Annotated in this window: 111 protein-coding genes and 1 tRNA gene (2 of these 112 cut by a window edge); 61 read left to right on the forward strand and 51 right to left on the reverse strand. The window is 70.4% G+C overall.

Going from position 1 to position 111,025, the window contains the following annotated elements:
* The 3 genes in view from ACFY1H_RS15365 to ACFY1H_RS15375 are tightly spaced (at most 51 nt apart) and all read right to left on the reverse strand, a layout consistent with a single transcriptional unit that may run on beyond the window.
* A protein-coding gene (locus ACFY1H_RS15365; RefSeq protein ID WP_386946972.1) for a hypothetical protein crosses the window boundary here: on the reverse strand, window positions 1–745 show its 5' portion. 257 nt of this gene lie to the left of the window's left edge; the window shows 745 of its 1,002 coding nt (coding positions 1–745); the start codon lies at window positions 743–745; the stop codon falls past the left edge of the window.
* The gene (locus tag ACFY1H_RS15370; RefSeq protein ID WP_386946974.1) at window positions 742–2,877 is read right to left on the reverse strand and encodes a hypothetical protein; all 2,136 of its coding nucleotides are present in this window, start codon (window positions 2,875–2,877) and stop codon (window positions 742–744) included. Before ACFY1H_RS15370 ends, ACFY1H_RS15365 begins: the two co-directional genes overlap by 4 nt.
* 51 nt (window positions 2,878–2,928) lie before the next feature.
* Window positions 2,929–3,516 (reverse strand): toll/interleukin-1 receptor domain-containing protein, encoded by a 588-nt coding sequence (locus tag ACFY1H_RS15375; protein ID WP_386946976.1) that lies wholly within the window; start codon window positions 3,514–3,516, stop codon window positions 2,929–2,931.
* Window positions 3,517–3,888: 372 nt separating this feature from the next.
* Between ACFY1H_RS15375 and ACFY1H_RS15380 the strand changes: the two genes are divergently transcribed.
* Both ACFY1H_RS15380 and ACFY1H_RS15385 read left to right on the forward strand, forming a co-directional pair.
* Window positions 3,889–5,175, forward strand: coding sequence for a helix-turn-helix domain-containing protein (locus tag ACFY1H_RS15380; RefSeq protein WP_386946978.1), 1,287 nt, complete (start codon window positions 3,889–3,891; stop codon window positions 5,173–5,175).
* A gap of 79 nt (window positions 5,176–5,254) precedes the next feature.
* Window positions 5,255–5,824 carry a hypothetical protein gene (locus tag ACFY1H_RS15385; RefSeq protein WP_386946980.1) on the forward strand — a complete coding sequence of 190 codons (570 nt, stop codon included), beginning with the start codon at window positions 5,255–5,257 and terminating at the stop codon, window positions 5,822–5,824.
* Between the two features lie 208 nt (window positions 5,825–6,032).
* Here ACFY1H_RS15385 and ACFY1H_RS15390 read toward each other — a convergent pair whose 3' ends face one another.
* Window positions 6,033–6,611, reverse strand: a complete 579-nt coding sequence (locus tag ACFY1H_RS15390) for a TetR/AcrR family transcriptional regulator (protein ID WP_366588199.1) — start codon at window positions 6,609–6,611, stop codon at window positions 6,033–6,035.
* A gap of 90 nt (window positions 6,612–6,701) precedes the next feature.
* Here ACFY1H_RS15390 and ACFY1H_RS15395 point away from each other — a divergent pair, with 90 nt between their 5' ends.
* Window positions 6,702–7,148 (forward strand): anthrone oxygenase family protein, encoded by a 447-nt coding sequence (locus tag ACFY1H_RS15395; RefSeq protein WP_386946982.1) that lies wholly within the window; start codon window positions 6,702–6,704, stop codon window positions 7,146–7,148.
* A gap of 82 nt (window positions 7,149–7,230) precedes the next feature.
* Complete coding sequence (locus ACFY1H_RS15400; protein ID WP_386946984.1) at window positions 7,231–7,581, forward strand: antibiotic biosynthesis monooxygenase family protein; 351 nt, start codon at window positions 7,231–7,233, stop codon at window positions 7,579–7,581.
* 324 nt (window positions 7,582–7,905) lie between these two features.
* Here ACFY1H_RS15400 and ACFY1H_RS15405 read toward each other — a convergent pair whose 3' ends face one another.
* Window positions 7,906–8,382, reverse strand: a complete 477-nt coding sequence (locus ACFY1H_RS15405) for a DIP1984 family protein (protein ID WP_366588208.1) — start codon at window positions 8,380–8,382, stop codon at window positions 7,906–7,908.
* Between the two features lie 87 nt (window positions 8,383–8,469).
* Here ACFY1H_RS15405 and ACFY1H_RS15410 point away from each other — a divergent pair, with 87 nt between their 5' ends.
* Together ACFY1H_RS15410 and ACFY1H_RS15415 are read left to right on the forward strand one after the other, a co-directional pair.
* Window positions 8,470–8,592: a hypothetical protein gene (locus ACFY1H_RS15410; protein ID WP_366588210.1), complete on the forward strand. Its 123-nt coding sequence runs from the start codon at window positions 8,470–8,472 to the stop codon at window positions 8,590–8,592.
* A gap of 51 nt (window positions 8,593–8,643) precedes the next feature.
* Window positions 8,644–9,621, forward strand: a complete 978-nt coding sequence (locus ACFY1H_RS15415; RefSeq protein ID WP_386946986.1) for an FG-GAP repeat domain-containing protein — start codon at window positions 8,644–8,646, stop codon at window positions 9,619–9,621.
* A gap of 169 nt (window positions 9,622–9,790) precedes the next feature.
* On the opposite strand, the gene ACFY1H_RS15420 is transcribed toward ACFY1H_RS15415, so the two are convergent.
* A tRNA-Leu gene (locus ACFY1H_RS15420) sits at window positions 9,791–9,864 on the reverse strand.
* Between the two features lie 122 nt (window positions 9,865–9,986).
* Between ACFY1H_RS15420 and ACFY1H_RS15425 the strand changes: the two genes are divergently transcribed.
* Window positions 9,987–10,208 (forward strand): DUF3618 domain-containing protein, encoded by a 222-nt coding sequence (locus tag ACFY1H_RS15425; RefSeq protein WP_285972933.1) that lies wholly within the window; start codon window positions 9,987–9,989, stop codon window positions 10,206–10,208.
* 68 nt (window positions 10,209–10,276) lie between these two features.
* On the opposite strand, the gene ACFY1H_RS15430 is transcribed toward ACFY1H_RS15425, so the two are convergent.
* Both ACFY1H_RS15430 and ACFY1H_RS15435 read right to left on the reverse strand, forming a co-directional pair.
* Window positions 10,277–10,693, reverse strand: coding sequence for a hypothetical protein (locus ACFY1H_RS15430; protein WP_386946988.1), 417 nt, complete (start codon window positions 10,691–10,693; stop codon window positions 10,277–10,279).
* 220 nt (window positions 10,694–10,913) lie between these two features.
* Window positions 10,914–11,507: a TetR/AcrR family transcriptional regulator gene (locus tag ACFY1H_RS15435; RefSeq protein ID WP_386946990.1), complete on the reverse strand. Its 594-nt coding sequence runs from the start codon at window positions 11,505–11,507 to the stop codon at window positions 10,914–10,916.
* A 70-nt stretch (window positions 11,508–11,577) separates the two neighbouring features.
* Here ACFY1H_RS15435 and ACFY1H_RS15440 point away from each other — a divergent pair, with 70 nt between their 5' ends.
* Window positions 11,578–13,038, forward strand: a complete 1,461-nt coding sequence (locus ACFY1H_RS15440; RefSeq protein ID WP_386946992.1) for a flavin-containing monooxygenase — start codon at window positions 11,578–11,580, stop codon at window positions 13,036–13,038.
* A gap of 223 nt (window positions 13,039–13,261) precedes the next feature.
* Here ACFY1H_RS15440 and ACFY1H_RS15445 read toward each other — a convergent pair whose 3' ends face one another.
* The 5 genes from ACFY1H_RS15445 to ACFY1H_RS15465 form a co-directional block, all read right to left on the reverse strand.
* Window positions 13,262–13,756, reverse strand: a complete 495-nt coding sequence (locus tag ACFY1H_RS15445) for a helix-turn-helix domain-containing protein (protein ID WP_366588308.1) — start codon at window positions 13,754–13,756, stop codon at window positions 13,262–13,264.
* A gap of 183 nt (window positions 13,757–13,939) precedes the next feature.
* On the reverse strand, window positions 13,940–15,367 hold the full coding sequence (locus tag ACFY1H_RS15450) for an LCP family protein (RefSeq protein WP_386947903.1): 1,428 nt from the start codon (window positions 15,365–15,367) through the stop codon (window positions 13,940–13,942).
* 455 nt (window positions 15,368–15,822) lie between these two features.
* The gene (locus tag ACFY1H_RS15455; protein ID WP_386946993.1) at window positions 15,823–17,982 is read right to left on the reverse strand and encodes a phospholipase A2; all 2,160 of its coding nucleotides are present in this window, start codon (window positions 17,980–17,982) and stop codon (window positions 15,823–15,825) included.
* Between the two features lie 238 nt (window positions 17,983–18,220).
* Entirely contained in the window at window positions 18,221–19,447 is a 1,227-nt protein-coding gene (locus ACFY1H_RS15460; protein ID WP_366588222.1) for a GGDEF domain-containing protein, read from the reverse strand.
* 785 nt (window positions 19,448–20,232) lie between these two features.
* Window positions 20,233–21,447, reverse strand: a complete 1,215-nt coding sequence (locus ACFY1H_RS15465) for an MFS transporter (protein ID WP_386946995.1) — start codon at window positions 21,445–21,447, stop codon at window positions 20,233–20,235.
* A 391-nt stretch (window positions 21,448–21,838) separates the two neighbouring features.
* Here ACFY1H_RS15465 and ACFY1H_RS15470 point away from each other — a divergent pair, with 391 nt between their 5' ends.
* Window positions 21,839–22,732 (forward strand): SDR family oxidoreductase, encoded by an 894-nt coding sequence (locus tag ACFY1H_RS15470; RefSeq protein WP_366588227.1) that lies wholly within the window; start codon window positions 21,839–21,841, stop codon window positions 22,730–22,732.
* A gap of 46 nt (window positions 22,733–22,778) precedes the next feature.
* On the opposite strand, the gene ACFY1H_RS15475 is transcribed toward ACFY1H_RS15470, so the two are convergent.
* Entirely contained in the window at window positions 22,779–24,626 is a 1,848-nt protein-coding gene (locus ACFY1H_RS15475) for an AMP-dependent synthetase/ligase (RefSeq protein WP_366588230.1), read from the reverse strand.
* A 200-nt stretch (window positions 24,627–24,826) separates the two neighbouring features.
* Here ACFY1H_RS15475 and ACFY1H_RS15480 point away from each other — a divergent pair, with 200 nt between their 5' ends.
* The 7 genes from ACFY1H_RS15480 (at window position 24,827) to ACFY1H_RS15510 (ending at window position 31,454) form a co-directional block, all read left to right on the forward strand.
* Entirely contained in the window at window positions 24,827–25,492 is a 666-nt protein-coding gene (locus tag ACFY1H_RS15480) for a transcriptional regulator (protein WP_366588233.1), read from the forward strand.
* Window positions 25,489–26,670, forward strand: a complete 1,182-nt coding sequence (kynU, locus tag ACFY1H_RS15485; RefSeq protein WP_366588236.1) for a kynureninase — start codon at window positions 25,489–25,491, stop codon at window positions 26,668–26,670. The genes ACFY1H_RS15480 and kynU overlap by 4 nt, the downstream gene beginning before the upstream one ends.
* A gap of 217 nt (window positions 26,671–26,887) precedes the next feature.
* Complete coding sequence (locus ACFY1H_RS15490; RefSeq protein WP_366588239.1) at window positions 26,888–27,211, forward strand: hypothetical protein; 324 nt, start codon at window positions 26,888–26,890, stop codon at window positions 27,209–27,211.
* A 461-nt stretch (window positions 27,212–27,672) separates the two neighbouring features.
* Window positions 27,673–30,093, forward strand: a complete 2,421-nt coding sequence (locus tag ACFY1H_RS15495; protein ID WP_386946998.1) for a nitrate- and nitrite sensing domain-containing protein — start codon at window positions 27,673–27,675, stop codon at window positions 30,091–30,093.
* On the forward strand, window positions 30,093–30,509 hold the full coding sequence (locus ACFY1H_RS15500) for a roadblock/LC7 domain-containing protein (protein ID WP_220243702.1): 417 nt from the start codon (window positions 30,093–30,095) through the stop codon (window positions 30,507–30,509). The genes ACFY1H_RS15495 and ACFY1H_RS15500 overlap by 1 nt, the downstream gene beginning before the upstream one ends.
* The gene (locus ACFY1H_RS15505; protein WP_220243701.1) at window positions 30,506–30,877 is read left to right on the forward strand and encodes a DUF742 domain-containing protein; all 372 of its coding nucleotides are present in this window, start codon (window positions 30,506–30,508) and stop codon (window positions 30,875–30,877) included. The genes ACFY1H_RS15500 and ACFY1H_RS15505 overlap by 4 nt, the downstream gene beginning before the upstream one ends.
* Entirely contained in the window at window positions 30,858–31,454 is a 597-nt protein-coding gene (locus ACFY1H_RS15510; RefSeq protein WP_366588243.1) for an ATP/GTP-binding protein, read from the forward strand. Before ACFY1H_RS15505 ends, ACFY1H_RS15510 begins: the two co-directional genes overlap by 20 nt.
* Here the strand turns inward: ACFY1H_RS15510 and ACFY1H_RS15515 are convergent.
* Complete coding sequence (locus tag ACFY1H_RS15515; protein WP_366588245.1) at window positions 31,448–31,915, reverse strand: DoxX family protein; 468 nt, start codon at window positions 31,913–31,915, stop codon at window positions 31,448–31,450. The two genes, ACFY1H_RS15510 and ACFY1H_RS15515, sit on opposite strands and share 7 nt — an antisense overlap.
* A 124-nt stretch (window positions 31,916–32,039) precedes the next feature.
* Here ACFY1H_RS15515 and ACFY1H_RS15520 point away from each other — a divergent pair, with 124 nt between their 5' ends.
* Window positions 32,040–32,495 carry an NUDIX domain-containing protein gene (locus ACFY1H_RS15520; RefSeq protein WP_366588247.1) on the forward strand — a complete coding sequence of 152 codons (456 nt, stop codon included), beginning with the start codon at window positions 32,040–32,042 and terminating at the stop codon, window positions 32,493–32,495.
* Here ACFY1H_RS15520 and ACFY1H_RS15525 read toward each other — a convergent pair.
* The 4 genes from ACFY1H_RS15525 to ACFY1H_RS15540 form a co-directional block, all read right to left on the reverse strand.
* Window positions 32,492–33,145, reverse strand: a complete 654-nt coding sequence (locus tag ACFY1H_RS15525) for an HAD family hydrolase (RefSeq protein WP_386947002.1) — start codon at window positions 33,143–33,145, stop codon at window positions 32,492–32,494. The two genes, ACFY1H_RS15520 and ACFY1H_RS15525, sit on opposite strands and share 4 nt — an antisense overlap.
* Before the next feature lie 32 nt (window positions 33,146–33,177).
* Window positions 33,178–33,978: an alpha/beta fold hydrolase gene (locus ACFY1H_RS15530; protein ID WP_386947004.1), complete on the reverse strand. Its 801-nt coding sequence runs from the start codon at window positions 33,976–33,978 to the stop codon at window positions 33,178–33,180.
* Between the two features lie 16 nt (window positions 33,979–33,994).
* Window positions 33,995–34,564, reverse strand: a complete 570-nt coding sequence (locus ACFY1H_RS15535) for a DUF998 domain-containing protein (RefSeq protein WP_386947006.1) — start codon at window positions 34,562–34,564, stop codon at window positions 33,995–33,997.
* 920 nt (window positions 34,565–35,484) lie between these two features.
* Complete coding sequence (locus ACFY1H_RS15540; RefSeq protein WP_386947008.1) at window positions 35,485–36,618, reverse strand: metallophosphoesterase; 1,134 nt, start codon at window positions 36,616–36,618, stop codon at window positions 35,485–35,487.
* A gap of 193 nt (window positions 36,619–36,811) precedes the next feature.
* Here ACFY1H_RS15540 and ACFY1H_RS15545 point away from each other — a divergent pair, with 193 nt between their 5' ends.
* Window positions 36,812–37,075 (forward strand): hypothetical protein, encoded by a 264-nt coding sequence (locus ACFY1H_RS15545; RefSeq protein WP_386947010.1) that lies wholly within the window; start codon window positions 36,812–36,814, stop codon window positions 37,073–37,075.
* An 856-nt stretch (window positions 37,076–37,931) separates the two neighbouring features.
* Here the strand turns inward: ACFY1H_RS15545 and ACFY1H_RS15550 are convergent.
* The 6 genes from ACFY1H_RS15550 to ACFY1H_RS15575 are packed head-to-tail and all read right to left on the reverse strand — an operon-like array spanning window position 37,932 to window position 44,340.
* The gene (locus ACFY1H_RS15550) at window positions 37,932–39,293 is read right to left on the reverse strand and encodes an FAD-dependent oxidoreductase (protein WP_386947011.1); all 1,362 of its coding nucleotides are present in this window, start codon (window positions 39,291–39,293) and stop codon (window positions 37,932–37,934) included.
* Complete coding sequence (locus ACFY1H_RS15555) at window positions 39,290–39,979, reverse strand: isochorismatase family protein (RefSeq protein WP_386947013.1); 690 nt, start codon at window positions 39,977–39,979, stop codon at window positions 39,290–39,292. The genes ACFY1H_RS15550 and ACFY1H_RS15555 overlap by 4 nt, the downstream gene beginning before the upstream one ends.
* Window positions 39,976–41,388 carry a dihydroorotase family protein gene (locus ACFY1H_RS15560; protein WP_386947015.1) on the reverse strand — a complete coding sequence of 471 codons (1,413 nt, stop codon included), beginning with the start codon at window positions 41,386–41,388 and terminating at the stop codon, window positions 39,976–39,978. Before ACFY1H_RS15560 ends, ACFY1H_RS15555 begins: the two co-directional genes overlap by 4 nt.
* Window positions 41,385–42,272: an oxaloacetate decarboxylase gene (locus ACFY1H_RS15565; protein ID WP_386947016.1), complete on the reverse strand. Its 888-nt coding sequence runs from the start codon at window positions 42,270–42,272 to the stop codon at window positions 41,385–41,387. The genes ACFY1H_RS15560 and ACFY1H_RS15565 overlap by 4 nt, the downstream gene beginning before the upstream one ends.
* A 5-nt stretch (window positions 42,273–42,277) precedes the next feature.
* On the reverse strand, window positions 42,278–42,994 hold the full coding sequence (locus tag ACFY1H_RS15570; protein WP_386947018.1) for a GntR family transcriptional regulator: 717 nt from the start codon (window positions 42,992–42,994) through the stop codon (window positions 42,278–42,280).
* A gap of 26 nt (window positions 42,995–43,020) precedes the next feature.
* Complete coding sequence (locus tag ACFY1H_RS15575; protein WP_366588272.1) at window positions 43,021–44,340, reverse strand: MFS transporter; 1,320 nt, start codon at window positions 44,338–44,340, stop codon at window positions 43,021–43,023.
* A 252-nt stretch (window positions 44,341–44,592) separates the two neighbouring features.
* Here ACFY1H_RS15575 and ACFY1H_RS15580 point away from each other — a divergent pair, with 252 nt between their 5' ends.
* Complete coding sequence (locus ACFY1H_RS15580) at window positions 44,593–46,455, forward strand: CocE/NonD family hydrolase (RefSeq protein WP_386947020.1); 1,863 nt, start codon at window positions 44,593–44,595, stop codon at window positions 46,453–46,455.
* On the opposite strand, the gene ACFY1H_RS15585 is transcribed toward ACFY1H_RS15580, so the two are convergent.
* On the reverse strand, window positions 46,445–46,849 hold the full coding sequence (locus ACFY1H_RS15585; RefSeq protein WP_386947022.1) for a DUF1992 domain-containing protein: 405 nt from the start codon (window positions 46,847–46,849) through the stop codon (window positions 46,445–46,447). The two genes, ACFY1H_RS15580 and ACFY1H_RS15585, sit on opposite strands and share 11 nt — an antisense overlap.
* A gap of 128 nt (window positions 46,850–46,977) precedes the next feature.
* On the opposite strand from ACFY1H_RS15585, the gene ACFY1H_RS15590 reads away from it, so the two are divergent.
* Window positions 46,978–47,796, forward strand: coding sequence for a TetR/AcrR family transcriptional regulator (locus tag ACFY1H_RS15590; RefSeq protein WP_366588279.1), 819 nt, complete (start codon window positions 46,978–46,980; stop codon window positions 47,794–47,796).
* On the opposite strand, the gene ACFY1H_RS15595 is transcribed toward ACFY1H_RS15590, so the two are convergent.
* The gene (locus tag ACFY1H_RS15595; protein WP_366588281.1) at window positions 47,762–48,919 is read right to left on the reverse strand and encodes an acyl-CoA dehydrogenase family protein; all 1,158 of its coding nucleotides are present in this window, start codon (window positions 48,917–48,919) and stop codon (window positions 47,762–47,764) included. The genes ACFY1H_RS15590 and ACFY1H_RS15595 overlap by 35 nt on opposite strands.
* Complete coding sequence (locus ACFY1H_RS15600) at window positions 48,919–49,977, reverse strand: alcohol dehydrogenase catalytic domain-containing protein (RefSeq protein WP_386947024.1); 1,059 nt, start codon at window positions 49,975–49,977, stop codon at window positions 48,919–48,921. The genes ACFY1H_RS15595 and ACFY1H_RS15600 overlap by 1 nt, the downstream gene beginning before the upstream one ends.
* A 115-nt stretch (window positions 49,978–50,092) precedes the next feature.
* Between ACFY1H_RS15600 and ACFY1H_RS15605 the strand changes: the two genes are divergently transcribed.
* The gene (locus ACFY1H_RS15605; protein ID WP_386947025.1) at window positions 50,093–52,081 is read left to right on the forward strand and encodes a pyruvate dehydrogenase complex E1 component subunit beta; all 1,989 of its coding nucleotides are present in this window, start codon (window positions 50,093–50,095) and stop codon (window positions 52,079–52,081) included.
* Window positions 52,082–52,094: 13 nt separating this feature from the next.
* Complete coding sequence (locus ACFY1H_RS15610) at window positions 52,095–52,655, forward strand: hypothetical protein (RefSeq protein ID WP_366588291.1); 561 nt, start codon at window positions 52,095–52,097, stop codon at window positions 52,653–52,655.
* Between the two features lie 18 nt (window positions 52,656–52,673).
* Here the strand turns inward: ACFY1H_RS15610 and ACFY1H_RS15615 are convergent, their stop codons facing one another.
* Window positions 52,674–53,333 (reverse strand): TetR/AcrR family transcriptional regulator, encoded by a 660-nt coding sequence (locus ACFY1H_RS15615; protein ID WP_366588293.1) that lies wholly within the window; start codon window positions 53,331–53,333, stop codon window positions 52,674–52,676.
* Between the two features lie 32 nt (window positions 53,334–53,365).
* Window positions 53,366–54,142 carry an enoyl-CoA hydratase/isomerase family protein gene (locus ACFY1H_RS15620; protein WP_386947027.1) on the reverse strand — a complete coding sequence of 259 codons (777 nt, stop codon included), beginning with the start codon at window positions 54,140–54,142 and terminating at the stop codon, window positions 53,366–53,368.
* A gap of 136 nt (window positions 54,143–54,278) precedes the next feature.
* Between ACFY1H_RS15620 and ACFY1H_RS15625 the strand changes: the two genes are divergently transcribed.
* The 8 genes from ACFY1H_RS15625 to ACFY1H_RS15660 are packed head-to-tail and all read left to right on the forward strand — an operon-like array spanning window position 54,279 to window position 62,754.
* Complete coding sequence (locus ACFY1H_RS15625) at window positions 54,279–54,545, forward strand: hypothetical protein (RefSeq protein WP_366588297.1); 267 nt, start codon at window positions 54,279–54,281, stop codon at window positions 54,543–54,545.
* A 29-nt stretch (window positions 54,546–54,574) separates the two neighbouring features.
* The gene (locus tag ACFY1H_RS15630; RefSeq protein ID WP_386947029.1) at window positions 54,575–56,605 is read left to right on the forward strand and encodes a hydantoinase/oxoprolinase family protein; all 2,031 of its coding nucleotides are present in this window, start codon (window positions 54,575–54,577) and stop codon (window positions 56,603–56,605) included.
* Between the two features lie 3 nt (window positions 56,606–56,608).
* On the forward strand, window positions 56,609–58,537 hold the full coding sequence (locus tag ACFY1H_RS15635) for a hydantoinase B/oxoprolinase family protein (protein WP_366588301.1): 1,929 nt from the start codon (window positions 56,609–56,611) through the stop codon (window positions 58,535–58,537).
* 9 nt (window positions 58,538–58,546) lie between these two features.
* Window positions 58,547–58,942 (forward strand): carboxymuconolactone decarboxylase family protein, encoded by a 396-nt coding sequence (locus ACFY1H_RS15640; RefSeq protein WP_220243675.1) that lies wholly within the window; start codon window positions 58,547–58,549, stop codon window positions 58,940–58,942.
* On the forward strand, window positions 58,939–59,697 hold the full coding sequence (locus ACFY1H_RS15645; protein WP_386947032.1) for an SDR family NAD(P)-dependent oxidoreductase: 759 nt from the start codon (window positions 58,939–58,941) through the stop codon (window positions 59,695–59,697). The genes ACFY1H_RS15640 and ACFY1H_RS15645 overlap by 4 nt, the downstream gene beginning before the upstream one ends.
* A 23-nt stretch (window positions 59,698–59,720) precedes the next feature.
* Window positions 59,721–60,509: an SDR family NAD(P)-dependent oxidoreductase gene (locus tag ACFY1H_RS15650; protein ID WP_386947034.1), complete on the forward strand. Its 789-nt coding sequence runs from the start codon at window positions 59,721–59,723 to the stop codon at window positions 60,507–60,509.
* Window positions 60,509–62,014 (forward strand): long-chain fatty acid--CoA ligase, encoded by a 1,506-nt coding sequence (locus tag ACFY1H_RS15655; protein ID WP_386947035.1) that lies wholly within the window; start codon window positions 60,509–60,511, stop codon window positions 62,012–62,014. The genes ACFY1H_RS15650 and ACFY1H_RS15655 overlap by 1 nt, the downstream gene beginning before the upstream one ends.
* Entirely contained in the window at window positions 62,011–62,754 is a 744-nt protein-coding gene (locus ACFY1H_RS15660) for an SDR family NAD(P)-dependent oxidoreductase (RefSeq protein ID WP_386947037.1), read from the forward strand. Before ACFY1H_RS15655 ends, ACFY1H_RS15660 begins: the two co-directional genes overlap by 4 nt.
* Here the strand turns inward: ACFY1H_RS15660 and ACFY1H_RS15665 are convergent.
* Entirely contained in the window at window positions 62,726–64,060 is a 1,335-nt protein-coding gene (locus ACFY1H_RS15665) for a carboxypeptidase regulatory-like domain-containing protein (RefSeq protein ID WP_386947039.1), read from the reverse strand. The two genes, ACFY1H_RS15660 and ACFY1H_RS15665, sit on opposite strands and share 29 nt — an antisense overlap.
* Before the next feature lie 50 nt (window positions 64,061–64,110).
* On the opposite strand from ACFY1H_RS15665, the gene ACFY1H_RS15670 reads away from it, so the two are divergent.
* Window positions 64,111–64,698, forward strand: a complete 588-nt coding sequence (locus ACFY1H_RS15670) for a TetR family transcriptional regulator (protein ID WP_386947041.1) — start codon at window positions 64,111–64,113, stop codon at window positions 64,696–64,698.
* Between the two features lie 159 nt (window positions 64,699–64,857).
* Here ACFY1H_RS15670 and ACFY1H_RS15675 read toward each other — a convergent pair whose 3' ends face one another.
* Together ACFY1H_RS15675 and ACFY1H_RS15680 are read right to left on the reverse strand one after the other, a co-directional pair.
* Window positions 64,858–65,766: an SDR family NAD(P)-dependent oxidoreductase gene (locus ACFY1H_RS15675; RefSeq protein WP_386947042.1), complete on the reverse strand. Its 909-nt coding sequence runs from the start codon at window positions 65,764–65,766 to the stop codon at window positions 64,858–64,860.
* 163 nt (window positions 65,767–65,929) lie between these two features.
* Window positions 65,930–66,781 carry an NAD(P)H-binding protein gene (locus tag ACFY1H_RS15680; protein ID WP_386947044.1) on the reverse strand — a complete coding sequence of 284 codons (852 nt, stop codon included), beginning with the start codon at window positions 66,779–66,781 and terminating at the stop codon, window positions 65,930–65,932.
* Between the two features lie 114 nt (window positions 66,782–66,895).
* Between ACFY1H_RS15680 and ACFY1H_RS15685 the strand changes: the two genes are divergently transcribed.
* The gene (locus ACFY1H_RS15685) at window positions 66,896–67,276 is read left to right on the forward strand and encodes a winged helix-turn-helix transcriptional regulator (protein WP_386947046.1); all 381 of its coding nucleotides are present in this window, start codon (window positions 66,896–66,898) and stop codon (window positions 67,274–67,276) included.
* Window positions 67,277–67,855: 579 nt separating this feature from the next.
* Here the strand turns inward: ACFY1H_RS15685 and ACFY1H_RS15690 are convergent.
* Both ACFY1H_RS15690 and ACFY1H_RS15695 read right to left on the reverse strand, forming a co-directional pair.
* Complete coding sequence (locus ACFY1H_RS15690; RefSeq protein WP_366583003.1) at window positions 67,856–69,106, reverse strand: lytic murein transglycosylase; 1,251 nt, start codon at window positions 69,104–69,106, stop codon at window positions 67,856–67,858.
* A gap of 147 nt (window positions 69,107–69,253) precedes the next feature.
* A complete protein-coding gene (locus ACFY1H_RS15695) occupies window positions 69,254–69,754 on the reverse strand; it encodes a GNAT family N-acetyltransferase (RefSeq protein ID WP_386947048.1) in 501 nt (166 codons plus the stop codon).
* 74 nt (window positions 69,755–69,828) lie between these two features.
* Here ACFY1H_RS15695 and ACFY1H_RS15700 point away from each other — a divergent pair, with 74 nt between their 5' ends.
* Window positions 69,829–70,413, forward strand: a complete 585-nt coding sequence (locus ACFY1H_RS15700; protein ID WP_366583005.1) for a TetR/AcrR family transcriptional regulator — start codon at window positions 69,829–69,831, stop codon at window positions 70,411–70,413.
* Window positions 70,414–70,818: 405 nt separating this feature from the next.
* On the opposite strand, the gene ACFY1H_RS15705 is transcribed toward ACFY1H_RS15700, so the two are convergent.
* The gene (locus ACFY1H_RS15705; protein WP_386947051.1) at window positions 70,819–71,784 is read right to left on the reverse strand and encodes a helix-turn-helix domain-containing protein; all 966 of its coding nucleotides are present in this window, start codon (window positions 71,782–71,784) and stop codon (window positions 70,819–70,821) included.
* Window positions 71,785–71,836: 52 nt separating this feature from the next.
* Between ACFY1H_RS15705 and ACFY1H_RS15710 the strand changes: the two genes are divergently transcribed.
* The 5 genes from ACFY1H_RS15710 to ACFY1H_RS15730 all read left to right on the forward strand — a co-directional run bounded on the left by ACFY1H_RS15710 (window position 71,837) and on the right by ACFY1H_RS15730 (window position 75,058).
* Window positions 71,837–72,232, forward strand: a complete 396-nt coding sequence (locus ACFY1H_RS15710) for a cupin domain-containing protein (RefSeq protein WP_366583007.1) — start codon at window positions 71,837–71,839, stop codon at window positions 72,230–72,232.
* Between the two features lie 52 nt (window positions 72,233–72,284).
* The gene (locus ACFY1H_RS15715; RefSeq protein ID WP_386947052.1) at window positions 72,285–72,797 is read left to right on the forward strand and encodes a winged helix-turn-helix transcriptional regulator; all 513 of its coding nucleotides are present in this window, start codon (window positions 72,285–72,287) and stop codon (window positions 72,795–72,797) included.
* Window positions 72,798–72,886: 89 nt separating this feature from the next.
* Complete coding sequence (locus ACFY1H_RS15720) at window positions 72,887–73,399, forward strand: SRPBCC family protein (protein ID WP_366583009.1); 513 nt, start codon at window positions 72,887–72,889, stop codon at window positions 73,397–73,399.
* Window positions 73,399–74,436 (forward strand): LLM class flavin-dependent oxidoreductase, encoded by a 1,038-nt coding sequence (locus tag ACFY1H_RS15725; RefSeq protein WP_386947054.1) that lies wholly within the window; start codon window positions 73,399–73,401, stop codon window positions 74,434–74,436. Before ACFY1H_RS15720 ends, ACFY1H_RS15725 begins: the two co-directional genes overlap by 1 nt.
* 70 nt (window positions 74,437–74,506) lie before the next feature.
* Complete coding sequence (locus ACFY1H_RS15730; protein WP_366583011.1) at window positions 74,507–75,058, forward strand: dihydrofolate reductase family protein; 552 nt, start codon at window positions 74,507–74,509, stop codon at window positions 75,056–75,058.
* Here ACFY1H_RS15730 and ACFY1H_RS15735 read toward each other — a convergent pair.
* Window positions 75,055–76,581: an AMP-binding protein gene (locus tag ACFY1H_RS15735; RefSeq protein WP_386947057.1), complete on the reverse strand. Its 1,527-nt coding sequence runs from the start codon at window positions 76,579–76,581 to the stop codon at window positions 75,055–75,057. The genes ACFY1H_RS15730 and ACFY1H_RS15735 overlap by 4 nt on opposite strands.
* A 91-nt stretch (window positions 76,582–76,672) precedes the next feature.
* Window positions 76,673–77,482 carry a helix-turn-helix transcriptional regulator gene (locus ACFY1H_RS15740; RefSeq protein ID WP_366583013.1) on the reverse strand — a complete coding sequence of 270 codons (810 nt, stop codon included), beginning with the start codon at window positions 77,480–77,482 and terminating at the stop codon, window positions 76,673–76,675.
* A 110-nt stretch (window positions 77,483–77,592) separates the two neighbouring features.
* Between ACFY1H_RS15740 and ACFY1H_RS15745 the strand changes: the two genes are divergently transcribed.
* The gene (locus ACFY1H_RS15745; protein ID WP_366583014.1) at window positions 77,593–78,489 is read left to right on the forward strand and encodes a hypothetical protein; all 897 of its coding nucleotides are present in this window, start codon (window positions 77,593–77,595) and stop codon (window positions 78,487–78,489) included.
* Here ACFY1H_RS15745 and ACFY1H_RS15750 read toward each other — a convergent pair.
* Both ACFY1H_RS15750 and ACFY1H_RS15755 read right to left on the reverse strand, forming a co-directional pair.
* On the reverse strand, window positions 78,459–79,298 hold the full coding sequence (locus ACFY1H_RS15750) for an LLM class F420-dependent oxidoreductase (protein ID WP_386947059.1): 840 nt from the start codon (window positions 79,296–79,298) through the stop codon (window positions 78,459–78,461). The two genes, ACFY1H_RS15745 and ACFY1H_RS15750, sit on opposite strands and share 31 nt — an antisense overlap.
* A 54-nt stretch (window positions 79,299–79,352) precedes the next feature.
* Window positions 79,353–80,045 carry a TetR/AcrR family transcriptional regulator gene (locus ACFY1H_RS15755; RefSeq protein ID WP_386947061.1) on the reverse strand — a complete coding sequence of 231 codons (693 nt, stop codon included), beginning with the start codon at window positions 80,043–80,045 and terminating at the stop codon, window positions 79,353–79,355.
* A 36-nt stretch (window positions 80,046–80,081) separates the two neighbouring features.
* Here ACFY1H_RS15755 and ACFY1H_RS15760 point away from each other — a divergent pair, with 36 nt between their 5' ends.
* A complete protein-coding gene (locus tag ACFY1H_RS15760) occupies window positions 80,082–81,179 on the forward strand; it encodes a DNA alkylation repair protein (protein WP_386947063.1) in 1,098 nt (365 codons plus the stop codon).
* 25 nt (window positions 81,180–81,204) lie between these two features.
* On the opposite strand, the gene ACFY1H_RS15765 is transcribed toward ACFY1H_RS15760, so the two are convergent.
* The 3 genes from ACFY1H_RS15765 to ACFY1H_RS15775 all read right to left on the reverse strand — a co-directional run bounded on the left by ACFY1H_RS15765 (window position 81,205) and on the right by ACFY1H_RS15775 (window position 83,222).
* Window positions 81,205–81,936: a pyrimidine reductase family protein gene (locus ACFY1H_RS15765; protein WP_386947065.1), complete on the reverse strand. Its 732-nt coding sequence runs from the start codon at window positions 81,934–81,936 to the stop codon at window positions 81,205–81,207.
* Window positions 81,936–82,805, reverse strand: a complete 870-nt coding sequence (gene folP / locus ACFY1H_RS15770; protein WP_366583019.1) for a dihydropteroate synthase — start codon at window positions 82,803–82,805, stop codon at window positions 81,936–81,938. The genes ACFY1H_RS15765 and folP overlap by 1 nt, the downstream gene beginning before the upstream one ends.
* 117 nt (window positions 82,806–82,922) lie before the next feature.
* The gene (locus ACFY1H_RS15775; protein ID WP_366583020.1) at window positions 82,923–83,222 is read right to left on the reverse strand and encodes a hypothetical protein; all 300 of its coding nucleotides are present in this window, start codon (window positions 83,220–83,222) and stop codon (window positions 82,923–82,925) included.
* Between the two features lie 214 nt (window positions 83,223–83,436).
* Between ACFY1H_RS15775 and ACFY1H_RS15780 the strand changes: the two genes are divergently transcribed.
* Entirely contained in the window at window positions 83,437–84,330 is an 894-nt protein-coding gene (locus ACFY1H_RS15780; protein ID WP_386947906.1) for a hypothetical protein, read from the forward strand.
* On the opposite strand, the gene ACFY1H_RS15785 is transcribed toward ACFY1H_RS15780, so the two are convergent.
* Window positions 84,306–84,869, reverse strand: a complete 564-nt coding sequence (locus tag ACFY1H_RS15785; protein ID WP_366583021.1) for a TetR family transcriptional regulator — start codon at window positions 84,867–84,869, stop codon at window positions 84,306–84,308. The genes ACFY1H_RS15780 and ACFY1H_RS15785 overlap by 25 nt on opposite strands.
* A 72-nt stretch (window positions 84,870–84,941) precedes the next feature.
* Between ACFY1H_RS15785 and ACFY1H_RS15790 the strand changes: the two genes are divergently transcribed.
* The gene (locus ACFY1H_RS15790) at window positions 84,942–85,565 is read left to right on the forward strand and encodes an SDR family NAD(P)-dependent oxidoreductase (RefSeq protein ID WP_386947067.1); all 624 of its coding nucleotides are present in this window, start codon (window positions 84,942–84,944) and stop codon (window positions 85,563–85,565) included.
* Here the strand turns inward: ACFY1H_RS15790 and ACFY1H_RS15795 are convergent.
* Window positions 85,540–87,090, reverse strand: coding sequence for a helix-turn-helix domain-containing protein (locus tag ACFY1H_RS15795; protein ID WP_386947069.1), 1,551 nt, complete (start codon window positions 87,088–87,090; stop codon window positions 85,540–85,542). The two genes, ACFY1H_RS15790 and ACFY1H_RS15795, sit on opposite strands and share 26 nt — an antisense overlap.
* Before the next feature lie 166 nt (window positions 87,091–87,256).
* On the opposite strand from ACFY1H_RS15795, the gene pucL reads away from it, so the two are divergent.
* The 8 genes from pucL (at window position 87,257) to ACFY1H_RS15835 (ending at window position 95,462) form a co-directional block, all read left to right on the forward strand.
* The gene (gene pucL, locus ACFY1H_RS15800) at window positions 87,257–88,129 is read left to right on the forward strand and encodes a factor-independent urate hydroxylase (RefSeq protein ID WP_386947071.1); all 873 of its coding nucleotides are present in this window, start codon (window positions 87,257–87,259) and stop codon (window positions 88,127–88,129) included.
* Between the two features lie 14 nt (window positions 88,130–88,143).
* Window positions 88,144–89,028 carry an FAD binding domain-containing protein gene (locus tag ACFY1H_RS15805; RefSeq protein ID WP_366583025.1) on the forward strand — a complete coding sequence of 295 codons (885 nt, stop codon included), beginning with the start codon at window positions 88,144–88,146 and terminating at the stop codon, window positions 89,026–89,028.
* Window positions 89,019–89,489 carry a (2Fe-2S)-binding protein gene (locus ACFY1H_RS15810; protein WP_366583026.1) on the forward strand — a complete coding sequence of 157 codons (471 nt, stop codon included), beginning with the start codon at window positions 89,019–89,021 and terminating at the stop codon, window positions 89,487–89,489. Before ACFY1H_RS15805 ends, ACFY1H_RS15810 begins: the two co-directional genes overlap by 10 nt.
* Window positions 89,486–91,795, forward strand: coding sequence for a xanthine dehydrogenase subunit D (gene pucD / locus ACFY1H_RS15815; protein ID WP_386947074.1), 2,310 nt, complete (start codon window positions 89,486–89,488; stop codon window positions 91,793–91,795). The genes ACFY1H_RS15810 and pucD overlap by 4 nt, the downstream gene beginning before the upstream one ends.
* A 22-nt stretch (window positions 91,796–91,817) precedes the next feature.
* Window positions 91,818–92,300: a nucleoside deaminase gene (locus tag ACFY1H_RS15820; protein WP_386947076.1), complete on the forward strand. Its 483-nt coding sequence runs from the start codon at window positions 91,818–91,820 to the stop codon at window positions 92,298–92,300.
* Between the two features lie 179 nt (window positions 92,301–92,479).
* Window positions 92,480–93,922, forward strand: a complete 1,443-nt coding sequence (locus ACFY1H_RS15825; RefSeq protein WP_386947078.1) for an NCS2 family permease — start codon at window positions 92,480–92,482, stop codon at window positions 93,920–93,922.
* A 20-nt stretch (window positions 93,923–93,942) separates the two neighbouring features.
* Complete coding sequence (locus tag ACFY1H_RS15830) at window positions 93,943–94,320, forward strand: gamma-glutamylcyclotransferase (RefSeq protein ID WP_364184480.1); 378 nt, start codon at window positions 93,943–93,945, stop codon at window positions 94,318–94,320.
* Window positions 94,317–95,462, forward strand: a complete 1,146-nt coding sequence (locus ACFY1H_RS15835; RefSeq protein ID WP_386947080.1) for a glycerate kinase — start codon at window positions 94,317–94,319, stop codon at window positions 95,460–95,462. Before ACFY1H_RS15830 ends, ACFY1H_RS15835 begins: the two co-directional genes overlap by 4 nt.
* 402 nt (window positions 95,463–95,864) lie before the next feature.
* Here ACFY1H_RS15835 and ACFY1H_RS15840 read toward each other — a convergent pair whose 3' ends face one another.
* From ACFY1H_RS15840 to ACFY1H_RS15860, 5 genes are all read right to left on the reverse strand, one after another.
* Window positions 95,865–96,254 carry an NUDIX hydrolase gene (locus ACFY1H_RS15840; RefSeq protein WP_386947082.1) on the reverse strand — a complete coding sequence of 130 codons (390 nt, stop codon included), beginning with the start codon at window positions 96,252–96,254 and terminating at the stop codon, window positions 95,865–95,867.
* A 34-nt stretch (window positions 96,255–96,288) separates the two neighbouring features.
* Window positions 96,289–97,011 (reverse strand): SDR family oxidoreductase, encoded by a 723-nt coding sequence (locus ACFY1H_RS15845; RefSeq protein ID WP_386947084.1) that lies wholly within the window; start codon window positions 97,009–97,011, stop codon window positions 96,289–96,291.
* A complete protein-coding gene (locus ACFY1H_RS15850) occupies window positions 97,001–97,705 on the reverse strand; it encodes an RraA family protein (protein ID WP_386947086.1) in 705 nt (234 codons plus the stop codon). Before ACFY1H_RS15850 ends, ACFY1H_RS15845 begins: the two co-directional genes overlap by 11 nt.
* 5 nt (window positions 97,706–97,710) lie before the next feature.
* Entirely contained in the window at window positions 97,711–98,067 is a 357-nt protein-coding gene (locus tag ACFY1H_RS15855) for a VOC family protein (RefSeq protein ID WP_386947088.1), read from the reverse strand.
* A gap of 348 nt (window positions 98,068–98,415) precedes the next feature.
* Window positions 98,416–98,541: a hypothetical protein gene (locus ACFY1H_RS15860; protein ID WP_366583035.1), complete on the reverse strand. Its 126-nt coding sequence runs from the start codon at window positions 98,539–98,541 to the stop codon at window positions 98,416–98,418.
* Window positions 98,542–98,759: 218 nt separating this feature from the next.
* On the opposite strand from ACFY1H_RS15860, the gene ACFY1H_RS15865 reads away from it, so the two are divergent.
* The 10 genes from ACFY1H_RS15865 (at window position 98,760) to ACFY1H_RS15910 (ending at window position 108,692) form a co-directional block, all read left to right on the forward strand.
* Window positions 98,760–99,935: an EfeM/EfeO family lipoprotein gene (locus tag ACFY1H_RS15865; protein ID WP_386947090.1), complete on the forward strand. Its 1,176-nt coding sequence runs from the start codon at window positions 98,760–98,762 to the stop codon at window positions 99,933–99,935.
* Complete coding sequence (locus ACFY1H_RS15870; protein WP_386947092.1) at window positions 99,932–101,170, forward strand: Dyp-type peroxidase; 1,239 nt, start codon at window positions 99,932–99,934, stop codon at window positions 101,168–101,170. The genes ACFY1H_RS15865 and ACFY1H_RS15870 overlap by 4 nt, the downstream gene beginning before the upstream one ends.
* Window positions 101,171–101,229: 59 nt before the next feature.
* Window positions 101,230–102,870, forward strand: coding sequence for an alkaline phosphatase family protein (locus tag ACFY1H_RS15875; protein WP_366583038.1), 1,641 nt, complete (start codon window positions 101,230–101,232; stop codon window positions 102,868–102,870).
* Window positions 102,871–103,040: 170 nt separating this feature from the next.
* Window positions 103,041–103,424, forward strand: coding sequence for a hypothetical protein (locus ACFY1H_RS15880; protein WP_386947094.1), 384 nt, complete (start codon window positions 103,041–103,043; stop codon window positions 103,422–103,424).
* An 89-nt stretch (window positions 103,425–103,513) separates the two neighbouring features.
* On the forward strand, window positions 103,514–104,092 hold the full coding sequence (locus ACFY1H_RS15885) for a GNAT family N-acetyltransferase (protein WP_386947096.1): 579 nt from the start codon (window positions 103,514–103,516) through the stop codon (window positions 104,090–104,092).
* 57 nt (window positions 104,093–104,149) lie between these two features.
* Window positions 104,150–104,569, forward strand: a complete 420-nt coding sequence (locus ACFY1H_RS15890; RefSeq protein WP_366583041.1) for an Lsr2 family protein — start codon at window positions 104,150–104,152, stop codon at window positions 104,567–104,569.
* A 205-nt stretch (window positions 104,570–104,774) separates the two neighbouring features.
* A complete protein-coding gene (locus tag ACFY1H_RS15895; RefSeq protein ID WP_366583042.1) occupies window positions 104,775–105,794 on the forward strand; it encodes an iron chelate uptake ABC transporter family permease subunit in 1,020 nt (339 codons plus the stop codon).
* A complete protein-coding gene (locus tag ACFY1H_RS15900) occupies window positions 105,791–106,837 on the forward strand; it encodes a FecCD family ABC transporter permease (protein ID WP_386947098.1) in 1,047 nt (348 codons plus the stop codon). Before ACFY1H_RS15895 ends, ACFY1H_RS15900 begins: the two co-directional genes overlap by 4 nt.
* Before the next feature lie 12 nt (window positions 106,838–106,849).
* Window positions 106,850–107,671, forward strand: a complete 822-nt coding sequence (locus ACFY1H_RS15905) for an ABC transporter ATP-binding protein (protein WP_386947100.1) — start codon at window positions 106,850–106,852, stop codon at window positions 107,669–107,671.
* Between the two features lie 16 nt (window positions 107,672–107,687).
* Complete coding sequence (locus ACFY1H_RS15910; RefSeq protein ID WP_386947101.1) at window positions 107,688–108,692, forward strand: ABC transporter substrate-binding protein; 1,005 nt, start codon at window positions 107,688–107,690, stop codon at window positions 108,690–108,692.
* A gap of 67 nt (window positions 108,693–108,759) precedes the next feature.
* On the opposite strand, the gene ACFY1H_RS15915 is transcribed toward ACFY1H_RS15910, so the two are convergent.
* Window positions 108,760–110,205 carry an aldehyde dehydrogenase gene (locus ACFY1H_RS15915; protein WP_386947103.1) on the reverse strand — a complete coding sequence of 482 codons (1,446 nt, stop codon included), beginning with the start codon at window positions 110,203–110,205 and terminating at the stop codon, window positions 108,760–108,762.
* A gap of 155 nt (window positions 110,206–110,360) precedes the next feature.
* On the opposite strand from ACFY1H_RS15915, the gene ACFY1H_RS15920 reads away from it, so the two are divergent.
* Window positions 110,361–111,025, forward strand: partial view of a helix-turn-helix domain-containing protein gene (locus tag ACFY1H_RS15920; protein ID WP_386947105.1) — the 5' portion only. 256 nt of this gene lie beyond the right edge of the window; the window shows 665 of its 921 coding nt (coding positions 1–665); the start codon lies at window positions 110,361–110,363; its stop codon lies off the right edge, out of view.

The raw sequence follows: 111,025 nt of genomic DNA on the forward strand, positions 1-111,025 counted from the left end.
CCTCCGAGGCGCTGAACTCCTCCATCTCGCTTCCCGTGAGCGCCCGCAGCACGTCGATCTTCGCTTTGGTTTCAGCCGCTCGATCGGCCCGTTCCCGGTCCAGGAGCGCCATCGGGTCGCCATCGTCGATCGACATGATGTGGGCGAGCATGTCCTCGCGGCTGCCGCCGGCGATGGGCCGCATAGAGTCGAAGGTCAGCTTGCGAACCCGGATCTTCCGTTGTTCGGTCACGAAGTCTTCCGCATCGACCATCACCACCGACACCGAGTAGCTGCTGAGCCGCACGGTCGACGAGTCCCGCGCGGTGTTGAGCCGGGCTGAGATCGCGTTCTCCGCGTCGGCGGGCTGAAGCACGTCGAAACGTGCTGCCGTTGCTCGGATGATCGAAGTGAGGGAGGGCCGCAGTGCCGCGGTCAGGTCGGTGACGCAGTCGCGGGCGATGGCTATCGGGTCGGTGATCTGGCACGCGCACTGGACAGAGACGGTGAAGGGAAACACCGGGTCCGAACTTGCGGCTGTGACGCTGAAACCCAGTCCTCGCGTCGCGATGTCGATCAGGTGCATCCTGCGGTAGCGGCCGAGCCGTGCCTCGGGCACGCGCTCGCCGTGGTTCACCACCAGCGGAGCGCCTTCGGTTCGCTCGAGCACCATCGCGGTACCCAGCTCGGGGGAACGCAGAGGAGAGGTCAAGCGCATCCTCGGGAGGTCCAAGCGCTGGAGGATTGGGTTGTAGGTCAGGTTCATGAAGCTTCCTTCTCGACGTCGACGAGGATGTCGTGGAACTCGGCGGCTTTGGCGGACGAGTCGTGGGGATCCTGGGCCCAGCCGCCGAGCAGGTGGAGGATTCGTTCGAAGTCCGTCGTCCCGCGCTCGGCGATGCCGGCGAGGACGTCGAGCACCGGATCGAACGCAGCGGTGTCCCGATCGGCGAAACGGATCCAAGCGCGAAGCGCGGTGGCAGCGAGGTCGCGGGCGGACGAGTCGCCCAGCGCGCGGCCCCACAGCTCGGCGAGGGGGTCTCGGTGTCGCGATTCCTCCCGCATGAGCAACGGGTAGCCGCGCACGTCGTCCTCGGGCAGTACTGCGAAGGCGAACATCGTGAGGGCCTTGGCCACGGACGCTCCGTCGTCGGCTCGATTGGTCCACTCCAGCAGTGCCTGCAGGACCTCGTCAGCGCGTCCCGATTCGAGAAGGGCTTGAGTGCTGATCGCAACCGCGTCCAGCAACCTCCAGTCCTCCACGTGGATGAGAGTGCGCAGGACTCGCAGAGCGCGGCTCGGATCGTCGAGGCCTAGCTGACCGCCCACCGCCAGGCCTGCGGTCATCGGCAGACTCGGGCTTCTGCCTGCTCGCGCGAACTCTGCCCACTGCTCGATGTAGGTCCAGGCGGTTTCCGTATTCCCGCTGAGCGTGCCCGCCACGTTGAGCCCGTGTGCGGCGCTCTGCCGCAGAGCGGGCGACTGCGACGCCGCCCAAGGCAGGAGGTACGTGTGCACACCGTGTCCGAAATCGGTGTTCGCGAGGATGCCGGCTGCCTGCGACGCCCTGGCGCGTACTTCCACGTCGGTGTGTTCGGCGAGGCTCTTGAGCCAGTCCAGGATCTTCGGCCTGGCTCCGTCGAGCTCGAACCACGTCACGCCCAGGACAGCGACGCGAAGCCGAGCCGATTTGAACCTCAACCGGCGCACTTCGCCGTTTGACTCGGACCCTGCCACGAGTTCGAGCCATCCGCGTTCCGCGAGGATGCGCCTGAGATAACGAACGCTGAGCGTGCCCGGGTTCGTGGTGAGCTGCTTGTGGAGAGCAGTGGCCGCGTCGGCGACGTTGAGGTAATCGGCGGTCTCGAGCACGGCGGTAGCGAGGACGAGCGCGATCTCGGCGGCATCCGGACCGCGGCTGAGCCACTCGAGGACCTGGCCGTCCGGATCACTGAGCTTTTCGACGGCTTTCTCAACGTCTTCCCCGGCCCGCACTGCTTGGACAACCGTCGCAGCCACCCTGCATGCGAACTGTGGGTCGTCACGGTCTTCCAGCAGTTCGGAGAGGCCGTCTGCGGCCAGGTGCTCGTCGAGTTCGGGAGGTTCCAGCCACGGTAGTTCGCCGGACACCCATCGCCGAACGATTTCGTCGGGATGGGGAAGTTCCAGCTCTTCGACGACGAACTCGGCACGCCTCGAAGCAGTGGCGAGAGACCCGGTGACCGGACTGGTCACCACCACGAGGTAGCTCCCATCCGCCGCGAGGCGGTCGGAGATCTTCGTGAGCCAATCGTCGGTGAGCTTGTCCGCTGCGAACTTGCCGCCGCCTCCGGCCTGGTCCACCACGAGATAGCCGCTTCGCGGGTGAGGGACCCGCCAGCTCGGATTTCCCAGCATGGCGTTGTTGACGCGGTATACCTGCGGGTTGTCACCCAGGACCTCGCTCAACGTTCCGAGCGCCCGAGTGAGGCGACCCGTGCCCGCCGCGTCGGCGATGACGAGGAGGTTCGTTTCCTTCAGTCGTTCGACGCCGTCGCCGAAGTCGGGTGGCGCCACGAAGTACCTCGTCGCGCTCGCGGCGTCCAGCAGTTCGGTCCGCCCTCTTGCCGAACGTCGGGAGTTGCTCCGTCCTCCAGGACCAGCGACGAAGTCACCGTCGACCATGATGTCGCCGTGGAAGATGTTGAGGGTGCCGGCACCGGCCAGCCGTTCTTCCGCCTCGGATATGATCTCGGTGAACCGTCCGTTGGACAGCTCAGAGGCTTCGCCGCGCAGGCCCTTGACCGCCTCGTCGCGGCTCGAGATCGTATTGATGTCCTTTATGGACTCTTTGGGTTCTTCGTCGATTGGGCTCGCGGGTTCCTCGGTTTCCGGCTTGGACGGTGTCTCTTCGCTCACGGCTTAGCTCCGCTGGGCTCTCGGGTTTCGGGTGGTCACCAGAGGTGAAGGTCAGCCGAACCTGGGTCCGGCGTGGAAGTCGCCTCGGACGTCGATGTGGCCGTACTGGTTGACTACGCCACCCTTGGATGCGTGCGCGGTGAACTGACCTCGGGACGGAGGTGCGGTTGGTGCGGGCAGGTCCGGGATCAACTCCCGCAGGCGGGCGGCGAGCCGGTCGATGTCCGGCTTGGCGTTGCGGAAGTGGATCGAGATGTCCTGAAGGGCCGGCAGCATGCGAAGTGGTTCTGGCAGCTGCTCCGCGCTGACCCTCGGCGCGTCCATGCGCACGGGGATGACTCGTTTGCCGAGGTCAAAAGCGGTCGTGATCTCGCGCCGGACGAAATCGCGCGGGTCGTCGACGAAACGTTCTCCCGCGGCGTTCTTGGCGTCCAGCCAATTGCGACCCATGACGACGAGCACGGCCGACGACGCCCCTACCGCTTTGAACATGTCCTTCTCCCAGTCGGATCCGGGAGCGATCGATTTCGAGGCGAAGAAGACGGCCTTCGAGCCAAACGCTTGCGAGAGTTCCTGGTCGAGCAATGCCACTCCGAACCGCTCGTCGGCCGTGCGGTAGCTCAGGAAGATCTGGTTCAACTAGGGGCCTTTCGTGGTCACGGGTGTGCGCCTGGAGGTCGGCAGGCGTCACCGCATGGGACTGTCGGTCCGGGATAGGGAGCAATTTTTGGCGGCCAGTCGGCCGCTTGACAAGCCCTACCAGGCGGTAGGCGTTCGTTTCCTGTTTCCAATCGGTGAGTGGTGTGGAGACGTTTGTGACATCTGGGCAGGTGTTGTTCGGGTTCGCGAACCGATGTCGCACGAAACCGCCGCGCCGGAGCGGTTTTTTCACTAACATCGGGAAGGTTTGGACCTCTGTCTCCTGTTTCCGGAATCGAGTGGGAACACCCATCAGGTTCCTCTGGGAGCAGGGAGGATGGACGATGGTCAGCAGAGAAGGGCGGTGCACGGATGTCTTCCCTGCCAGAGACTTTCGGGTCGAGGCTTCGAGCATTGCGGGTGGCTGAAGGGCTTTCGCTCAGCGAGTTCGCGCGCCGGCTCTACTACAGCAAGGGTCATGTGAGCCGGATCGAGACCGGCGCGCAGTCCCCGTCGTCGGAGTTCGTGCGCAAGTGCGATGCCGAACTGTGCGCCGGGGGCGAACTGATCGCGCTGGCGAGTGGGGCAGTGAGACCACCGCGCGCGGCCGCGTCCAAGTCTGCTGAGGAAGAGGTGTGGTTGATGACGATGATGCCCGACGGGGGTGTCGCGTTCAGTCCGGTCGCGCGACGCGACGTCCTGCTCGGAGGGATGGCCGTGATCGCCGGTCTCAAGGTGTCCGGAACCGGCGTCGTGTCAACGAACGCCGAGGCGCAGCTCCTCCACCACCGGCGCTTGTTCGACGCGGCCCGGGACCTGGGTCAGTTCTCGTCGCCGGACATCGTGCTGCCGATGTTGATCGGGCAGGCACAGGCGTTGCGGACGCTCGCGGCGCAAGTCGGCGGGCGGACGCTGCCCGCCGTGGCTTCGTTGGCGGCTCGCACGGCGGAATATGCGGGCTGGATGGCACAGGAGTCGGGTGACGACACCTCCGCAGCGTGGTGGACCTCGCGGGCAGTCCAGGTCGCAGGTGTGGCGGGCGACGACTTCTTGTCGAGCTACGCACTGGTGCGCCAAGCACTGATCACGATGTACCAGGGAGACGCATCGGCAACGGTCTCGCTGGCGCAACAGGCGCAGCGACAGAAGAACGTGCCCGCGCGGATCCTCGGGCTGGCCGCCCAGCGAGAGGCCCAGGGGCACGCCCTGGCCGGCGACCTTGACTCGTGCCTGCGCGCCTTGGATCGGGCGCGAACGCATTTGCAGGACCCGGACGGTGCGCCGGATGGACCGGTGATCGGGACGTCCCACGTCTCCGACCCCATTTCCGTCGCGACTGGCTGGTGCCTCTACGACCTCGGGCGGCCGGCGGAGGCCGCTGAGGTCCTCGACCGTGAGCTGGCCAGGATCCCCACCGTCGCCATCCGGTCCCGTACCCGGTTCGGCGTCCGGTTGTGTCTCGCGTTCGCCGCGTCCGGACAACTGGAGCAGGCGTGCCGCCTCGCGCGCCCGCTGCTCGGCCAGATCGCCCAGCTCGGATCCGCGACGGTGCTCGCCGACTTGCGCCGGTTCGCCGTCCTGGTGCGTCGGTGGCCCGCCCACCCCGAGGTCAGGGCACTGGAACCGGAACTGACCATCGCGCTTGGCCGATCGAGGTGACCTGGCAGAAGGAGCAGGTCGCCACCAGGCTGAGGCGTTGCCGAAAGCGAGCAGGCAGAACACCCCGAACGTGCGCACGATGACCGTTCGAATGACCGAATACGGCCGCGATCGGGAACGCCGGCGCCGGACCCGCGCGCTGCTCGGCGTTGGGTACGTGGCCGGGCTGTCGGCGTTGCTGGGGTTCAAGATCGGCTGGGTGCTCGCCGTGAGTGTGCTGCTCGGGTTGCTCGTCTTGGTCTACGCGGTGTTGACGGTCGTCGTGCGGGGAGAACGGCGGTGGGAACGACGGCGGCGCGACGCGGGGGCCGAGCCGTCGTGGCCGGCCCAGTTGCCCGTGGTGGCGGCGCGGCTCCTGGGGGCCGCGGCGCCCGGACGGCATGCGCGAAGGGTCGACGAGGTCGGCGAGCTGCTCGGGCGATTGTCGTTGTCGAGCGAGGGGTTGAGGTGGGACCCCAGGGAAGGCGACCGCGGACGTGGCGTCGGCTCGCTGGTGTTCGACCGATCCTGGGCCGCGGAGGTGGTGGCGCTGTGGGGTCCGGGTCGCCAGGGTTGCCTGACGCTCGCGCATCCCGAAGGAACCGCGATCGACATCTGGATCCGGCATCCCGCCGACCTCCGGCAGGCGTTGGCCGCCGGTTCGCGATGAGTTCGGGTAACCCGAAAGGCCACCGTGATCATGGGGTGCGGCGGTTCAGGAAGACAATCGCCGTCTTCGACGCTCGGTGGGCGTGCGTACTGACCAATGTGGACTGAGGTGTGACCGCCCTGGCTCCCGCAGAATCGGGAACCAAGCAGCGAAAAACGGGCATGGCGCGCATGAGTAACCCGAAGCGGGAACCGAGTCGCACGGTCCGTCAGAGCACGGCGAGCCGGTCCACCAGCAGTTCCACCCGCTTCTCGGTGTGTTCCGGTGGCAGCCGTCCCGCTCGGGTCAGGGTGGCCAGTCCGTGCAGGGCCGCCCAGAACACCTCGGTGAACAGTCCCGGGTGGACACCGGGGCCGGCGACCTCGCCGAGACACTCCAGCAGGGCGGCGAAGGCGTCCTTCAGGGGCTCGGGGGTGTCGTCTTTCGCGAACGTCAGGCCGCCGTCGAGCTGGAACATGGCGTCGTAGACCGCGGGGTTGTGCTCGGCGAAGGCGAGGTAGGCGCGGGCGAGGGCGGTGACCCGGGCGCGGGGGCCGTCGGCGGCCGAGGTCGCGGCCCGCAGCGTCGCGGCCATCTCGGTGGCGCCCTCGAGGGCCACGGCGCCGATGATCTCGCGCTTGCCCCGGAAGTGGCTGTAGAGGACCGGCTGGCTGTACTCGATGCGCTGGGCGAGCAGGCGGGTGGTGACCGCGTCCCAGCCCTGCTGCTCGGCGACCTCGCGGGCCGTCGCCACGATGAGGCGTTCGCGGTCCGCCCGTTCCCGTTGCTTGCGTTCCTGTACCGACATGGGTTGAGCCTAGCACTGCTAGACAAACGAGCGGCAGTAGTACTAGCGTTGCTCCATCATCTAGCAACACTAGATCCCCGGAAGGTCACCATGCTCAGCGCACTCGAGGTCTTCACCACCGTGGTCGTCGGCCTGATGGTGGGGGTGGAGTTCTCCGTCGCCTTCGTCATCAACCGCATCCTCGACGGACTCCCCGACGACAGCGGCCAGCTCGGCCGCGCCCACGGGGGCCGGATGCTCGGCGCCCTCATGCCGTTCTGGTACATCGGCTCGCTCGTCCTGAGCGCCGTCTGGGCCGTCGCCGGCTGGCAGCACCCGGGCACCGGCCTCGTCGTCATCGGCGCCGCGCTGCTGATCGTCAGCGTGCTCATGTCGGTCCTGCTGCTCGTCCCGATCAACAACCGGGGCAAGACCTGGACCCCCGAGAACCGGCCCCCGGACTGGAAGGAGCAGATGAACCGCTGGGACCGCTTCCACTACGCCCGCGTCGGCGTTCTCGTCGCCGCCTTCGCCGTGCTGGTCACCGCCCTCACTTGAGCCCGCGGGGCCCACCGGCCCGGTCGTCAAGACACGGGCGCCAGCGATACCCACTGACCGATAGCGAGAGGAAGTGCCGAGAATGGCCAACCTGCAGAGCCTGGACCCGAGTACGCCGATGTTCGCGCAGTTCAAGGAGAAGACCGGACCCATCGTCCTGGTCAACACCTTCTTCGTTCCGAAGGAGGGGGCTGAAGCGTTCCTGGCCCTCTTTCGGAGGCAGGCGGAGTTCATGAAGGCTCAGCCGGGATTCGTCTCCCTGCAGATGCACAAGGGAACGGCGGACAGTCGACTTCTGATGAACGTCGCGGTCTGGGAGTCGACCGCGGCTCTCGCCACGGCGTTCGGCAGCCCCGAATTCCAGCGCATGGCGGCGGAGTTCCCAGACGACATCGTGTCGTACCCGCACATCTTCGAGCAGATCGACGTATGACACGGCGGTTGTAGCCGGGGAGGGCAGCCGGACAAGCTCTGCCTTTCCCCGGTCAGTCACGCATCCATGCACCATGCCGGCTCGCCGACCGCCTGGCACTGTCCTGACACGGAAAACCCCTTACCCGCCCTCACCTTCCCGGGGAACCAGCACGTGGTGGTGAGGTGTGCCGCGTGCGCGGTCACCTGTGCGCGGTGCTGGGCTGCGCTGTCCAACGGGGAATCGAACCCCTGCGTTGCCCGCCACGCGCCAGGTGCCGGATTGGCCGCCGGCTCGGCTTGTGCTCGCTTTCCCCGGGGCGGTTACCTGCTTCCGTGCCGCCGGTCAGTGGAGGAGGTCGGCCTCCCAGTTGGTGCGCTGGATGTCGATGTCGAGGTGGCGCAGTTCGAGGGCGACGCGGTCGGCCTGCTCGCGCAGGTCGGCCACCGGGAGGGCGGCCAGCTGCCTCAGCTCGGACCGCAGCTGGCGCCCCATCGCCTGCCCGCGCCCAGCCGCGGCGTCGGCCGCTGCGGTGAGCACGGAGTGGCGCAGGCGCAGCACGTCGCGGCGGGCGAGGGCGTCGGTGACGGTGCCGTCGCCGAACGGGGTCTGCGCGTTGGTCCGGTTGATGCGGCGGATCAACGTCTCGAGTTCGGTGAGGACGGTCCCGGCCTCGGTGAGCAGCTCGGCCGCGTCCTCGGACGGTGGCTCGCCTTCCTGGTAGCGGGCGCTCGCGACGATCCGTGTGCGCAGCTGCTCGATCCGCTTTGCCGCGTCAGCACGCAGCGCCAGTGCCTCCGCGAGCTTCATCTCCTCGCTCATGCCGCGAGAGTAACGGCGATCAACTTCGGTTCCTACTCTGGCCTGGCGCATCTCGACGGCGGCCAGAGCCGCGACGACTTTGCCGAAGTGACAGCCGCGGCCCAGCGCGGACCACACGACGTGATCGCGCTCTGGCACGACCTCGACCACCTGGCCGGAGTCCTGCGGCTGCTGGCATTCCTCGACCTACCCACCAGGCCTGCTCGGTGAGTCGGCCCCGTGGACGTGTCCGTAGGCGATCCGCATGGTCCAGACCGAATCGTGGGTGTCGCCGGTCTGCTGCCCTTGATCCTCACCACGCCAGTGGTGGCGTCCGGCGTGCCGGAGCAGTGGTCGACCGGACCGTTCACCGCGCAGGTCGCGGTCAGGGCCGGGGACGTCAACGGCGACGGCAAGGACGACCTCGCCGGCTTCAACGCCTTGCAGAACGCGTGCTACGTGAAGCTGTCGACCGGCTCGGGCTTCCAGCCGCAGCAGGATTGGAGCCTGTGCGCGAACAGCCTCGACGACAGTCCGTACTACGGACACTTCCTCGGCGACGTGGACAACGACGGCCGCGCGGACGCCATCACGGTCCGGCCGCACACGATTGCGACCCCGAGCGTGCGGGGCATCTTCGTGGGGAGGTCGCGCATCTACTACCCCGGCGACGAACGGTTCGAGTTCCCCACACAGTGGCTGGACAACAACATCGCCGGCGACCAGGCGAACCTGACGGCGGACCTGGACGGCGACGGGGACACCGACGTGATCGGCTTGTCCGCCGGGACCCCAGCACTGGCGGCCAGGTCGAACGGCACCACGATGCTGCCATTGACAGCGTGGGGTCCGGACACCCTCCGCGGAGAGAAGGTGACACTGGCGGCGGACGCGACCGGTGACGGCCTGGCCGATTGCATCCTCGTCGACTCGGACGGCACGCGCGTGGTGCCGGCCACCACCGAGACCCGCTGGTTCGTCACCCTGCCGCAGCAGTGGTCGACCGCGCCGTTCCACGGCACCAAGAAAACCTTCACCGGGGACATCGACGCCGACGGCAAGGCCGACCTCATCGCCGTCAACGACACCGACGTGCGGGTCATGCGCTCCACCGGCACGGGCTATTCCGTGCCCGAAGTGTGGTACGCGGGCTCGTTCTCCGGCACGAGGGACACCCTCACGGCCGATGTGGACGGTGACGGCGATACCGACCTCGTCGCGGTGAACGACACCGACATCTGGGTGTTGCGCTCGCAGTAGGACTCAGGAGTCCAGCACGACATCCGACGCCTGTGCCGTGGGCCGACTCAGGCTTGCCGGGTGTGGCGTTCGTGTCGGGTCACCCTTCGCGAGTTTCGATCGGTAACCCCTTCGAGCCGTAAATCCGCAGGTCAAGAGGCTCGAAGGGACTACCGATGCTTCGGGGTTGTGGGGCCGGAGAGACTCGAACTCTCACTGGCACGGACCTAAACCGTGTGCCTCTGCCAATTGGGCTACGGCCCCGGGAAAGCCGGGAGAATCGTAGCGCGCGCCACGTTCGGGGTGGCTCGGCGTGGTCAGTGGCGGTGGTGGGGGTGTCGTCCTCTAACGTGGGCGCCTACAGTCCGACGCGGCGAGGAGGGCACGTGGCTCGCGACCCCGAGACCATCGAGCGTGAGATCGAGCAGGCCAGGACGGCGCTGGCGGCGACGCTCGACCAGCTGGGCACCAAGGCCAACCCCCAGAAGCTCGCGGACCAGGCCAAGAACGGCATCCGCGCGAAGCTGGACGACCCCAAGGTCAAGTACCCGCTCATCGGCGTGGGGGCGTTGATCCTGGCGCTGCTGGTCCGCAAGCTGTTCCGCTGATCCACCCACACGTTTGAGCGGGCCCGGGGAACCGGGCCCGCTCAAACGTATCGACGAAGCGGCGAGTGTCAGGCGCGCGGGGAGACCGTCGGCTTCGAGGTGGGGACGGCGGGCGTCTCCTCGGCCTTGCGGTCTTCGACTTCCTTCGGCAGCTGCTTGCTCGGCGGGAGCTGAGGCTTGGCCGCAGCGGGAGCGGCGGCAGCCGGCTTCGAAGACCCCGACGGCGGGACCTCCAGCGGCTCGATGTCCGGCAGGGTGAGCCGCGCGGCCATGTACGAGCTCGTGAACTCCAGGGCGCTCCCGTTGAGCAGGTGCACGACCGTAGGTCGCCCGTCCGGGGCGAGCTCGTCGACGAGCTGGTCCGCGCGGTCACGCGCGGCGATGATGCCCGGCGCCTTCGCGGTCCGTTCCCCGCCACGGCCGCTGACGGTGATCGTCCAGTCGTCGTTCTCGTGCGCGTACGTCGCTGTGATCGTCTCCACCACTACCTCACCCCTCTCGCCATCAGCATGCGTCACTGGCCGAGACTCGGCCACCGCACACTCATGACGCGATTTCTGCGCCCCCGCGCAACCCGCGACTGTCCATCAGTCTTTCTACAGGGTTCTCGATACCGTAAAGAAACTCTGTGTCACAAGACACGAGAGGGGATTCGCACTGAGTGACGACCGAATGGCCTAGTGCGCGTGCATGTTCACGCGCACGTCAGCGGGCGCGTCGTGACAGTCCGGACCAGAGCATGTCCATTGCGTAGTCGGTCGCTATGTCAGGAGTCACGTCCGGGAACCGCTCGCACCAGATCGCGAGACGCTCGCACGCGCCGACCACGAACTCGGCCGACGCCTCGGCGCGGAGCTCGTCGTCGAAGTACTCGCTCATCACCGCCACGATCAGGTCCGTCTGCTGCCGCCGCGTCTGCTCGATCTCGTCGGCCGCCGGCGTGCCGATCAACGCCATCTCGTGCCGCAGCAGCGACCAGGCCTCCCGGCGCTCGCGGATGAAGACGAAAAACGCCAGCAGCCCGCGCCGCAGCGCGTCCTCGGCGGAAACCGCGCCCACCGTCGCCTGCTCGGTCGCCTCGCGCAGCGCCGCCCGCGACTGGCGGATGCACGCCAGCAGCAGGCCTTCCTTGGAGTGGAAGTACTCGTACAGCATCGGCTTCGACACGCCCACGAGCTCGGCGATCTCGTCCATCGACGCCGCCCCGTAGCCGCGCTCGGTGAACACCCGCTCGGCGACCTCGATCATCTGCCGTTCGCGCTCGGCCCGGGGCACGCGCTTGCGTTTCGCGGTGGTCACGGCAACACTCTACCGCCGGTAACCTACTCCAAGTAGGATGGACTTCGGGTAACACTAAACGGGAGGGCGCATGGGCAACCGCACCGAGACCGGGGTGATCGTGGTCGGGACCGGGTTCTCCGGCCTGGGCATGGCCATCCAGCTGCGCAAGGACGGCCGCGAGGACTTCGTGATCCTCGAGAAAGCCGACGACGTCGGCGGGACCTGGCGCGACAACAGCTACCCCGGCTGCGCCTGCGACATCCCGTCGCACATGTACTCGTTCTCCTTCGAGCAGAACCCCGGCTGGTCGCGCGCCTACTCGCCGCAGCCCGAGATCTGGAGCTACCTGCGCGGCGTCGCGGAGAAGTACGGCCTGCGCCGCTTCCTGCGCTTCGGCCAGGAGATGACCGGCGCGCGCTGGGACGCCGACGAGAACCGCTGGCACGTGAGCACCAAGTCGGGCGACGAGTTCGTCGCCAAGGCCCTGGTCGCGGGCGTCGGCGCGCTGCACCGGCCGCAGATCCCGCACCTGCCCGGCATCGAGGACTTCGCCGGCCCGGCCTTCCACTCCGCGCAGTGGGACCACGGCGTCGACCTCACCGGCAAGCGCGTCGCCGTGATCGGCACGGGCGCGAGCGCGGTGCAGTTCGTGCCGCAGATCGTGGGCCAGGTCGAGCAGCTCACGCTCTTCCAGCGCACCCCGCCGTGGGTCATGCCGAAGGCCGACCACGACATGCCCGGCTGGGCCCGCGGCCTGTTCAAAGCCGTACCGCTCGCGCAACGCGCCTACCGCGACGTCCTCTACTGGATGCTCGAAGCCCGGGCCATCGGCTTCAACGGCCAGCCGTGGGTGATGCAGCTCGGCCAACGGATCGCCAAGCGCAACATCGACCAGGCCGTGGCCGACCCGGCCCTGCGCGCCAAGCTGACGCCCGGCTACACCATGGGCTGCAAGCGCGTGCTGATCTCCAACGACTACTACCCGGCCCTGGCCAGGGACAACGTCGACGTGGTCACCGAAGGCGTCGCCGAGGTCCGTGAGCACAGCGTGGTCGACGCGGCCGGTGTGGAGCACGAGGTCGACGTGATCATCTACGGGACCGGGTTCCACGTCACCGACGCGTTCGACACGCTCGAGATCGTCGGGCGCGAGGGGCGCAACCTGGCCAAGGAGTGGGCGACGGAGGGGATGCGCACGCACCTCGGCATCACCGTCAACGGCTTCCCGAACCTGTTCTTCCTGCTCGGCCCGAACACCGGCCTCGGCCACAACTCCGTGGTGTTCATGATCGAGTCCCAGATCTCCTACATCGCGCAGGCGCTGCGGCTGGCCGGCGACCGCGCGATCGACCCGCGGCCGCAGGTGCAGGAAGCGTTCAACACCGACGTACAGCGCAAGCTCGCGAAGGGCATCTGGACGCGGGGCGGCTGCAAGAGCTGGTACCTCGACGCGAAGGGCGTGAACCGCACCATCTGGCCCGGCTTCACGTGGCGGTACTGGCTCGACACCCGCACGGTCCGGCGGGAGGACTACGAACTGCTGGGCTGACGAACGAGGGGTACGAAGGGGACTTTCGCGGCAGGGGAGGAGGCGCGAAAGTCCCCTTCGTAGCTTGTGGGGAGGGTAGGAGCGCGCGCCGAACAAGCCCACGGACGACGGTGGGCGTGCTCGGGTCAGGGATGAGGGGTGGCGGGGGCTTTCGCGACCCTCGACAACGCGAAAGCCCCCGGCCGGGACCGGCGAAACGGTCCGGGTCGGCTCCGCCCGCGGCTCAGGCGGGCGCGAGTTTGCGCAGGTGGCTGATCAGGTCGACGACCGGCAGGTCGCACAGCTCGGCCATCCGCTCGAGCGCGGGCAGGTCGAGCGACACTTCGGCCGGGCTCGAGCTCAACGTGGTCGCGCCGGCTCCCGGGTCGCCGCGGCGCAGCCGGTCCTCGGCCCAGCGGCGCAGCGGCAGCAGTTCGGGCGAGGCCTCGGCCACCACTCGCCGCAGGTCCACCCGCACGCGTCCCGGCTCTTCCACGAACACCCGCCGGTGCACCTTGGCCAGCAGGTCCTGGGGCAGCTCGTCCATCGCGACGCACAGCTCGACCAGGCGCACCACGGAACACTGCCGTGTGCCCAGCTCGTACGTCGCCAGCGTCTGCAGGGAGATCTCACTCTGCAGATGCGTGTTCAGCTCCTTGCGCGTCCACCCTCGCCTGCGCCGGAGCTTGCGGAGCTCGTCACCGAGTATCCGCTGGTAGTGCTCAGCGTCGATCACCACTTCCTCGTCCCCTGCCCTGCTCACGCTCTCACACGCGGCGTCCGCTCTCGTGACTGCGAACGCGTGCGCGTCTCACGTGTATGAAAGTGGGCAGTGCGCTTTTCCTTACGCGGTTTCGGCCAAGTCTTTGGTGACGATTTCGCAGACTGCTCCGAACGGACGAACCGCAGTGCGCTGAACAGGTCAGTTGACGCAGGGAACGCCGTTGGCGGTGATCGGTTTCTGGTCGTCACCGGCGGCCGGCGGGGGCGCCGCGGGCGAAGACGCGGGCGCGTTGGCCGAGCCGGCCGGTGCGCCGGAGCCGGCGTTGTCGGTGCTCGGCTGGTAGTCCGAGCCGAGGAACACCATCACGTGACCGGCGTCGACGCTCTTGTCCTCCTGCACCGTGGCCTTGGTGCCGAGGGCGTCGGCCACGGCGTTGCCGGAGTCCTCGCCGCCGGAGGGCACCCAGATCACGGTGGTCTTGCGCGAGGTCGCGTTGGCCGTGTCGCCCGCGGTAAAGCCCTTGTCGCTGAGCTGCTTCGACACGCTCGCCGCCAGGCCCGTGCGGCCCGAGGCGTTGCGGACGTCGACCGTGATGCCCTTGTTCGCGTCGTTCGCCGGCGGTGCCGCGGCTTGCTGCCCGGGCTGCGGACCGGCGAGGCCCTGCACGAACTTCTTCACGGCCTGCGGGTCGACCTTGATGGCGTCGCCGTCGCTGGGCGTCTTGTACGCGACGTCCTCGACCGGGATCGTGCGGAACTCGAGCTGCCCGCCGGTGAGGCCCTTCATCTGCTGGGCGAAGCTGAAGATGTCCCAGTTCTGGTTGAGGACCACCGACTTCTTGATGGCGTCGATGAGCGCGTTGAGCTTGCCCGGGTCGGTGAGCGTGCCGGCCGAGAGCACCTTGCGCGCCATGCCGGCCATGAACACCTGCTGGCGCACCACCCGGTCGAGGTCGCCGCGCGGCAGGCCGTGGCGCTGCCGGACGAACTCCAGCGCCTGCACCCCGGAGATCGTGTGCACGCCCTTGGTGAACTTCGCGCCGGAGTAGGAGTCGTCGACGTTGTTGTTGAGGCACACGTCGACGCCGCCGATGGCCTGCGTGATATCGCTGAAGCCGAGCAGGTTGATGGCCGCGTAGTTGTCGATCGTCGAGCCGGTGAGCGCCTCGACGGTGCTGATCAGCTCTTTCGCGCCGGCCTGGTTGGCCTTGACGTCGAGCTCCTTCGGGTCCGTCACGCCCTGCTGCTGCAGGTCCTTGCGGGCCTGGAGCATCGCGCGGGCGTACGCGGAGTTGATCTTGTGCTCGCCGTAGCCGGGGATGTTCACGTAGGAGTCGCGCGGCAGCGAGATCGCAACGGCCTTGCTGCCGTCGTTCGGGATGTGCACGAAGATCAGCGAGTCGGTGTTGAGTTCACCGTCGGCCTCGCCCGCGCGCAGCTGGGCGAGCAGCTGCGGGGAGAGCGGGTTGCCCTGCGCGTCGGTGCGGCTGTCGAGGCCGACCAGGAGGATGTCGCGTGCGCCGTCGGCGGGCTGGTCGCCGCCCGACTGTGGGTTGATCACGTCGGCGTAGTTGAGGCCGTTGACCAGGCCCTGCAGCGACGCCCACGCGTAGCCGGTGAAGGCCATGACCAGCAGCGACACCACGGCGAGGGTGATCTTCGCGCCCCGGTGCGAGCCCCGCCGGCTCGAGCGCCGCGGCGGCGGCCCGGACCGGCGCCGCGGCGGACGCGACGGCCGGTGCTCGGCGTCTCGGGGGCCGCGCGGTTCAGCCCGGTCACGCGCAGGTGGCGGCATCCGGCGTCCGCTCGCGCTCCCCGGCGGGTCCTGCCAGGGGCGGGCGGGGCGTCGGCCACCTTGCCCGTTCCGAGGCGGGTGATCCACGCGGTCCGCTCCTTCTTCTTCTTCTCGTCCTTCTGCCCATCACTGTCCGGTTCCCCGGACCTTGAAGACGCATGGTGCCGGGGCGGGGTTGCGGCGGGTCCGCACCTCCCCCGGCTGGTGTGGCCTGCACCACCCATGGTCCGCCACTCCGGCCAGGTTCGCCCGACCGGCGGTGTGCGTGTCCCCGTTCGAGTTTCTCGTCAAGAAGTCACGCTCGCAGCGCGGCGTGCGGGAATCAGGCACGAAACGGCCGCGACCAGCGCGAACACCGCCGTCGCCGCGTGCAGGACCACGGTCGGCGCGCCGGCCGCCGAGACCATCAGCGCCGGCGCGCACGCGAGCGCGCACACGAACCACGTGCCGGCCGATGCGGTGGCGCCCGTGCGGACGGTGTGCAGCAGGAGCACGCCGAGCAGCAGGTGCACGAGGCTCTGCACGGGGTCGAGGTGCAGGCCGAGGAAGTCGGCGTCGGCGGCGACGTCGCCGAAGCGCGCCAGCGCGAGCCCGAACACGCCCAGCGTCGCGTAGCCGATGCCGAGCGCGGCGGCCGCTCTGGTGAGCAGCACCGGCCGCCAGCCGGTGGCCGTGCGCGGTCTCGGCGGGGGCGGCGCGGGTTCGCCGTGGCCGCGGGGGTGGCGCTCGAACCACCAGAACACCAGGCCCGCCGGCACGAGCAGCAGCGCGATCGCCATCGCGGTGCGCGGTTTCACGAGCCAGCTCAGCCCGTCTGCGATCGGTCCGGGCAGGTAGACGACGGCGACGAGCAGCAGCATCGCCGCCAGGAACGCCAGGTACAGGCTCATCGGCGCCCGCAGCACGAACCCGGCCGCGCGGCTGACCCGCGGCCGCGCCGCGACGCGCACCAGCCGTCCGCCGAGCAGCCCCGCCAGACCGAGCTGGGTCACGCCGAGCAGCAGGACCTCCCATGGCGGCGCCGACAACGCGGCCGGCGCACCCGGGCTGCCCAGCAGGATCGGCGACGCGCCGAGCGCGAAGGTGGCCACGGCCAGCCCGCCCACCCCGGCCACGGCGGCACCGGCCAGCGCCGGCCGGGGCAGGCGCACGCCGTCGGCGTGGGCGAACGCGACCTGCTGGGCCAGCAGCGCGAGCGCCAGCGTCGCGCCGTAACCCGGCAGCGGCGAGCCGGACCAAGCCGCGGTGGCCTCGCCCGCGACGACGAGCGCCAGCAGCCCGGCCACCGACCACAGGCGCGTGCGCCGGTAGAGCGCGAGCAGCGCGGGCGCGCAGACGATCGTCAGCAGGTAAACGCCCAGCAGCCACAGCGGGTGCAGCGCGATCCGCATGACCGTCGCGTTCGTGCCGGCGGGGATGCCGAGTAGCTCCAGCGCGAGCGGGACGAGCAGGGCGACCACGGCGAAGATCAACGCGGGCCGCAGCAGCGGGCTCGCGCGTTCGGCGAGGTAGTGGCGGTAGCCCCGGTCGCGTTCGGCCGGCCAGCCGGTGGCGTTCGCGTAGCCGCCCGCGAAGAACAGCAGTGGTGTGAGCTGCGCGAGCCAGGTCAGCGGCCACCACGCGGACTCGGGCGCGCCCGCCCAGTCGGCCAGTGCCGTGGCCGATTCGCCGAGCACGAGCAGCACGGCCGAGGCGGCGCCGAGCACGGCCCAGCGCGTCGGGGGACCGGTGGCGGCGCGAGCGGGCCGCGGCGTGGTGCGCCGGGCCGTGTGCCAGCCGCGCAGCCGGAACACGAGCAGGCAGCCGATCACCAGGACGCCGGCGACCATCGGCCCGATCGGGTCGGCGACCGGCGGTCCCCAGCGCTGGTGCCACGAGTTCACGACGAGCCCGGCCGAGTAGAGCGTGGCGACGACCTGGCAGGTGCCCGCCGAGCCCATCGGGTTCACCACGCACGCGTGGTGCATGTCCTGCGACAGCCGTGCGTCGAGCGAGGCCCGCACGCTCTGGTCGAGCGGGTGGCCCTTTTTGTCCGCGTAACGCAGGAGGTCGTAGCCCAGGTCGTGGGCCTTGCACGGCACCGCGTAGTCCCACTTGGTGTTGTCGTCGCCCCACGGGGTGGAGCACCCGCCGTCGACGTGGACGGCGCGAACGGTCCCGTCGCGCGCCTGCATCGCGCCGGGCGTCACGCCGCTGACGGCGGTGAAGTCCTTCGGCAGGAGCGCGAGCGCGGTCGGCTGCGGGCCGGGGTGGGTCAGCGCGGCGATGGCGTTCTGCGCGGCCAGCACGTCGCCCGTCGGCGGCCCCTGGTCCGGCGGTGACGCCGGGCGCGAGGCGATGAGCCCGAAGCCGAAGACGACGAAGAGCACCAGCAGCAGCCAGCCCGACGTCGACCAGGGACGGCGGACGCGCGCGGCGGCCGGAGGACGCTCGTCGGTGGCGGGCATGCGCTCAAGGGTGCCAGCCCTGCCCGGGCGGCGGCATGGGGATGACCCCCGGAAGGGGCGGGGGATCTCCCGGGGTTCGGGCCGCGCACCATATTTCAGGGGGTGGTGAATTGCATCACAGACCCTTTTTCGCGACTTCCGGTCACGGAGTGCGAGCTGAGGGTGAATTCACCCGTCCGTTTCCGGGAACCGTTCGTCGAACGCGATTAATCGAAATTGGGGGCGGCGATGATTTCACTCAGGCCACGCGGGGTGGTGGATCCGCGTCGGCGAACCGGACTTGATTCCGGCCGCCTTCCTTGGCGGCATACACCGCGGCGTCGGCCGCGTGCAGCAACTGTTCCACGGTCGCTCCGTTCGGCCCCAGCAGCGCTACTCCGATCGAGGTGGTCCGACCGGTGATGCGGGCGCGTCCGCCGCGTTTGTCGGTGGTCACGATCTGCTGGTCGGCGATCGCGGTCCGGATCCGTTCGGCCGTCACCTTGGCGGCCGTTTGGTCCACGTCCGGCAGCAGGATCAGGAATTCCTCGCCACCGAAGCGGCCGATGATGTCCTTGGGGCGCGTGATGTCGTCGAGGGTCTGGGCCACCGTGCGCAGGACGTCGTCGCCGGCGGGGTGGCCGTAGGTGTCGTTGACCCACTTGAAGTGGTCGAGGTCGATCATCAGCAGCGCCACCATTTCGTTGCCGCGCGCGGCGCGGGCGAGGGCGCGATCGGCTGATTCGGACCACCCGCGCACGTTGAAGATGCCGGTCTTCGGGTCGGTGCGGGCCTCGGACTGCAGTTGGTTGATCTCGGCGAGCCGGTTGCCGAGCACGGTGATGAGCACCAGGATCACGATCGCCGGCGGGAAGTTCACCAGCAGGATCGTGGCGATGGTGCCGAGCCCGATGGTCGAGAGCTCCAGCAGGTTGTCGTCCTTCGTGCCCAGCACGTTGCTCAGCGTCGGCGCGGAAGTTCCGCCCAGTGCGAGCAGGCTGCCGATGACGATCGCCTGCAGTGCCGCGTAGCAGAAGCCGACCAGCATGAGGATGCCGAAGAGCTTCAGCGAGTTGTTCGGCGTGAGGTTCTCCAGCTCCGCCGAGGCGAACGTCTGGTAGAGCTCGTGCGCCGCCAAGGCCGAAACGGCGTGCGTGAACGAGGTGAACACGAACTTGTGCGGCGGCCGCCGCGAGTTGAACCACCGCTGCACCCGGACGATGACGATCAGCAGCAGTGTCAAGTGGATCGGCAGCAGCAGCGCGCCGGGGAACACCCAGATCCCCGACAGGTCGATGTGGACGGCCGTCACGCGGTTGCGCCGCCGCTCCTCCTGCCGGCGCGTGAGCTGGATGTGCACCGTGGCGCACACGGCGAGGATGCCGAACCGGGCCCAGTCCAGGGCCGTGGTGGGCCCGCCGGTGATGATCCCGAACGTCAGCAGGCCGACGGCAAGCGCTTCCCAGGAAAACAGGAAAACGATCATCGCCCGCGGCTTGGTCCACAGATCCCACGACCGCACGGGATTGCCGGAAATCAACTGACCGAGCCGTTTGCCGACACCCTGCGACCGGGTGGTCGCGTTTTGTGAAACACCGCGGGTATCTCCGGAAGAATCTTGGAACTTCGGCGCGTGATCATGAGAGGGTGTGGGTACCCCGCGATTGGAGTCCGTCGGTTCACCGTGCGCGTGTCCGTTGTCGGGCATCGGGCTCGGCCTCCTCCGGTCTCTCGGGTCGTTCGGGTCTGGTGGTATCCGCTGTGGTGCTGTTATCGCTTACCGGTATCATCGCACTCACCGACTTCCCGGCGGTGAGCCCTCCACGAGGGCTGAATTCGTGTTCCGTCCAACCGTGTGCCTCTTACCGGAGGTGCCTTCCCCCGATGGCTGGTGAACCCTGAATGCGAATTGCAACGCCAGTCTCTGAGCTGTGCCGTCCAGGAGGTGTTTTCCCGATGCGCGACCGCGAAGCCTGAATCGTTCTTGTCTGTTTGCCCGGAAATTGTCAGTGCGCTCAGTTCGAGGAGGTGGCCCACCGTGCGTGACCGCGAGGCGTGATTCCGGTGACCGGCAGCCAAGAGTTCGTGACCGTGTGAGCAGAGGAGAGCCGCGATGCGTGACCGCGAAGCCTGAGAACGCGAAGCCCGACAGCACTGAGCCTGGCAACACCGAGCCTGACAACACAGGGCCTCACAACGCAGGGCACCCCGAGACTTCGATCCGGATCCCAGAACCGGATCGCCCCGGCCGGTGAACGAGCCGGCCACGACTCAGAGCCCGGTGTCGGCCGCGACCGCGTGCCGCACCCGGGTCCACGAGAAGGCGGTGGGGATGGCCAGCGCCACGCCGAGCAGACCGGCGAGTGCGATGGCGGTGACCGCGGACCCGGTCACCTGGGCGACCACCCCACCCAGCGCGACCCCGATTCCCTGCGCGACCCGCAGGCCCGTGCGGTAGAGCCCGCCGGCGCCCCCGCGCAGCTCGTTCGGCACCCAGGTGGCGAACGTCGCGGTGACCGTGATGATGTACGCGCCCATCGCACCCGCCAGTGCGAGGAGCACGAGAGCCAGCGCCAGGTTCGGCTGGAGCAGGAACAGCGCGAGCAGGGCCAGCGACGTCGTCGCGAGGATGCCCAGCAGGCGCAGCCTGACCTGGGCGGACGCGAACTTCGAAAGCAAGTAGGCACCGGCCACGAACCCCAGCGGGTCGGCTGCCAGCAGCCAGCCCACGGCCGCGGACGACGCGCCGAGCTGCTGCGCCAGCGGAGCCGCGAGTCCCTCGGGGACCACCGCGAGCCCGACCAGCCACGACAGCGCGATCAGCACCCGCAGCCTGCGCTGCCCGAACACGAACCGCGTGGCCCCGAACCACGTCGTCTGCTCGCCACCCGCGGCCGGGCGATCGTGCACCCACACGCGCACGATGAGCGAGGCGACGGCAAAGCTCACGGCGTCGATCGCCAGCGCCCACGACGTGCCCACGAACGTCACGAGCAGGCCGCCGCCCGCGAGCCCCAGCAGCATCACCGTGTTGGTCGTGATCCCGCGCAGGTCCTGGCTGCGCAGGTAGATCTCGTCGTCGGTGAACACTTCTCGGGTGATGGCGTTCTGCGCGGCGTTGGCGGGTGACGCGGCGAGCTGCACGGCCACGAGCAGGCTGCACAGCACGACGAGCGGCATGCCCGGCAGGCTCATGAGCCCCACGAGCACCGCCTGCACCGCGGCGCTCGCGCTCAGCACCGCGCGCCGCGGGTAGCGGTCGGCGAGGAAGGACAGCCCGAGCCCACCCGCCAGCGCGGGGAGGAACGTGAGGGCGTAGACGACGGCGGCCCAGAGGGCCGAGCCGGTGCGGTTGTAGACGAGGATGGCGAGCGCAACCTTCGCCAGCTGGTCGCCCGCGCTCGAGATGGCCTCGGCCGCCCACAGAACGCGGTACTCGACGTTCCGTAGTGGCGCCGTCAGCCGTGGCGTGGCGTGGGTCGTCACAGGGTGACCACTTCCCCCTCCCCGATCGGGTGAACGTGTCCGGTGGGCATTCTGCCTGGGCTGTGACGGCGACCCCGAGGGAGTCACAGTTCCCGGGCGGCGGGACAACAATCAGTATGCCGCTGATTACGGTCGGGCGAACAGCAGATACGCGCGTTATCTCCGGCTGGGCCGTTCAGGGGACCGCGGGGCCGGCGGCCGGGACCCACTCCCGGTCGGTGCTGACCTGTCCGGAGGTACCGGTGGGCTGGTCGACCTTCACTCGCTCGGCGCAGCACGGCCACCGTTCGTCGCGGTCGCCCTGCTTGCCGCACCGAATGGCCCAACACTGAAAAGGAGCCCGGTGGAGCGGTCCTTCGCCCCGCCGGCGCCGGCCAGTGGGGAGAGGGTTATGGACAGGCTCATGCAGGACAAGGCCGTGGTCGTCACCGGCGCAGGACGCGGACTCGGCGAGGCGTTCGCCGTGCACGTGGCCCGCGCGGGCGGGGCCGTGGTGGTCAACGACGTCGACGCCGGCCTAGCCGAACGCACGGCGGAGAACATCCGGCAGCACGGTGGCCGGGCCGTCGCGAGTGGACACAGCGTTTCCGACCCGGCGCAGGCCCAGGCCATCGTGGACCTGTGCGTGGGCGAGTTCGGCCGGATCGACGGCCTGGTCAACAACGCCGGGCTCAACTACGAGGCCCTGCCGTGGGACGACAACGTCGACCAAGCCAAGGAGCTGGTCGAGGTCAACGTCCTGGGCGTGATGTACACGGGCCTGGCCGCGATCAAGGCGATGGTCGCCGGCGGGGTGCACGGGTCGATCGTGAATATTTCGTCCGGCGCTTCGCTGGGGCAGCGGAAGCTGGGGGTGTACGCCGCTTCGAAGGGCGCCGTCGCTTCGCTGACGTATTCGTGGGCCCTGGACCTGGAGGAGCACGGGATCCGGGCCAACGCCGTGTGCCCGGTGGCGCACACGCGGATGGTGTGGAAGTCGGAGCGGGCGTTGCGCGCTTGCCCGCCGGAGCGGACGCCGTCCCGGATCGCGCCGGTGGTGCTGTTCCTGCTCGGCGACGGGTCGGCGGGGATCACCGGGCAGATGATCCGGTGCAACGGGCCGCAGCTGCACGTGATGGGGCAGCCGTTCCTGAAGCAGCCGATCCTCGAGCGGCAGGCGTGGGACACGGAGACGGTGCAGAACGCCTTCGACGAGGTGTTCTCGGCGCACCTCGAGAACTACGGGCTCGAGAAGCGGGTGCCGCCGCGCCTTCGCAAGTGGACGGACAGCAGCCGGATCGCGTGAGGTCCCCAGGGCGGCCTGGACCCGCGCCGCCCCGGGGGTTCACGGGTCAGGACGCCGGCCTGGCGGCGGCGTAGAGGTCCTTGATCGCGGCGTCGTAGCGCTCGTTGATGACGCGGCGCTTGAGCTTCAGCGTGGGCGTCAGCTCGCCGGTTTCGGGAGTCCACGCCTGCGTGATCAGGTGGTAGCGCTTGATCTGCTCGATACGGGCCAGCCGGCTGTTGGCCGACTCCACCGCGCGCTCGATCTCCGCCAGCACGTTCTCGTGGGCGGCCAGCTCGTCGATGCCGGCCGCCTCGATGCCGTTGGCCGCTGCCCAGCCGGGAGCGATCTCGTCGTCGAGGACGATGAGCGCGGTGACGTACGGGCGGTCGTCGCCGATCGCGACGGCCTGGCCGATGAGCGGGTGCTCCTTGAGCAGGCCCTCGATGCGGGTGGGGGCGATGTTCTTGCCGCTCGAGGTGATGATCAGTTCCTTCTTGCGGTCGGTGATCCGCACGAAACCGTCTTCGTCGATGGTGCCGATGTCGCCCGTGGCGTACCAGCCGTCGGCGTCGGTGGCGTCGGCGATCGAGCCGTCTTCCTGCAGGTAACCGAGGAACACGATGGGGCCGCGCACGAGCAGCTCACCGTCTTCGGCCACCTTCACCTCGACGCCCTCGAGCGGCTTGCCGACGGTGCCCGCGCGGAAGCCGCCGGCGCTGTTCGACGTAGCCGCGCCGGTCGTCTCGGACAGGCCCCAGACCTCCTGGATCTCCACGCCCAGGCCGGCGATGAAGTACAGGACCTCCACCGGCAGGGCCGCGGCGCCGCTGGAGGCGACGAGCACCTTGTCCAGACCGAGCAGCGCGCGCACGGGGGCGAGCACGGCTTCGTCCGTCTTCGCGATGCGCTCGGCGAGCTCGGCCGGCACCTCCTTGCCGGCGGATCGCAGCTTGTAGCCCTCCTGCAGCAGGGCGTTGGCCGAGAGCAGCGCCTCGCGCCGGTCCTCGGGGACGCCGCCGAGCATGTTCTTCATGCCCGCCACCATCTTTTCCCACACGCGCGGCACGCCGAAGAAGCTCTCCGGGTGCACCTGCCCGAGCGCGGCGACGACCCCGGCGGCGTCGGCGACGGTGTGCACGTGGCCCGCCCACAGCAGCGGCAGGTAGATCGACAGCTCGCGCTCGGCGATGTGCGCCAGCGGCAGGTAGGCGATGTTCTTGGCGTGCATGGGCGCGTCGTGCAGGTTCTGCACCGCGAGTCCTTCGTGGACGGCGTTGCGGTGCGACAGCACGACACCCTTGGGATCGCCGGTGGTGCCGGAGGTGTAGATCATCGCGAGTGGGTCGTCCGGCTGGATGCCCTGCCACGCGGCTTCGAACGCGTCAGGGTCCTCGGCCAGCGCCGCGCGTCCGGCTTCGCGCACTTCGGCGAACGAAACGAACCGCTCGTCGCCGGCCGGGATCGCGGCCGCGTCCATCACGACGACGTGGCGCAGTGCGGGCAGATCGTCGAGCACCGGCAGCCAGCGTTCCAGCTCGCCCGCGCCGCCGAGGACGACGACGGGTGCGGCGCTGTGGCGGGCGACGTAGCGGATCTGGTCCGGGCTCAGCGTCGCGTAGGCGGTGCACGGGATCGCGGCCAGGTGCACGGCGGCGAGGTCGGCGACCAGGTGGTCGGGACTGCTCGCGGCCATGATCAGCATGCGGTCGCGCTTGCCGAGACCGAGCCCGGCCAGGCCGCGCGAGAACTCGGCGATCGCGGTGCGGAACTCACTCCAGCTCAGCGTCGGGTGACCCTCGAGGTCGAGCGAGGTGACGGCGGGGTGCTCGCCGTACTCGGTGGCGTTGCGGTGCAGCAGGCGGGGGATCGTCTGACCCTCGGCCTGTGCGGCTGCGGACTGCGGGGTGGTCAACGCTGGCCCTCCTCCGGTGGTGCTGGTGAGCGACCACTGTAGGGGCTCCCGGCCGGTGTGGATAGAGAATCGCGGCCACTCCGCTTGCCTGCGTGGACCTGACCGTGAACTACGCAAAACGGTCTATTCCCCACTGGTCGGAGAAAAGATCCACTTCAGCGGATCCTGCTTGAATGGAAGCCCCCGCCGAAGGAGAGCCCGTGCCCGCTCGTGATCAGTCCGCTCGTGAACTGCTGGCCGCGATCCGGCGCGAGCTCGCGCCGCGCGACGACGGCAACCGGCTCGTGCCGCTCGTCGCGTCCGGCTCCGCGCCGCGGGCGGTGTTCGCCGCGATCGCCGCCGAGGAACGGTGGATCGTGCGCAGCGACTGGCGCAGCTTCCACGCGCTGGCCGCCCGCGCCGACGAACCGCGGGCGCGCGAGTTCTTCGGCGGCCTCGCGCCGGGGGAGCGGCTCGCGCTGGGCAAGCTCGACGCGCTGGCGGCCGCGGCCGGCGACGATCCGGGGACGGAGCTGCCGCGCGCGGGTTGTCAGGCCTATCCGGCGTATTTCGCGTGGCTGGCGCTGAACGGCGAAGCGGCTGAAGTCGCTGTTGCGATCTTCGCGAACTTCGCCGCGTGGGGCCGGTACTGCGCTGCCCTCGCCGTGGGGATGCGTGAGCACTACGGCTTCGACGACGACGCGTGCGCGTTCTTCGACTTCTTCGCCGCCGACGTCCCGGAAATCGAAGAACAAGCGCTCGCCGCGATCCAGGCCGGACTCGACGCCGGCCGGCTCGACGCCGGCACCGCGCGGACGTACGCCCGGCTGTTCCAGAGCTACGAGCTGATGTTCTGGAACACCCTCGCCGACGAGTTCGCCGCATGACCCACGCCGGCAGGGAACTCAGCGCAGAAGCCGCCGCCCTCGACGCCGCCGACCCACTGGCCGCCAAGCGTGCGGAGTTCGACCTCGACCCGGCCGTCGCGTACTTCGACGGCAACTCCCTCGGCGCCCCGCCGCGGCACGTCGCGCAGCGGCTCGCCGACGTGGTCCGCGAGCAGTGGGGCGGCCGGCTGATCCGCTCGTGGACCGACGGCTGGTGGGACGCGCCGGAGCGGGTCGGCGAGCGGATCGCGCCGCTCGTCGGCGCGGCGCCCGGGCAGGTCGTGGTCGCCGACTCGACGAGCGTCGACCTGTTCAAGGTGCTCGTCGCCGCCGTGCGCGCGAACCCGGGCCGGGCCGAAATCCTGCTCGACGCCGCGACCTTCCCCACCGACGGCTACGTCGCCGAACAGGTCGGGCGGCTCACCGGACACGCCGTGCGGCGCGTGCCGGTCGCCGAGCTGCCCGCCGCGTGCGGCGAGGCGACGGCCGCGGTGCTGGTGAACCACGTGGACTACGTGTCGGGCCGGCTGCACGACATGGGCGCGATCACCGCCGCCGCGCACGCGGCCGGCGCCGCCGTGGTCTGGGACCTCTGCCACAGCGTCGGCGCGATCGAGGTGCGGCTCGACGAGCACGAGGTCGACTACGCGGTGGGCTGCACCTACAAGTTCCTCAACGGCGGGCCGGGCGCGCCCGCGTTCGTCTACGTCGCGAGCCGGCGGCAGGAGTCGTTCGATCAGCCGCTCGCGGGCTGGGCCGGGCACGCCGACCCGTTCGCGATGGAGGCCGGCTACCGCGCGGGCGCCGGGATTTCGCGGGCGCGCGCGGGTACCCCGGACATCCTGTCGCTGCTCGCGCTCGACGCCGCGCTGGACGTGTGGGACGACGTCGACCTCGCCGTGTTGCGGGCGAAAGGCTTGGCACTGGGCGATTTCTTCCTCCGCTGCCTCGACGAGCTGCTGCCCGGCGCCGACGTCCCGACGCCGCGTGACCACGCCCGCGGCCACCAGATCTCGGTGCGCGTGCCGGACGCGCAACGGACGATGTCGGCATTGCACGAACGCGGCGTGCTCGGCGATTTCCGCCCGCCCGACGTGCTGCGGTTCGGGCTCGCGCCGCTCTACACGCGATACGTGGAAGTGCTGCGCGCCGTCACGGCCTTGCATGAGCTGAGCTGAACGAAAAGGCGAACCGAATTCACGGAAAATCGTGGTTTTCACGGCTGAATGCATCCCCGCATAGCCCCTTCGGGTGAGCGACCGCGACAGTTCCGCGTGGTTGCCCGCTATGATCGGACCCTGCTTTTCCGCTGGTGGGCGCACCGCGGACCGGCGCGATCCCGGGCACGTGCGGCAAGGGAAACGTCGGTGCGGTTGCCGGGCGAAAGGGGCGGCGATGGCCGGCGCACGGGTTCGCGAGGTGTCGCTTTCGTATGTCGGCACGCTCCTGATCGGGGTGGTCATCGGAATTCTGCTCGCCGAATTCGGTGGCCTGTTCGTGCGTTTCCCGGTGGAATCCGTGCTCGTGCTGGTGCTGGTCTGCTCCGTGGCCGTGCTCGGCTGGGCGTGCCGGGAGATGCTGCACGATCTCGTCCGCCGCGGCCGGCGCGGCGGCTCGGCTCGTGAGGCCGGCCACGAAGACGACCTCGACTGGCCCGCCGTGCCGCGCTTGGTCCTGCACCGCGACGGCGACTCGCGTCCGAACGGCGTTCGGCGCTGAAAAGTGGTAATCGCGCCGGTTCGACCGGCGATTCCGCGGCCGGTGTAGTCCATTTCACGCCTTTTCGTCCTCGCGTGGAGTCCGGGGCCGCGCGTAAGGTGATCGTCACGGACCGTCCGCGTGTTCCGTGATCGACCTCACCGATGAATTCGGCGTTCCTCACACGCCGTTCACGTCGCCGATAGCGCGCCGCAGGTCACGACGGCACCGCCGTCCGGCCCATTCCTCCTGCGACCAAGCTCACCCTTCCGGTGGTGGATTTTCCAAAGCCCCGCAGGGAGTTGTGAGTGGATCACGGGAACATGACCTTGATTCGCATCCGGACTTGACGTTGGTGCCCGGCCTGCCTAACGTCGTCGCGGGCGATGGACCACGGTGAGTTGATCCGGCTGGTCGGAACCGGGTGGGAAAACCCTGGGCGACCCGATTACCTTGTACTGCCGGAAGGAAAACGGACCACGGTGAAGCAGAATTCTGTTCGTCGCAGCCGCGGCTCGTCGATTCGATCACGCGTGCTCGCGATCGCGTTGATTCCGAGTCTCGCTCTCCTGCTCGTCGGCGTCGCGCTCGCCGGTTACCTGATCACCGACGCCCTGCAGGCGCGGGACTACGCGCAGAAGATCCGCAGTTCGGAAGGCCCGGGCATCCCGTTCATCCTCGCCGCCGAGCAGGAACGGCAGCTGTCGATGAGCCTGCTGGCCGGACAGTCGGACGCGCGGCAGGCGCTGCAGGCCGCGCGGCCCAAGACCGACGCGGCGGCCGCGCAGATCAGCTCGATCCTCGAAGGCAACTTCGCCGACGACAACACCGTGCCCGCGAGCGTGAAGCAGAACATCGCCACGTTCGCCGGGCTGTACTCGAAGGTGCCGCAGGTGCGCCAGCAGGTGGACGCGGGGCAGCTGCCGCTGCTGCAGACGTTCACCTTCTACGACCAGATCATCGACCAGTTCACGCAGGGCGTCGCCGGGCTCGCGCAGGCCGCGCGCGGTGCCGAGAACGCGTTCGCGCGGCTGTCGGCGATCCCGATCTTCAACGCCGCCGAGGAAATGCAGCGCAGCGACGCCCTGTCGGCCGCCGGTCTCGCCTCGGGCGGTCTGAGCGGCGACGAGCAGCGCGCGTACATCGGGCAGATCGGCGCGTACCACGCGCAGCTGGAACAGTCCGTGCCGCAGATGCTGCCGCAGGTGCGCGCGAGCTACGACAAGCTCGTGGCCGGCGCCGACTGGCGCACCGTCACCCAGGTCGAAAACGCGTTCCTGGCAGGCGAAAAGCAGCTGCCGGTGCCGCAGCAGCAGTGGCGCGACGCCGCGCACCAGGTCGCCACGACGTTGATGACGATGTTCGTGACGCAGAGCTCCGCGGCCACCAACGCGGCGATCGCCGACGCCGACACCACGCTCACCAACTCGATCATCGCCGGCGCCGCCGCGCTGCTGATCGCGATCATCGTGGTGCTGATCGCGCTGCGCCTGTCGCGCCGGTTCATCGCGCGCCTCGCGCGGCTGCGGGAGGACACGCTCGACGCGGCCGAGGTCCGGCTGCCGGAGCTGGTGGAGCGCGTGCGGGCGGGCGAGCCCGTGGACCTCGAAGAGGGCGGGCACTTCCTCGACCACGGTGACGACGAGATCGGCGAGGTCGCCGAGGCGTTCAACAAGGCGCAGCAGGCGGCCATCGCCGCAGCCGTCGAAGAGGCGAAGACGAGGGAGGGCACCAAGACGGTGTTCCTCAACATCGCCCACCGCAGCCAGGTCATCGTGCACCGGCAGCTGAAGGTGCTCGACGCGGCCGAGCGCAAGCAGGAGGACCCGGACCAGCTGGACACGCTGTTCCAGCTCGACCACCTCTCGACGCGGGCCCGCCGCAACGCGGAGAACCTGATCATCCTCGGCGGCGGCCAGCCCGGCCGGCAGTGGCGCAACCCCGTCAGCCTGGCGGAACTGGTGCGGGGCGCGGCAGCCGAGACGGAGGACTTCTCGCGCGTGAAGACGGCGGCGCTGCCTTCGGTCGCCGTGCGTGGCCCGGTGGTCGGCGACCTCGTGCACCTGCTGGCGGAGCTGATCGACAACGCGACGTCGTTCTCGCCGCCGGAGGCGCGCGTCGAGCTGCGCGGCAACGTCGTCGGCAAGGGCGTGGTGATCGAGGTCGAGGACCAGGGCCTCGGCCTGGAGAAGGAGCAGGCCGAAGAGTTCAACGCGATGCTCGCCGACCCGCCGGACTTCGGGATCATGGCGCTGTCGGACGAGCCGCGGCTGGGCCTGTTCGTGGTCGCCCGGCTCGCGTCGCGCCACGGCATCTCCGTGCACCTGCGGGAATCGGCCTACGGCGGCACGCGTGCGATCGTGCTGGTGCGCCGGGATCTGCTCGCGCCGCTGGCCGACGCGACGCCGGACGTTCCCGAAGAAGAAGCCCCGGTGCCGGTGCCCGCGCAGCCGGTGCAGGACCCGGTGCGCATGAGCCGCGTCGGCCGGCGGGCGGCGCGGTTGCGTCCCGAAGCGGCTCCGGTCGCGGCGGTGGAACCACCCGCGTACGAACCGCCGGCGCCGCCGGTCGAGCAGCCCGCTCCGCCGCGTGCCGCCCGGCCGCCGCGCCCACCGCAGCCGGCGTGGCCCGCGCACGAGCCGCGGCCGGCGCCCGAGAACGGCCGCCCCCAGCAGCCGTACCGGCCGGAAGCGCCCGGACGTCCGCCGCTGCCCCAGCGCCGGCGTCAGCAGAACCTCGTGCCCCAGCTGCGTGAGGACCGTCCGGCGCACGAGATCCAGGAGACCCGGGAGGACACGCCGGAACTGGCCCGCAACCGCCTCACGGCGTTCCAGCAGGGCACCCGGCGCGCCCGGGAGACGGAAGTCGACTACGACGACAACAGGTACGGAGATCGCGACTGATGGCCAACAACGGCGTCAACGAGCTCGACTGGTTGCTCGACGACCTCGTCAAGCGGGTCGCCGGTGCCGAGCGGGCAGTGGTGCTCTCGTCCGACGGGCTGCTGATCGGCCGGTCGAGCAATCTGTCCGAAGAGGACGGTGAGCACCTTTCGGCCGTCGCTTCGGCGTTCCAGAGCCTCGCGAGGGGCACCGGGCGCCACTTCGGCGGCGGCAACGTGCGGCAGACGATGGTGGAGATGGACCACGCGTTCCTCTTCGTGACGGCCGCCGGCCGCGGGGCGTGCCTCGCGCTGCTGGCGAGCGCCGACGCGGACATGGGGCTCGTGGCGTACGAGATGAACCTGATGGTCAAGCGGGTCGGCGCGGTGCTCACGGCGGCACCGCGGGCCGGAGTGGTCCAGCGGACCTCGCCATGAGCGGCCGGCACGAGTCCTGGTTCGACGACGAGGCCGGGCCGCTGGTCCGCTCCTACGCCGTCACGGGCGGGCGCACCCGCTCGGACACGCTCGGGCTGGACCTGATCACGCTCGTGGTCGCCATGCGCACCGCGCGCGAGGTGGCCGCGATCGAGCCGGAGTACGCGCAGATCCTGAGCCTGTGCCAGAAACCGACGTCCGTCGCCGAGGTGGCCGCGCGCGTGGACCTGCCCCTGCCTGTGGTGAAGGTTCTGCTGAGTGATCTGATCGAGCAGAACCTGGTGCTGTTCCGTACCGCGGCACCACCGACCGAAGCCCCGAACAAACACGTACTCCAGGCGGTTCTCGATGGCATCCGGAAACTCTGAACCCCGGCGCGCACTGACCGCGACGGCGGTCAAAGTGCTGATCGCCGGCGGGTTCGGGGTCGGCAAGACCACGATGGTCGGGTCGGTCAGCGAGGTCCCCCCGCTGCGCACGGAAGAGGTGATCACCACCGCTTCCGAAGGCGTCGACGACCTGTCGGGCGTGGAGCAGAAGACCACCACCACCGTCGCGCTGGACTTCGGCCGCATCACGATCAACCCCGAGCTGATCCTGTACCTGTTCGGCACGCCCGGGCAGGACCGGTTCTGGTTCATGTGGGACGAGCTGTCCGAGGGCGCGCTGGGCGCCGTGGTGCTGGCCGACACGCGGCGGCTGGAATCGTGCTTCGCCGCGGTGGACTTCTTCGAGCGGCGTGGCCTGCCGTTCATCGTGGGCGTGAACTGCTTCGACGGCGCGTACCGCTATGGCACAGAAGAGGTCCGGGCCGCGTTGGACCTCGACCCGGACGTTCCCCTGTTGCTGTGCGACGCCCGTGATCGGGAGTCCACCAAGCAGGTGCTGACGATCCTCATGGAGCACGTGATGAAGCACAATGACCTGGCGGCCGCGGGCTACTGACGGGCGTTCTTGACCCGGCGGCGCAGGTTGCCCAGCGCGAAGGCGCCCGGGCCGGTGAAGGCGATCGTCAGGAAGATCCACGAGTACAGCGCGGCGGGCTCGCCCATGTTCTGCATCGGCAGCAGGCCCATCGGCGCGTGGACGGTGAAGTAGGCGTAGGCCATCACGCCGGACAGTACGATCGCGGCCGGTCGCGTCGCCGCGCCCAGCAGGATCAGGACGGCGCCGACGACCTCGATCACGCTGGCCCAGAAGCCGGGGAAGCTGCCGAACGGCAGGGCCCCGCCCTGGCCGTCGATGCCGCCGAAGAAGCCGAAGCCGGCCAGGCCGTGGATCAGGAACAGGGTCGAGGTGACGACCCGGAACAGGGCCAGCACGATCGGGCGAGCCCGCTCGACGAGCTGCGGCTTCGTGGCCGACGCGGTGGACGAGGTGGCCTGGGTGCGGGTGATGGTGGTCATTTCCGGTTCCCTCCGAGTGTTTTTCCCTTTTGCCGATGCGTCGAGCGGGCTCGCCGCGGATCGACACGGGCGCGGAAACTTTTTTCGGACGGGTTTTCCGGGTGGGTTCCGGCAGACTGTCGCGATGGCTGCCAAACACAGCGCCGGGCTGCTGCTCTTCCGCCGGCGCGACGAGGTCGAGGTGCTGCTCGCGCACATGGGCGGGCCGTTCTGGGCGAAGAAGGACGAGGCCGCGTGGTCGCTGCCCAAGGGTGAGCTCGAGGAGGGCGAGGAGCCCGTGGCCGCCGCGCGGCGCGAGTTCGCGGAGGAGCTCGGCCTGCCTGCACCCGACGGTGCGTGGCTTCCTCTGGGCGACGTCCGCCAGTCGGGCAAGGTCGTCACGGCGTGGGCTGTGGAGGCGGACCTGGACCCGGCGGCGGTCGTGCCGGGGACGTTCGAGCTGGAGTGGCCGCCGCGCTCGGGGCGCAAGCAGGAGTTCCCGGAGGTGGACCGCGTCGAGTGGTTCGGGCTCGACGCCGCACGGGTGAAGCTCGTGAAGGGGCAGCGGGCGTTTCTCGACCGGCTGTCCGAAGTGGTCTAGCCCAGCAGGTCGAGGACCTCGGCCAGCGGTTTGGCCGTGAACGACGGCAGCACCAGGTCGGCGTGGCCGAAGTCGAGCACGGTGGTGATGGCGTTCGGCACGGCGACCGTGGGGATGCCGGCGGCCTTGGCGGCGCTGACGCCGTGGGGCGAGTCCTCGAAGGCGATCGCCTCCTCGGCCGGGACGTCGAGCGTGGCCAGCGCGGCGAGGTAGGTGTCGGGGCGCGGTTTGGCGGCGTGGCGGTCGCCGGTCTCGACGGAGCCGAACCGTTCGGCGAGGCCGAGGCGGGCCAGCTGGCCGTGGACCCAGGCGCCGGACGAGCTGGACGCGACGCCGAGCTTGAGGTTCCGGCTCGCGGCTTCGTCGAGGTAGCCGAGCACGCCATCGCGCGGGCCTTCGGCTGCCAGCAGCTGGTGGACCCGGGCGCGCATCGCCGGGCGCAGCTGCTCGGGGTCGATGTTCGCCACGCGTTCGGCGAGCAGCTCGAACATCGTGGCGGCGGTGTTCTGCGTGCCGATCACGGTGTGCCAGACCTCCAGCGGGAGCTCCGTGCCGTGGTTGCGGAACATCTCCTGCCACGACTGCAGCACCGCGGCTTCGGTGTCGGCCAGCGTTCCGTCGAAGTCGAAGATCAGCGCTCGCGTGGCCACCCGGTCAGCTTGCCGTACGGGTTGTCGTGGTGTCAGCGAGGTGTGAAGAACTCCGCAAGCACGGGGGCGAGGGCCGTGGCCTTCACGAGGTGGGTCTGACCCGGGAGCGTGCGGTAGGTGGCGCCCGGCAGCGTCTGGGCGAGCTGGGCCACGCCGGTCCGCATCCACTGGGGACTCTTGCCGCCGTCGATGGCGAGCGTCGGCGCGGTGACGCCCGACCAGCGTCCTTCGGGGAGTGGTTCGCCGGCTTGGTTTCCGTCCATCAAGGCGTTGTCGTAGGGGAGCGTGTGGGCGACGCGCTTGAGCTTCGGCCACGCGGGCATGAGGCGCATCATCGCGACCATGGGGGCGGGCAGTTCGACGCCGACGCGCATGAAGAGGCGCACGGCTTCCGCCCGGTTGTCGTCCTTGACGGCCTGTTCGAGCTTCGCGGTGTAGTCGGCTTCGAGCGGCTTTCGCGACCCGTCGACGACGAACGGCGGCTCGTACACGGCGAGTTTGCTCGTCGGCACGCCGCGGTGGGCCGCTTCGAGCGCGAGCACGGCGCCCGAGGAGATCCCGAAGAGCCCGGCTTCGCCACCCGCTTCCTTGACGACGGCGGCGACGTCTTCCACCTCGCGCTCCACGTCGTACGGCAGCGTGTCCCCACTCTCGCCCCGGCCGCGGCGGTCGAACGTGAAGACGGTGAAGGCGCCGGCGAGTTCCTTCGCGATGGCGTCGTTGGGCGTCGAGCCGCGGTAACACATCGCCCCGTCGACGAGCACCAGCGAAGGCCCGGTGCCGACGCGGGTGTAGCCGAGGGTGGTGCCGTCGGCGGAAGTGGTGGTGGGCATGGGTTTTGCCTCTCTTTCAGTGGTTGATGGTGCGTTTGGCGCGGACCGCTGTCACGCCGAGCCACCCGAACGCGAGCGCGACGGCCACCCAGAACCCGATCACGACCACAGGGTTGGCGGACCCGCTGGCGACCCCGCCGAACGCGGCGAGGAACACGATGCCGGTGACCCGGGAGTAGCCGGATTTTTGGACCAGGCACGCCGCGGTGAAGGCCAGGAACCCGATGCCGGCGGCGACGATGTGAAGCGCTCCGTGCCAGGAGATCGCGGCGCCGGCGGGGTCGGCTGTGAAGACCCCGGCCGCGATCAGGCCGGCGCCGAAGATGGCGATCAGCCTGCTCCTGAGCCCCTTTGCGCAGGCGAGGACGAGCAGCCCGGTGACGACGAAGTTGGCCACCTGGATCCACCCGTGCGGGCCGATGGCGAGCAGGCTGACGTCGTTCCTTGCGGGGTCGAACCCGGGCCGGGTGAACGCTTGGGCGAGGGCCGTCCCGAGGTAGACGGGTCCGGCGGCGATTCCTGCGGTGAGCAGGGCTTTGTCCGCGCTGCGTGGCCGGTTTTTCGGTCTCTGTTCGACGGTGGTCATGGCGAGTCTTCTCTCGGGACCGGTGAGGTGTTGTGGAGAACGTTGTCACCGATGGTTTGTGTTGTCAAGACAAAAAAATTAGTCGGTAGGTCAGTGGGGGACGTCGGCCGAGGCCACACGATGCGGTTGAGCGCGGCGGACCGAAGCACTCGCCGGACCTGCTCGAGTCACGGCGGTCGATGCTGCTTGGCAGGGTTGAGATCGGCGAATTCACGACCGATCGGGTGGCACGACGGATCGCTGGATCGCACCGACGCCTTCGCCTGACCTGGCGTTGCTCAAGTCAGGCCAGGCGATCGCGGGTCGGTCGTGCCCAGGTCGGGCATGCTCGCCAGGCCGGGGACCAGCGAAGGCGGCCCTGCCGAGCGAACCCACGGCCGCTGTTCCAGGCCGAATCGCTCGCCCGCCCGGGCGGCCGACAGTCGCTGCACTCAGGCCTGGCCCCGAGACGAACTCGGCCGGGCGGCTGGGCGTGGCTGTGCTCGGGCGGGGCCTGGTGCTGGGGCAAGGTGTGCGGGGCGGGCCGCTGTGCCGCGCCGGAGCGCTCGCCCGACCGGGCGGCCGAGAATCGCGGTGCCCAGACCGGTCCCGGCGGCTGGGTTGAGATCGGGGCGGGCGGGGAGGGTCAGGCAGGCGCGGTTGGCGGTGTCAGGGTGGTCGGACGAGGGGCTGTGGTGCCTCGGTCAGGCGTGCTCGCCGGCGCAGGGGCGGCGAAGGCGAGCCAGTCGGGTGGCGTAGGAGCCCTTCGGTCGTGCCGAGGCACTTGTCTGACCCGATGTTGCTCGCGCCAGGCCTTGTGGTCGGCGGTGCTCAGGCCCGGCCCGGCGGCCGGGTTGCGGTCGGCGCCGCCAGGTCCCGGAGGCAGGCCGGAGTGCTCGCCCGGCCTGGCGTCGCTCGCGTCAGGCCGGTCGAGTGCCAGGTCAGGCGGCGCGGCGGAGGGTGAGGAGGCTGATCTCGTTGGGTGCGAACACGCGGAACGGCGGGCCCCAGAAGCCGGAGCCGCGGCTGTTGTACAGCTGGGTGGGGCCGTGGCGGGTGAGGCCCGACAGGGTGGGCTGGTCGAGACGGACGAGGAGGTGGAAGGGCCAGATCTGGCCGCCGTGGGTGTGGCCGGAGATTTGCAGGTCGATGCCGGCCTCGCGGGCCTCGTTGACCTGCTTGGGCTGGTGGGCGAGGAGGACGACGGGGACGTCCGGATCCGCGCCGGCGAGGGCGGCGGGGAGGTCGGGGCCGTGGCCGGGCAGCCCGGAGGCCGCGCCGGTGGGGTCGTCGATGCCGGCGAAGAGGATGCGGTCACCGCCGCGCTCGACGAGGGTGCTGCGGTTGTGGAGGGTGTCCCAGCCGAGGCTCGCCATGTGGTCGAGCCAGGCCTGCGCTTCGCCGAAGTACTCGTGGTTGCCGGTGATGTAGAACCGCCCGAGGCCGGCCTGGACCCCGCCCAGTGGGTCGACCTGCTTGCGCCGCTTGGCGACCGACCCGTCGGCGAGGTCGCCCGCGTGGCAGACGACGTCGGCCTGCAGCCGGTTCACCTCGGCGACCAGCTTTTCCGACCACTTGGTGCGGTCGAGGGGGCCGTAGTGCGTGTCGGTGATGACCGCGATGCGCAGGCCGTCGACGCCCGCGCCCAGCCGCGGGATCACCACGTCCGTTTCCTTCACCGGCGGCACCCGCATCGCGACCCGGTTGCCGACCGCGAGCAGCACCACCGACACCGCCAGGCTCGCCGCCGCCACGATCCGCGGCCGCGCGGGGTCGTCGACGCCCGCCGCCAGCAGCGCCAGCCGCAACACGTGCCCGAGGACGCTCCACGTGAACAGCACCCAGATCGTGCCGAGCAGGACATCCCCGGCCCGCGCCGCCGCGTCACTCTGCCGCGGCCCGTGTCCTCGGAACATCAGCATCGGGAACGCCACCATCGCGCCCGCGAACACCACCGTCCCCACGACGGTCCCCGCCACCGGCCACCCCGGCAGCAACACGAACACCGACCAGGGCTCCCCGAACAACAACAGCAACGCAACAACCAGGGCGGCCGCCCGACGAACCCGACGCATCACGGTCGTCCCTTCGACATGGTCTACCCAGAGTAGCCGGACTCGGGGGCTAACGGCCCAATGGGCTGTTAGGGCTGCTTCGAGCCGGGTGAGTCGGGTCGGTCGTGGTGCCGCCGCTGAGCCGGCGGACCACTCCGAGACCACCCGATTCAGTGACTGCGTTGTCGATCAGGTGTTCGATACAGTTTTCGACATGAAGTCCTCCACTGCTCACACAGCCACCGAGATCTCCCGACGCCTGGCCCTGTCCCACGCCGAAACCGAAGCTGTCACGGCTCTTCACGCTGCCCTTGCATCCCACCTGCCGACCACCTTCACCGCCCTCCGCAACGGCACCATCGACATCATCACCGCCGCCGGGATGGCCTACCTCGCCGGTTTCCTGTCGGCCGGCCAAGCTCACCTCGCCACGGAAATCCTCACGCCTGGCCGCCATGAATGGAGGTGGGTCACGTAGCGTGGACGCTCTCTTGTGGACAGTGCAGCCGGCCGCACTGTCCACGTAGGAGTATCGCGCGAGTCTTGGACAATCGCCCGCTCCGGACGGCCGCAACCAACCTCGCCTTGTGTTGCGCGAATTCTGCGGCGACGAACGTAGGTGAGAAAGGAGCTGTCGAGAATGTCATCAACAAAGGTGCCAACGACCTGGACGGAGGTGGCGCACACAGAGAACCGGCACGACGGGTGAACCACCCCGGAGGGTCTCTACACCCTTGAGGCGACGCTCGCGACGGCCTGGCTACGCCATAGGTCCGGCCGGTCAGCGGCGGGAAGGAACCACAGGACGGCTCCTGACGACGGGTGAAACGCCCCGGAGGTCTCCACACCCTTGAGGCGAGGCTCGCCGTGGCCTGGCCACGCCATCGCCCGGCCGGTCAGCGGTAGGGAGGAACCACGAGGCGCCTCATGCCTCCAAGGTGACTCCTGGCGACGGGAAAACTCCCGGCCGCGGGGCGATTCCTGCCTGCGGGGCGCTATTCACGGCGGGGAGCTCCTGGTTGCAGGGTGATTCCTGCCTGCGGGGTGACTCGTTGCGGCAGGGAAACTCCTCGCCGCGGGGCGGCTCCTGCCTGCGGGGCTGCTCCTCGCGACAGGGAAACTCCGGGCCGCAGAGCGATTCCTGCCTGCAGGGCGGCTCCTCGCGACGGGGGAACTCCCGGCCGCGGGGCGACTGCGCCTGCAAGGCGGCTTCTCACCACCGGGGAACTCCTCGCCGCACGGCAACTTCTCGCCACAGGGGACCCCTGCACGCAGGGGAACCCCTCACCACACAACTCCTCCCCGCACGGAACTCCCCACCACGGCGAAACCGCTCACCGCAGGGCGGAGCCGGCGTGGGTGCCGGCCAGGTGGCCGAGGCCGAGGGCGGACAGGAGGCCGTTGCCGGAGCTGTAGCCGGCGCCGCCGGTCAGGCCGCTGATGCCGGTGGCGGTGCCGCCGACGGCGTAGAGGCCGGGGAGGGGGCCGGTGGCGGTAGTGGGGCGGGCGTGGGCGTCGACGAGGAGGCCGCCCTGGGTGTGGAAGAGGCCGGGGACGGAGCGGACGGCGACGTAGGGCGGCTGGAGCGGGCCGAAGCCCCAGTCGGTGCGGTCCCAGGGGTCCTGGGTGGTGCCGGAGGCGGCCGACGCGGCGGAGGCCAGAGTCGTGGAGAGAGAGGAAGGGGAGACGCCGCAGAAGGTGGCCAGGTCCGTGACCGTCGCGCATTCGCGGGCGCCGCCCAGGGCGACGAGTTCCGCGAACTCCTGTTCGTGGCTCGACACGTAGTCGCGGATCTTCGTGTCGAACACGACGTGCCACGGACCGGGCGTCCCAAGCACCGCGTCGGCGTAGCCGGAGTAGCCGCGGGTTTCGTCGCCGAAGCGTTGGCCGGCGCCGTTGACCAGGACGCCGCCCATTTCGACCGTGGTCCACGACGTGATGGAGCCGTGGGGGTAGGCGACGGCCGCGTATCCCTGGTAGGCCGTGGCGTTGCCCAGGCGGGCGCCGAGCGCGAGGGCCCACTGCAGTGACTCGCCCGTGCTGCCGTGGGAGCCGAAGTACTCGAAACCGGCGATGTCCGGGGCCCACTCGCGCAGGAGGTCGCGGTTGGCGGCGAAACCGTTGCCGGCCAGTACAACGGCGTGGGAGGTGATCTCGTACGTGCCACTGCGCGGGCCGGACACGCGCACGCCGGTGACGCGGCCGTCGTCGTCGTGGAGCAACGCGGCCACGGGCGTGTGCACGAGCACCTCGGTGTCCGTCGCCCGTACGGCGCGCAGCAGGTCGGCGACGAGGTCGCGGCCCTTGCGTGACGGTGGGGCGTGCAGGCGCGGCACGGAGTGGCCGACGTGTTTGTAGTCGGTGATCAAGCGCAGGTCGACGCCGTGCGTGTCGATCAGCCACTCCACGAGCGCGGCCGACCCCGCGGCGAGCAGGCGGGCGAGGTCGTCGGCGTCGTGGCTGCCCGACTGGGCCAGCAGGTCCGTCGCGAGGCGATCGGCGGAGTCGTCGATGCCCGCCGCGGCCTGGAAGCGCGTGCCGGCGCCGGGGACGGAGCCCGTGGACAACGCGGTGTTCCCGCCCGCGTGCTCCGCCTTCTCCAGCACGACCACACTGGCGCCGGCGTCGTGGGCCGCCAGGGCGGCGGTGAGGCCACCACCGCCGGCCCCGACCACGATCACGTCGACGTCCGTCATGCCGAGACCTCCGAAAGGGCCGCGAGGATCCGCTCCGTGCTGGCGACGTCGGCGTACTTCTGCGCCATGTCGAACAAGTTGGCCTGGTGCACCGTCGGCGTGCGGTCGTACACGGCGTCGTGCGGCACGGCGACGCGGAAGTTGTACGCGAACGCGTCGACCACACTGGACCGCACACACCCGCTGGTGGTGCAGCCGGTGACCACCAAAGTGTCCACGGCCCGGTCGATCAGGTAGCTCACCAGCGGCGTCCCGAAGAACGCGCTCGGGTGCCGCTTCGGCAGCAGCACGTCACCCTCGGCCGGCGCGACCTCGGCGACGAACTCGTATCCCTGCGAAGGAACGTCCATGATGGACGGCACCTTCGCGCCCAGCCGGCCCGAGTCGTACGAAGCTTTCGGGGCCACATAAGGGTAGAGCACCGGCCAGCCGGCAGCCCGGAACGTCGTGAGCAACCGGCTGATGTTCGCCACCGCGTCCCAGCCGGCCTGGCCGCAGCTCGTGCGGTAGTCCTCGGCCACCGACTCGAAGAACGGCTTCGGCGAGTTCCCGACGGTGCGGTACTGCACGTCGATGATCAGCAACGCCGGCCGCTCGCCCAAACCGGCGGGCTTGCCGAACCCCGCGGCCTCGTAGCGGGCCTCGTCGTCGGCGGTGATCACGTCGGACCACGGACGGTCGCTCACGCCGAAACCTCCTGCTTCGCACCGAAACCCAGCGCGGCACGGCCACTGTTGCGCCGCGCCAGGAACTGCCCACGCGGGCCCTGCACCGCACCGTCGCGCACGGTGAACTCGCCACCGAGAATGGTGTGCTGCACACTCACCTTCGACTCCCAGCCCTCCCATACCGAATACGCGGCACCGGAATGCTGCGTCGCCGCCGCGACCGTGCTCGGCCGGTTCGGGTCCACCACGGCGAAATCGGCGTCCGCGCCGATCCGGATCGCGCCCTTGCGCGGCCACAGGCCGAACAGCTGCGCCGGACGCGTGGCCGTGAGGTCGACGAGCCGCTCCACCGGAATCCCCCGGTTGAAGTGCCCTTCGCTCAACAGCAGCGGCAACAGCGTTCCGGTACCGGGGAAACCGGCCGACGCGCTCCACAGATCCTTGTCCTTCGCGCTGAAATGCCGCGGCACGTGGTCGGAGCCGATCACGTCGACGCGCCCGTCGGCCACGGCCTCCCACAACGCTTCCCGGTCGTCACGCGTCCGCAGCGGCGGATTGACCTTGCCGCGCGAACCGAGCCCGGAGTCAATGCCGAGCGTGAGGTAGTGCGGGCACGTCTCCACGAACACGTCGGGGTACTCCGCACGCTGGCGTTCCAAGGCCGAAAGCGCTTCCCGGCTCGTCACGTGCACCGCGTAGCTCGACGCGCCCACCACGCTCGCCAAGTACGCGACCCGGCCCTCGGCCTCGGCCTCCACATACGGCGGACGCACGGCGTGCCAAGCGTCCAGGCCGGCGTCGGGGTCCTTGCTCAGCCGCTCGCGCAGTCGCCACACGAGCTCGATGTTCTCGGCGTGCTGGGCGATCATCGCGCCCGAGTCGGCGGCGGCCTGCAGCGCGTCGAACAGGAACGAGTCGTCGTTGCCGGGCAGGTTGAGGTACGCGCCCTCGTTGCCGCGGAAGTTGGTGAACACCTTGAAGCTCGACACACCGAGGTCACGCGCGTAGTGGCCGATGTTCTCGACGTGCTCGGGCGTCACCACGCAGAAGTGGAAGCCGAAGTCGGTGTGCGCGTGCTCGGCCATCAGGTCGCGCGCGGCCGGGAACAGCTCGTCGTAGGGCTGCGGGCTCATGAGGTACGCCAGCATCGTGGTGACGCCGCCGGCCGCGGCCGAAGCCGTCTCCAGCGCGGCGTCCTCGACGGTCTTGGGCACGGAGAGGTCCTGGCCCAGGTGCACATGGGCGTCGATGGCGCCGGGCAGCACCCAGCGGCCGGTGACGTCGACGGTCTCGGTGGCGGGCAGCTCGTCGGACGGCGCGCAGATCGCGGCGATCTTCCCGTCGCGCACGCACACGTCGACCTCGCTCAGGCCGGTGCCGGGCAGCACGACCGAGCCGCCGTGGAGTCGCAGATCGTAGGGCTTCATTCGGTGGTCCTTCCCGCGTACTTCTCGTCGAGGGCGTCGAACAGCGGCTTGCGCACCAGGTTCTGCCGGTCGGCCCAGCTGATGATCTTGTCGCCGATCTCGGTGGTGTCGCCGTGGTCCATGAGGTGGCGCAACGCGATCCGCATCCCGGCGACGGCGCCGCGCATGGCCGTGTTGGCGTAGAGGGCGACCGAGAAACCCAGTGCGCGCAGCTCTTCCAGCGGCAGGATGGGGGTGAGGCCGCCCTCGACCATGTTCGCGATGTGCGGACCGGGCACGGTCCGCGTGATCTCGGCCAGCTCCTCCGGCGAACCGGGCGCCTCGACGAACAGGATGTCGGCGCCGGCTTCGCGGTAGAGGTTCGCCCGCTCGCACGCGGCGGTCAGCCCCACCACGGCGCGGGCGTCGGTGCGCGCCACGATCAGGAAGTCCTCGGTGGCGCGCGCGTCGACCGCGGCCTGGATCTTCCCGACCATCTCGGACGCCTCGATCACCTCTTTGCCGGTGAAGTGGCCGCACCGCTTGGGGGAGACCTGGTCCTCGATCTGGATCGCCGTGGCGCCCGCGCGTTCGAGCGTGCGCACGGTGCGCTGCACGCCGAGCGCGTTGCCGAACCCGGTGTCGGCGTCGACCACGAGCGGCAGGGACACCGCGTCGCGCGTCGCCTCGACGTGGCCGGCCAGCTCCGGCAGCGAGAGCAGGCCGACGTCGGGGGCACCGAGGTAGGTGTTGGTGATCCCGGCACCGGAGAGGTAGACGGCTTCGAACCCGGTCTCTTCCGCGACCCGGGCGGTGAGCGCGTTGGGCGCACCCGCCAGGAGCAACGGCGCCTGGTCGCGCGCCGCCACCCGCTCGCGCAACCGGGCACCCAGAGAACTAGTCACAGGGCTTACAACTCCTCGTCTTCCAGCCGTCCCGCGAGCCCCTTCGGGCTGTCGGGCACGGTGTTCTCGAACAGGGACAGGGCGTTTTCGAGCGAGTGCTGCAGGTGCTCGTCCATCAGCCGCGCGGCCACGTCGGCGTCGCCCGCGGCCAGGGCGCGCAGGACCTCGCGGTGCTCCTTGAACGCGTCGCGGGCCCGGCGCGGCTGGCGCCCGGATCGGGACCGGGCCAGCTGGATCTGGTTGTTGGCGTCGCCGAAGGCCCGCAGGATGGACTGGTTGCCCGACAGCGCGACCACGCGGTGGTGGAAGTCGAGCTCGCCCGGGTACGCGGTGTCCACATCGGACTCCAGGACCTCCTCGGTGGCCCGCAGCAGGTCGTCGAGGTCCCGCAGGTCCTCGTTGTCCGCGCGCCGGGCCGCGAGCCGCACGGCGTGGGTCTCCAGCGCGGTGCGCAGCTCGTAGAGGTCACGAAGCTCGTCGGCGTCGAACGTGCGCACGTACGCACCGCGGTGGGGGACGACGTTGAGCAGGCCCTCACTGGCCAGCCGCTGGATCGCCTCGCGTAGCGGGCCCCGGCTGATGCCGAGCGCGCGGGCGAGCTCGACCTCGTTGAGCCGCTGCCCGGGCTGCAGCTGCCCGTCGCGCACCATGCCGCGCAGCACGTCGAGGCTGCGGCCGGCGTAGGTGTCGGTGCGTCGTTCCAGTGGGGGCGGTGTCGCCATGTCCTGCCTTCTTCGGTTGTCGTGGTTCAGCTGTCGCGCAGCGCGGTGCCGCGGGTTTCCTTCATCCGCACCGCTGCCGCAAGTGTGATCAACGCTGTCACGAGCAGGAAACCGGCCGGAGCCAGGCTGCTGCCCGTGCGGGCGATCAGCCAGGTGCAGATGTAGGGCGCGGTGCCGCCCACGGCCGTGCTGGCCAGGTTGAACCCGAGCGCGATGCCGCTGTAGCGCACGCGGGTGGTGAACAGCTCCGCGAACGTCGAGAACGCCACCGCCATCAGCGCGGATTCGGGCAGCCCCAGCACGATCTGGGCGAGCAGTGCCGGCACGTAGTGACCTGCGTTCATCACCATGAACACCGGCACGGTGAGGATCAGCGTCGCGATCGTGGCGCCGAGGAACACCGGCCGGCGCCCGACGCGGTCGGACAGCGCGCCGAAGAACGGCATGGCCGCGCACGAGACGATCAGCGTGACCGTGGTCGACCAGAACGCCTGCTTCGGGCTGAACCCGCCCACGCGCTGCAGGTGGATCGACGCGTACACGTAGACCACGTAGTACAGCGCGAACAGCAGGATCGACAGGCCGAGCGTGCGCACCAGCGCCCCGCGGTGCGACGTGAACAGCTCCCGCACCGGCGCCTTCGCGACCTCACCCTGGGCGGCCAGGTTGTGGAACTGCTTCGAGTCTTCGAGCTTGAGCCGGATCCACACGCCGACGGCGCCCAGCGGCAGGCTGAGCAGGAACGGCAGGCGCCAGCCCCAGTCGGTCATCTGCTGCTTGGTGAGCACGGTCGTCAGCGTCGTGACCACGGCCGACGCGAGCAGCGCCCCACCGAGCGCGCCGAACTGGACGGTGGAGCAGAGGAAGCCGCGGCGGTGCGCCGGGGCGTATTCGGCGACGTACGACGCGGCACCGCCGACTTCGCCGCCGGCCGCGACACCCTGCACACACCGGGCCGTGACCAGCAGGAACGCGGCCGCGCTGCCGATCGCCGCGTACGTGGGGAGCACGCCGACGGCGAACGTCGCGGCGCACATGGCGAGCACCGTGGTGGCCAGCATGCGCTTGCGGCCCAGCCGGTCGCCGAGGTGACCGAAGATCAGGCCGCCCAGCGGACGCAGCGCGAACGCGGCGGCGAAGGTGGCCAGCGTGGCCAGCAGGGACGCGGTGGGGTCGACACCGGAGGCGAAGAAGACGACGGCGAGCACGGTCGCGAGATAGCCGTAGATGCCGAAGTCGAAGTACTCGACGATCGAGCCGACCAGACCGGCGGCCACGACCCGGCGGTCGACGCCCGCCGGGCCGGCGGTGACGGTGTCACCGACCGCTGACGTGCGGTTTTTCATGATTTCCGCCTTCCAGGCAGAACCGGGGGGACTCGGATGCGAGAACGATAGGTAGCTCCCTGTCTGCTGTCAACAGTTTGCAGCCGACAGGCGTTGCCTCGACCGGTGCCGGGCGACCGCCGAGGAGTTCCGGTGTCGCGAAAGACATCGAATCCGTTGTCCTGGCGGGAAAACTGCCGCCCACGATCGGTCGACGGCGGCTCACCCCGGCGGCGGTGCCCCGGCCGGGAGCCCCGGCGTTGACTGAGGCGCATGCGGCGTTCGACGGCGTTCTTCGGCCTGCTCGTCCTCTTCCTGACCCAGCTCGTCTCCCCGGCACAGGCGGCCGCCTGGTCCCCAGGCCCGGCCCAGTACGCCGTGACCGAGACGAACGACGTGCCCGTCACGATGGCCGACGGCACCGTGATCAAGGCCGACGTTCTGCGGCCCGACGCGCCCGGCACCTATCCCGTGCTGCTTGCCCAGACGCCGTACGGCCGCGCCGACCTGCACGAAGACCTCTCCTACTTCGTCCAGCGCGGCTACGTCGCGGTGATCACCGACGTCCGCGGCACCGGCGGCTCGGGCGGGCAGTGGGTGCCGTTCGCGCCGATCGAACGACAGGACGGCGCCGCCCTGGTCCGGTGGGCGGCGGCGCTGCCCGGCAGCGACGGGAACGTCGGCCTCAACGGCGGCTCCTACGTCGGCATCAACCAGCTGACCACCGCGGCCGCCGTCGGCCCGAACTCTCCGCTGAAGGCGATCTTCCCCGTCGTCGCGGGCAACGACCTCTACCGCGACCTCGCCGCGATGGGCGGGCTGCCCAACGCCGAGTTCATGCCGCTGTGGGAGCTGCTCACCGGGCTGCGCACGGTCACCCAGCCCGTGCTCGACGCGCTGAACAGCGGCTCACCCGCCGCGCTGCTGGCGGCGCTGACCACCGAGCTGCAACACCTCGGCGGGCTCGGCGCGGGCACGTTTCCCCTGCTCACGGGCGAGTTCACCGGCGGCGAGCAGGCCTTCGACGAGGACTACTGGCAGTCGCGCAACCCCGCCAACGTGCTGGGCGACGTCGTCGCGAACGGCATCCCCGCGTATCTCGTCGGCGGCTGGAACGACCTCTTCCAGCGCGGCGCCCTCATGAACTACGCGGCGCTGCAGAACGCGTGGGCCGGCCGGCCCGTGACCGCGCCGATGGCCGCCGGGCAGACGGCGACCAGTCGCTACCAGCTTTTGATGGGCCCCTGGTACCACGACCCGACCGGCGAAATCGACCTGCACCCGATCGAGCTGGCCTGGTACGACCACTGGCTCAAGGGTGTCGACACCGGGATCACCGACACCACGAAACCCTTGCACGCCAACGTGTTCGGCACCGACACCTGGGTGGACACCACGACGTACCCCTTCACCGGCGCCCAAGCCACCACCTACTACCTCGGTGGCGGACGCACCGGCACCGCACCGCGCTCGGCCAATGACGGCACGCTGACGACCAGCCCGGGCTCGGGCGGCGGCACGGACTGGATCACCTGGACGCCGACGTCGAGCACCTGCACGCGGTCCACCGCCCAGTGGCTGGGCGGATTCCTGCCCAACCCCGCGTGCGACACCACGAACCTCGACCGCGAACACGGCCCCGGCTCGCTCGTCTACACGTCCGCGCCGCTGACACAGCCGAGCGTGCTCGCCGGGCCGATCACCGCATCGATCTCCGCGCAGGCCAACACGCTCGACACGACGTGGGTGGTGACCGTGACCGACGTCGGCCCGGACGGTTCGTCCAAGCCGCTCACCGAAGGCGCGCTGATCGGTTCGCAGCGGGAGACCGACTCGGCCCGCAGCTGGTACAGCTCCGACGGAAAACTCCTGATGCCCTACCACCCCTACACCCGGCAGTCGGAGAAATGGGTGGTACCCAACGAAATCACGCGTTACGACGTCGAGGTGTTCCCCACGTTCGCGCAGCTCGCGGCCGGACACCGGATCCGCGTGGTGCTGACGACGGCCGACACCCCGCACCTCACGCCGACGCTCACCCAGCTGCCCCGCCTGCTCGGCGGCATCTACCAGGTGAAGACGCCCGCGTCTTCGATCACGCTGCCGCTGGCGCCGCTCTCGGCGTTCACCGGGTGACGCGCCAGCTCTCCACGATCTCGTCGACGTCCAGCGGCATCGCGCGCAGCGGCGGGCCTTCCTGCGGCCGGCGGTGGGTTTCCCGGATGCGCTCGTTGAGGTCTTCCACGATCTCGCGCACGCGCTTCTCGGTGCGCACCTTCGCCAGTTTCGCCGGCAGGTCCTGGATCTCGCGCGGGATCGCGAGTGACGGCGGCAGGAACGAGCCCGGGTCCAGGTCGCCTTCGCGGGCGCGGCGCAGGGCCCAGTCCGTGGCGGCGTCGCGGCCCGTCGGGGGCGGCAAGGGCTTGCCGGCGCCGGGCAGGTCGTCGAACTCGCCGCGCGACTGGGCGGCAGAGATCAGGCGGTCGACCCAAGATCCGAAGGACACGCAGGGGGGTTTGCGCTCGGTCACTCGAACACCTCCGATCCCCACCCAGCGTAGCCGGGCCCGGAGCGTCGCGGATGGGTCGAAGGTCCCGAACCGGCAGGTAGGATCCCCGGCAACCGATCAGCGCCGGGGCAGGGGAGGGGGCTGCGACGATGACCGTCGAGCAGAACAGCGACAACCGCGCCGCGGAGGCTGAGCAGATCGACCGGACGCTGGCGTTGCTGTGGCGCGAACGGTCCACGCCCGCCGCCGAACCCGCGCGCGGGCGCCGGCCGACGCTCACCGTCGGGCAGATCGTGGCCGCGGCCATCACGGTCGCCGACGCCGACGGGCTCGTGGCCACGTCGATGCACCGCGTCGCCAAGGAGCTCGGCGCCGGGACCATGACGCTCTACACCTACGTGCCCGGCAAGACCGAGCTCGTCGACCTGATGGTGGACGACGTGCTCGTCGAGCGCGGCCTGCCCGGCCCCGGCCAGCCCCGGACGGGTGACTGGCGCGCGCAGATCCGGCTCTACTCCGAGCGCACGCGCGAAGCCCACCGCCGCCACCCGTGGCTTCGCGAGATGTCGCGCGTACGCCCGGCGCTCGGCCCGGGCCAGCTCGCCGGCCAGGAGTACGTGCTGTCCACCGTGGACGGTCTGGGACTCGCGCCGCGCGAAACCGTGGCCGCCGCCAACAGCATCACGGCCTACGTGGACGCCAACGCGGCGCTCGAGGCCGAGAGCATCCACCTCGAACGCAGCACCGGCCAGTCGAACGACGCGTGGTGGGACCAGCGATCTTCCTTCTGGGGCAAGTACTTCGACCTCACCGCGCACCCGGCGATGAACCGCGCGTGGCTCGGTGGCGGCTTCGACCAGGGCGCGGGCGAGCAGGCGGCCGAGGCCTGGGAGTTCGGCCTCGACCGGCTGCTCGACGGCATCGAGCTGCAGGTCAAGCGGTGCCGCGCGCCAGAGCCCGGGCGATGACGTTGCGCTGCACCTCGCTCGTGCCCTCGCCGATTTCGAGGATCTTCGCGTCGGCGTAGAACCGTGAGATGGTGGACTCGCGGATGAAGCCGTAGCCGCCGTGGATCTGCACGCTCTGGCTGGCCGCGCGGTTCGCGACCTCCGACGCGTACAGCTTCGCCATCGCCGCCGCGGTGCTGAACGGGCGGCCCTGGTCGCCGAGCCACGCCGCGTTGTACACGAGCCAGCGCGCCGCCGCGATCTCCGTGGCCATGTCCGCGAGCTTGTGCCCCACGGCCTGGAACCGGGTGAGCGGCTGGCCGAACTGCTCGCGTTCGCCGGCGTGGCGCACCGCGAGGTCGAGGGCCTTCTGCGCCAGCGACAACGACAGCGCGGCCACGCTGATGCGCCCGCCGTCGAGGACTTCGAGGAACTGGCGCAGGCCGTTGCCCTCCTCGCCGATCAGGTGGTCGTCGGGCACCCAGCAGCCGGAGAACACCAGCTCGCGCGTGTCGAGCGCGTGCCAGCCGAGCTTCTTCAGCGGCTGGCCCTTGGTGTAGCCAGGGGTGCCTTCGGGAACGAAGAAGGTGCCGTAGCGTTTCGCGCCGCCGTCGTTCTCGCCGGTCAGGGCCAGCACGGTGACGCCGAGGCTCATCTCGGTGCCGGCGTTGCTGATGAACATCTTCGTGCCGTCGAGCAACCAGCCGCCGTCGGCGCGCCGGGCGCGGGTGCGGATGCCGGCCGCGTCCGAGCCCGCCGTGGGTTCGGTGAGGCCGAAGGCGCCGATCGCTTCGCCCGAGGCGAGGGGCCGCAGCCAGCGTTCCTTCTGTTCGTGGGTGCCGAACGTGGCGAGCGGCAGGCTGGCGATCGTCGAATGTGCGTTCCACGCCGACGCGATCGACTGGTCGGCCGCGCCCAGCTCCTCCATCGCGGCCACATAGGACACGAAGCCGGCGTTGGCGCCGCCGTACTTCTCGTCCACGAGCATGCCCATGAGCCCGAGCTTGCCCAGGTCGTGGAACACCTCCGTGGGGAAGTGGCTGCGCTCGGACCAATCGGCGGCGTGGGGCGCGATCTCCTTCGCGGCGAAGTCCCGGCAGAGCTGCTTCAGCGCGACAGTTTCCTCGGGCAGGTCGAAGTCCATCAGTGCTCCTCGGGCTTCAGCAGGATCTTGAGGTGGCTGCCGCGGTCGGCTTCGAGCTCGGCGAACGCGTCGCGCCCGGCCGAGAGCGGCCGCACCCCGGTGAGCATCGGCGTGGCGTCGAGCCGGCCCGTGGCCATGAGGTCGAGCACGCGCGGGATGTCGAAGTTGTAGCCCAGCGAGCCCAGCACCGTGCGCTCGAACGGGACGATCTGCGTGATCGGCAGCGCCGCGCTGGCGCCGCTGATCCCGCACAGCACCGCGCGCCCGCCCCGGCGCACGGTGCTCACGGCCAGCTCCACGAGCTCCGGACGGCCGGTCGCCTCCACCACCACGTCGGGCCCGACGCGGCCGGTGCGCAGGAAGACTTCGCGTCGCACATCGGTCTTCGCCGGGTCGTACACCTCGGTCGCGCCGATCTCGGCGGCCTTGCGCGCGCGGTCGGGCACGGGCTCGCTCACGTAGAGGCCCGCCGCGCCGGCGAGCTTCGCGGCCAGCAGCGCGGCGATCCCGATCGGACCGGCACCGAGCAGGAGGACGTTGTCACCCGGTTGGACGTTCGCGCGCCGGACGGCGTGCAGGCCCACAGCGAGCGGCTCGGCCAGGGCCGCGAGCTCGTCGGAGACGCCGTCGGGGATCGGCACGAGGCCCTCGACGGGCACGGTGACCTTCGACGCGAACCCGCCGTCGGCGGCGAGGCCGATCGAGCCGCCCTTGGCGCAGATGTGGTATTCGCCGTGGGTGCACCAGCGGCACACGCCGCAGCGCAGGCACGGGTCGACGGCCACGCGCGCGCCGACCGTCACCCCGGGCACGGCCGAGCCGAGCGCCACGACCGTGCCGCTCATCTCGTGGCCGAGGGTGAACGGCGGTTCGAGGCCGGTCAACGGGTGCGGCCCGGTGCGGATGAGGTTGGGGCCGTGCGCGAACTCGTGCAGGTCGGTGCCGCAGATCCCGCAGTACGACACGGCGATCACCGCTTGACCCGGCGCCGGCGCCGTCGGTTCCGGCACGTCGTCGAGGCGCAGCTCGCCCTTGGCGTGCCAGCGCAGCGCGTGCACGCGACCACCTCCGAACTGGAGTTGTTTTTTCGAACAGTCGGTACAAGAATCGTGGTTCCCGGCGCGATGTCAAGGGCCGGGGCGAAAACCGGTGAACGGCAAGGGCAGGAGCGTGATGACTTCCACCCGGGTGAGCGACCTGGCAACGGCATTCGACGGCGACCCGAGCGCATTGGCCGAGATGTACCGGCGGATGCGGCTGATCCGGCAGTTCGAGGACCGCGCGTCGAGGCTGTACCGGAACAACGAGATCCCCGGCTTCCTGCACCTGTCCATCGGGCAGGAAGCCTCGGCGGTCGGCGCGTGCCGGCCGCTGGACGACCGCGACGTGATCACGTCCACCCATCGCGGGCACGGCCACTGCATCGCGAAAGGACTCGACGTCGAGGGCATGTTCGCGGAGCTGATGGGCAAGGAGACCGGCACCTGCCGGGGTCGCGGCGGGTCGATGCACATCGCGGATCCGCGCAAGGGGATCTTCGGGGCCAACGGGATCGTCGCGGCGGGACTGCCGATCGCTGTCGGCGCGGGCACCGCGGCCCAATTGCGGGCTGAAGGCGGTGTGGTGCTGGCGTTCTTCGGCGACGGCGCCGTGGCCCAGGGCATGTTCCACGAAGCGGCGAACCTCGCCTCGGTGTGGCGGCTTCCGGTCATCTTCTTCTGCGAGAACAACAAGTACGCCGAGTTCTCGCCGATCGCGACGCAGACGCGCGCGTCGCTCGCCGACCGCGCGCCGGGGTATGCGATGGACTACCACCACGTGGACGGCAACGACGTCGCCGCCGTCGCGTCGCTCGTCGACGGCTTGGTGCGCGAGCTGCGCGCGGGCGGCGGGCCCGTGCTGGTCGAGGCCGACACGTACCGCTGGCACGGCCACTACGAAGGCGACCCGGAGAAGTACCGGGAGCCGGAGGAGCTGGCGGAGTGGAAGGAACGCGACCCGCTGGTGCGGCTGGCGGCGCGGCTGCGCGAGCTGGGCACGGACGTCGCCCCGATCGATTCCGAGGTGGACGCCCGGATCGAGGCGGCGGTCGAGGCCGCGCGTGCCGCAGACGAGCCGTCGCCGGACACGCTGCACCACTTCGTCGGCGTGCCGCGTGAGCCCGTGCCCGAGCCGGCCGAGGCGACGGGTGAGATCTTCCGGACCATGGACGCGATCCGCGGCGCGCTGGAGTACGAGCTGGCGCACGACGAATCCGTGTTCCTGGCCGGCATCGACGTCGGCGCCGGCGGCAACGTCTTCGGCCTGACCAGGGGACTCGCCGACAAGTACCCCGGCCGCGTGCGCGACACCCCGATCTCGGAAAGCGCGATCATCGGCGCCGGCGTGGGCGCCGCGATGGCCGGGCTGCGGCCCGTGGTGGAGCTGATGTACTTCGACTTCGTCGGCGTGTGCCTCGACCAGCTCATGAACCAGGCCGCGAAGCTCCGCTTCATGACCGGCGGCGCCGTCAGCCTGCCCATGGTCGTGCGCACGCAGTTCGGCGCGGGGAAGTCTTCGGGGAGCCAGCACTCGCAGAGCCTCGAAGCGCTGCTCGCCCACATTCCCGGCCTGACCGTGGTGATGCCGTCGACGCCCGCCGACACCTACGGCCTCCTGCGGGCCGCCATTCGCGATCCGAATCCGGTGGTGTTCGTGGAAAACCGCCTGATGTACGGGCGCAAGGGGCCGCAGCCGCCGCCCACGCACCTGGTGCCGCTGGGCCGCGCCGCCATCCGCCGGCCGGGCACGGACGTGACGCTGGTGTCGTACTCGAAGCTGGTGCACGACTGCGTCGACGTCGCCGAGGAGCTGGCAGCCGAGGGCATCAGCGTCGAGGTGATCGACCTGCGGACCATCGCGCCGCTGGACACCGCGACGGTCCTGCAGTCGCTGGCCAAGACCGGCCGGCTGGTCGTGGCGCACCAGGCGGTGGGCGACTTCGGCGTGGGCGCCGAGCTGGCCGCCGTGGCCGCCCGCGAGGGCTTCTGGACGCTCGACGCGCCGGTGATCCGCGTGGGTGCGCAGGGGACGCCGGCGCCGTATGCGCCTTCGCTGGAACGGGTGTGGCTGCCGTCGAAGGAACGGATCGCCGCCGCCGTACGGGAATCCGCCCGCGCGTGACTACGCTGCCCGCATGGAGTCCGGCCAGGTCTCGGTGTGGGTCCCGATCGTCGTCGCGGTGCTCGGCATTCTGGGGGTGGTGAGTGGCCAGCTGATCAACGTCTGGCGCGAGGAACGCCGGTGGGCGCGCGAAGCCGTGCGGGAGGACCAGCGCTGGGCGCGGGAACGCCGGCGCGACATCGACGCCCACTGGCGTGAGAAGCGCTTCGACGTGCACATCGCGGTGCTCGCGGCCTTCCGCGACTGGGAGCGCGCGCTGGAGAAACCCGTCGCGGCGCGCGAGGCCGGCCACGAGCCCGGCGGCCTCGACGAGCTGCGCGCCCTCGACGACCGGGTGCAGGAGGTGTTGTCCAGCCTGATGATCTTCGGACCCCGGGTGCTCGCGGTCGCGGCCGACGAGGTCTACCTCGAGTTCCGCCAGAGTCACGACTACGCGCTCGGCCTGCGGGATCTCGGGGCGCCGGTGAAGAAGCAGCGCTACCTCGGCGTGCTGCTGCTCGGCCTGCGCCAGCAGGTCCGCGAGGCCCTGCAGATCACGGCGGGGCCGGACGAGGAAACCCCGGCCCGCGCTTGACTGCGGTACGCGAGCAGGTCAGGCGGGAACCCGAGCGCGGAAGGCCGCCACCCGCTGCTCGAGATCCGCCACGTCGTACCCCGGGCTGCAGAACCCCGAGATCAACGTCGCGCAGTACTCGCGCGACAGGAACGCCGCGTCCCACGGACCGTCGGGACGGGCCCACTGATACGTGTGGTTGTGCAGGTTCAGGAACTGCAGCATCGCCAGCCGCGGGTCCAGCCGCCGGAACGCGCCGGAGTCCATGGCCGCCGTCAGCAGGTCCAGCACGATGCGCTCGAACTCACGGCGCTGGCGCAGCAGGCGGGCGCGGTTGGCGCCGCGCAGGTGGCGGTAGTCGTGTTCGTACACCCAGATGTGGTCGAGGCGCGCGAGGATGATGTCGAGCAGCGTCTCGGACAGCAGGCGCAGCCGCAGGACCGGGTCCTCGTCGAGGGTGGCGATGCGGCGGGCGGCGGTGAGCAGCGGGCGCAGCACGCGGTCCTGGATCTCGACCAGGAGGTTCTCCTTGGACCCGATGTAGTAGTACAGCGCGCCCTTCGCGAGGCCGGCGACCTGACCGATCTCGGCGATGCCGGTGGCGGCGTACCCCTGTTTGGCGAACAGCGCGGCGGCCTGGTCGATGATCTCCTGGCGCTTGACCTCGTAGCCGGGGCCGTGTCCCGGTGGTCTCGGCATGCTTCCCCTCCGCTGCTGGCAGACACACCACTCTAGGCGTCACGGTCGAACGCGGCCTTGCCCGGTCCGTCGCGCAGGAACGACGCCATGCCGGTGTGGCGGTCGCGCGTGGCGAACAGGCCGGCGATGAGCGAGCGTTCCAGGGCCAGGCCCGCGGCGATCGGGGAATCCAGCCCGTGGTCCACGGCCTCCTTCACCGCCTGGATCGCGAACCGGGGCCCGGCCGCGAGAACCTGCGCGTACTCCAGAGCCGCGGCGAGCGGATCCGGCGCGATCCGATCCACGAGCCCGAGGGAGAGTGCTTCCGGAGCCGCCATGCGCCGTCCGGTCATCAGCAGCTCCTTCGCCCGGGACGGACCGATGAGGCGCGCCAGCCGTTGTGTGCCGCCGGAACCCGGGATGATGCCGAGCAGCACCTCGGGCTGGCCGAGCACCGCGGTTTCCGAAGCCACGCGGTAGTCGGCCGTCAGCGCGAGCTCCATGCCGCCGCCGAGTGCGTAGCCGTTGACGGCCGCGACGACCGGCATCGGGAGTTCGGCGAACCGCGTGAACGCCTTCTGCAGCGCGCGGTTCCAGCCGAGCACCTCTTCGAACGAGAACCCCGCCAGCTGCTTGATGTCCGCTCCGGCAGCGAACACCTTCTCGCCGCCGTAGAGCACCACCGCGTGCACCTCGTCGGAGTCCGCCAGGCGCGCCGCGGTGTCGGCCAGCGCGTGGCGCATCTCGGTGTCGAAGGCGTTGAGGGGCGGGTGGTCCAGGCGGACCGTCGCGACCCTGCCGGTGATTTCGACGTGTAGCCGTTCCGTCATCACTGAAGCTCCTCACCTCACCCGGTCCGGGCTTGTCAGGCCGCGATCAGGGTCCTACAGTGCTTCCCATCACGGTTTCTTAGACCGATTGGTACACGAAACTCGGCAGCGGCACAACACACCGGAGTGATGGCCCATGGACGCAGTCGAATCATCCGTCCCCGAAGGACTTTCGGTAACTCGCGAAGAGGTCACCGACGCCGATCTGCAGGCGCTCGGCGTGAACCTCGAGCGCGATTTCCCCGGTTCCACCGCAGCGGACTTCCGCCGCTACCCGGTGCTCTCGGAAGGCGGTTGGTTCACCGTCGTCAAGCACCAGAAAACGCTCGAATCGGTGAGCCGTGAAACCGGCCCGCTGCTCGGCCCCATCGTCCTCACCTCCGACGGCCTCGACGTCAACTGACCACGAATCACCGAAAGGCGGGTAGTTCCATGATCGGAGTAGACGTCGGCGGCACGTTCACGGACGTGGTGGCGATCGCCGATGGCGAGATCAAGACCGTCAAGGTCGCCACGGACGTGCGCACCACCGAACGCGGTGTGCTGCGCGGTGCCGAAGAGGTCGGCGTGAGCGCGTCCGAGGTCTTCAACCACGCCAGCACCCACGGCCTCAACGCGATCATCACGCGGCGGCTGCCGAAGATCGCTTTCCTGACCACGCTGGGACACCGGGACATCCTCGACATCGGCCGCACCTGGCGCCCGGTCGAAGGCCTGACGAACCCCGCGTGGCGCCGCTCCTACGGCGACGCGAACCGGCCGCTCGTGCCCCGGTACCTCCGGCGGGGCATCCGCGAGCGGCTCACCGCCGACGGCGGCATCCTGATCCAGCTCGACGAGGACAACGCCCGCGAAGAGCTGGCCGTGCTGCGCAAGTGCGGCGTCGAAGGCGTGGCGATCTGCCTCATCAACGCATACGTGAACAACCATCACGAAGAGCGCCTGCGCCAGCTCGTGCACGAGGAGCTCGGTGACATCCCGGTGTCGATCTCCAGCGAGGTCTCCCCGCTCGCCAAGGAGTTCGCGCGCGCGTCGACCACGGTCATCGACGTCTTCATGCGCCTGACCTACGACGCCTACACCAAGCGCCTCGACGCCGGCCTGCGCGACCTCGGCTTCACCGGCGACCTCAACTTCGCCGACTGCGCCGCGCAGCTCGTGCGTTCCGACGTCGCGATGGAGCACCCGTTCCGGATCGTGTTCGCCGGTCCCGCGGCGGGAACCGTGTCCAGCGCCCACTTCGGCGGTCTCATCGGCGCCGGGAACCTGCTGTGCGCGGACGTCGGCGGCACCTCGTGCGACATCAGCATGGTCAGCGACGGCAAGCCGTTCGTGAACACGACGTTCGAACTCGAACACGACCTGATCGTGAACGCACTGTCCAACGAGGTCTCCAGCATCGGTGCCGGCGGCGGCAGCCTCGTCACGATCAACCCGGCCGGTGAGCTGAAGGTCGGCCCCGGCAGCGCGGGCGCCGACCCCGGCCCGGCGTGTTACGGCCTCGGCGGGCAGCAGCCGACGACCACCGACACCTGCCTGCTGATGGGCATCATCGACCCCGACGGGTTCGCCGGCGGCCGCATGAAGCTCGACCCGGACCTGTCCCGGCAGGCGTTCGAGGCGCTCGACTCGAAGCTGTCGTTCGAGCAGCGCGTGAGCTACGCGTTCAACATCGGCGTGAACAACATCGCCGAGGGCGTCGTGAACATCGCCATCCAGCACGGTGTCGACCCGCGCGACTACAGCCTCGTGGCGTACGGCGCGGCCGGCCCGATGCTGCTGCCGGCAGTGCTCGACCTCGTGCACGCGGCCGAGGTCATCGTGCCGCCGCACCCGGGCCTGTTCTCCGCACTGGGCCTCGTCAGCTCCGACCTCGTCTACGCCGACAGCCGCAGTGCGTACACGCTGCTCACGTCGGAGGCGGCCGAGCAGGTCGACAAGGTCTACCACTCCATGGAAGAGCGGCTGCGCGAACGCTTGCAGGAGAAGGACCGCGACAACGTCGAGTTCGTCCGCAGCTTCGACGGCCGGCTCGCCGGCCAGACGTGGGAGACGCCGTTCATCGGCGTGCCCGCCGGCACGATCGACGCGGAGGCCGTCGCCACGATGGTCGCGAACTTCCACGAGGCCTACGCCGAGCGCTCGGGCAACAAGTTCGAGGCGCTGCCCGTGCAGGGCGTGACCTACCGCGTCCAGGCCGTCGCGAAGGCCGACAAGGTCGATTACCCGAAGATCCCGGAGCGCGCCGCGGGCGAGACCCTGCAGCCCACGCGCACGCTGAAGATCCGCTACCTCACCGAAGACGTCCTCGACGCCGGTGAGTACCAGCGCGCCGACCTGCGGGTCGGCGACCAGGTCCCCGGCCCCGCGGTCGTCCGCGAACCGCTGTCCACCACGTTCCTCGTCCCGGGTCAGGTCGCGACCGTCGGGACCTACGGCGAGCTGCGCATCCGGAAGGCGTGAACCATGACCTCTCTGAAGGACCTCGACGACGCCCAGTTCGCCGAGCTGTACGGCTCCGACCGCTTCACCGCGTCGGTCCTGTCGAGCCGCATGCGCTACATCGTGCAGCACATGTGCACCGGCCTGCTCAACAACGCGTTCTCGCTCATCCTGCGCGACTGGTACGACTTCGCGGCGACGATCTCCGGCCCGCCGGAGCAGAACTACCCGATGTCCTCGGTGAGCAACAGCCTCGCGATGTTCCTCGGCACCATGTCCGAGGCGGTGCGCAACACCATCGAGGAGTACGGCCCGGAGAACCTCGAGCCGGGTGACGTGATCATCTGCAACGACCCGTACCGCGCGGGCAACCACGTGAACGACATCTGCTTCATCCGCCCGGTCTTCCACGAGGGCAAGCTGATCTCGCTCGTCACGCTGCGCGCGCACCAGCTCGACATGGGCGGCGTGATCCCGGCGGGCTTCTCCGGCACGAAGCGCAACGTGTACGAGAACGGCCTCGTGATCGCGCCGATGCAGCTGTACCGCAACGACAAGCCGGTGAAGTCGGCCTTCAACCTGATCTTCGACAACGCCCGCTACTGCGCGCTGCTGCTGCCCGACATCAAGACGATCTACCAGAACCTGCTGCTGGGCGAGAAGCTCATCAACGAGAGCGTGGAGCGCTACGGCGTCGACGCGTACCTCGGCGCGATCCGCTACTCCACCGACGTGTCGGCCGAGTCCATGAGCAGCGCGCTCGCCGAGCTGCCGGACGGCGTGTACGAGGCCGAGGAAGGCATCGACTGCGACGGCGTCGACGACAGCGTCGAGTACAAGATCCGGCTGAAGATCACCAAGGCCGCCGACCGGATGGAACTCGACTTCTCGGGCACCTCACCGCAGGCGCGCACGTCGATCAACGCCGGCATCCTCGACACGAAGACCGCCGTCGGCGTCGCGCTGAAGTTCCTCATCGACCCGGCCACGCCGTTCACCTCGGGCGCGTACCGGCCGATCGACATCGTGCTGCCGGCGGGCACGTTCATCAGCGCCACCCCGCCCGACGGCGCGGTGTTCCTGTACTGGGAAAGCACCGGACCGGTGCTGCTCGCGGTGTTCCGCGCACTGGAGAAGGCGCTGGGGCGCAAGGCCGTCGGCGGCGACTACGGCTCGCTGAACATCCACAACGCCAACGGTGTGCTCGCCGACGGCACGCCGTGGGTCACCACCGCGCAGTGCGGCGGCGAGCACGGGCCGTGGGGTGCGACCGAAGCGGGCGACGCGGACAGCTACTCCGTGGTCTACCAGGCCAACAACCTGGACCCGGCCACGGAAGCCATCGAGTCCGAGCTGCCGGCCGTGGTGCTGCGCAAGGAGTACGCGCCAGACAGCGGCGGCGCGGGCGACAACCGCGGTGGCGCGGCGGTGCTCAAGGACACGCTGTACCTGACGGACGCGGAACACTGGTCGAGCCCGCTGCACACCAAGACCGCGAGCGGGGTCGGCGTCTACGGCGGTGAGGCCGGCGCGCTCGGCGCGACCTGGGTGTTCCACCCGGACTACAAGAACGTCACCAAGGACAAGGACCTCATCGGCACCGAGCCCGAGGTCTACGCGGGTGCCACGCCGGTCGCCGGGATGCTCGACCCGAAGACCAAGACCGTGGATCCGAACGGCGAGTACTTCTACTTCGCCAGCACGCCGGTGTGGCACACCAAGCCCAACGCGGTGTTCCGCTACCTCACCAACGGCGGTGGCGGCTGGGGTTCGCCGCTTCAGCGCGACCCCGAGCGCGTGTGCCGCGACGTGCGCGACGAGTACGTGACCATCGAGGGCGCGTACCGCGACTACGGCGTGGTGATCTCCGGTGACCCGCACGGCGACCCGGAGAACCTGAAGATCGACCTGGAAGCCACCGCCAAGCGCCGCGCCGAGCTGGCTGCGAAGTAGGGAGGACCGTTGTCCGAGAACGGGACGGACGTCGACCGGCAGAACAAGCTCAGGGAGACCTTCCTCGCCGAGCGCGGGTACTGGAACACGTTCTGGGAAGGGCTGCTGAGCCTCGACCCGGACTTCTTCGAGGCGTACCTGAACTTCTCGGCCGTGCCGTGGCGCAAGGGGGTGCTGGAGCCGAAGGTCAAGGAGCTGATCTACACCGCGATCGACGCCTCCACCACGCACCTCTACGAGCCCGGGCTGCGTCAGCACATCCGCAACGCGCTGGGCTACGGGGCCACCAAGGAGGAGATCATGGAGGTGCTGGAGCTCACGAGCGTGCTCGGGATCCACACCTGCACCCTCGGGGTCCCCGTGCTGATGGAGGAACTGGCGGCGCACGAGCAGAAGTCCGCGTGAGCCACGGAGTACTCGACCCGCGCGGCCCGGCTTCCCTGGCCGGGGCGCGCGCGGTCGTGACCGGCGCGGCGCGCGGGATCGGCAGCCGGATCGCGGTCGAGCTCGCGCTCGCCGGGGCCCACGTCACGGTGCTCGACGCCCGCGATCCTGCCGCGACCGTCGCCGAGATCACCGAGGCCGGCGGTTCCGCCGCCGGCCTGGTGGTCGACGTCACCGACCGCACCGCCGCCGCCTCGGCCATGGCCGAGGCGGCGGGGCCGGGCCGACGGCTCGACGCGCTGGTGACGTGCGCGGCCATCTACGGCGAGACGATGCGCCTGGACGAGCTGCCGGAGTCCGAAGTGGACGCGGTGCTCGGCGTGAACGTCAAGGGCACGCTGTGGTGCATCGGCGGCGCGCTGCCGTTCCTGCGGGGCCACGACGCGCGGGTCGTCTGCATCGGGTCCGTGGCGGGCAAGGTCGGCGGCGTGCTCGCCGGCCCGCACTACGTGGCCAGCAAGGGCGCCGTCCACGCGGTGGTGAAGTGGCTCGCGAAAACCGAGGCCCGCAACGGGATCGTCGCCAACGCCGTGGCGCCGGGCGTGGTGGACACGGACATGATCGTGGGCAAGGGGTATTCCGACGACTACAACCCGCTCGGCCGGCTCGCCCGGCCCGAGGAGATCGCGCGCGTGGCGGCCTTCCTGGCCTCGCCCGCGGCGAGCTACATGACGGGTGCGGTGGTCGACGTCAACGGGGGTTACGCGATGGGCTGACGCCCCGCGGAAGGAGGTCCACTGTGGACAAGACAGGCTGCGCGGTCGTCACCGGGGCGGGCTCCGGGATCGGCCGCGCCTGCGCGCTGCGCCTGGCCGAGGACGGCCGCGCGCTCGTGCTGCTCGACTCCGACGGCACGGCGGCCGAGCGCACGGCCAAGGAACTCACCGTTCCTGCGGCCGCGTTCGCGGTCGACGTCACCGACGAGGAGGCCGTGGCCGACGCGGTGCGCCAGGCCGGCGACCGGTTCGGCCCGCCGAAGGTGCTGGTGAACGCGGCGGGGATCATCATCCGCAAGAAGCTGCTGGAGTCCACCGTGGGCGAGTGGCGGCGGGTGCTCGACGTGAACCTCACCGGGTACTTCATCCTGCTCAAGCAGGTGATCCCGGCGATGGCCGCGGGGGGCGGCGGCTCGATCGTGCAGATCGCGTCGATCGCCGGGCACACCGGGTACGGCTTTTCGTCCTACACGGCGGCGAAAGGCGGGGTCCTGGCGTTGACGAAACAGCTGGCCGCCGAGCTGGCCGCGGACGGGATCCGCATCAACTCCGTGAGCCCCGGCGTCGTCCACAGCGGACTGAACCGGGACACGCTGGGCAACGAGAACATCCGCGCGGCCACGGTGGCCAATACGCCGCTGGGCCGCATCGGCGAGCCGGACGACATCGCGCGCGTGGTGGCGTTCCTGGCCGGGCCGGGCGCCGACTACGTCACGGGCACCGACCTGGTCGCCGACGGCGGCATGATCAGCACCATCCACTGGGGATCGGCCGGGGGCGAGCTGCACAGCTTCCACGCACAGGAGCGCTGATGTCGAACTTCGCCACGATCCTCGACCACAACACCGGCCGCTACCCGGACAAAGTGGTGCTCAGCCAGGGTTCGCGGTCCTTGACCAACCGCGAGCTGCTCACCCGGGTCGATGCGCTGGCGGCCGGCCTCACGGAGCTGGGCATCGGCCGCGGGGACATCGTCGGGTTGCTGCTCTACAACCACCTCGAGTTCCTGGAGGCGGTGTTCGCGGTGAACCGGATCGGGGCGGCGTTCCTCCCGCTCAACTACCGGCTCTCGCCCGAGGAGTGGCGCTACATCCTGGAGCACTCGGGTGCGGTGGCGCTGCTGACGGAGCCGGAGTTCCAGTCTGCTGTGGACACTCTGCCGTTGCCCGGCCTGAAACAGCGGCTGCTGCTCGGCGGCAGTGCTTCGGGCTGGACGTCGTACGACGATCTCGTGGGCTCGCACCTCGGCCGCACGGTGACGCCGGCGTCGGTCGGCGCCGGCGACCTGCAGCGGCTGATGTACACGTCCGGCACGACCTCGCGCCCCAAGGGCGTGCAGATCACGCACGGGAACCTGGCGTGGAAGAACCTCGGCCACCTCGTCGAGTTCGGCATCACCGCCGACGACGTGACGCTGGTGTGCGGGCCGCTCTACCACGTCGGCGGGTTCGACCTGCCCGGCGTCGGCACGCTGCACGCGGGAGGTTCGCTGATCGTGCTGCGGAAGTTCGACGCGGCCGAGGTCGTGGACACGATCGAACGCGAGCGCCCGACCAACATCTGGCTGGCGCCGTCGATGATGAACGCGATCCTGCAGCTGCCCGACATTCTGGAACGTGACACGTCGTCGATCCGGTTCATCATCGGCGGCGGGGAGAAGATGCCGGTGCCGCTGGTGGAGAAGATCCTCGCCGCGTTCCCGAAAGCGTGGTTCTCCGACGCGTACGGCCTCACCGAGACCGTGTCGGGCGACACCTTCAACGACCCCGAGCACATGCTGGCGAAGGTCGGTTCGGTCGGACGGCCGGTGGTGCACCTGGAGGTCCGGATCGTCGACGAGGCCGGTGCGTCGCTGCCCACCGGCTCGATGGGGGAGATCGCGTTGCGCGGGCCCAAGGTGAGCATCGGGTACTGGCGCGACGAGGCCGCGACGGCCAAGGCGTTCCGCGACGGCTGGTTCCACACGGGCGACGTCGGGCGGCTCGACGAGGACGGCTACCTGTACGTCGAGGACCGCAAGAAGGACATGATCGTGTCCGGCGGCGAGAACATCGCGACGCCCGAGGTGGAGCGGGTGCTGTACGAGCACCCGGACGTCGTCGAGGCGGCGGTGGTCGGGATGGGCCACCCGCGGTGGGGTGAGGTGCCGCAGGCGTTCGTCGTGCTGCGCCCGGGTGCGGTCCGGGACTCGGCCGCCTTGGTGGCGTTCTGCCGCGAGCGGCTGGCGAAGTTCAAGGTGCCGGCGGAGCTGGTGTTCCTCGACGAGCTGCCGCGGACGCCGTCGGGCAAGGTGCTGAAGAGGGATCTGCGCGGATGAACGAGTTCGACCTGACGGGCAAGGTCGCCTGGGTCACGGGCGCGGGCAAGGGGCTGGGCCGGGCCATCGCGGTGGCGTTGGCCGCGGCCGGGGCGACGCTGGCCGTGACGTCGCGGACCGAGGACGACCTGACGTCGCTGGCGGCGGAGGTCGGTGGCGCGCTGGTGCTGCCGGGTTCGGTGTCGGATCCGTCCTTTGCGGACAGTGCGGTCTCGCGGATCGCCTCCGGCCACGGGCGGTTGGACGTCTGCGTGACCGCGGCCGGGATCAGCCCGACGTTCCGGCGCAGCGAGCAGGGCAGCGACGAGGACTGGGCGCACGTGCTCGACGTGAACCTGTCGGGCACCTACTACTGCGCCCGCGCGGCCGGACGGCAGATGCTCACGCAGGGGGCGGGTTCGATCATCACGGTGTCGTCGGTGCACGCGCGCACCGGGTTCGACCGCATCGCCGCGTATGCCGCGAGCAAAGGTGGAGTCGAGGCGTTGTCGCGCGTGCTCGCCGTGGAGTGGGCGCCGAAGGGTGTCCGGGTGAACGTGCTGGCGCCGGGCTACTTCCACACCGATCTGTCGGAGGGGCTCGTCACGAGCAAGTGGGGCGAGCGGATCCTGGCGAACATCCCGCAGAACCGCGTGGCCTCGCCGCCGGAACTCGGTGGTGCGGCGGTGTATCTGGCGTCAGACGCTTCTTCGTACACGACCGGCTCGACACTCACCGTGGACGGTGGCTGGACGGCGTAAGCGCCGGCTCCGGGGCGAGCACGAAGTCTTCGCGGCGGAAGACGCCTTCGCGGAAGAAGGTCCGGCGTGCGGTGGGCTGGCGGCCGGGCGCGGTCACCACGAGGTCCACGAACTGCTCCGGCAGCCCGCCGACGGCGAAGGCACCCTCGTCGTCGGCGGTGGTCCGCACGAGCTGGCGGCCTTTTCCGTCGGTGACGGTGAGGATCGCGCCGCCGACGCGTTCGCCGGTGGTGGCGCGGACGGTGCCGATCAGCATGGGCACGAGCTCACCGAAGCGGTGGCCATGCGTCGGGAGGGCCGTGGGCCGCGGCATCTCGAGCACGGGATCCTCCACGGGTGGCTCGGTTTCCTGCCTGGTCTTTCGCCGCACCCACAGCGCGTGGCCCACGTTCAGGGCGATGCCGAGCGCGAGCCAGGCGCACAGCACCAGGACGTGCCCGGCGACGCCGGCGCCGTGGAAGTAGAAGACGCCGCGCAGTGCGTCGTTGAGATTGCCCATCGGCAGGATCGGGTGCAGGGCGCGGTACAGCGCGGGCTGCATCTGCGGCGGGATGATGCCGCCGCTGGACGCCGAACTCAGGATGACGAACAGCGTGACCGCGACGCCGGGGAAGAACTGCTTGAAGATCGGCACAAGTCCTTGGGAGACCAGGGAAACCACGAGGCTCGACAGGAACGCGAGCGGAATCGCGACCGGGTCGCCCGGGATCACGTCCATGGCGCGGGCGATGAGGAAACCCGCCACCGACAGGAACGCGGCCCAGCCGACGAACGTCGCCATCCGTGCGCGACGGCTGAGCCCGACCGCCCGCAGCAGCATCATGACGACGAAGTAGCTCGGCAGGCCCCACGCGATCAGCAGGTAGAACAGCCCGTTGCCCAGCGGGTCGCCGGCCACGGTGGGGGCGAGGTCGACGACGGCGAGCTTTCCGCCGGTCAGCGGGGTGAAGGTCTGGGTCAGCAGGGACTGGAGGGTGAAGCCGTTGGCTTTGGCGACGTAGAGCACGGGGTGCTGTGGGTCCGGCGCGAAGGCCCCGCTCGTGGCGCGGTCGAGCACGGCTCGGCGGGCCGCCTGCGCGTCCGGGACCGCGACGACGTGGAACCCGCCGGGACTCATCTTGTCGAGCTGGCTTTGGACCCGAGTCGCGGCGGGTGGGCCGGCGACGGCCACCGGCACCTCGTGCGGCTGTGGCCGGTGGAAGGCGGCCAGGTAGACCACGGCAAAACCGAGAAAAAGGACAACAGGGAACCAAAGGTTCTCGGCGAGGGTGCGGGTGATCGAGGGTTTGGCCAGTTCTTCCGCCATGGCCGGTACGTTATCTTGCAGTACTGCAAAAGTGCAGTAGTGTAAGAAAGATGACAGAGGCGGGACTCCGCGAGCGCAAGAAGGAAGCAACACGCCAGGCGATCCGCGCGGCGGCCGTCGCGCTGTACCGCTCGCGCGGGCCGCACGAGGTGACCGTCGACCAGATCTGCACCAAGGCCGGCGTCTCTGCGCGCACGTTCTTCAACTACTTCGACAGCAAGGAAGCCGCGGTCTTCTCCCTGGCGCTCACCCCCGACGGTGTCCGCTCGGGCGTCGCCGCACGCCCCGCCTCGGAACGTCCACTCACGACCCTGCGCGCGGTCTTCACGGAACGCTTCACCGAGGCCTCCGCCGACCCCACCTTCGGCGAGCGGGCTCTGATGCTGCGCGAATACCCGGAGCTGTGGGGCCGGCTGGCGCACGTCAACAAGCTCGTCGAGCAAGCTGCCCTCGAGTCCATCGCCTCGCGCACGGGCCTGCCCGCCGACGACCTCTACGTGCGGCTCACGGTGGAGACCGCGTTCGCGGCGAACCGGGCGGCGTTCAAATGCTGGTACCCGGGGAGCGACCCGGACCTGGTGGCGCTGCTGAACCAGGCGATGGACGCGCTGGACTCGGGCCTCGAACCGCCGCGTTGATCAGCCGGGGCCGGGGTTTCTCCGGCCCGACCCTTTGTTGCTGGGCCAACGGTGATGCGCCTGCGCGCCGCAGGACCGGTCAGGCCTGCGATCCGAGACCGTTCGCAATGCCGCGCCAGGTGGTGGATGTCGGTGCCGAGGCTTGAGCGGCCCCGTTGATCAGCCGACGTCGAAGGTCGTGCCCGTCAGTTTTTCCGACCACGTCCACAGCTTCGCCGCGCGTTCGGGGTCCCGGTCGACCTTGACGGCCGTCTTCGGCACGGGATGGCCGACGCCGCCGCGGGAGGGGCCGTAGAACTGGCCGCCGGTGGCTTCCGGGTCGACGGCGGCGCGGACGGCGGGCCAGGCGCCGCGGTCCTTGCCCTGGGTGATGGGGGCGAACAGGCGCATCAGGGGCTTCGGGTCGGTGATGCCGTCGCGGCGCGGGCTGGCGCTGCCGAGGCTGAAGCCGGGGTGGGCCAGCACGCAGGAGACCTTCGAACCGGCGGCGCGCAGCCGGCGGTCGAATTCGAAGCCGAAGGACTGCACGGCGTGCTTGGACTGGGCGTAGGCGCGGAACTCGGAGTACTTGCGTTCGGTCTGCAGGTCGTCGAGGTCGAACGGCTGCAGCCGGGTGATCAGGCTGCCCATCGGGACGACGCGGGCGCCGGACGCCGTGAGCACCGGCATCGCGAGCGCGGTGAGGGCGAAGTGGCCGAGGTGGTTGGTGCCGACCGCGAGTTCGAAGCCCTGTCGCGTCGTCCGGCGTTTGCGGCCGGGGGAGGTGGAGCCGGCGTTCTCGATCAGCCCGTCCACGCGGCCCAGCCGGTTGAGTTCCTCGGCGGCCTCCGCGACGGACTCCAGGTCGGCCAGATCCAGGCGGATCGTGCTGATTTCGGCGTGGGCGTGGTGGTTCTTGATCGCCTCGGCTGCCGTTGCCAGCCGCGCCGGGGTGCGGCCGAGGATCACGACGTGCGCGCCGGCGCCGGCGAGCTGTTCGGAGATGAAGTAGCCGATCCCCGCGTTCCCGCCTGTCACGGCATAGGTGCGACCGGACAGATCGGGCAGCGCTTGGGGGTTCCAGGACACGTTCGCTCCTCGGGCTCGGGCCGCGTGCAGCTTAGCCCGGTTGATCGGGTCCGAGAGCTGCGTGGCCGGGCTTGGTACGGGCGCGGATGCCGGGAACTCCCGGTGCCCGGCATCCGATCGCCCGTCTGTGCGGCGCCGGGATCGCCGCCGAACCGAACGGTACTCAGCCGAGGAGCTTCGCGATCGTCTCGGTGATCGGTGTCGTCGGGCGGCCCAGGAGCTTCGCCAGGTCGCCCGGGGTGCCGGCGAGGCGGCCGCGGGTGATGGCGGCGTCGACGTCGACCAGGATCGTCGCCAGGAACGCCGGCACGCCGGCGCCGGTGAGGATCGCTTCGAACTTCCCACCGGGGACGGTGGTATGGACCACCGGGCGGCCGCCGAGCCGCGCGAGCTCCGCGGCGAACTCGCCGTAGCTCCACGCGGTGTCGCCGCTGAGCTCGTAGGCAGCACCGAGGTGGCCGTCGGTGCTCAGGACCGCGGCGGCGGCCCCGGCGTAGTCCTCGCGCGCCGCGGTGGCGATGCGCCCGTCGGCGGGGACGCTGTTCGCGACGGCGCCACGGGCGAGCGAGCCGGCGACGTCGGGGACCGCCATCTCGGAGTACCAGTTGTTGCGCAGGAACGTGTACGGCAGCCCCGAGTCGAGGATGCGCTGCTCGGTCGCGCGGTGGTCGTCGGCGAGGGTGAAGTCGGCGTCCGGGCCGCCGAAGACACCCGTGTACGCGAGCTGCGCGACGTCCGCGGCCTTCGCGGCCTCGATGACGGCGGCGTGCTGGCCCACGCGCTTGCCCAGCTCCGTGCCGGACACCAGCAGCACGCGGTCCCCGGCGCTGAACGCCCCGGCCAGCGTCTCGGGCCGGTCGTAGTCGCCGACGTGCACCCGCACACCCAGGTCGGCCGCCTTCTCCGCGCTGCGCGCCACGGCCGTGATCTCACCCGCGGGCACACCGGCCGCGAGGAGGTCGGCGACGACCTGCCGGCCCAGCAGCCCGGTGGCGCCGGTGATGACGATGCTCATGTTCTTCCTTCGGGTCGGTGGAACTTACGCCGCTCACCGTAGGACCGTTACTCTCTCACGGAAAGTACCCACTTCAGAGTAAGGTACTGGTGTTCGAGTAACCAGGAGGGTGACATGACCGAAGCACTACCCGAGGCGCCCAACGTCAACCGCGCGACCTGCCCGTCGCGCATCGTGCTGGAACACGTGACGAGCCGCTGGGGCATCCTCGTGCTCGGCGCCCTTCTCGAACGCTCGTACCGCTTCAGCGAGCTCCGCCGCGAAATCGGCGGCGTGAGTGAAAAAATGCTCGCCCAGACCCTCCAAACCCTCGAACGCGACGGCTTCCTCAACCGCGACGCCAAGCCCGTCATCCCACCCCGCGTCGACTACTCCCTCACCCCGATGGGTCACGAGGCCGCCGAACAGGTCCGCAGCCTGGCCCGCTGGGTCGAACGCCGGCTCCCGGCCGTCACGGACGCCCGCGACGCCTACGACGAGGCCCACGCTTCCTGACCCACGCGGCGACCGGTCGGCTCGCCGAGGTGCGGCGGTGCGAGCTGCGCGCCGGCCGGCTGGGTGCCCTCAGTCACTGCGCTGGTGCGGTGTGCTGCTGCGGTATTGGGAGGCTAGCGCGCGGGGCAGGGTTACCCGCATTTCTTGACGCGTAAGGACTCGCGCGGAGAACGGTCGCTTCGCCGGGGCGCAACGGTGCGAGCTGCGCGCTGGCCGGCTGGGTGCGCTCAGCCACCGCGCTGGTGCGGTGAGTTGCTGCGGCGCTGGGAGACCACCACGTGGTGCCGAGTCGCCCGCGCTTCGTGGCGCGTGAGGACTTGGCCGGGCGAACGGCCCCTTCACCGAGGTGTAGCGGTGCGCAGGTCGGCTGGGTGCGTTCAGCCATTGAGCAGGGGCGTGAGCTGTTGCGGGTGTCGGAAGGCCACCGCGCGCCGGATTGCTCGCGTATCTCGGGCATGAGGACCTGCCCGGCGAAGGGTCGGCGTCGCGAGGCCGCTTCACGCGACGCGGCTCCGGGTTGTCTGCGCTGTCCTGGCTCGTGAGTGCCGGAGCTTGGCCCCGGCGCTCAGGCGACGAGAGTCAGCTGGTCGGCGTGGTGCTCGTCGTCTCCGGGGGCGGCGTGGTGGTGGTGTCCGAGCCCGTCGAGGCGGACGAGTCCGAGGACGAGGGCGACGGCGTGGTGGTGGTGGTCGTCGTCGAGCTGGACGGGGGGGTCGAGTCGGCCGGAGGTGTCGAGCTGCTGGACGGCGGGGTGGAGCTGTCCGAAGACGGCGGGGTGGAGCTGTTGGCCGGTGGTGTCTGGCTGGAGTCCGACGGCGACGTGGTGCTGGTGGCCGGCGGAGTCGTCGTGGGGGAGCCCGGCGTCGTGGACGGCGGGAGCTGCGAGGGGGAGCCCGGCGGGGTGACCACCGGGGGCGGCGGCGGGACCGGGTCGCCGAGGGGGCTTCCGGCGGCGGCCGCGATGGCGCCCGGGCCCGGGGGTGCGCCGATGGGGACCTGGCTGTCCGGCAGTGGCGACACGCCGCCGCGGTAGGCGGCCGCGTAGGCCATGACCGTGTCCACATAGGACTGTGAGTTGTTGTAGCGCCGCACGGCCACGCGCTGCATCGCGTCGCTGGAGAGGTCCAGGCCGCCGGAGCACAGGTAGCGCGCCGTGGCGAGGGTTTCGTCGTAGATGTTGTTCGGGTTGGACACGCCGTCGCCGTTGCCGTCTGAGGCGTAGCCCGCCCAGGTCGACGGGATGAACTGCGTGGCACCCACGGCGCGGTCCCACAGCGCGTTGCCGTCGTACCTGCCGCCGTCGGTGTCGCGGATGGCGGCGAACGGGCCGGAACCGTCGAGCACCGGGCCGAGGATCGGCTCGAGCGTATTACCCTGCGCGTCGACGTAACCGCCGCGCGCGTGGTTGGACTCGATGCGCCCGATGGCCGCGATGAGCTGCCAGTCGAGGTGGCAGCCGGGCTGCTCGCGGGACATGATGTCGGCCGCGTTCTGGTACGCCTTGAGCATGCTGCCCGGAATCCCCAGTGGACCGGACGGCGTGGCCGAACCCGTGCTCACGTGGAAGCCCGGCACGGTCAGCGGCATCGGGGTCGGCGGCTGCGGCAGGCTGCCGTCCACGGCGACCGGCGGAAGCACGATGTTCGGCGGGAGCCAGGGCGAGGCCACCGGCGGCAGCGAGGTGCCCTCGGCCGTGGGAGCCGGGGCGGCGGCGAGCGGAGTGGGCAGACCCGACGCGGCCATCGTCGGCAGCACCACGAGCGCGCCACCCGCGAGGGCGGCCGCCGCCTTGCCGCGCACAGACTTCCGGCGTGGCCGGTGTTTCGCCATCGTCGCTCCCCGTATCGCCTTTCGGACCCTCTCTTCCGTCAAGCTAGTCGAAGACGGCCGCCTTTTGTGAGTGCCTGCGCCAAATCTGTCGGGACGGCGAGGTCTTGTCCATCCACGCTAAATCCGTAGTTGGCCGATCGGACATTTTCACCGGGGTTTAACAGGAGGTGCGGATCGGTTTTTTGCCGACTGCGCCGAATGGAGTAATCGCGCGAAGCACCGGGCCAGTGGATCACTGCCGTACGCGCCGAATGCCGGGATCGGTTCGTAGCCTTCTCGCTGGTAGAAACGGATCGCGTCCGGCTGGCGGACACCGGTTTCCAGCAGCAGCCGCGTGATGCCGCGCGACACGGCCTCCTCTTCGAGCGCCCGTAACAACGCCGTCGACACGCCGGTGCCGCGCGAGGCCGGCACCACGTACATCCGTTTGATCTCCGCCTCGTCCGGCCCGAGTAGCCGCAGGCCACCGCAGCCGACCGCGGTGCGGTCGGACCACGCGATGACAAAAACGGCCATACTTTCGGCGGTGGGCGCCGGACCGGCTTCGTGGTCGCTGGTCGCGTACCGGGTGTCCAATTCGGCCCGTTGTGCCGCCCGCAGCGCCACCGCCTCCGGCGCGTCCCACTCCGAACGCAGGATCTCGATCACCGGCACTCCCAAAATTTCACGCGTGGTTTCGGAACAAGTGTTACCGTAACCGATGTTACGGAAAGGAGGCCCGCGTGCCAAGACAGCGTGACGTCGATGCCCAGCGCGAGCTGCTCTCCGGCGCGGTGTGGCAGGTGCTGGCCGCCGACGGGCTGCCCGGCCTCACCGTGCGCGCCGTCGCCGAGCGCGCGGGCTGCACCACGGGCCTGGTCATGCACGCGTTCCCGACCAAGCGCGCCCTGCTCCTGCACGCCCGCGACCTGCTGCACCAGCGCACCGCCGAACGCGCCGACGCCACCGAAGCCACCGGCGGCCCACCCACCTCGGTGCTGCGCGACGTCCTCTGCCACGCCGCCACCCTCACCGACGAAGCCGCCGACGAGGCCCGCGTCTGGGTCGGCTTCCTCGCCGCCGCCCTGGCCGACCCCGAACTGGCCGACCGCCACCGCGCGCACAACCGCTCGTTCGTCACCCGCGTGACGCGCCTCGTGGGCGCCTGCCGCCCCCGCTGGGCCCACCCCCGCCGCGAACGCACCGCGAAACGCCTCATCGCCCTGGTCGAAGGCCTCAACGCCCTCACTGCCGCCGACCCCACCACCTACCCACCGGCGATCCACCGCGACGCGATCGCCGCCGCACTGCGCGAGCTCGACAACTGACCGGGGCGCGGGCCGAGCCGCCGCCGCGTTGCGCGAGCTGGAAGCCGGCTGGTCAGGCCGTCGGCCCGAGCTGCGTGGGGTTGGGGGTCCGAACCGCTGCCGGGTTGGATGCGGCCACCCGCTCGAATCACCACCGCGCCGCGCGAGCTCGAAAACCGATCAGGCCATGGACATTGCCGTTGCCGGGTTGCGCGAGGCTGCGGGTTCGAACCACCGCCGTGTTTCGTGTGCTGGAAATTGCTGGTCAGCCGCTCAGCCGAGTCGGCGCCGGGGTGAGGCCGCCCGCTCGACCCGCCGCCGCGCTGCGCGAGCGCGATCACTGATCAGGCCGCGGGCCGAGCCGGCACAGGGGTGAGGCTGCCAGGCCGAGCCGCTGCCGCGTTGCGCGAGTCGGAAACCAGCGGGTCAGGCCGCCGGCCCGAATCGCCGTCGGTATTCCGACGGGCTCAGTCCCGTGTGGCGCCGCAGCTGGGCTCGCAGGTTGGCGGCCGTGCCGAAGCCGCAGTCGGTGGCGACGCGGTCGAGGCGCAGTTCGCCGCGTTCGAGCAGGCGGCAGGCGAGGCTCACGCGCTCCGTCGTCAGCCAGGCCAGGGGTGTCGTGCCCAGTTCGCCGCGGAAGCGTCGGTGCAGTGTCGCCTGGCTGGTCGCGGCGTGTGCGGCCAGGTCCGCGACGGTCAGGGCCCGGTCGAGGTTCCCGCGGGCCCACTCCAGCACCGGCGCGAGCGAGGCGTCCGGCACGACGGGCACCGGCCGTTCCACGAACTGCTGCTGGCCGCCGTCGCGGTGGCCGGGGAAGACGAGCCGCCGGCTGACGGCGTTGGCGATCTCGGCGCCGTGGTCGCGCTGGATCACGTACAGGCCCAGGTCCATCGCCGCCGCGCTGCCCGCCGCCGTCAGAACCGTGCCTTCGTCGACGAACAGGACGTCGGGCTCCAGCCGCACGTCGGGGTAGCGCGCGGTGAACTCGGCCGCCCAGCGCCAGTGCGTCGTCGCGCGCAGCCCGTCGAGCACGCCCGCCTCGGCCAGCGTGAACGCGCCCGTGCAGAAGCTCATCAGCCGTGCCCGGCGCGCGTGCGCCCGCCGGATCGCGGACAGCACCGCGGCGTCCGCCGGCACGTGCGGGTCCGGCCGGTTCGGCACGATCACCGTGTTCGCCTCGTCGACCGCGTCGAGCCCCGCGACGCCCGAGAGCGTGAACATCCCCAGGTGCATGCCCACGCGCTCGTGCGCCGAGGCGAGCGCGAACTCGTACCACTCCCGCCCGAGCTCCGGGCGGCGCAGGCCGAACAGCTCCGTCGCGACGCCCATCTCGAACGGGTTCGAGCCGTCGTCCACGACCATCACCACACGGTGCGAGGATCCTTGCGACATGTGCTATTCCTAGCACTCCCGGCGGCCGGGCGACAGGACGACGATCGATCGCATGAACCAGCCCATCGATCTGCAGACCGTGCTCGACGGCTTCGACGCCGTGTGGAGCCCGCGCATCGTCGCGAACATCAACGACTACGACGTCCGCCTCGCCCGCTTCTCCGGCGAGCACGTGTGGCACGTCCACGAGAACACCGACGAGTTCTTCCTGGTCCTCGACGGCGAGATCGCGATCGGCCTGCGCGAACCCGCCGGCGAGCGCGTGGTCACGCTGGGCCGGGGCGAGGTGTTCGTGGTGCCGCGCGGGACGTTCCACAAGCCGTCTTCGAAGGAGGGCGCGGCCGTGCTGCTGGTGGAGCCCGCGGGCACGCTCTCGGTCGGCGACGAGCACGACGAGGTGCCCGCCCATGTGGACGTGACCGTCGGCCACCGCGTGGAAATCGCCTGATCACAGCTTCCAACAGCTGAGTTTCAGACTGAGACGGCGTACTCTCCCGTCCATGAAACGGACTTCCTTCGCGCAGTGGCCGTGCTCCATCGCGCGGACCATGGATCTGCTCGGGGACTGGTGGACGCCGCTCGTGCTGCGCGACGCGTTCTACGGCGTCACGCGCTTCGACGAGTTCCAGCAGGCGCTCGGCATCGCGCGCAACACCCTCGCCGACCGGCTGCGCCGGCTGGTCGACGAGGGTCTGCTGGAGAAGGTGGCGTACCAGACCGAGCCGGTGCGCTACGACTACCTGCTCACCGATAAGGGCAAGGACTTCTTCGGGGTCCTCATCGCGATGACGGCGTGGGGGGACCGCTGGCTCGCCGGTGAGGCCGGCCCGCCGATCACGACGCACCACGAGAAGTGCGGCCACGACACGCACGCCGAGGTCGTCTGCGCGCACTGCGGCGAGCCGCTCACGGCCGAGGAAACGCGGATGCGCCGCGGCCCCGGCTTCCCCGAGAAGATCGCGCACCGGCCCGACGTCGAGGCGCGCTTCGCGAAGCAGGAAGCCGCGGGCTGAGGCGCCCCTCGCGTTGACACGAGGGTCTCACTACGAAACTATCGTGGTCAGAGGCACCTTGACGGTCGAAGCTGAGGAGGCGCACCACGATGGAGTGGACCGGCGCGCGGTACGCGGACAAGCCCACGGCCGAGGCGGCCACGTGGATCGACGGCACTCCCGAGGCGGTGTGGCCGTTCGTGTCCGACGTGCAGCGCATGCCCGAGATGAGCTCGGAGCTCCAGCGCGTCGAGTGGTGCGGCGGGGCGACCGGCCCGAAGCTCGGCGGCTCCTTCGTCGGCTACAGCAAGCACGACGCGCTCGGCGAGTGGTCGACGACGTCGTTCATCGTCGAGTACGAGGAGCCGCGCGTGTTCGCGTGGGCGGTGGCGGACCCGGAGACGCCCACGGCGACCTGGCGCTTCACGCTCGAACCCGAGAACGGCGGCACGAAGCTCACGCAGTGGATGCAGATGGGGCCGGCGCGGTCGGGCCTGTCGTTCGCCATCGACCGCATGCCGGACAAGGAGCAGAAGATCGTTTTCGTGCGCATGCGCGAGTTCGAGAACGCGATGATCGCCACCGTCGCGGCGATCAAGGACCGCGTCGAGGCGGCGCGCTGATGCGCACCGCGACCACGATCGAAGGCTCCGGCGGCTGGGCGGAGACGCTGGAGTTCGTGCTGGAGGCTGAAAAACTCGGCCTCGACGTGTGCTGGGTCGCGGAAGCGTGGGGTTCCGACGCGCCGTCGGTGCTCGGCTTCCTCGCCGGGCGCACTTCGCGGCTGCAGCTCGGCTCCGGGATCATGCAGGTCGGCGTGCGCACGCCCGTCGCGGTGGCGCAGGCGGCGCTGACGCTCGCCGACATGTCCGGCGGCCGGTTCTCCCTCGGCCTCGGCCCCAGCGGGCCGCAGGTGATGGAGGGGCTGCACGGCGTGCCGTTCGCGAAACCGCTCACGCGGATGCGCGAGACGGTGGAAATCGTGCGCAGCGCGTTCGCGGGGGAGAAGATTTCGTTCTCCGGCAAGGCTTTCGAGATCCCACTGCCGGGCGAGGCGCGGCCGATGCGGCTGTCGTCCAAGCCCAACGAGGACATCCCCATCTACCTGGCGACGCTGTCGCCGAAGATGCTGGAGCTCACCGGCGAAGTCGCCGACGGCTGGCTCGGCACCAGCTTCGTGCCCGAAGGTGCTTCGGCGTACTTCAGCCACCTCGATGCCGGTCTCGCGAAGTCCGGCCGCGTGCGCGGTGACCTCGACGTGTGCCAGGGTGCGGAAGTCGCGTTCGCTTCCGACGAGGACGAGCTGCGCACGATGGTGGGCTCTCGGAAGAAGGAACTCGCGTTTTCCTTGGGCGGCATGGGTTCCGCGAGCACCAACTTCTACAACGACGCCTACAGCCGCCAGGGTTGGGCCGACGTCGCCGCAGAGGTCCGCGACCGCTGGCAGTCCGGCGACCGCGACGGCGCCGCGTCCCTGGTGACGGACGAGATGGTGCTGGGCACCACGCTCATCGGCACCGAGGACATGGTCCGCGCCCGGCTGCGCGTCTGGCGCGACGCCGGCGTCGACACGGTCCGCCTCTACCCGTCAGGCGATTCGCTCGACGCTCGGTTGTCGACGCTCGGCCGTGCGCTGGACCTGGTGCGGCAAGTGGGTTGATCGTCCGGTTCGTCTGCGCGACCCCGGCCGTCTCCGGGATAGTGGGGCTCCCCGAACGAGGAGCCCTCCGATGCGCAAGATCGTGTCCACGTTGTTCGTGTCACTCGACGGCGTCGTCGAGGCGCCGGACCGCTGGTCGCTGTCGCACTGGACACCCGAGCTCGAACGCGTCGTCGGCGCCGGCCTGTCCGACGCCGACGCGATGCTGCTGGGCCGCGTGACCTACGAGGGCTTCGCCGAAGCGTGGCCCGGCCGCACGGACGACCCGGGCGCGGAGTTCATGAACAACGTCCGCAAATACGTCGCGTCCACCACCCTCACCGCCGTGGGCTGGCAGCACAGCACGCTCCTGCCACGCGACCTCGAACCCGCGCTCCGCGACCTCAAAGCCGGCACCGGCGGCACCATCCTCACCAGCGGCAGCGCGACACTCGTGCGCTGGCTGCTCACGCGCGGCCTCGTCGACGAGCTGGTCCTGCTGCAACACCCCGTCGTCGTCGGCGCCGGCCGCCGGCTGTTCCCGGCCGACGGCCCGCGCCTGGACTTCGCGCTGGAACGGTCGAAGGTGTTCGGCAACGGCGTGGTGCAGCTCGTCTACCGTCCTGCCGAGCCCCGCGGCTAGTTCACCTGGCGGTCCTGGCCTTCCCAGAACGGCTTGCGCAGCTTGAACTTCTGGATCTTGCCCGTCGCGGTGCGGGGGAGCTCGTCGAGGAAGTCCACGCGCTTCGGGCATTTGTAACCGGCCAGGTGCCCGCGGCAGTGCGTGATCAGGCCCTCGGCGGTCACGGGGGTGCCGTCGGTGACGACGAGGGCCGTGACGAGCTCGCCCCACTTCGTGTCCGGGATGCCGATCACGGCGGCCTCGCGCACGGCCGGGTGGGAGTTCAGGGCGTCTTCCACCTCGATGGACGACACGTTCTCGCCGCCGGTGATGATCACGTCCTTCTTGCGGTCGGCGATGGAGAGGTAACCGTCTTCGAAGCGGCCGCCGTCGCCGGTGTGGAACCAGTTGCCCTCCTGCACGCGGGCGGTTTCGTCCGGGTTCTCCCAGTAGCCGTCGAGGTTCATGTTCGACTGGACGAGCACCTCGCCGTCGGTGTCGATCGACACGCGCACGCCCAGCGCCGGCGCACCCGCGCGGCCCAGGAGCTTGGCCTGCTCGTGGGCGTCGAGGCCCGCCCACTCGGAGCGGAAGCGGTTGACCGTGAGCAGCGGCGACGTCTCGGTGAGGCCGTAGATCTGGATGAACTCCCAGCCCAGCTCGGCGCGCACGCGTTCGATCGTGCGGGTGGGCGGCGGCGCGCCCGCCACGACGATCCGCACGCGGTCGCGGCCGGGAATCTCGCCGTCCCACTTCGCGGCGCCGTCGAGCGCCGCGGTGACCACGGCGGGGGCGGCGCACATGATCGTGACGCCGTGTTCCTCGACGCGGCGGAGGATCTCGGTGCCGTCGACCTTGCGCAGCACGATGTGGCGCGCGCCGAGGCCGGTGACTCCGTAGGGCATGCCCCAGCCGTTGGCGTGGAACATCGGGAGGGTGTGCAGCAGCACGTCGTTGTCGTTCAGCGTGGTGTGCAAGGCGAACGTGGTGGCGTTGAGCCAGAGGTTGCGGTGGGTCAGCTGCACGCCCTTGGGCCGCGCTGTGGTGCCCGAGGTGTAGTTGAGCGTGGCGGTGGCCGATTCGTCGGGCGTCCACGGCCGCGGTTCGCCGTCGCCGCCGAAGATCTGCTCGTCGTGCTCGCCGAGCACGAACACGTGCTTCGCGGTGACGGAGTCCAGCAGCGGTTTGAGCTCCGGGTCGATCATCACGACGTCGGCGCCCGAGTGCTCCACGATGTAGCGCACCTCCGCCGGCGCGAGGCGGAAGTTCACCGGCACCAGAATGCGGCCCCAGCCGGAAACCCCGAAGAACGACGTGAGCAGCCGCGCCGAGTTGTGCGAGACGATCGCGACCCGGCCGCCGACGGGCACGCCGAGCGCGTCGAGGTTCGCGGCCTGCGCACGGGCGCGGCGGGCCAGCTCGCGGTAGGTGATCGCGCCCCACGAGGCCGCGGGCTGGTCGGGTTCGTCCACCACCGCGAACCGGTCCGGGTACACCGTTTCCGCGCGGTCGAGGAAATCGCGGACAGCGAGGTCGTAGAACACGTGCCGATCCCTTCGCGTCGAACGGGCAGCGCTGCCCGTGCGGCGATGATGCCTTCGCGGTGACCACCCGGCCACCCCACAAAGAGGGTGCTCAGCCGAGCAGGCCGGCCGCGCGGGCCCGGTTCACCGCCTGGATCCGGTTGCTGACGTCGAGCTTGCGCATGGCGTGCTTGAGGTACGACTTGACCGTGTTGGGCAGCAGCCCGAGCCGCTCGGAGATCTCGTCGTTGGTGCAGCCTTCGGCCACGAGCCGCAGCACGTCGAGCTCGCGCGGCGACAGCGTGATCCCCGGCGGTGCTTCGGCCGGACGCAGGCGTTCGCACACTTCGAGCAGCCGCGCCCGGGCCTCGTCGTCGTGCATCGAACCGGCGATCGCGAGGAGCTCGGCGTGCAGGTCGTGGTGCTCGCCCGCCTGCGGCGTCGCAACACGGCGCCGGACTTCCTCCTCCACCTCGATGTCCCGCTCCAGCCGCGCGACGACGGCGCTCGCCGCGCGCAGGATCCGGTCGCCGAAGGTGATCGAGTCGCGAGTCGCCGCGTACAGCACCGCGCGTGTCGACGCGCCCACGCGCACCGGCAGCGCGACCATCGCCCGCAGCTGCTCCGGCGCGACGGCGCGGTCGTACTTGTGCGTGATGCCCTGCGCGTTGAGGTAGTCGATGACCGTCGACGGCCGCCCGAGCGCCACGGCCTTGCCGCCCAGCCCGGCGCCGGTGTCGACGCGCAGGTGCTGCAGCGAGCCCGTGGCCGTGCCGCGCAGCTGGTCGATCACGAGCGTCCGCGACCCCGCCGACACGGGCCCGCCCATCGTGACCGGCAGCCCGGTCACGCGCTGGAGCGCCTGCAGTGCGCCGGCGACCAGGGGGCTGGCCGCCAGCGCGAGCCTGCCCGATGGCGTCATGGGCACCGTCCCTGGACCTGTCTCGCGTGACCTGCGGCTTTCGGCTTTGCCGAGGCGTCCACCGTACGTGATGCGTCGCGTTCGGACTACCGGTGTGGTTCCGTGGTGCGGTGGATTTCGACACCGTCGCCGATGACCTCTACGCGGGCGAGCCCGCGTCCTTCGTCGCGTCCCGCACCGCCGCGGCCCGGGCGGCCAAGAGCGAGGGCGACGCCGAGCTCGCCCGCCGCATCCAGGCGCTGCGCAAGCCGACGACCGCCGCCTTCTTCGTCAACCGCTTGGCCCGCGACGGCTCTCCGGCGCTTGCCGAGCTGTCCGACCTGGGCGACCGGCTGCGCGCCGCCCACGCAAGCCTCGCCGGCGACCAGCTGCGCGAGCTGGCGCAACGGCGGGCCGAACTGGTGCGCTCCGTGCTGCGCGACGCGCCGGACCTGAGCGACTCCGTCGCGCGCGAGGTCGAGGAGACCCTGGAGACGGTCGTGGCAGACCCGGCCGTCGCACGGCTCGTCCTCGCCGGACGGCTGACGTCGGTGGCGCACCAGGATGCGGACCAGTGGCTGTCGTTGCCGGCTTCTTCGTCGGCCTCGGCGAAGAAGAAGCCAGCTGCAGCGCTGGTTCCGGCTCCGTCTCCGTCTCGCGCGAAAAAACCCGCTCCGGCAAAGGAAAACCCCCGCCGCAAACAGGCCGACGAAAAGGCCGCCCGCGAAAAGTCCGAAAAGGACCGCGCCACGCAGGAACGCGAACGCGCCGCCCGCGAAGAATGGCAACGCAAGGCCTCCGCCGCCACCCGCGAACGCGCCGAAGCCTCCCGCACCCTCGTCCGCACCGAACGCATCGCCGAACAGGCCGACGCCCGCCTGTCCGAACTACGCGCCCGCCTGGCCGACGCCGAAGACCGCGCCGCCCGCGCCGCCGCCGACCTCACGGCCGCCCGCGCCGCCTTCGACAAGGCCGACGAGGCCGTGCAGCAGTTCACTCACAAGAGCACTTCGGCGAGCCGCCGGTAGCCGGTCAACGGGTCCGGCCCCAGCACGTGGACCCCGACGTGGTCGGCGCCGGCGTTGAGGTGTTCGGCCAGCCGGGTGTGGATGGCGGCGGGGGTGCCGTGGAGGACGAGGTCGTCGATGAGGCGGTCGCTGCCCTCGCCGGCCACGTCGGCGTCGGTGTAGCCGAGGCGGCGCAGGTTGTTCACGTAGTTGCGCAGGCCGAGGTAGGGCTTGTGCACGAACGGGCGCCCGACCGCACGGGCCGCCACGGGGTCGTCGTCGACCACGACCTTGTGCTCGGGTGCCAGCAGTGTGTTCGGGCCGAGGATCGCCCGCGCGTGCTCGGTGTGCTGGGGCACGACGAGGTACGGGTGCGCGCCGCGCGTGCGCGTGGCGGCGAGTTCGAGCGAACGGTCCCCCAAGGCCGCGAGCACGCGGGCTTCGGCGGGCACACCCTCGGCGTCGAGCCGGTCGAGATAAGTGATCATCTTCTGGTGCGGGCTCTGGTACGTCGTGATCGACTCGGGGTGCCCGACTCCGACGCCGAGCAGGAACCGCTCCCCGTGGCGTTCGGCGAGGCGGTGGTAGGACTCGGCGATACGGCCGGCGTCGTTGGTCCACATGTTCACGATCGCGGTGGCGACGGTGATCCGGTCGGTGGCATCCAAGACTTCCTCGAAATAGGCCAAGTCCTCGACGGAGCTCGCGCCGATGCCGAACCACACCGTGGTGTAGCCCAGTTTTTCGGCTTCCACGGCCAGTTTCTTGCGGGTCTCGTCGTCGGTGGCGGGGCTCATCCACGCGCCGTACCTGCCGAGTGCTGCGGGCATGCCGGATCCTCCTCTACGTTTGTTATGTAGAGGACTGTAGCAAATATAGCGATCTCAGGACGCCAGGCGGCCCAGCCACTCACGCAGCATGGTCTGCTCGACAGGCGTCAGCTGGTCGCTCTGCTCGTCCAGCGCCGTCGAGAGAGCGACGGCCAGCACACCGACACTCGACCCCGCGTCGGCGGGCGCGTCGGTGATCAGCCTGGCCAGCAGGGCTTCGCGGACTTGGTGGGACATCTCCAGGTCGCGGGCGTCTTCGGGCTGGGCGATGAGGCTGAGCGTGACGCCGGAGTTGGCGGCCGCGATCTGCTGCGCGGCCTCGGCGGGGGCCACGCGCAGGCGGCCCTGGCGGGCGGCGCGCGTGAGCAGCTCCAGCAGCATCGCCTCGGCACTGGAGGTGAGGGTGCAGGGGACACCGGGCTCGATCTGGCCGTAGAGCAGCAGGTAGAAGGCGGGGTGGGCGAGGCCGTAATCCACATGGCGGTCCCAGCCCTCGCGGATCTGCTCGACCGGATCGGCGTCCGCGCGGTTTTTGTCGGTGCTCTCCACATACTGGGTGAAGCCGAAGTTGACCACCGCGTCGAGCAGTCCCTGTTTGCTGCCGAAGTGGTGGTACAGCGTCGGCGCCTGCACGCCGGCCCGCTCGCAGATCGCGCGGGTCGACACCGGTCCGCCGGCCGCCGCGTCGAGCAGCTGGGCCGCTGCCAGGAGCAGCCGGTCCTTGGCGCTGGTGTTCTGGATGGGCATGTAACGAATGTAGCGCTTGACGAAGGGGAGAAGCGGATGCCGCTGGCCGACGAGATGCTCAACGACGGCGTCGTCAGGGGGTTGGTCGCCTCGATGGAGGCGGCGGCGCCCGGTGTCGCCTTCGGGGAGCTTCGCCGGGTCCGCCTGGGTGGGCTCGGGCTGCGGCAGCGCACGGACGCCGTGCGCGACGCACTGCTGGCCGACCTGCCGGGCGGCTACCCCGAGCTCGAAGACGTCGTGCAGCGGGCGCTGGCTGACGAGTCCTTCTCCGGCTGGATGATCTGGCCCGTCTCGGAGGCGGCTTCGGCGCGGGCTCTGCAGGACGGTGGGCCGGAAGCCTTCGACGCCGCGCTGGATCTGCTCGCGGCCCTGACACCACGGCTCACGGCGGAGTTCGCCATCCGCCCGCTGCTCGACGCCGATCTCGACCGCGCCCTGCCGAAGGTGCTGGCCTGGACCTCCGACCCGTCCGAGCACGTCCGCCGCCTGGCGTCGGAGGGCACGCGGCCGCTGCTGCCGTGGGCGCGCCGGGTGGGGGCGATCACCGCCCGGCCGGGCGTCACGGCGCCGATCCTCGACGCGCTGCACGGCGACTCGTCGGCGTACGTGCGGCGCTCGGTCGCCAACCACCTCAACGACGTGAGCCGCGCGCGCCCCGAGGTCGCGGTGGCGGCCGCGGGCCGGTGGCTGGGCGATTCCGGTGGCAAGCAGACGCAGCAGCTCGTCCGCCACGGCCTGCGCACCCTGATCAAACAGGGCGACCCGGGTGCGCTGGCGCTCCTCGGCTTCGGTCCTCCTGACGGCATCACCTTCGAAGGCCCGCTGTTGTCGGCGCCCTCGGTGTCCATCGGCGACGAACTGGGCTTCACCGGCACCCTGCGCAACACCGGCGACTCACCGGCGAACCTGGTCGTCGACTACGTCGTGCACCACCGCAAAGCCAACGGCACCACCACGCCGAAGGTCTTCAAGCTCACCACCCGCGTCCTCGACCCGGGTGCCGAGCTGCTCCTGGACCGCACCCACTCGTTCCGCGTCATCACCACCCGCGTCTACCACCCGGGCGCGCACGCGCTGGAGATCCAGGTGAACGGAACCTCGCTAGGGAAGGCGGATTTCGAATTGCTGACGTGAAGCGAAGGCTCCACTGTGGACTGATTCAGTGGAGCAGATACCGCAGCATCAACGTCCCGTCGTCCTCCAGGACCGAGGCCAGCCGGAGCCGCGCGGGATCGATGGTGTCGCCGAAGGCCGCGCGGGTGGCGTGGCCCGCGACGAGAAAGGGCGAGATCGTCAGGCGGAGCTCGTCGACGGCGTCGGCGGCCAGGAGGGACGCGAAGAGGCGCGGGCCGCCCTCGCAGTCGATGCGGGTCAGCCCGCGGGAAGCGAGAGTGGCGACGGCGGCATTGAGGTCGACGGCGTCCGTGCCGGCGACGAGCACGTCGGCGCCCGCGGCGGTCCAAGCGGCGCGCAAGTCGGGGTCGGTGCCGGCGTGCGTGATGACGATGGTGGGCACGAGCGCTTGGGTGATCACCGGGGCGTCCGGGCGCAGCGAGCCGCCGCCGGTGACGACGGCGACCGGCGGGATCGGCGCGAGGCCGTGGCGGCGGCGCCGGTCGGCGGAGTGCTCGTCGGGGCGCAAGCCCTGAAAGCCCTCGATCAGGGCGGTGCCCGCGCCGACGAGGACGACGTCGGCGAGGTCGTTGCCGAGGCGGTAGATCACGCGGTCTGCCGGCGTGGACAGCGAGGCCGAACGACCTTCGACGGTCACGGCACCGTCGGCGCTCGACACGAAGTTCACCGCGAGCCACTTGCCGGGCGCCGGGTACGCGTACAGCGCCTCCAGGTCGGCCTCGGCCAGGTCGCGCACGTCCGGGAAGATCTCGCGCATCAAACCGACCGCACCACGTGCGCGGGCGGGCGCGTGCCCACGATGCTGGCCACCATCTCCGCCACCTGCCGTGTCTCCGTGACCTGGTGGGCCCGGAACATCGCGGCCCCGTGCAGCGCCGCGACGGCCGTGGCCGCGAGCGTGCCGATCACGCGCTCGCCGACGGGCACGTCGAGCGTCTCGCCGATCACGTCCTTGTTCGACAGCGCCATCAGCACCGGCCAGCCCGTGTCCACGAGCGCCTGCGTGTGCCGCATCAGCTCCAGCGACTGGTAGGAGTTCTTGCCGAAGTCGATGCAGGGGTCGATCATGATCCCCTCGCGCGGCACCCCGCGCTCCAGCGCGCGCTTCGCGAGGTCCGTGGTGCCGTCGATCACGGCGCCCACCACGTCGTCGTAGTGCGGCTTCGCGGCTTCGGTGCGTGGCGTGAGGCCGTTGGTGTGGGAGCAGATGTACCCCGCGCCGTGCTGGGCCGCGACGTCGAGGATCTCGGGCTCGAAGGCCGCCCAGTTGTCGTTCACGATGTCGGCGCCGGCGCGGCAGACGGCGTCCGCGACCTCGGCGCGATAGGTGTCGACACTGATCACGAGGTCCGGGAACGTCTCGCGCGCCCACTCGACGGTCGGCACCACGCGGGCGATCTCCTCCGCCGTGGTGACCTCGGGGCCCTTGCCGGCCGGCACGCCGCCGATGTCGATGAGGTCCGCGCCCTCGGCGCACGCGCGGCGGATGGCGTCCTGCGCGCGGGTCTCGAGGTAGGTCGCACCGTTGTCGTAGAACGAATCGGGGGTGCGGTTGACGATGGCCATCACCAGCGCGCGATCGCTGGTGAGGCGGCGGCCTCGAAAGACGAGGTCGGGCGTGTGCATGGCTTCTCCCGTACCGGAACGTCGGTTGCCGCGATCATAGGCGAGCGCACGACGGTGATACGGCGGGCAGGTGGCGGGCAACACCGCCGAAGGCCACCTGCTCCCGGGCCGGCGACTTCAGGAGGCGAGCGCCTCGTTGATGGCGTGGAATTCGTGGGAGGTGCGAGTGGCGGAGAATTCGATCACGGTGTAATGCGCGAGGTGCTGGACGACGAGCGGGTCGGTGGCGAGCACGGCGTCCAGCTTGCCGCGCACGCACGGGCGGGTCAGGATGACCTGGTCGTGCTCGGTGTCCCCTTTTCCGGAAACCAGGAACAATCCGCGGGAGAAGTGCGTGCGCAACCACTCCGCGTGTTCTGCCAGTGCGTAGTCGACTTCGTTTCGAGGCGCCGTGTAGGCGAGCAAGGCTATGTACATGTCTTCAGGGTAGAACTCACCCAGGGCAATCGCATCCTCCTGCCGAGTGGCGACGCCCACGCGTTATCCCGGAATTGCAATGGGTTCTTTACGTGCTCTTTTTTCGCGTTTTCCCAGTGGACGGTGTACGTAAATCTGCGTACGCGGGTGTCGACACCGAGCCGACGACAAAACGTTGTCACAGCACCAAACTGACGTCATGACTCAGCCGGTGATGGACGCCGTGAGCCGCATCTGGCGGGACGGCAGGCGCGTGGAACGCGTCGCGTACGTGGTGGGGGCGGCGCTCTTCGCGAGCGGCGTCGTGAACGCGGTGGTGCTGCTCGCCAGCGGCGGCACGTGGCTCGGGCCGGTGTCGCTGCGCAAGGCGGTCACGTTCGGGTTGTCGTTCGGTCTCACGCTGGCGTCGGTGGCGTGGGCGACGTCGTACCTCACGCTGCGGCCGCGGGCGCGGGCCGGCTTGCTGGGCGCGTTCCTCGTGGCGTGCGTGGCGGAGGTCGTGCTCGTGACCATGCAGGCGTGGCGAGGGGTCCCGTCGCACTTCAACTTCGAGACCGGCTTCGACACGGTGGTGTCGATGTCGCTCGCGGCCGGCGGCGGCGTGATCGTGCTGACGGCGCTGGGCTTCACGGCCGCGGCTTTCCGTTCGCCGGGCAGCATGGCGCCGAGCATGCTGGTCGCCGTGCGCTTCGGCCTGCTGGTGCTGATGGTCGCCCTCGCCACCGGCGCGGTGATGATCGCCCGCGGCGTCGTCGAGGCCAGGGGCGGGTCACCCGAGCTGGCCTACACGACCGCGGGTTCCCTGAAACCCCTGCACGCCGTGGCGATGCACGCGATCCTCGTGCTGCCCGGGCTGGCGTGGCTGCTGCGCTTCACCGCGTTGCCCGAGGCGGCTCGCCTGCGCGTCGTCTGGCTCGCCGTGGCCGCCGACGCCGTGCTCACCGCGGTGATCGGCATCGAGGCCTTCGCGGGAATTCCGCCCTTCGGTGCGCCTTGGTTCTTACTGGCGCTCTCGGCCTCGGCCTCTCTCGTTCTGGGCGGCAGCGTTGTTTTTTCGTTAATTCGCGCGAAAAGCACTGCCGGCTATTTCAGTGCGAGTAATCCCTGAACCGCGTCGACGAGCGTCCGCCGCCTCCCCGCGCGGGCGCTCGGCAGGTGCGGCCCGAGTTCCGGGTTGGTGCTGTGCCACGCCGCGGAAAGCGCTTGGATCAGCACGAGCAGCTGCACGGGCGAAAAATGCCCGGGGATCTCGCCTTCGCGTTGCGCCCGCCCGATTTCCCCCAGCCGGACGTCGTTGGCCTCGGTGATGGCCGCGAGGTGCTCGGCCTCCGACCGCTCGAGCCGGTACCAGGTCGAGAGCCGCAACGTCTCCGGATGCTCGTCGAAGTAGTCGAACGCCCGCCCGGTGTACCCTGCGAGATCCCCGGCGTCGAACGGCACCGCCTCGAAGAACGCCCCCGTCCGCTCGTCGAACGCGGCGTCGAACAGTCCCTCCTTGCTGCCGAAGTACGAGTAGATCATCGCCTTGTTGCACCCGGCCGCGGCGGCGATCCGGTCCACCCGCGCCCCCGCGATCCCGTACTGCGCGAACTCGCCGATGGCGGCTTCGAGCAGCCGTTGCTTGGTCTGTTCCGCGTCGCGCGCCATCCGGCGAGGATACCAACCAACTGGTCGGTGGGTTGGGAGTTGGTCGGCCATGTCACGCGCTACCGTCGACTCATGGCAGGAATCGTCGTGATCGGGGCGGGGCCGGGAATCGGGGCGGCGGTCGCGCGGCGGTTCGCGCGGGAGGGGTTCGCCGTGGCGGCGGTGGCGCGGCGGCGCAAGGACCTGGGGATCGACGCCGTGACCCACCTGGCCGACGTGGGGGACGAGGAGTCCCTGCGCCACGCGCTCGACGCGGTGACCGAGGACCAGGGGCTGCCCGACGTCGTGGTCTACAACGCCGCGGCCATCCGCAGGGACACGCCGGGGGAGCTCGACGCGGAGGAGCACCTCGGGCTGTGGCGAGTCAACGTCGTCGGCGCCTACACCGCCGCCGCCCACCTCGCGCCGAAGATGGCCGCGCGCGGCCACGGAACGTTCCTCACCACCGGCGGCATGCCCGAGCCGAAAGCGGCCTACACCAGCCTCTCGCTGGGCAAAGCCGGCCTCCGCGCGGTGACGGCGCTGTTCGCCGAGCAGTACCCCACGCTGCACTTCGCCACGGTCACCGTCGGCGGCACCGTGGCGAAGGGCACGGCCTTCGATCCGGACGTCGTCGCCGAGCACTACTGGCGGCTGCACACCCAGCGCGTCTGGGAGCGGGAAGTGCTGATCACGACCAACCCCAGTCCTGCGTGAAGCAGCCCGCCAGATAAAGATCCACCCGGTCCGCGAACCGCCCCAGATCCCGCCCGGTCAGTTCCGAAATGCGCGAGATCCGGTACCGCAGCGTGTTCACGTGCAGGTGCAGCGCCCCGGAGGTCTGGGTCCACGAGCCGGAATGCTCCAGAAAAGCCTTCAACGTCGCCAGAAGTTCCGAGCCGTGGGCGGCGTCGTACGCCAGCGCCGGGCCCAGCACCTTCTCGCCGAAAGAGCGCCGCAGGTCATCGGGCACGGCGGCGAGCAGCAGGAGGTGTGACGCCACCTCGTCGCCCGCCAGTACGGCGGCGCGGCCCGGCGAGAGGGCGGCCAGCGTGCGGGCGTGGCGCGCCTCCTGGAGGCCAGAGCGCAGGCCGCCCGCATCGGGCGCGCGGCTGAGGCCCACGGACAGGCGGGCGGAGCCCAGCGCCGGTTCGACCGCGCGGACGGACTCGCGCAGCGTCTCGGCGAGGCGGCCGAGGCGGTCGTGCGCCGGGAACAGGCCGAAGGTCTCGCCGTCGACGGTGGCCACCAGCGTGGGGGCGGGGACCGAAGCCAGCAGCTCCTCCACGAACACCTGGGTGAGGCCCGGGCCGCCGCCGTCGACTGCGGCCGAGAGGGTCACGACCTGGGCGGACGGGGGGAACTCCAGCGCCGCGAGCCGCGCGGACAGCGAAGCCGGAGAAGCGTCGTCGGAGAGGGCCAAGCGCAGCAGCGGCTCGGCCGCCCGGTTCTCGATGCGTTTGGCCTCGTCGACGCGGGAACGCTCCAGCCCGATCAACGGCGCCAGTTCCAAAGCGAGGTCACGTCGCGCAGGAGCCCAACGGCCGATGTCGCCGGAAGCCACCAGGAACCAGCTCGCCACGCGGTGGCCTGAGCGGCTGGCGGCGGCCAGGAGCGTGACGGGACCGTCGTCGCCGGGCACGGTCAGCGGGAGGCGTTCCGCGCGCAGGAACCGGCGGGCCAAGGCGGCCCGGCGCGCGTCGGAGGGCGTCGAACCCGTGCCGGCGATCAGCCGCCCGGTCGCGCTCAGCACCCAGCAGTCCACGCCGAGCTCGGCAGCGCCCGCGGAAACCAACGCCGGCAGCCCGTCACCGCTGGTCACGGCTGCGACGAGGCGCCGGTGCGAGTCGTGTGCGGGCGCGGAGCGTTCGGCGGCCAGGCCCAGGACCACGCGCTCGGTCACTGTCGCGAAGGACACCGACAGCGGCACTTCGAACAGCGGCAGCCCGACCCGCCGGCACGACTCCACGAGGTGCTCGGGCACGGGCCCGCCGACCTCCGCCGTCCCGGCACCCAGCGCGACCACGCCGGCCGCCGCGAGCACGCCGACGAACTCCTCGGCCTCGGCGGGCCCGGGCAGCCAGCGCATGCCGCACAGCACGATCTCGCCGCCGCTGAGGTAACGCGTCGGGTCCTGCAGCGTCGCCTGGAAAACGCGCCCGAACTCGCGGTCCAGCGCCGACTCGCCGGTGAGCAGGGTCAGCCCGAGCTCCGGCGTGTCCAGCAGCGCACCCAGCCGCACGCGGCACCTCCTTCCCGGCTCAAGTAGCGCACACGCCGGGGCGGCCGTCGTTTGGAGGAACCTACGAAAAACCACCCTCGACGCCCACCCGGTTTCGGTGGATCTGCCGTGGTCCGCGCCACGTCACGGCGTGTGTACTGGCCGACGAGCGAAGGGAAGGAACACCATGGCGATCGTTCTGGGCGACAACCGCTACGGAAAGGCGGAGAACCGGGTCGTGCGCGTCGACCGCGACGGCGACGAGCACCGGATCACCGACCTCAACGTCAGCGTTTCGCTGTCCGGCGACATGAGCGACACCCACCTCACCGGCGCCAACGACAAGGTGCTGGCCACCGACACGCAGAAGAACACGGTGTTCGCGTTCGCCCGCGACGGCGTCGGCGAGATCGAGGACTACGCGCTGCGCCTCGCGCGCCACTTCGTCTCCACGCAGGAGAGCATCCACGGCGCCCGCGTGCGCGTGGAGTCGTACCCCTGGCAGCGGCTGACGGTCGGCGGGCAGCCCGCCCACCACTCGTTCGCGCGCTCGGGCGGCGGCACGCGCACCACGACCGTGCACTACGACGGCGAGCGGGCCTGGGTGCTCGGCGGTGTCGAGGACCTCACGGTGCTCAACACCACCGGCTCGGAGTTCTGGGGCTTCCCGCGTGACAGCTACACGACGCTGCCGGAGGCCAAGGACCGCATCCTCGCCACGGCCGTCAACGCGAGCTGGCGCTTCGCCGGCGAAGACGTGGACTGGGCCGGCGCGTACGACACGGCCCTGGCCTCGCTGCTCGACGCTTTCGGCGGAACGCACAGCCAGTCGCTGCAGCAGACGCTCTACGCGATGGGGTCGCGCGTGCTCGAGACCGTGCCCGAGATCGTGGAGGTACGGCTGTCGCTGCCGAACAAGCACCACTTCCTCACCGACCTGTCGCCGTTCGGCCTCGACAACCCCGGTGAGGTCTTCCACGCCGCCGACCGGCCCTACGGGCTGATCGAGGGCACCGTGCTGCGCGACGACGCGCCGCCCGCCGGGCCGGCCTGGTCCTGAGACGGAGGCTCACCGTGGAGTTCCTGCGCCCGACCACGCTCGCCGAGGCCCTCGAGGCCAAGGCGGCGCACCCCGACGCCGTGCCCATCGCGGGCGGCACCGACGTGATGGTGGAGATCAACTTCGACCACCGCCGCCCTCCGGCTCTGCTCGACCTCAACGGCGTGAGCGAGCTCTACGGCTACGACGTCGAGGAAGGCCGCATCCGGATCGCCGCCGCGACGCCGTACACGCGGATCATCGCGGAGCTGGGCGACCGGCTGCCCGGCCTCGCGATGGCGGCGCGCACGGTCGGCTCGCCGCAGATCCGCAACCGCGGCAGCGTCGGCGGCAACCTCGGCGCCGCGTCGCCCGCCGGTGACTCGCACCCGGCGCTGCTCGCGGCCGACGCGGAGGTCGAGATCGCGTCCACGCGGGGCACCCGGCGGGTGGCGGCGAAGGACTTCTACGTCGGTGTGAAGCGGAATGTGCTCGAACCCGACGAGCTGATCACGGCCGTCCACTTGGCACCCGCGAGCGGGCCGCAGCAGTTCAGCAAGGTCGGGACCCGCAACGCGATGGTGATCGCGGTCTGCGCGTTCGGCCTCGCGGTGCACCCGGCCGAACGCCGCGTGGGCACGGGCGTCGGCTCGGCCGCCCCGACGCCGCGCCGCGCGTTCGACGCCGAGGAGTTCCTCGCGGGCGAGCTGGCGGCCGACGACCAGTGGGATCGTCCGCGCGCGCTCGCCGACTCGGTGAAACGCCGGTTCGGCGAGCTGGTGGCCGCCGCGGCCGCGCCGATCGACGACGTGCGCGGCAGCGCCGACTACCGCCGGCACGCGCTGTCGGTGCTGGCGCGCCGGACGCTCGGCTGGGCCTGGACCGAATACTGCGGAGGGAGGCGCACAGAATGCGCGTGAACGTGATCGTCAACGGCGAGCGGCGCCAGGCGGACAACGTCTGGGAAGGCGAAAGCCTGCTCTACGTGCTGCGTGAACGGCTCGGCCTCGCCGGCTCGAAGAACGCGTGCGAGCAGGGCGAGTGCGGCTCGTGCACGGTGTACCTCGACGGCGTTCCGGCGTGCGCCTGCCTGGTCGCGGCCGGGCAGGCCGAGGGCCGCGAGGTGCGCACCGTCGAAGGCCTCGCCGACGGGGACAACCTGGACCCGATCCAGGAGTCCTTCGTGGAGTGTGGGGCCGTCCAATGTGGCTTCTGCACGCCCGGGCTCCTGGTGACCGCCCACGATCTCGTGGCGCGCACCGAAAACCCGAGCGACGCCGAGATCCGCGAAGCCCTGGCCGGGAACCTGTGCCGCTGCACCGGGTACGAGAAGATCCTCGACGCGGTCCGGCTCGCGGCCGCGCGGAAGGAGCACGCATGACGCGCCCGGCCCCCGCCCGGTCGCCGCAGGAGCTGGCCGACACCGTCAGCGGCGGCATCGGCACGAGCCCGCTGCGGCCCGACGGCACGCTCAAGGTGCGCGGCGAGTTCGCGTACTCCTCCGACCTGTGGCACGAGGACATGCTGTGGGGCGCCACGCTGCGCAGCCCGCACCCGCACGCGCGGATCGTGCGCCTCGACGTCTCCCGCGCGTTGGCGCAGCCCGGCGTCCACGCGGTGCTGAGGCACGAGGACGTGCCCGGTGAGAACCTCTACGGCCTCAAGTACCAGGACACGCCGGTGCTGGCCGAGGACCGCGTGCGCTACCAGGGCGAGCCGGTGGCGATCCTCGCGGCCGACCACCCGGAGATCGCGCGCCAGGCGCTCAAGCACATCGTGGTCGAGTACGAGGTGCTCGAACCCGTCACCGACCCCGAGCGCGCGGCCCACGACGAGACCCTGCCGAAGCTGCACCCCGGCGGGAACCTCGTGCGCTACCAACGGATCGTCAAGGGCGATCCGGCCGCGCAGGCCGACGTGGTCGTGTCCGGGGTGTACGAGATCGGCATGCAGGACCAGGCCTTCCTCGGCCCGGAGTCCGGCCTCGCCGTGCCCGACGACGACGGCGGCGTGGACCTCTACCTCGCCACGCAGTGGCTGCACGTGGACCAGAAGCAGACCGCGCGGGCCCTCGGCCTGCCGCCGGAGAAGGTGCGGTTGACGCTCAGCGGCGTCGGCGGCGCGTTCGGCGGGCGCGAGGACCTGTCGATGCAGATCCACTCGTGTCTGCTCGCGCTGCGCACCGGCCGGCCCGTGAAGATGGTCTACAACCGGGAGGAGTCGTTCTTCGGCCACGTGCACCGGCACCCGGCGAAGATGTACTACGAGCACGGGGCCACTCGCGAAGGCGATCTGGTCTACGTGCGCGCCCGGATGTACTTCGACGGCGGCGCCTACGCGTCCAAGACGCCGGTGGTGGTCGGCAACGGCACCACGCTGTCGGTCGGCCCGTACAACGTGCCCAACGCGAAGATCGAGGGCTGGGGCGTGTACAGCAACAACCCGACGTGCGGCGCGATGCGCGGCCTCGGCGCGGTGCAGCCGACGTACGCGTACGAGTCCCAAATGGACAAACTCGCCACGGCGCTCGGCATGGACCCCGCGGACCTGCGGATCCGCAACGCGATGAGCGAGGGATCCACCAATGTCACCGGTCAGCTCGTCGACTTCCCTGCTCCCGTGGCCGAGCTGATCCAGCGGCTGAAGGACATGCCGTTGCCGCCGGAACGTTCCGGCACTGTGGACATCCGCGACCTGCCCGGCGGAGCGTCCAATGTGACCCACGGCGAAGGCGTGGTGCGCGGGGTCGGTTACGGCGTGACCATCAAGAACATCTCCTACGCCGAGGGACTCGACGACTACTCGACCGCCCGCGTGCGGCTGCAGGTGATCGGCGGCGAGCCGGTGGCGATGGTGCACACAGCCGCGGCCGAGGTAGGCCAGGGGCTTGTGACACTGCAGCAGCAGATCGCGCGCACGGAGCTCGGCGTGCCACGCGTGACCGTGCACCCAGCCGACACGAGCGTCGGCGACGCGGGGTCGAGCTCGGCTTCGCGGCAGACGTACGTCACCGGCGGTGCCGTGCGCAACGCGTGCCGGGCGGTGGCCGACGCGGTGTACGCGCTGGCCGAACGCCGGCTGGGCCGTGACGCGACCGGCATGTCGCTGTCCGGCGGCAAGATCGTGGCCGGCGACGGCGAGGTCGTGGCGTCCCTGGTGGACATTCTCGGCGAGGAGATCGTCGAGGAGACGCGGGAGTTCCACCACCGCAAGACGTACCCGCTCGACCCGGAGACCGGCCAGGGCGACGCCCACGTGCAGTACGGCTTCTCCGCGCACCGCGCCGTGGTGGACGTCGACGTGGAGCTGGGCCTGGTCAAGGTCGTGCAGCTCGACTGCGCGCAGGACGTGGGCAAGGCCATGAACCCCGACGCCGTGATCGGCCAGATCCAGGGCGGTTCGGCGCAGGGCCTCGGCCTGGCCGTGATGGAGGAGATCCAGGTGGTGGACGGGAAGGTGCGCAACCCGTCGTTCACCGACTACCTCATCCCGACCGTGCTGGACATGCCGCCGATGCGCATCGACGTGCTGGAGCGGCCCGACCCGCACGCGCCCTACGGCGTGCGCGGTGTCGGCGAACCACCCACGATCTCCTCGACGCCGGCGGTCGCCAACGCCATCCGCGCGGCGACAGGCCTCGAACTGCCCCGGGTCCCGATCCGGCCCGAGCACATCACCGGAACCTGAACACGTTGGGAGAACTGGCGAAATGACTCTGTCCATCGACGCCGAACGCGAGTGGCTTCTGGAGAGCGTCCGCATCGCGACCCGCAACGTCGCCGACGGCGGCGGCCCGTTCGGGGCGCTGGTCGCCAAGGACGGCCACATCATTGCGACCGGGGTCAACCGCGTCACGCCCTCGCTCGACCCGACCGCCCACGCCGAGGTGGTCGCGATCCGCGCGGCCTGCCAGGCGCTCGGCACGTTCAAGCTCGAGGGCTGTGTGCTCGTGTCCTCGTGCGAGCCGTGCCCGATGTGCCTGGCCTCGGCGCTGTGGGCGCGGGTGGACCGCGTGGTCTTCGCGGCCGATCGCCACGACGCGGCCAAGGCCGGGTTCGACGACCGCGCGTTCTACGAACTGTTCGAAAAGTCCCGCGAAACCTGGGAAGTACCCGTTTCCCGGCTGTCGCTCAAGGACGGTTCCGCCCCGTTCGACGCCTGGCTGGACCGGCCGGACCGCGTCGACTACTAGGCGCGCGGGGCCGGCGGTTCTCCCCGGTCCGGCCCCGATTCGCGCCCGACACCGGAAGCCCGTACCCGGGCCCATCCCGGTGCTGACCGGAGCACCAGAAAAACCCAATCGTCAGGCTTCTTCACGCCCTCGTCCGAATGCGGCGTGAAGAAGCACACCCACCGGCAAGGGGACGACGCATGACCCAGGTACACATCGACGACGCTGTGACCCCGGCGCCAGGACCGGCTCGCAAGTCCGTAATGGACAGACTGTTCGACATCACGGCCCGTCGCACGACCGTGGGCCGCGAGGTGCGCGGCGGTATCACCACGTTCGTCGCGATGGCCTACATCGTGCTGCTCAACCCGCTCATCCTCGGCGCCTCCGCCGACATCACCGGCGCGAAACTCAGCGCCGCCCAGGTCACCACGGCCACCGCGCTGGCGGCCGCGGTGATGACCATCCTCATGGGACTCGTCGGCAACGCGCCGCTCGCGCTGGCCGCGGGTCTCGGGATCAACGGCATCGTCGCGTTCCAGATGGCGCCGGCGATGACGTGGCCGCAGGCCTTCGGGCTCGTGGTGCTCGAAGGCGTCTGCATCGTGCTGATGGCCGTGAGCGGGATCCGCGAACGGATCATGAACGCGATCCCGGCGCCGCTCAAGATGGCGATCACGGTCGGCATCGGGCTCTACATCGCGCTCGTCGGCCTGGTCAGCGCCGGGTTCGTCACGCGGACGCCGGACTCGGCCGAGTCCACTGTGCCCGTTCGGCTCGGTTTCGACGGGCACCTCGACGGCTGGCCGATCGCGGTGTTCTGCTTCGGTCTGCTGCTGATGACGGTGCTGATGTCGCGGAGGGTGCCGGGCGCGGTGCTGATCAGCATCGCGGTGTCCACTGTGCTCGCCGTGGTGTTGCACGACGGTTTCCACGTGGGTGACTGGGGTCTGACCACCCCGACGCTGCCGAGCCACGTGGTGGCGGTACCCGATTTCGGGCTGCTGGGCCACATCGACCTGTTCGGCGGCTTCGCTTCGGCCGGTGCGTTGACCGCGACGATTTTCCTGTTCACTCTCGTGTTGTCAGGCTTCTTCGACGCGATGGGCACGATCACCAGCGTGTCGGCCGAGGCCGGGCTGGCGAAGGACGGCCGCGTGCCGCGGATGGGCCGGATCCTGTTCGTGGACGGCGCGGGCGCGATCGCCGGCGGGCTCTCGGGTTCGTCGCCCAACACCGTGTTCCTCGAATCGGCGGCCGGCGTGGGCGAGGGCGCGCGGACGGGGCTCGCGAGCGTGGTGACCGGCGCGTTGTTCGCGGCGACGCTGCTGTTCACGCCGATCGCGGGCATCGTCCCGGCGCAGGCCGCGGCGCCGGCGCTCGTGGTGATCGGCGGGATGATGGTGGCGCAGTGCCGCAACATCCCTTGGCAGGACAGTGATTACACGATCCCGGTGTTCCTCACGGTCGCGCTGATCCCGTTCACCTACTCCATCACCAACGGTGTCGGCGCGGGCCTGATCGCGTTCGTGCTCATCAAGACGTGCAAGGGCAAGTGGCGCGAGGCCGGCTGGATCCTGACGGTGCTGGCGCTGGTGTTCACCGTCTACTTCGGAATCGACGTCGTCAAGGCTGTGCTGTAGTTGTCGGGAAAGGACTTGCTGTGACCCTGATGTTCCTCAACGGCGGCGCCATGCGCGGCGAGCCGCTGCACCACCTGCTCGACGGCGCCCCGCTGGTGGCCTCGACGACCACCGCGCCGAAGTACCGCTTCTACTCCGTGGGCGGCCAGTGTCCGGCGCTGGTGCCGGTCGCTCACGGCGGCGGGGCGGTGGCGGGTGAGGTGTACGAGGTGTCGCTGGACGCGCTGCGGGATCGCGTGCTGCCGGCGGAACCGCCCGAGCTGGAGCTGGGCGTGATCGAGCTGGCGGACGGGAGCTCGGCGTTCGCGATGCTGCTGCGCCGGCCGCAGACTTCCCACGTGCAGCTGCGCGACATCACCGAGATCGGTGACTGGCGGGCGTTCCGGTCGCAGTCATGACGGTGCTGGTCGCGCCCGACAAGTTCAAGGGCTCGCTCACGGCGGCGCAGGTCGCGTCGGCGGTCGCTGCCGGCTTGCTCGCGGTGTCCCGCGACGAGCCCGTGGTCGAGCTCCCGGTCGCGGACGGCGGCGAGGGCACGGTGGCCGCCGCCGTCGCCGCCGGCTTCCGCCGGGTGCCGGTCCGCGTGTCCGGACCGACGGGGCGGCGCATCACGGCGTTCTTCGCGCTGCGGGGCGAGGTTGCCGTGGTGGAGCTGGCGGAGGCCTCCGGCCTGCACCGGCTGCCGGGCGGGCTGCCGGCACCGCTGACGGCGTCGAGCTACGGCACGGGCGAACTGATCGCGGCAGCACGGGCGGCCGGCGCTTCGCGGATCGTGCTGGGCGTCGGCGGGAGCGCGTGCACCGATGGCGGCGCCGGCATGCTGACCGCGCTGGGGGCTCGGGTGCTGGATTCTTCCGGCGCCCCGGTGCCTCCGGGCGGAATCGGGTTGTCCTCGGTGTCTACTGTGGACCTGTCTGGCGTGTCTGCTGTGGACCTCGAGCTGGCTTGCGATGTGGACAACCCACTGCTGGGCCCTTCGGGCGCGGCGGCGGTTTACGGGCCGCAAAAGGGTGCAAGCCCTTCGGACGTCGCCGTGCTGGAAGCCGGGTTGCGCCACTGGGCTTCGGTGCTGGGCCCTTCTTCCGCCTCGAACGCGGGCGCCGGCTCCGCCTCCGACTCCGGCGGCTCCGCCTCGGCCGCTGGCGCCGGCGCGGCGGGCGGGGTGGGCTTCGCGGCCTTGGCCGCACTGGGCGCCCGCATGCGCCCGGGCATCTCGCTACTGCTCGACCTCCTGGGCTTTTCCGACGCGGTCCGCGACGCCCGCCTCGTCATCACCGGCGAGGGCTCCCTGGACACCCAGTCCCTGCACGGCAAGGCCCCCATCGGCGTCCTTCGCGCCGCCACAGCCGCCGGCGTCCCCACCATCGCCGTGGCCGGTCGCTGCCTCCTCCCCCCAGCCGAATGGCGCGCCGCCGGCTTCACCGCCGTCCACACCCTCACCGACCTCGAACCGGACCCGGCAAGCTGCATGACTAACGCGGCGCCTTTGCTGCGCCGCCTCGCCGAACACCTGGCCCGCACCCACACCGCAGCCGCCTAGCTCCGCCGACCCAACGCACCCCAATGCGGCGTTGGTTGCGCTCAGCGCACCGAACGCCACATTGGGGCGCTTGGGCGCGGCCTGGCCGAGCAGACGCCGGACGTGCGATGAGAGGCGCAGTTCCGCGGCGATTTCAGGCGTGGCCCAGCTCCGCCCGCCAGCCCAATGCGGCATTGGGTGCGCCCGATGCACCGAACGCCGCATTGGGTGCGCCCAGCGCACCGATCGCCACATTGGGGCGCCGGGTCGCCGTGGCTTAGCCGAGCAGGCGTCGAACGTGCGATGAGAGGCGCAGGTTCGCAGTGATTTCCGACGTGGCCTAGCTGGCCGGGATCGCCCCAATGCGGCGTTGGTTGCGGTCAACGCACCGAACGCCGCATTGGGGCTTTGGGGCGCTGTGGCTCAGCCGAACAGGCGTCGGACGTGGGGTGAGAGGAGCAGGTCCGCGGCTGTGTCCGGGGTGGCCCAGGTGAAGGCGTCGTGTTCGGCCGGGTTGAGGGTGACCGTGCCGGGGGTGGGTTCGGTGGCGTCGTAGATGTGGGCGTGGATCGTGAGGGGGCGGCCGTCGAGGTCGGGCCAGGAGAGGTGGGCGCGTTCGCCGAGGAGGTCAACGTGGAGGCCCGTTTCTTCGGCGACCTCGCGGACCGCGGTGGTCTCCGGGGGTTCGCCGGGTTCGGCGGTGCCGCCGGGGAGTTCCCAGTGTTCGCCGAGGAAGGTGCCGGGGGTGCGGCGTAGGAGCAGGACCGTGGCGCCGCGGGGGAGCCAGGCGTAGGCGAGGAGTTTGGTGGTCACGAGAGGCCGCCGTGGGAGGTGAGGGGCTTGGTGGTCAGGAGAGGCCGCCGTTGGAGGTGAGGAGCTGGCCGGTGACCCAGGCGCCGTCGGGGCCGCACAGGAAGGACACCAGGTTGGCGCAGTCGCGGGGGGTGCCGAGGCGGCCGAGGGGGGTGCGGGTGCGGATGGTCGTCTGGAGGGGGCCGTCCATCCAGCCGGTGTCGGTAGGGCCGGGGTTGACGGCGTTGGCGGTGATGCCGCGGGGGCCGAGTTCCGCCGCGGCGGCCACGACCAGGCGGTCGAGGGCGCCTTTGCTGGCGCCGTAGGGGACGTTGCCGACCACGGCGTCGCTGGTCAGGGCGACGATGCGGCCGGTGCCGTGGGGGCCGGCGAACCGCAGGGCGAACTCGCGCATCAGCAGCCAGTTCGCGCGGGTGTTCACCGCGAAGTGCCGGTCGAAGCTGTCCAGAGAAGTGTCGAGGAGACTGGAGTCGACGGATTCGCAGTGCGCCAGGACCAAGGCCGTCACGTTGCCGGCAGCAGAAACCACGTGGTCGAACAACAAAGCCGGGGCCGACGGATCGGCCAGGTCCGCTTCGACCGAGAAATCCCCCAGAGCAACAGGGTCCGGGCCCCACGGCATGCGGGCGTCGTAGGGCTGCCAGTGCGTGGATGCGACGAGCCAGCCGTCGGCGGAGAGGCGTTCGGCGATGGCCGCCCCGATGCCCGCGCGTCGGCCGACGCCGGTGACCAGGGCGACCGGGCGCTCACTCCTCAATGGCCCCGCCGACGGCGCGCAGGTGTTCGCGGAAGGTCAACGCGGGGTTGGCCTCGCGGGCGCGCAGGAACTCGGCGAAGCGCACCTGCTCGCGCAACGTCTTGCCACCGCGGATGAGCTCGGCCTGGCGGCGCTCGGTGTCGCGAATGGACTCCGCGAGGCGGAACACGTCGTCGGCCTCGGCGGCGGGCACGAAGACCACGCCGTCGTCGTCGCCGAAGACCAGGTCGTCCGTCGTCACCTCCCACTCGCCGACGCGGGCGGAGTCCAGCGCGTTCGCGGCGCGGTCGGTGAGCGAGAGCGGTCCGGTCGGCAGGGAGCCGAGGCTGAACACGGGCAGCCCGATCGCCCGCAGGTCGACGGTGTCGCGGTGCAGGCCCCAGATGACGATGCCGGACGCGCCCGCCGTGGCGGCTTCGATCGCCACGAGGTCGCCGACGCAGCTCTCGTCGAGGCGCCCGCCGTTGTCCACCACCAGCACGTCGCCCTCCTCGGCGCTCATCAGCGCCTCCAGGAACACGTCGACGCTGCCCGCGTGCCGCGCCGGCAACACCCGCCCGGCCACCCGCCCACCGACGGCGGCCCGCGTCCCCGCCGGCGCGCACCGCACTTGCAGCCGCGCGCGGATGCAGCCGTCCGTGAGGTGCGCGGTGGTGAGCGTCTCGAAGCGGCGCCGCAGCTCGTCGTTCTTCATCTTCCTCAGGCCTTTCTCGCAGCGAGCTGGAAGACGTTACCGGACGGATCCCGCACCATGGCGCGGAAATCGCCGTACGGGGTCTCGCGCGGCTCCTCCAGCGACGTGGCTCCCGCGGCCAGCGCCCGGGCGTACGTGCCGGCGACGTCGGCCACGTACACGTACAAGAACGCCGGGAACGCCTCCCGCTCCGCCGAAACGCCGGAGACCAGCACGAGCGCGCCGCCGAGCCGCACCTCCGCCGGCCCGGACGTGGGCGTGGCGGTGGCCGCGAAGACCGTGACCAGGAATTCGACCGCGGCAGCCGGATCCTCGACGATCATGCGCGGGATCACGGACGGCAAGCCGGGCGGAGGAGTCATCCCCCGAGCCAACCGCGTTGGCGACGGGCGCGCAACGAGTTTCAGTAGTCCGCGCCGTTGCCCCTGAACAGCTCCACGAATGCTCTGGCCCCGCCGCCTCGGCCCTGCGGGCCAGGAACGGCTGGCGGCGGTGTTGCGGAAGATCTCCGAGCGCCGCAGCCAGAACTGCCAAACACGCCCCTGCCGACCCACCCGCGAGTTCGCGCCGGTTTCGGATTGTGCGATCGGCCCGGCCGATCCGACCGCACAATCCGGCAGTCGGCTCAAAGGCGATCTCGCCGCCCCGGCAGAGCCGGGGACCAAAAGACACAGCCCGGGCCAAAGACACAGAACCCGGCACGCGGGGCGCTATCCGATGAACTCGCGCTCCACCGGCATCACCACGCCGATTCCGTCCTCACACAGCAGATTTGCCACCGCGAGGCCCGCCCGCCCCACTCCGGCGACGACCGCCGCCGCCCGTCTCGTGGCCAAGCTCGACCTTCCCGCCGCGCCCGCCCGAGAAAACCGCCAAACAAGACAGAAAGGACTTAACGCAGCCTGGTGCTTTGATCCTTATATCCGATTTCATCGGTTTTTGGTTGAAGTCCTGGTGAATTCCCGGGCGGGAGGTGGTCTCGACCCCCTGTTTCTTCACGTTCCGCACGCATAATTCCCTCCCGGTAGTCCGAACGAGTGGCAGGAGTGTGCGCGTGCCGGGGTCTGTACGTGCCCGTTGGGTGGTGGGGGCCGCGGGTGTCGTGGTCGTCGCTGCTGCCGTGGGAATCGCCTTCGCGGTCTGGCCCGACGGGGCGTCCGCGCAGGATCCGGAGATCCAGATCTCCCGCTCCGCCTGTGGTCAGGGCTGGACCGACCCCAAGCCGGGTCCGCAAATCTTCAACCTTCACAACACCGGTGCCGTCACGTCGGAGGTCGATCTGATCGACCCGAAGACCGGGGTGATCTACGGCGAGGTCGAGGGACTCGGCACGGGGACGACCCGGCCGATGTCGGTGACGCTCGGTAACGGATCGTACGCCTTCCGGTGCCTTCCGGAGGACTCCTCCGCGATCGTGGGCCCGACGACGACCGTCAGTGGCGGCGCCGAGCGCGGCCCGGGTGTCGCGGCCGTGACGCAGAACGACCTCTTGCAGCCGCTGAGGGTCTACGAGGCCAAGGTGACCCAGGGTCTCGACACGCTGGTCACCGACGTCGGCGCGCTCAAGGACGCCGTGCACCGCGGCGACCGCGGCGCGAGCGAGTCCACCTGGCTCACCGCGCACCTGACCTACGAGCGCCTCGGCGCCGCGTACGACGCGTTCGGCGACTCCGACGGCGCCATAAACGGCACGACCGCCGGCCTGCCCGGCGGCACCTCCGACCCGGACTTCACCGGCTTCCACCGCCTCGAATACGGCCTCTGGCACAACGAGGACATGGGCTCGCTCGGCGACGTCGTCGACAAGCTCGCCACGGACGTGCAGGACCTGCGTACGGCCTTCCCGCAGAGCCAGGTGGATCCCAACGACCTCGGCCTGCGCGCCCACGAGATCGTCGAGAACGCCCTGCAGTTCGAGCTCACCGCCAAGACCGACTACGGCAGCGGCACCAACCTCGCCACCGCGCGGGCGAACCTCGACGGCGTGCAGACCGTGCTCGACGTCCTGCGCCCGGTGCTCGCCCCGCGCTACCCGCAGCTGTCCGATGTGGACAGCTGGATGAAGCGCACCGAAACCACTCTCGACGGCGCCCGCAAGCCCGACGGTTCGTGGACGCCCGTCTCGGCGCTCACCACACCGCAACGCCAGAAGATCAACGCCGACGTCAGCGAGCTCACCGAGCGGCTCGCCCCGATCGCGGCCATCGCCGAACCCAGGAGGGTTTCGTGACCGCCAAGCCCGCAAAGCCCGCCCAGTCAGGGGAGTCCTCCCGCCGGACGTTCCTGCGCCGCACCGTCGTCGGGGCGGGCCTGACCGCCGCCGCGGGCGTGGGGGTCGGCTCGGTCGCCGCGAGCGCCGCCGACACCGGCTCCGGTTCCGTCGCGTTCCACGGCGACCGCCAGGCCGCGATCGTGCGCCGGCCGCCCGCGCAGAGCGTGGTGGCCTCGTTCGACGTCGTCGCCGACAACAAGGCCGAGCTGGCGGACCTGTTCAAGCAGATCACCGACCGGGCGCGCTTCCTCACCGCCGGCGGCGCCCCCGCGGCGCTCGGCATCACCGCGCCGCCCGCCGACTCCGGCGTGCTCGGCCCGGTCGTGCCGGCGGGCAACCTCGGCGTGGTGCTCGGCGTGGGCTCGTCGCTGTTCGACGAGCGCTACGGCCTCACGGCGGTCAAGCCGAAGAAGCTCAAGCCGATGACGATGTTCCCCAACGACGACCTCGACGCCGCCCAGTGCCACGGCGACCTGTCGCTCACGCTTTCGGCCGACAACACCGACACCGTGCTCCACGCGCTGCGCGACATCACCCGCGCCACCCGCGGCGGCATGCAGCTGCGCTGGAAGATCAACGGCTTCTCCTCGCAGCCGCGGCCTTCGGGCACCCCGCGCAACCTCATGGGTTTCAAGGACGGCATCGCGAACCCGACCGAGGCCGAGTACGACAAGCTGGTCTGGCTCGGCGACGGCAGCGGCGAGCCCGCGTGGACCAAGGGCGGTACCTACCAGGTCGTGCGGCTGATCCGGATGCTCGTCGAGTTCTGGGATCGCGTGTCGCTGACCGAGCAGGAGAACATGTTCGGCCGCCGCCGCGACACCGGCGCGCCGCTGGACGGCGCCGACGAGCAGGACGTGCCGAAGTACGCCGACGACCCCATCGGCACCGTCATCCCGCTCACGAGCCACATCCGCAAGGCGAACCCCCGGAAGCCGGAGACGGATTCCAGCCGGATCCTGCGCCGCGCGGTCAACTACGACCGCGGCGTGGACACGAACGGCAACCTGGACATGGGCCTGATCTTCACCTGCTACCAGCAGGACCTCGAGCGTCAGTTCGAGGCGGTCCAGAAGCGGCTCGTCGACGAGCCGCTGGTCGATTACATCTCCCCGTTCGGCGGCGGGTACTTCCTGGCGCTGCCCGGGGTGACCGGTCCCGACGACCACTACGGCCGGGCGTTGCTCGCCTGACCGTTCTCCCGAAAGTGCAATTCCCACCACAAGGTCACCGAGATCAGGAGGATTCCCCAGTGGACAAAGGAATCGGCAGACGGCGTCGCCGTTCACGCCGGCTGATCGGCGCGGGAGCGCTCGCATCGGCCGCCGCGCTGGCGATCGTCACCGGCTCCGCGGCGTCGACCGCAGATGCCCAGGCGCTGCACACCCTGCCTGCGTCGTGGCTGCCGACGCTCACCCCGATCAAGCACGTCGTGGTGATCTTCGGCGAGAACGTCTCGTTCGACCACTACTTCGGCACCTACCCCAACGCGACCAACCAGGACGGCACCCCGTTCGAGGCCGCGAAGAAGACCCCGAAGGTCAACGGCCTCGACAAGAAGCTGCTGACCAACAATCCCAACGCCTACGACCCGAAGCGTCTTTCCCCCGACCAGGCGCTGACCTGCGACCAGAACCACGCTTACGGTGCTGAGCAGGCCGCGTTCAACGGCGGCAAGATGGACAAGTTCGTCGAGAAGACCGAGACCGACAAGTGCACGGGGCAGCCGATCCTCTTCGGCGAGCCGGGCCTGGTCATGGACTACTACGACGGCAACACCGTCACGGGCCTGTGGAACTACGCTCAGAACTATGCGATGAGCGACAACTCCTACAACACGAACTTCGGCCCGTCGACCCCCGGTGCGCTCAACCTGGTCTCCGGCCAGACGGGAGGGGCGCAGGCGCTCACCTCGGTGACGCACCAGCCGACCACCGACTCGTACGTCGTCGTTTCCCCGGACAAGAACGGGATCGGCACGGTCATCAACGACCCGGACCCGGCGTACGACGACTGCTCGGACAAGAACCACACCGCCACCGAGAACCTCGCCTCGCTGCAGGGCAAGAACATCGGTGACATGCTGAACCAGCGTCACGTGACCTGGGGCTGGTTCCAGGGTGGTTTCAAGCCGACCGGCACCCAGAACGGGTTCGCGGTCTGCGGTGCGCAGCACAACAACGTGGGCGGCATGCCCGTGGTGGACTACAACCCCCACCACAACCCGTTCGCGTACTACAAGTCGACCTCGAACCCGAAGCACCTGCCGCCGTCCTCGGTGCAGGCCATCGGTCAGACCGACCAGGCCAACCACCAGTACGACATCAGCGACTTCGACGCTTCGCTGAAGGCCGGCTCGATGCCCGCCGTGAGCTACCTCAAGGCCCCGGCCTACGAGGACGCCCACGCGGCCAACTCCGACCCGCTGGACGAGCAGCAGTTCGTCGCCACCGAGATCAACAAGATCCAGCAGTCACCGGAGTGGAAGTCCACCGCGATCGTTCTCGCCTACGACGACTCGGACGGCTGGTACGACCACCAGAAGTCCACGATCATCAACGGGTCGCAGGACGCCGCGAACGACTCGTCGGTCTGCACCGGCACCAAGACCAAGCTGGGCACGACGGCGGACCGCTGTGGTTACGGCCCGCGCCTGCCGATGCTGGTCATCTCGCCCTACAGCAAGGTGAACTTCGTCGACCACACCCGCACGGACCAGACCTCGGTTCTCCAGTTCATCGAGGACAACTGGTTCACCGGCCGGGTCGGCGGTTCGTCGTTCGACTCCCGCGCCGGCGGCCTGTGGAACATGTTCAACTTCTGGTACCCGCAGGCGGGCAAGCTGCCGCTGGACCCGAAGACGGGCGCGGTCGTCAAGAACGGCCACCACTGAACACCGCGTAGGACCGAACACCAGTAGTACCCCAGTTCCGAAGGCCACCGGGTTCCCGAACCCGGTGGCCTTCGGCCGTTTCCGGGCCCGCCCGCTGTGTCCGACGCGACGGCGGTCGCAGTGGCGCGATAAGTAACCAACTGGTTGGATAATGGACGGAGGTGGTCACCATGACCGGACCGTTCGTCTTCATCGCCACCAACAGTGTGGTCCCCGGCAGGTTCGACGCCGAGAAGAGCCGCGCGCCCGGCTGGGCCCGGTTCGTCGACGGCCACGAGCCGCGGCTGATCGCGTTCCACGAGTACGCGAGCGCCGACGGCACCGAGGTCGAGTTCGTGCAGATCCACCCGGACACCGACTCGTTCGAGCACCACCTGCGCGTGCTCTCCGAGCACGCCGACCCGGAGTTCCGCGAGAACCTCACGGCCACCACGAGCATCCGCGTCCACGGCACGCCGACCGAGGCGATCCTGACGATGCTGCGGGACCTGGCCGGCGCGGGCGTGCCGATCACCTTCTTCCCGCACCACCTGGGCGGCTTCACGCGCCGCTGAGCGCATTTTCGCGGCGATTTTCCCGCGGGCGGCCACAGTTCGGAAATGCCTCTTGCGCTCGGGCAGTGCGCACTGGTCCAATCCCCGCCATGGCCACGTGGACCGAAACGCCGCGACTGCGGCTGCGCCGGTTCACGCCCGCCGACGGCGGCGCACTCGCCGATCTCCACGGTGATCCCGAGGTGATGCGCTTCGTCGACGACGGCCGTCCGGTGTCGCGTGAAGTCGTCGAGGGCACGACACTTCCGGGTTTCCTCGCGGAATACCGGGATCTGCCCGCGGGGTTCGGGTGTTTCGCCGCCGTGAATTCGGGGACGGACCAATTCGCCGGGTGGTTCTCGGTGTGGCCGGCCACGAGCCGCGGTCTCGAAGCCGGCGGTACCGAAGTCGGATACCGCCTGCTGCCCGCCGTGTGGGGGCGCGGGTTCGCGACGGAAGGGCTGCAAGCGGTGCTGGGCAAGGCATTCGCGGAACTCGGGGCCGAGCGGGTCGTCGCGACGACGATGACGGTCAACACCCGTTCCCGGCGGGTGCTCGAGAAGGCGGGCCTCGGGCTCGTGCGCACGTTCTTCCTCGAGTGGCCGGAATACCTGGAAGGCGCGGAACACGGCGATGTCGAGTACGCGCTGTCCAGAGAGGAATGGGTGTCCAGCACCGCGCGACATTAGTCGACACGATAGGGTTCCCCCAGGCACGTCCTGTAGAAGGTGAAGGAACGACGAACCATGGCGCAGAAGGTTCACGTCGAGATGGTGGACGACATCGACGGCAGCATTGCCGATCAGACCGTCCCCTTCAGCCTCGACGGTGTGAGTTACGAGATCGATCTGTCCGAAGACAACGCCGCCGCGCTTCGTGATGAGCTGGCCCGCTACGTCACCGCGTCCCGCCGCGTCGGGGGCCGCAAGGTGCGCATGGCCGCCGGGCAGGCGCCGCGGGCGACGTCGTCCGCCGCCGATCGGGAGCGCAACCGCCTCATGCGGGAGTGGGCCGAGGCCAACGGCTTCAAGGTGTCCGACCGGGGCCGGCTCCCCGCGGAGATCGTGAAGGCCTACGAAGAGCGTGAAGAAGAGATCGACGAGGTCGAAGAGGCTCCCGCCAAGCCGGCCCGCAAGCGTGCGCCGCGCAAGAAGGCCAACGCCTGAGCCGAGCTTCCGGAAAAGGGGTCCGTCACCGCCGTGACGGACCCCTTTCGGCGTTCACGGGGAAGTTCCGCCCAGCACGGCGAAATCACCGGCCGATGTAGCAGGGATGACACGCGCGGACCGTGGTGATGGCCACACGACGACGGCGCCGCGCGCGGGGTAGGGTAGCCAAGCCTAAATGTCCTGTGAGTGAAGGTAACCGACTGTGGCCGAGAGAGCCCGCCCGAGAACACTCTCGCTGACGGCGGGGCTCGTGGTGCTCCTGGTGGCGCTCGTGCTTGCCGCCGTGCTGAGCATCGCCGTCGGATCACGCGGGTTGTCGTTCGGCACCGTCCTCGACTCCTTGTTCCACTACGACGCCTCGAATCCCGATCACCTCGTGGTGCACGAGCTGCGCCTGCCGCGCACGCTCGTCGGTGTGCTCGCCGGTGTCGCACTGGGACTGTCCGGTGCCGTGATCCAAGGCGCCACCCGCAATCCGCTCGCCGACCCGGGCCTGCTGGGCGTGAACGCGGGCGCCGCGCTGTTCGTGGTGCTGGGCATCAGCACGCTCGGTATCACCACGGTCACCGGATACGTCTGGTTCGGTTTCGCCGGTGCGGCCGCCGCCGCGGTGGTCGTCTACGGGATCAGCGCGCTCGGCCGGGTCGGTGCCACGCCGGTGAAACTGGCGCTCGCCGGCGCGGCGGTGACGGCGGCGCTGCAGTCGGTGACGAGCGGCCTGCTGCTCACCGACACGACCACGTTCGACCAGTTCCGCTTCTGGCAGGTGGGCTCGCTGACCGGGCGCGACGCGTCGACGATCACGCAGGCCGTGCCGTTCATCGTGGTCGGCGTGGTGCTCGCGCTGGTCGCAGCGCGGATGCTCAACGCGCTGGCGCTGGGCGAGGACGTCGCCCGCGCGCTCGGGCAGAACGTCGCCGTGGCGCGGGCGATCTGCGCGCTCGCCGTGGTCGTCCTCTGTGGATCGGCGACGGCCATCGCCGGCCCGATCGCCTTCGTCGGGCTGACCGTGCCGCACGTCGCGCGCCTGATCACCGGGCCCGACCACCGCTGGCTCCTGCCGTACTCCGCTTTGCTGGCACCGTTGCTGCTGCTCGTGGCCGACGTGATCGGCCGCGTGATCGCGCGCCCGGCCGAGGTGCAGGTGGGCATCGTGACCGCCGTGATCGGCGCGCCCGTGTTCATCGTCCTGGTGCGGCGCCGGAAGCTGGTGAAGGTGTGAAGCCGCCGCTGGAGCTGGCGGACGCGCTGAAGGCGGTCTCGGCTGCCCGCCGCCAGGGCTCGGCGCGGGTGTGGCTCGTGTCGATCGTGCTCTTCGTGCTGCTGGTCTTGGTTTTCGCGCTGTCGCTGGCCGTCGGTGACTTCAACGTCCCCTTGGGACAGCTGCCCGGCATCCTCTTCGGCGACGGCACGGGCGGCGGCGCCTACGTGGTCACCCAGCTGCGGCTCCCGCGCGCCGTCGCGGCGGTGCTCGTCGGCGTCGCGTTCGGACTCGGCGGTGCGCTTTTCCAGCGCCTGCTGCGCAATCCGCTCGCGAGCCCCGACGTGATCGGCGTGACGCAGGGAGCCAGCGCCGCCGCGGTGATCTGCCTGGTCCTGTTCGGCGTGTCCGGTCCGGTGCTCTCGGCCGCCGCGTTCGTCGGTGCGCTGCTCACCGGCGTGATCATCTACGTGCTTTCGCGCCGCGGCGGCGTGAACGGCTACCGGCTCGTGCTCATCGGCGTCGGGGTCGGCGCGGTGCTCGCCAGCATCGTGTCGTACCTGATGACCTGGGCCGACGTGACGCTGGCCCAGCAGGCCCTGGTGTGGCTCACCGGCAACCTCAACGGCGCGAGCTGGGACAAGGTGGTGCCACTCGCGATCGCGCTGGCGGTGCTCGGCCCGGCCGCCGTGCTGCTGAGCCGCGCGCTCACCGGGCTGCAGCTGGGCGACGACACCGCGGCCGGGCTCGGCCTGCGCGTGGAACGCATGCGCCTGCTGCTGCTCCTCGTCGCCACCGCGCTCGCCGCATTCGCCACGGCGGCGGCCGGGCCGGTGAGTTTCGTGGCGTTCGTGGCGAACCCCGTGGCGACGCGGCTCGTGGGCGGCGCTCGCGTCGGCCTCGTCGCGCCTGCCCTCACCGGCGCGCTCGTGACGTTGCTCGGCGACTTCGTCGCGCAGCACCTGCTCGGCACGCAGCTGCCGGTGGGTGTCGTGACCGGGGCCGTCGGCGCGCCGTACCTGCTGTACCTCCTCGCCACGGCGAACCGGGCCGGCCGAGTCTGAGAGAGAAGGCGCGTGAAACCGACGACACCCACCCTGCACACCGAAGGTCTCGAGCTCGGCTACGGGCCCGTGACCGTGGTGAAGGACCTCTCGGTGCGCATCCCCGAGGGCAAGGTCACCATGATCGTGGGGACCAACGCGTGCGGTAAGTCGACGCTGCTGCGCGGCCTGGCGCGCCTGCTCGCCCCCTCGGCCGGCGCGGTGTACCTCGACGGCGAGCGCATTTCTTCGTTGCGCAGCAAGGACGTCGCCCGGGTGCTCGGCCTGCTGCCGCAGTCGCCGACGGCGCCGGAGGGCATCACGGTCGCCGACCTCGTCGGCCGCGGCCGCTACCCGCACCAGGGCGTGTTCCGCCGCTGGAACGACGAGGACGACGACGCCGTGGCGCGCGCGATGCTGGCCACCGACACCGTCGAGCTGGCCGGCCGGCCCGTCGACGAGCTGTCGGGCGGGCAGCGCCAGCGCGTGTGGATCGCGATGGCGCTCGCGCAGCGCACTCCGTTGCTGCTGCTCGACGAGCCCACGACGTTCCTCGACATCAGCCACCAGGTCGAGGTGCTCGACCTGCTCGCGGACCTCAACCACAACGACGGCACCACCGTCGTGATCGTGCTGCACGACCTCAACCTCGCGGCCCGCTACGGCGATCACCTCATCGCCATGAAAAACGGGTCGATCGCCGCCGAGGGCGCGCCCGGCGAAATCCTCACCGCCGAGCTCGTCGAGGACGTGTTCGGCATGCCCTGCCGGATCATCGCCGATCCCGTGTCCGGCACCCCCATGGTCGTCCCGATCGGCCGCCACCGCGCCGCCGCTCCCACCACACAGCCCTAGGAAGGAACACCCCACGATGGCCAGATGGACCAAGGTCGTCGGCGTCCTCGCCGCCGCCACACTCCTGGGCGCGTGCAGCCAGCCCGCCAACACGACCACCTCGGGCGTGGGGGACAAGGACGTCGCCACCGGCGGCCGCCTGTTCTCCACCGCCGACACCGAGACCGCCAAGCTGAAGGCCGACGTCGGCCCCGGCGTCTTCCCCCGCACGGTCACCCACGCCCTGGGCCAGACGAAGATCGAGAAGGCGCCCGCCCGCGTGGTCGTGCTCGACAGCGGTGAGCTCGACGACGTGCTGGCGCTGGGCGTCACGCCCGTCGGCATGGCCACCACCGCCGGCCAGACCGGGGTGCCCAGCTACCTCGCCGACCGTGCCAAGGGCATCCCGACGATCGGCAACACCGACAACCTCAACCTCGAGAAGATCGCTTCGCTGCAGCCGGACCTGATCCTGGGCAGCAAGCTGCGCGCCAACGACCTGTACCCGCAGCTGTCGAAGATCGCGCCGACGGTGTTCAGCATCCGCCCGGGTTTCCCGTGGAAGGAGAACCTGCTGCTGGTCGGCGCGGCGCTGGGCCAGGAGAACAAGGCCGTGGCGGCGCTGAACGCGTACCAGAAGAAGGCCGACGAGGTGAAGGCCGGGATCAAGGGCAACCCCAAGATCTCGTTGCTGCGCTTCCACTCCACGGGCATCCGGATCTACGGCGACCTGTCGTTCATCGGCGTGATCTTCAAGGACGTGGGCCTGCAGCGGCCGGACAACCAGCACATCAACGAGCTGGCCAAGCAGATCTCGCGTGAGCGCATCGACGAGGCCAACGGCGACTGGATCTTCTACTCCAGCTACGGCGCGGGCCCGAACGCCGACGAGAAGGCCGTGACGAGCAGCGGGCTGTGGGCCGGCCTGAGCGCGGTGAAGTCGCAGCACGCCATCCGCGTCTCCGACGAGGTGTGGTTCCTCGGCCTCGGCCCGATCGGCGCCGACCACGTGCTCGACGACCTGAAGAAGTACCTCGGCTGACGCGTTTCGCACTGACGCCGAGAGGGCCTCCCCGGGCGATCCCGGGGAGGCCCGCTCGGTGGTGGCCTCAGGCGCGGTAGATCGTCTTGAACTGCTGGTAGTTGCCCAGCGCCTCAGGGCCCAGCTCGCGGCCGATGCCGCTGGCCTTCACGCCGCCGAACGGCGCGACGGGGTCGGGCAGGTAGGTGTTGACGCCGATCGTCCCCGTCTCGACGCGCCGGGCCACGGCCATGCCGCGTTCGGCGTCGGTGGTCCACACGGTGCCGCCGAGCCCGAAGTCGGAGTCGTTGGCGATGGCCACGGCGTCGGCTTCGTCGGCGTAAGGGATCACCGACAGCACGGGCCCGAAGATCTCTTCGCGCGAGATCGTGGCGGAGTTGTCCACGTCGGCGAAGATCGTCGGCTCCACGAACCAGCCGACGTCCCGGCCGTTCGGCCGGCCGCCGCCGGTGGTCACGCGGCCGCCTTCGGCCTTGCCCTTCGCGATGTAGCCCTCCACGCGGGTGCGGTGCGCGGAGCTGGCCATCGGGCCGATCGTGGTGGCCTCGTCGAGCGAATCGCCGACCACGGCACCGGAAGCCATGTCCGTGAGCACGTCCACGACCTCGGTGTAGCGGCTGCGCGGCGCGAGCACGCGGGTGCCGAGGAAACAGGTCTGGCCGTTGTTCATCATCGTGGCCACGAACAGGCCTTCGACGCTCCCGGCGACGTCCGCGTCGTCGAGGATGATCGCCGCCGACTTGCCGCCCAGCTCCAGCGTGACCGGGCGCAGCAGCTCCGCGCAGGCCGACGCGATCGCGCGGCCCGCCACCGTCGAGCCGGTGAACGTGACCTTGTCGACGCCGGGGTGCTTCACCAGGTACGCGCCGAGCTCGCGGCCACCCGGCACGATGCTCACGACCCCCGGCGGCAGGCCCCGGCCCGCGAGGACCTCGGCGAGCAGGAAGGCGTCGAGCACCGTCTCCGGCGAGGGCTTGATGACGACCGAGCAGCCGGCCGCCAGCGCCGGCGCAAGCTTGAAGAACAGCAGCGTCTGCGGGAAGTTCCACGGCACGATCGCCGCGACGACCCCGACCGGTTCGCGGCGGACGACGACGTTGCCGCCGAAGGCGCCCTGACGGATCTCTTCGACGGGCTGCTCGCGGACGATCCCGCCATACATCTGCAGGAGCCCGGCCGGGTAGCCGGTCTCCGCCTGCATCGCGGGGCTCGCGATCGGCATGCCGTTCTGGGCGCTCACCAGCTGCGCGAACTCCGAGCTGCGCTCCGCCATCACCGCGGCGAAGCGGTCGAGGACGTCGGCGCGTTTCGCCGGCTCCCAATGGGCCCAGCCCTGCGGGTCGCGCAGCGCCGCTCGAGCGGCGGCCACGGCCTTGTCGACGTCCGCGGGTCCCGCTTCCGGAACCTGCCCGATGGCTTCCTCCGTGCTCGCCGACAGCACGGTGGTGGTGGCGTCGGTGGATGGTGCGGTCCATTCGCCGCCGATGAACAGCGCGTCGTGTACGTGCTTCACCTGCAAAACTCCTCGGCCACTTGGGCGCCGCCGGAGTTGCGGCGCGAACACAGGGTGGACCGAAGCTCTACACAACAGTTGTCGCAGCGCGCCAGACTTGTTGTTCCTCGGCGTATGCTGGCTCGACTGCACCCAGAACGACCTGGGAGATGCCGATGGGGCGAAGCCTTCAGGCCGACGCGTGGAGCCACGAGCTCGCGGGGGCGTTCGCCGGGTTGCACGCCGAACGGCACGACGGCCTGCTCCCGCTCGGCACCCTCGACGCGATGCAGCTGGGCGACGTCGGGATCTACGACGTGCGCGGCACCACGCAGATCGTGCGCCGCACCGCCCGCGGCGTGCGCGCGGACCACGTCGAGCGGCTGAAGATCTGCCTGATCGAGCGGGGCGGCGCGCTCGTGGAGCAGGGCCGGCGGCGGGTGTCGCTGGAGGTCGGTGACTTCGCCCTCTACGACTTGCGGCGGCCGTACCAGCTGACGATGCGCGGGGCGTTCCGCTGCGCGGTGATGACGTTCCCGCGCGCCGCGCTCGGCCTGCCCGACTCCGCGCTCGAAGCGATGATGGAGCGCCGGTTCATCACCGGCAGCGGCGTGGGCCAGGTCTTCGCCTCCTGCCTGCGCAGCACGCTCGACCAGCGCGAGAAGCTGTCCGACGGCTCGCCGGTGCGCCTGCGCGAAGCCGCCGTGGCGCTGCTCGCGGCCACGCTCGGCAGCGGCGCCGACCTCCCGGCGGGCCACGCGAACCTGGCGCTGCGCGAGCGCGTGCTCGACCACGTCCGCGTGCACCTGGCCGACCCGCACCTGTCGCCGGCGACGGCGGC

Origin of the sequence: Amycolatopsis sp. NPDC001319 (assembly GCF_042896185.1) — a bacterium.
GTDB lineage: Bacteria > Actinomycetota > Actinomycetes > Mycobacteriales > Pseudonocardiaceae > Amycolatopsis.

Coding starts and splice junctions, on each gene's coding strand:
- ACFY1H_RS15760 (WP_386947063.1), top strand. CDS start 80,082: ATGCCGCTGGCCGACGAGATGCTCAACGACGGCGTCGTCAGGGGGTTG.
- ACFY1H_RS15885 (WP_386947096.1), top strand. CDS start 103,514: ATGGCCACGTGGACCGAAACGCCGCGACTGCGGCTGCGCCGGTTCACG.
- ACFY1H_RS15670 (WP_386947041.1), top strand. CDS start 64,111: ATGACAGAGGCGGGACTCCGCGAGCGCAAGAAGGAAGCAACACGCCAG.
- ACFY1H_RS15625 (WP_366588297.1), top strand. CDS start 54,279: ATGGACGCAGTCGAATCATCCGTCCCCGAAGGACTTTCGGTAACTCGC.
- ACFY1H_RS15605 (WP_386947025.1), top strand. CDS start 50,093: ATGACTTCCACCCGGGTGAGCGACCTGGCAACGGCATTCGACGGCGAC.
- ACFY1H_RS15570 (WP_386947018.1), bottom strand. CDS start 42,994: ATGGCGACACCGCCCCCACTGGAACGACGCACCGACACCTACGCCGGC.
- ACFY1H_RS15820 (WP_386947076.1), top strand. CDS start 91,818: ATGACTCTGTCCATCGACGCCGAACGCGAGTGGCTTCTGGAGAGCGTC.
- ACFY1H_RS15530 (WP_386947004.1), bottom strand. CDS start 33,978: ATGCCCACCACCACTTCCGCCGACGGCACCACCCTCGGCTACACCCGC.
- ACFY1H_RS15685 (WP_386947046.1), top strand. CDS start 66,896: ATGACCGAAGCACTACCCGAGGCGCCCAACGTCAACCGCGCGACCTGC.
- ACFY1H_RS15550 (WP_386947011.1), bottom strand. CDS start 39,293: ATGACGGACGTCGACGTGATCGTGGTCGGGGCCGGCGGTGGTGGCCTC.
- ACFY1H_RS15730 (WP_366583011.1), top strand. CDS start 74,507: ATGCGCAAGATCGTGTCCACGTTGTTCGTGTCACTCGACGGCGTCGTC.
- ACFY1H_RS15560 (WP_386947015.1), bottom strand. CDS start 41,388: ATGAAGCCCTACGATCTGCGACTCCACGGCGGCTCGGTCGTGCTGCCC.
- ACFY1H_RS15660 (WP_386947037.1), top strand. CDS start 62,011: ATGAACGAGTTCGACCTGACGGGCAAGGTCGCCTGGGTCACGGGCGCG.
- ACFY1H_RS15620 (WP_386947027.1), bottom strand. CDS start 54,142: ATGACGGAACGGCTACACGTCGAAATCACCGGCAGGGTCGCGACGGTC.
- ACFY1H_RS15665 (WP_386947039.1), bottom strand. CDS start 64,060: ATGGCGGAAGAACTGGCCAAACCCTCGATCACCCGCACCCTCGCCGAG.
- ACFY1H_RS15790 (WP_386947067.1), top strand. CDS start 84,942: ATGGCAGGAATCGTCGTGATCGGGGCGGGGCCGGGAATCGGGGCGGCG.
- ACFY1H_RS15400 (WP_386946984.1), top strand. CDS start 7,231: ATGGCCAACCTGCAGAGCCTGGACCCGAGTACGCCGATGTTCGCGCAG.
- ACFY1H_RS15590 (WP_366588279.1), top strand. CDS start 46,978: ATGACCGTCGAGCAGAACAGCGACAACCGCGCCGCGGAGGCTGAGCAG.
- ACFY1H_RS15715 (WP_386947052.1), top strand. CDS start 72,285: ATGAAACGGACTTCCTTCGCGCAGTGGCCGTGCTCCATCGCGCGGACC.
- pucL (WP_386947071.1), top strand. CDS start 87,257: ATGGCGATCGTTCTGGGCGACAACCGCTACGGAAAGGCGGAGAACCGG.
- ACFY1H_RS15540 (WP_386947008.1), bottom strand. CDS start 36,618: ATGCGTCGGGTTCGTCGGGCGGCCGCCCTGGTTGTTGCGTTGCTGTTG.
- ACFY1H_RS15470 (WP_366588227.1), top strand. CDS start 21,839: ATGGACAGGCTCATGCAGGACAAGGCCGTGGTCGTCACCGGCGCAGGA.
- ACFY1H_RS15450 (WP_386947903.1), bottom strand. CDS start 15,367: ATGGCCTTCACCGGCTACGCGTGGGCGTCGCTGCAGGGCCTGGTCAAC.
- ACFY1H_RS15630 (WP_386947029.1), top strand. CDS start 54,575: ATGATCGGAGTAGACGTCGGCGGCACGTTCACGGACGTGGTGGCGATC.
- ACFY1H_RS15910 (WP_386947101.1), top strand. CDS start 107,688: ATGGCCAGATGGACCAAGGTCGTCGGCGTCCTCGCCGCCGCCACACTC.
- ACFY1H_RS15855 (WP_386947088.1), bottom strand. CDS start 98,067: ATGACTCCTCCGCCCGGCTTGCCGTCCGTGATCCCGCGCATGATCGTC.
- ACFY1H_RS15455 (WP_386946993.1), bottom strand. CDS start 17,982: ATGCCCGCCACCGACGAGCGTCCTCCGGCCGCCGCGCGCGTCCGCCGT.
- ACFY1H_RS15720 (WP_366583009.1), top strand. CDS start 72,887: ATGGAGTGGACCGGCGCGCGGTACGCGGACAAGCCCACGGCCGAGGCG.
- ACFY1H_RS15515 (WP_366588245.1), bottom strand. CDS start 31,915: ATGACCACCATCACCCGCACCCAGGCCACCTCGTCCACCGCGTCGGCC.
- ACFY1H_RS15825 (WP_386947078.1), top strand. CDS start 92,480: ATGACCCAGGTACACATCGACGACGCTGTGACCCCGGCGCCAGGACCG.
- ACFY1H_RS15595 (WP_366588281.1), bottom strand. CDS start 48,919: ATGGACTTCGACCTGCCCGAGGAAACTGTCGCGCTGAAGCAGCTCTGC.
- ACFY1H_RS15545 (WP_386947010.1), top strand. CDS start 36,812: ATGAAGTCCTCCACTGCTCACACAGCCACCGAGATCTCCCGACGCCTG.
- kynU (WP_366588236.1), top strand. CDS start 25,489: ATGACCCACGCCGGCAGGGAACTCAGCGCAGAAGCCGCCGCCCTCGAC.
- ACFY1H_RS15520 (WP_366588247.1), top strand. CDS start 32,040: ATGGCTGCCAAACACAGCGCCGGGCTGCTGCTCTTCCGCCGGCGCGAC.
- ACFY1H_RS15680 (WP_386947044.1), bottom strand. CDS start 66,781: ATGAGCATCGTCATCACCGGCGCCACCGGGCTGCTGGGCCGGCAGGTC.
- ACFY1H_RS15390 (WP_366588199.1), bottom strand. CDS start 6,611: ATGTCGGTACAGGAACGCAAGCAACGGGAACGGGCGGACCGCGAACGC.
- ACFY1H_RS15755 (WP_386947061.1), bottom strand. CDS start 80,045: ATGCCCATCCAGAACACCAGCGCCAAGGACCGGCTGCTCCTGGCAGCG.
- ACFY1H_RS15380 (WP_386946978.1), top strand. CDS start 3,889: ATGTCTTCCCTGCCAGAGACTTTCGGGTCGAGGCTTCGAGCATTGCGG.
- ACFY1H_RS15780 (WP_386947906.1), top strand. CDS start 83,437: ATGGACGCCGTGAGCCGCATCTGGCGGGACGGCAGGCGCGTGGAACGC.
- ACFY1H_RS15610 (WP_366588291.1), top strand. CDS start 52,095: ATGGAGTCCGGCCAGGTCTCGGTGTGGGTCCCGATCGTCGTCGCGGTG.
- ACFY1H_RS15460 (WP_366588222.1), bottom strand. CDS start 19,447: ATGATCGTTTTCCTGTTTTCCTGGGAAGCGCTTGCCGTCGGCCTGCTG.
- ACFY1H_RS15740 (WP_366583013.1), bottom strand. CDS start 77,482: ATGACGCCATCGGGCAGGCTCGCGCTGGCGGCCAGCCCCCTGGTCGCC.
- folP (WP_366583019.1), bottom strand. CDS start 82,805: ATGCACACGCCCGACCTCGTCTTTCGAGGCCGCCGCCTCACCAGCGAT.
- ACFY1H_RS15490 (WP_366588239.1), top strand. CDS start 26,888: ATGGCCGGCGCACGGGTTCGCGAGGTGTCGCTTTCGTATGTCGGCACG.
- ACFY1H_RS15655 (WP_386947035.1), top strand. CDS start 60,509: ATGTCGAACTTCGCCACGATCCTCGACCACAACACCGGCCGCTACCCG.
- ACFY1H_RS15785 (WP_366583021.1), bottom strand. CDS start 84,869: ATGGCGCGCGACGCGGAACAGACCAAGCAACGGCTGCTCGAAGCCGCC.
- ACFY1H_RS15750 (WP_386947059.1), bottom strand. CDS start 79,298: ATGCCCGCAGCACTCGGCAGGTACGGCGCGTGGATGAGCCCCGCCACC.
- ACFY1H_RS15505 (WP_220243701.1), top strand. CDS start 30,506: ATGAGCGGCCGGCACGAGTCCTGGTTCGACGACGAGGCCGGGCCGCTG.
- pucD (WP_386947074.1), top strand. CDS start 89,486: ATGACGCGCCCGGCCCCCGCCCGGTCGCCGCAGGAGCTGGCCGACACC.
- ACFY1H_RS15850 (WP_386947086.1), bottom strand. CDS start 97,705: ATGAAGAACGACGAGCTGCGGCGCCGCTTCGAGACGCTCACCACCGCG.
- ACFY1H_RS15440 (WP_386946992.1), top strand. CDS start 11,578: ATGGGCAACCGCACCGAGACCGGGGTGATCGTGGTCGGGACCGGGTTC.
- ACFY1H_RS15385 (WP_386946980.1), top strand. CDS start 5,255: ATGACCGTTCGAATGACCGAATACGGCCGCGATCGGGAACGCCGGCGC.
- ACFY1H_RS15835 (WP_386947080.1), top strand. CDS start 94,317: ATGACGGTGCTGGTCGCGCCCGACAAGTTCAAGGGCTCGCTCACGGCG.
- ACFY1H_RS15405 (WP_366588208.1), bottom strand. CDS start 8,382: ATGAGCGAGGAGATGAAGCTCGCGGAGGCACTGGCGCTGCGTGCTGAC.
- ACFY1H_RS15510 (WP_366588243.1), top strand. CDS start 30,858: ATGGCATCCGGAAACTCTGAACCCCGGCGCGCACTGACCGCGACGGCG.
- ACFY1H_RS15535 (WP_386947006.1), bottom strand. CDS start 34,564: ATGACCACCGTCGAACAGAGACCGAAAAACCGGCCACGCAGCGCGGAC.
- ACFY1H_RS15880 (WP_386947094.1), top strand. CDS start 103,041: ATGACCGGACCGTTCGTCTTCATCGCCACCAACAGTGTGGTCCCCGGC.
- ACFY1H_RS15575 (WP_366588272.1), bottom strand. CDS start 44,340: ATGAAAAACCGCACGTCAGCGGTCGGTGACACCGTCACCGCCGGCCCG.
- ACFY1H_RS15725 (WP_386947054.1), top strand. CDS start 73,399: ATGCGCACCGCGACCACGATCGAAGGCTCCGGCGGCTGGGCGGAGACG.
- ACFY1H_RS15500 (WP_220243702.1), top strand. CDS start 30,093: ATGGCCAACAACGGCGTCAACGAGCTCGACTGGTTGCTCGACGACCTC.
- ACFY1H_RS15690 (WP_366583003.1), bottom strand. CDS start 69,106: ATGGCGAAACACCGGCCACGCCGGAAGTCTGTGCGCGGCAAGGCGGCG.
- ACFY1H_RS15890 (WP_366583041.1), top strand. CDS start 104,150: ATGGCGCAGAAGGTTCACGTCGAGATGGTGGACGACATCGACGGCAGC.
- ACFY1H_RS15710 (WP_366583007.1), top strand. CDS start 71,837: ATGAACCAGCCCATCGATCTGCAGACCGTGCTCGACGGCTTCGACGCC.
- ACFY1H_RS15615 (WP_366588293.1), bottom strand. CDS start 53,333: ATGCCGAGACCACCGGGACACGGCCCCGGCTACGAGGTCAAGCGCCAG.
- ACFY1H_RS15635 (WP_366588301.1), top strand. CDS start 56,609: ATGACCTCTCTGAAGGACCTCGACGACGCCCAGTTCGCCGAGCTGTAC.
- ACFY1H_RS15765 (WP_386947065.1), bottom strand. CDS start 81,936: ATGCGCGAGATCTTCCCGGACGTGCGCGACCTGGCCGAGGCCGACCTG.
- ACFY1H_RS15775 (WP_366583020.1), bottom strand. CDS start 83,222: ATGTACATAGCCTTGCTCGCCTACACGGCGCCTCGAAACGAAGTCGAC.
- ACFY1H_RS15810 (WP_366583026.1), top strand. CDS start 89,019: ATGCGCGTGAACGTGATCGTCAACGGCGAGCGGCGCCAGGCGGACAAC.
- ACFY1H_RS15395 (WP_386946982.1), top strand. CDS start 6,702: ATGCTCAGCGCACTCGAGGTCTTCACCACCGTGGTCGTCGGCCTGATG.
- ACFY1H_RS15705 (WP_386947051.1), bottom strand. CDS start 71,784: ATGTCGCAAGGATCCTCGCACCGTGTGGTGATGGTCGTGGACGACGGC.
- ACFY1H_RS15580 (WP_386947020.1), top strand. CDS start 44,593: ATGCGGCGTTCGACGGCGTTCTTCGGCCTGCTCGTCCTCTTCCTGACC.